General features: G+C 49.2%; 111 protein-coding genes (2 of these 111 only partly in view). 87 read left to right on the forward strand and 24 right to left on the reverse strand.

Features of this window, described 5'->3' with window-relative positions; translation table 11 throughout:
* On the reverse strand, nucleotides 1-221 hold the start of the coding sequence (locus PAEVO_RS04185; protein ID WP_100536403.1) for a LuxR C-terminal-related transcriptional regulator. The gene continues 868 nt to the left of window position 1, outside the view; only the first 221 of its 1,089 coding nucleotides appear in the window; the start codon lies at nucleotides 219-221; its stop codon lies off the left edge, out of view.
* Between the two features lie 234 nt (nucleotides 222-455).
* On the opposite strand from PAEVO_RS04185, the gene PAEVO_RS04190 reads away from it, so the two are divergent.
* The 6 genes from PAEVO_RS04190 to PAEVO_RS04215 all read left to right on the forward strand — a co-directional run bounded on the left by PAEVO_RS04190 (nucleotide 456) and on the right by PAEVO_RS04215 (nucleotide 9,466).
* Complete coding sequence (locus PAEVO_RS04190) at nucleotides 456-1,544, forward strand: saccharopine dehydrogenase family protein (RefSeq protein WP_100536404.1); 1,089 nt, start codon at nucleotides 456-458, stop codon at nucleotides 1,542-1,544.
* A 213-nt stretch (nucleotides 1,545-1,757) separates the two neighbouring features.
* The gene (locus PAEVO_RS04195; protein WP_100539317.1) at nucleotides 1,758-3,119 is read left to right on the forward strand and encodes an MFS transporter; all 1,362 of its coding nucleotides are present in this window, start codon (nucleotides 1,758-1,760) and stop codon (nucleotides 3,117-3,119) included.
* A gap of 225 nt (nucleotides 3,120-3,344) precedes the next feature.
* Nucleotides 3,345-5,603, forward strand: a complete 2,259-nt coding sequence (locus PAEVO_RS04200; RefSeq protein WP_100536405.1) for a helix-turn-helix domain-containing protein — start codon at nucleotides 3,345-3,347, stop codon at nucleotides 5,601-5,603.
* A gap of 335 nt (nucleotides 5,604-5,938) precedes the next feature.
* Nucleotides 5,939-6,892, forward strand: coding sequence for an ABC transporter permease (locus tag PAEVO_RS04205; protein ID WP_100536406.1), 954 nt, complete (start codon nucleotides 5,939-5,941; stop codon nucleotides 6,890-6,892).
* A gap of 19 nt (nucleotides 6,893-6,911) precedes the next feature.
* Nucleotides 6,912-7,805: a carbohydrate ABC transporter permease gene (locus PAEVO_RS04210; RefSeq protein ID WP_100536407.1), complete on the forward strand. Its 894-nt coding sequence runs from the start codon at nucleotides 6,912-6,914 to the stop codon at nucleotides 7,803-7,805.
* 62 nt (nucleotides 7,806-7,867) lie between these two features.
* Entirely contained in the window at nucleotides 7,868-9,466 is a 1,599-nt protein-coding gene (locus PAEVO_RS04215; RefSeq protein WP_100536408.1) for an extracellular solute-binding protein, read from the forward strand.
* Here the strand turns inward: PAEVO_RS04215 and PAEVO_RS33415 are convergent.
* Nucleotides 9,439-9,648, reverse strand: coding sequence for a hypothetical protein (locus tag PAEVO_RS33415; protein ID WP_133120297.1), 210 nt, complete (start codon nucleotides 9,646-9,648; stop codon nucleotides 9,439-9,441). The two genes, PAEVO_RS04215 and PAEVO_RS33415, sit on opposite strands and share 28 nt — an antisense overlap.
* A gap of 234 nt (nucleotides 9,649-9,882) precedes the next feature.
* Here PAEVO_RS33415 and PAEVO_RS04220 point away from each other — a divergent pair, with 234 nt between their 5' ends.
* Nucleotides 9,883-10,275, forward strand: a complete 393-nt coding sequence (locus PAEVO_RS04220) for a DUF302 domain-containing protein (RefSeq protein WP_100536409.1) — start codon at nucleotides 9,883-9,885, stop codon at nucleotides 10,273-10,275.
* Nucleotides 10,276-10,470: 195 nt separating this feature from the next.
* Here PAEVO_RS04220 and PAEVO_RS33665 read toward each other — a convergent pair whose 3' ends face one another.
* Nucleotides 10,471-10,623 (reverse strand): hypothetical protein, encoded by a 153-nt coding sequence (locus PAEVO_RS33665; RefSeq protein WP_165789606.1) that lies wholly within the window; start codon nucleotides 10,621-10,623, stop codon nucleotides 10,471-10,473.
* A gap of 79 nt (nucleotides 10,624-10,702) precedes the next feature.
* Between PAEVO_RS33665 and PAEVO_RS04225 the strand changes: the two genes are divergently transcribed.
* Complete coding sequence (locus PAEVO_RS04225; RefSeq protein WP_100536410.1) at nucleotides 10,703-12,088, forward strand: MATE family efflux transporter; 1,386 nt, start codon at nucleotides 10,703-10,705, stop codon at nucleotides 12,086-12,088.
* A 118-nt stretch (nucleotides 12,089-12,206) separates the two neighbouring features.
* Here the strand turns inward: PAEVO_RS04225 and PAEVO_RS04230 are convergent, their stop codons facing one another.
* The gene (locus PAEVO_RS04230; RefSeq protein ID WP_100536411.1) at nucleotides 12,207-13,859 is read right to left on the reverse strand and encodes a CoA-disulfide reductase; all 1,653 of its coding nucleotides are present in this window, start codon (nucleotides 13,857-13,859) and stop codon (nucleotides 12,207-12,209) included.
* 136 nt (nucleotides 13,860-13,995) lie between these two features.
* Between PAEVO_RS04230 and PAEVO_RS04235 the strand changes: the two genes are divergently transcribed.
* From PAEVO_RS04235 to PAEVO_RS04275, 9 genes are all read left to right on the forward strand, one after another.
* Nucleotides 13,996-14,256 (forward strand): metal-sensitive transcriptional regulator, encoded by a 261-nt coding sequence (locus PAEVO_RS04235; protein ID WP_100536412.1) that lies wholly within the window; start codon nucleotides 13,996-13,998, stop codon nucleotides 14,254-14,256.
* A gap of 133 nt (nucleotides 14,257-14,389) precedes the next feature.
* Nucleotides 14,390-14,617, forward strand: coding sequence for a sulfurtransferase TusA family protein (locus PAEVO_RS04240; RefSeq protein WP_100536413.1), 228 nt, complete (start codon nucleotides 14,390-14,392; stop codon nucleotides 14,615-14,617).
* A gap of 92 nt (nucleotides 14,618-14,709) precedes the next feature.
* Entirely contained in the window at nucleotides 14,710-15,195 is a 486-nt protein-coding gene (locus tag PAEVO_RS04245; RefSeq protein WP_100536414.1) for a DsrE/DsrF/DrsH-like family protein, read from the forward strand.
* Nucleotides 15,196-15,240: 45 nt separating this feature from the next.
* The gene (locus PAEVO_RS04250) at nucleotides 15,241-15,606 is read left to right on the forward strand and encodes a rhodanese-like domain-containing protein (protein WP_100536415.1); all 366 of its coding nucleotides are present in this window, start codon (nucleotides 15,241-15,243) and stop codon (nucleotides 15,604-15,606) included.
* A gap of 27 nt (nucleotides 15,607-15,633) precedes the next feature.
* Entirely contained in the window at nucleotides 15,634-15,930 is a 297-nt protein-coding gene (locus PAEVO_RS04255) for a rhodanese-like domain-containing protein (RefSeq protein WP_100536416.1), read from the forward strand.
* Between the two features lie 114 nt (nucleotides 15,931-16,044).
* Nucleotides 16,045-16,620 carry a sulfurtransferase TusA family protein gene (locus tag PAEVO_RS04260; RefSeq protein ID WP_100536417.1) on the forward strand — a complete coding sequence of 192 codons (576 nt, stop codon included), beginning with the start codon at nucleotides 16,045-16,047 and terminating at the stop codon, nucleotides 16,618-16,620.
* Nucleotides 16,621-16,722: 102 nt separating this feature from the next.
* Nucleotides 16,723-17,850, forward strand: coding sequence for an MBL fold metallo-hydrolase (locus tag PAEVO_RS04265; RefSeq protein ID WP_100536418.1), 1,128 nt, complete (start codon nucleotides 16,723-16,725; stop codon nucleotides 17,848-17,850).
* A gap of 169 nt (nucleotides 17,851-18,019) precedes the next feature.
* Complete coding sequence (locus PAEVO_RS04270; protein WP_100536419.1) at nucleotides 18,020-18,802, forward strand: sulfite exporter TauE/SafE family protein; 783 nt, start codon at nucleotides 18,020-18,022, stop codon at nucleotides 18,800-18,802.
* Nucleotides 18,803-18,943: 141 nt separating this feature from the next.
* The gene (locus PAEVO_RS04275; protein WP_100536420.1) at nucleotides 18,944-19,552 is read left to right on the forward strand and encodes a class I SAM-dependent methyltransferase; all 609 of its coding nucleotides are present in this window, start codon (nucleotides 18,944-18,946) and stop codon (nucleotides 19,550-19,552) included.
* Nucleotides 19,553-19,565: 13 nt separating this feature from the next.
* Here the strand turns inward: PAEVO_RS04275 and PAEVO_RS04280 are convergent, their stop codons facing one another.
* Complete coding sequence (locus PAEVO_RS04280; protein WP_100536421.1) at nucleotides 19,566-20,369, reverse strand: helix-turn-helix domain-containing protein; 804 nt, start codon at nucleotides 20,367-20,369, stop codon at nucleotides 19,566-19,568.
* Between the two features lie 248 nt (nucleotides 20,370-20,617).
* Here PAEVO_RS04280 and PAEVO_RS04285 point away from each other — a divergent pair, with 248 nt between their 5' ends.
* From PAEVO_RS04285 to PAEVO_RS04300, 4 genes are all read left to right on the forward strand, one after another.
* Nucleotides 20,618-22,078 carry a sulfatase family protein gene (locus PAEVO_RS04285; protein ID WP_100536422.1) on the forward strand — a complete coding sequence of 487 codons (1,461 nt, stop codon included), beginning with the start codon at nucleotides 20,618-20,620 and terminating at the stop codon, nucleotides 22,076-22,078.
* Between the two features lie 84 nt (nucleotides 22,079-22,162).
* The gene (locus PAEVO_RS04290; protein ID WP_100536423.1) at nucleotides 22,163-23,170 is read left to right on the forward strand and encodes a formylglycine-generating enzyme family protein; all 1,008 of its coding nucleotides are present in this window, start codon (nucleotides 22,163-22,165) and stop codon (nucleotides 23,168-23,170) included.
* Nucleotides 23,171-23,333: 163 nt separating this feature from the next.
* The gene (locus PAEVO_RS04295) at nucleotides 23,334-24,116 is read left to right on the forward strand and encodes a DeoR/GlpR family DNA-binding transcription regulator (protein ID WP_165789700.1); all 783 of its coding nucleotides are present in this window, start codon (nucleotides 23,334-23,336) and stop codon (nucleotides 24,114-24,116) included.
* Nucleotides 24,117-24,166: 50 nt separating this feature from the next.
* Nucleotides 24,167-25,168, forward strand: coding sequence for a phosphotransferase (locus tag PAEVO_RS04300; RefSeq protein WP_100536425.1), 1,002 nt, complete (start codon nucleotides 24,167-24,169; stop codon nucleotides 25,166-25,168).
* A gap of 111 nt (nucleotides 25,169-25,279) precedes the next feature.
* Here PAEVO_RS04300 and PAEVO_RS04305 read toward each other — a convergent pair whose 3' ends face one another.
* On the reverse strand, nucleotides 25,280-25,876 hold the full coding sequence (locus PAEVO_RS04305) for a YjgB family protein (protein ID WP_100536426.1): 597 nt from the start codon (nucleotides 25,874-25,876) through the stop codon (nucleotides 25,280-25,282).
* Between the two features lie 270 nt (nucleotides 25,877-26,146).
* Here PAEVO_RS04305 and PAEVO_RS04310 point away from each other — a divergent pair, with 270 nt between their 5' ends.
* Nucleotides 26,147-26,944, forward strand: coding sequence for a formate/nitrite transporter family protein (locus PAEVO_RS04310; RefSeq protein ID WP_100536427.1), 798 nt, complete (start codon nucleotides 26,147-26,149; stop codon nucleotides 26,942-26,944).
* A 26-nt stretch (nucleotides 26,945-26,970) separates the two neighbouring features.
* Here PAEVO_RS04310 and PAEVO_RS04315 read toward each other — a convergent pair whose 3' ends face one another.
* On the reverse strand, nucleotides 26,971-27,510 hold the full coding sequence (locus PAEVO_RS04315; RefSeq protein WP_100536428.1) for a GNAT family N-acetyltransferase: 540 nt from the start codon (nucleotides 27,508-27,510) through the stop codon (nucleotides 26,971-26,973).
* Between the two features lie 276 nt (nucleotides 27,511-27,786).
* Between PAEVO_RS04315 and PAEVO_RS04320 the strand changes: the two genes are divergently transcribed.
* Both PAEVO_RS04320 and PAEVO_RS04325 read left to right on the forward strand, forming a co-directional pair.
* On the forward strand, nucleotides 27,787-28,761 hold the full coding sequence (locus PAEVO_RS04320) for an ABC transporter substrate-binding protein (RefSeq protein ID WP_243390621.1): 975 nt from the start codon (nucleotides 27,787-27,789) through the stop codon (nucleotides 28,759-28,761).
* A gap of 106 nt (nucleotides 28,762-28,867) precedes the next feature.
* Nucleotides 28,868-30,487: a helix-turn-helix domain-containing protein gene (locus PAEVO_RS04325; protein WP_100536429.1), complete on the forward strand. Its 1,620-nt coding sequence runs from the start codon at nucleotides 28,868-28,870 to the stop codon at nucleotides 30,485-30,487.
* 171 nt (nucleotides 30,488-30,658) lie between these two features.
* Here the strand turns inward: PAEVO_RS04325 and PAEVO_RS04330 are convergent, their stop codons facing one another.
* The 4 genes from PAEVO_RS04330 to PAEVO_RS04345 all read right to left on the reverse strand — a co-directional run bounded on the left by PAEVO_RS04330 (nucleotide 30,659) and on the right by PAEVO_RS04345 (nucleotide 33,975).
* Nucleotides 30,659-32,497, reverse strand: a complete 1,839-nt coding sequence (locus PAEVO_RS04330; protein WP_100536430.1) for a UbiD family decarboxylase — start codon at nucleotides 32,495-32,497, stop codon at nucleotides 30,659-30,661.
* A 67-nt stretch (nucleotides 32,498-32,564) separates the two neighbouring features.
* On the reverse strand, nucleotides 32,565-32,747 hold the full coding sequence (locus PAEVO_RS04335; RefSeq protein ID WP_165789589.1) for a hypothetical protein: 183 nt from the start codon (nucleotides 32,745-32,747) through the stop codon (nucleotides 32,565-32,567).
* A gap of 41 nt (nucleotides 32,748-32,788) precedes the next feature.
* Complete coding sequence (locus PAEVO_RS04340; RefSeq protein WP_243390622.1) at nucleotides 32,789-33,358, reverse strand: GNAT family N-acetyltransferase; 570 nt, start codon at nucleotides 33,356-33,358, stop codon at nucleotides 32,789-32,791.
* Nucleotides 33,359-33,417: 59 nt separating this feature from the next.
* A complete protein-coding gene (locus PAEVO_RS04345; RefSeq protein ID WP_100536433.1) occupies nucleotides 33,418-33,975 on the reverse strand; it encodes a hypothetical protein in 558 nt (185 codons plus the stop codon).
* 169 nt (nucleotides 33,976-34,144) lie between these two features.
* Between PAEVO_RS04345 and PAEVO_RS04350 the strand changes: the two genes are divergently transcribed.
* Nucleotides 34,145-34,747: a TetR/AcrR family transcriptional regulator gene (locus PAEVO_RS04350; RefSeq protein WP_100536434.1), complete on the forward strand. Its 603-nt coding sequence runs from the start codon at nucleotides 34,145-34,147 to the stop codon at nucleotides 34,745-34,747.
* Nucleotides 34,748-34,994: 247 nt separating this feature from the next.
* Here the strand turns inward: PAEVO_RS04350 and PAEVO_RS04355 are convergent, their stop codons facing one another.
* The 5 genes from PAEVO_RS04355 to PAEVO_RS04375 all read right to left on the reverse strand — a co-directional run bounded on the left by PAEVO_RS04355 (nucleotide 34,995) and on the right by PAEVO_RS04375 (nucleotide 37,499).
* The gene (locus PAEVO_RS04355) at nucleotides 34,995-35,273 is read right to left on the reverse strand and encodes a YxcD family protein (RefSeq protein WP_036637522.1); all 279 of its coding nucleotides are present in this window, start codon (nucleotides 35,271-35,273) and stop codon (nucleotides 34,995-34,997) included.
* Between the two features lie 3 nt (nucleotides 35,274-35,276).
* Nucleotides 35,277-35,720: a hypothetical protein gene (locus PAEVO_RS04360; protein ID WP_100536435.1), complete on the reverse strand. Its 444-nt coding sequence runs from the start codon at nucleotides 35,718-35,720 to the stop codon at nucleotides 35,277-35,279.
* Nucleotides 35,721-35,776: 56 nt separating this feature from the next.
* The gene (locus tag PAEVO_RS04365) at nucleotides 35,777-36,355 is read right to left on the reverse strand and encodes a PadR family transcriptional regulator (RefSeq protein ID WP_100536436.1); all 579 of its coding nucleotides are present in this window, start codon (nucleotides 36,353-36,355) and stop codon (nucleotides 35,777-35,779) included.
* Nucleotides 36,356-36,559: 204 nt separating this feature from the next.
* A complete protein-coding gene (locus PAEVO_RS04370) occupies nucleotides 36,560-37,129 on the reverse strand; it encodes a beta-class carbonic anhydrase (RefSeq protein ID WP_090911712.1) in 570 nt (189 codons plus the stop codon).
* Between the two features lie 40 nt (nucleotides 37,130-37,169).
* Nucleotides 37,170-37,499, reverse strand: coding sequence for an iron-sulfur cluster biosynthesis family protein (locus PAEVO_RS04375; protein WP_100536437.1), 330 nt, complete (start codon nucleotides 37,497-37,499; stop codon nucleotides 37,170-37,172).
* 129 nt (nucleotides 37,500-37,628) lie between these two features.
* Here PAEVO_RS04375 and PAEVO_RS04380 point away from each other — a divergent pair, with 129 nt between their 5' ends.
* The 23 genes from PAEVO_RS04380 to PAEVO_RS04490 all read left to right on the forward strand — a co-directional run bounded on the left by PAEVO_RS04380 (nucleotide 37,629) and on the right by PAEVO_RS04490 (nucleotide 64,462).
* Nucleotides 37,629-39,146: a carboxypeptidase M32 gene (locus PAEVO_RS04380; protein ID WP_100536438.1), complete on the forward strand. Its 1,518-nt coding sequence runs from the start codon at nucleotides 37,629-37,631 to the stop codon at nucleotides 39,144-39,146.
* A 211-nt stretch (nucleotides 39,147-39,357) separates the two neighbouring features.
* Complete coding sequence (locus PAEVO_RS04385) at nucleotides 39,358-40,362, forward strand: ABC transporter substrate-binding protein (protein ID WP_100536439.1); 1,005 nt, start codon at nucleotides 39,358-39,360, stop codon at nucleotides 40,360-40,362.
* A gap of 41 nt (nucleotides 40,363-40,403) precedes the next feature.
* A complete protein-coding gene (locus PAEVO_RS04390) occupies nucleotides 40,404-41,177 on the forward strand; it encodes an ABC transporter ATP-binding protein (RefSeq protein ID WP_100536440.1) in 774 nt (257 codons plus the stop codon).
* A 5-nt stretch (nucleotides 41,178-41,182) separates the two neighbouring features.
* Nucleotides 41,183-42,016 carry an ABC transporter permease gene (locus PAEVO_RS04395; RefSeq protein WP_100536441.1) on the forward strand — a complete coding sequence of 278 codons (834 nt, stop codon included), beginning with the start codon at nucleotides 41,183-41,185 and terminating at the stop codon, nucleotides 42,014-42,016.
* A gap of 136 nt (nucleotides 42,017-42,152) precedes the next feature.
* On the forward strand, nucleotides 42,153-43,133 hold the full coding sequence (locus PAEVO_RS04400) for an aromatic acid exporter family protein (protein WP_100536442.1): 981 nt from the start codon (nucleotides 42,153-42,155) through the stop codon (nucleotides 43,131-43,133).
* 128 nt (nucleotides 43,134-43,261) lie between these two features.
* Nucleotides 43,262-43,828, forward strand: a complete 567-nt coding sequence (locus tag PAEVO_RS04405; protein ID WP_071218248.1) for an outer spore coat protein CotE — start codon at nucleotides 43,262-43,264, stop codon at nucleotides 43,826-43,828.
* Nucleotides 43,829-43,934: 106 nt separating this feature from the next.
* On the forward strand, nucleotides 43,935-45,185 hold the full coding sequence (locus tag PAEVO_RS04410; protein WP_100536443.1) for a putative amidoligase domain-containing protein: 1,251 nt from the start codon (nucleotides 43,935-43,937) through the stop codon (nucleotides 45,183-45,185).
* A 439-nt stretch (nucleotides 45,186-45,624) separates the two neighbouring features.
* Nucleotides 45,625-48,393 (forward strand): DNA mismatch repair protein MutS, encoded by a 2,769-nt coding sequence (mutS, locus tag PAEVO_RS04415; protein WP_100536444.1) that lies wholly within the window; start codon nucleotides 45,625-45,627, stop codon nucleotides 48,391-48,393.
* Between the two features lie 38 nt (nucleotides 48,394-48,431).
* The gene (mutL, locus tag PAEVO_RS04420) at nucleotides 48,432-50,420 is read left to right on the forward strand and encodes a DNA mismatch repair endonuclease MutL (protein ID WP_100536445.1); all 1,989 of its coding nucleotides are present in this window, start codon (nucleotides 48,432-48,434) and stop codon (nucleotides 50,418-50,420) included.
* A gap of 17 nt (nucleotides 50,421-50,437) precedes the next feature.
* Nucleotides 50,438-51,217: a class I SAM-dependent methyltransferase gene (locus tag PAEVO_RS04425; protein ID WP_100536446.1), complete on the forward strand. Its 780-nt coding sequence runs from the start codon at nucleotides 50,438-50,440 to the stop codon at nucleotides 51,215-51,217.
* Nucleotides 51,207-52,154: a tRNA (adenosine(37)-N6)-dimethylallyltransferase MiaA gene (gene miaA, locus PAEVO_RS04430; RefSeq protein WP_100536447.1), complete on the forward strand. Its 948-nt coding sequence runs from the start codon at nucleotides 51,207-51,209 to the stop codon at nucleotides 52,152-52,154. The genes PAEVO_RS04425 and miaA overlap by 11 nt, the downstream gene beginning before the upstream one ends.
* A 52-nt stretch (nucleotides 52,155-52,206) precedes the next feature.
* Complete coding sequence (gene hfq / locus PAEVO_RS04435) at nucleotides 52,207-52,446, forward strand: RNA chaperone Hfq (RefSeq protein ID WP_100536448.1); 240 nt, start codon at nucleotides 52,207-52,209, stop codon at nucleotides 52,444-52,446.
* Between the two features lie 186 nt (nucleotides 52,447-52,632).
* Complete coding sequence (locus tag PAEVO_RS04440; RefSeq protein WP_100536449.1) at nucleotides 52,633-55,323, forward strand: PBP1A family penicillin-binding protein; 2,691 nt, start codon at nucleotides 52,633-52,635, stop codon at nucleotides 55,321-55,323.
* A 99-nt stretch (nucleotides 55,324-55,422) separates the two neighbouring features.
* Nucleotides 55,423-55,980, forward strand: coding sequence for a ribonuclease FAU-1 family protein (locus PAEVO_RS04445; RefSeq protein ID WP_071218240.1), 558 nt, complete (start codon nucleotides 55,423-55,425; stop codon nucleotides 55,978-55,980).
* A complete protein-coding gene (locus PAEVO_RS04450) occupies nucleotides 55,980-56,633 on the forward strand; it encodes a YdcF family protein (protein WP_100536450.1) in 654 nt (217 codons plus the stop codon). Before PAEVO_RS04445 ends, PAEVO_RS04450 begins: the two co-directional genes overlap by 1 nt.
* A gap of 82 nt (nucleotides 56,634-56,715) precedes the next feature.
* A complete protein-coding gene (locus PAEVO_RS04455) occupies nucleotides 56,716-57,699 on the forward strand; it encodes an AAA family ATPase (protein WP_100536451.1) in 984 nt (327 codons plus the stop codon).
* Between the two features lie 121 nt (nucleotides 57,700-57,820).
* Nucleotides 57,821-59,113 (forward strand): GTPase HflX, encoded by a 1,293-nt coding sequence (gene hflX / locus PAEVO_RS04460; RefSeq protein ID WP_100536452.1) that lies wholly within the window; start codon nucleotides 57,821-57,823, stop codon nucleotides 59,111-59,113.
* Between the two features lie 144 nt (nucleotides 59,114-59,257).
* A complete protein-coding gene (locus PAEVO_RS04465; RefSeq protein ID WP_100536453.1) occupies nucleotides 59,258-60,511 on the forward strand; it encodes a methionine gamma-lyase family protein in 1,254 nt (417 codons plus the stop codon).
* Nucleotides 60,512-60,593: 82 nt separating this feature from the next.
* Nucleotides 60,594-61,004 (forward strand): MerR family transcriptional regulator, encoded by a 411-nt coding sequence (locus PAEVO_RS04470; protein WP_006209652.1) that lies wholly within the window; start codon nucleotides 60,594-60,596, stop codon nucleotides 61,002-61,004.
* Between the two features lie 60 nt (nucleotides 61,005-61,064).
* Nucleotides 61,065-62,393, forward strand: coding sequence for a type I glutamate--ammonia ligase (gene glnA / locus PAEVO_RS04475; RefSeq protein WP_100536454.1), 1,329 nt, complete (start codon nucleotides 61,065-61,067; stop codon nucleotides 62,391-62,393).
* 152 nt (nucleotides 62,394-62,545) lie between these two features.
* Nucleotides 62,546-62,959: a hypothetical protein gene (locus tag PAEVO_RS04480; protein ID WP_100536455.1), complete on the forward strand. Its 414-nt coding sequence runs from the start codon at nucleotides 62,546-62,548 to the stop codon at nucleotides 62,957-62,959.
* A 149-nt stretch (nucleotides 62,960-63,108) separates the two neighbouring features.
* Nucleotides 63,109-63,654, forward strand: coding sequence for an RNA polymerase sigma factor (locus tag PAEVO_RS04485; RefSeq protein ID WP_243390623.1), 546 nt, complete (start codon nucleotides 63,109-63,111; stop codon nucleotides 63,652-63,654).
* Nucleotides 63,647-64,462 (forward strand): hypothetical protein, encoded by an 816-nt coding sequence (locus PAEVO_RS04490; RefSeq protein WP_100536457.1) that lies wholly within the window; start codon nucleotides 63,647-63,649, stop codon nucleotides 64,460-64,462. The genes PAEVO_RS04485 and PAEVO_RS04490 overlap by 8 nt, the downstream gene beginning before the upstream one ends.
* A 68-nt stretch (nucleotides 64,463-64,530) precedes the next feature.
* On the opposite strand, the gene lexA is transcribed toward PAEVO_RS04490, so the two are convergent.
* The gene (gene lexA / locus PAEVO_RS04495) at nucleotides 64,531-65,157 is read right to left on the reverse strand and encodes a transcriptional repressor LexA (RefSeq protein ID WP_006209658.1); all 627 of its coding nucleotides are present in this window, start codon (nucleotides 65,155-65,157) and stop codon (nucleotides 64,531-64,533) included.
* Between the two features lie 175 nt (nucleotides 65,158-65,332).
* On the opposite strand from lexA, the gene PAEVO_RS04500 reads away from it, so the two are divergent.
* The 5 genes from PAEVO_RS04500 to PAEVO_RS04520 all read left to right on the forward strand — a co-directional run bounded on the left by PAEVO_RS04500 (nucleotide 65,333) and on the right by PAEVO_RS04520 (nucleotide 68,384).
* Nucleotides 65,333-65,704 (forward strand): LysM peptidoglycan-binding domain-containing protein, encoded by a 372-nt coding sequence (locus PAEVO_RS04500; RefSeq protein WP_100539319.1) that lies wholly within the window; start codon nucleotides 65,333-65,335, stop codon nucleotides 65,702-65,704.
* A 264-nt stretch (nucleotides 65,705-65,968) separates the two neighbouring features.
* Nucleotides 65,969-66,175 carry a DUF896 domain-containing protein gene (locus PAEVO_RS04505; RefSeq protein ID WP_100536458.1) on the forward strand — a complete coding sequence of 69 codons (207 nt, stop codon included), beginning with the start codon at nucleotides 65,969-65,971 and terminating at the stop codon, nucleotides 66,173-66,175.
* A 161-nt stretch (nucleotides 66,176-66,336) separates the two neighbouring features.
* A complete protein-coding gene (locus PAEVO_RS04510; RefSeq protein WP_071218230.1) occupies nucleotides 66,337-66,861 on the forward strand; it encodes a hypothetical protein in 525 nt (174 codons plus the stop codon).
* 44 nt (nucleotides 66,862-66,905) lie between these two features.
* Nucleotides 66,906-67,697, forward strand: a complete 792-nt coding sequence (locus tag PAEVO_RS04515; protein WP_100536459.1) for an HAD family hydrolase — start codon at nucleotides 66,906-66,908, stop codon at nucleotides 67,695-67,697.
* 282 nt (nucleotides 67,698-67,979) lie between these two features.
* Entirely contained in the window at nucleotides 67,980-68,384 is a 405-nt protein-coding gene (locus tag PAEVO_RS04520) for a FixH family protein (RefSeq protein WP_100536460.1), read from the forward strand.
* Nucleotides 68,385-68,473: 89 nt separating this feature from the next.
* Here PAEVO_RS04520 and PAEVO_RS04525 read toward each other — a convergent pair whose 3' ends face one another.
* Nucleotides 68,474-69,010, reverse strand: a complete 537-nt coding sequence (locus PAEVO_RS04525) for a cupin domain-containing protein (protein ID WP_071218227.1) — start codon at nucleotides 69,008-69,010, stop codon at nucleotides 68,474-68,476.
* 169 nt (nucleotides 69,011-69,179) lie between these two features.
* Here PAEVO_RS04525 and metH point away from each other — a divergent pair, with 169 nt between their 5' ends.
* The 22 genes from metH to PAEVO_RS04635 all read left to right on the forward strand — a co-directional run bounded on the left by metH (nucleotide 69,180) and on the right by PAEVO_RS04635 (nucleotide 93,953).
* Entirely contained in the window at nucleotides 69,180-72,620 is a 3,441-nt protein-coding gene (metH, locus tag PAEVO_RS04530; RefSeq protein WP_100536461.1) for a methionine synthase, read from the forward strand.
* A gap of 86 nt (nucleotides 72,621-72,706) precedes the next feature.
* On the forward strand, nucleotides 72,707-73,636 hold the full coding sequence (gene rnz / locus PAEVO_RS04535; protein ID WP_100536462.1) for a ribonuclease Z: 930 nt from the start codon (nucleotides 72,707-72,709) through the stop codon (nucleotides 73,634-73,636).
* Nucleotides 73,637-74,006: 370 nt separating this feature from the next.
* Nucleotides 74,007-74,801: a TIGR01457 family HAD-type hydrolase gene (locus PAEVO_RS04540; protein ID WP_100536463.1), complete on the forward strand. Its 795-nt coding sequence runs from the start codon at nucleotides 74,007-74,009 to the stop codon at nucleotides 74,799-74,801.
* Nucleotides 74,802-74,852: 51 nt separating this feature from the next.
* Nucleotides 74,853-75,671, forward strand: coding sequence for a DNA-formamidopyrimidine glycosylase (gene mutM / locus PAEVO_RS04545; protein WP_100536464.1), 819 nt, complete (start codon nucleotides 74,853-74,855; stop codon nucleotides 75,669-75,671).
* Complete coding sequence (locus PAEVO_RS04550; RefSeq protein ID WP_100536465.1) at nucleotides 75,661-76,509, forward strand: deoxyribonuclease IV; 849 nt, start codon at nucleotides 75,661-75,663, stop codon at nucleotides 76,507-76,509. Before mutM ends, PAEVO_RS04550 begins: the two co-directional genes overlap by 11 nt.
* A 17-nt stretch (nucleotides 76,510-76,526) precedes the next feature.
* A complete protein-coding gene (locus PAEVO_RS04555) occupies nucleotides 76,527-76,865 on the forward strand; it encodes a cyclic-phosphate processing receiver domain-containing protein (protein ID WP_100536466.1) in 339 nt (112 codons plus the stop codon).
* A complete protein-coding gene (locus tag PAEVO_RS04560; protein WP_100536467.1) occupies nucleotides 76,862-77,209 on the forward strand; it encodes a thioredoxin family protein in 348 nt (115 codons plus the stop codon). The genes PAEVO_RS04555 and PAEVO_RS04560 overlap by 4 nt, the downstream gene beginning before the upstream one ends.
* Nucleotides 77,206-77,979 carry an ABC transporter ATP-binding protein gene (locus tag PAEVO_RS04565; RefSeq protein ID WP_100536468.1) on the forward strand — a complete coding sequence of 258 codons (774 nt, stop codon included), beginning with the start codon at nucleotides 77,206-77,208 and terminating at the stop codon, nucleotides 77,977-77,979. The genes PAEVO_RS04560 and PAEVO_RS04565 overlap by 4 nt, the downstream gene beginning before the upstream one ends.
* A gap of 5 nt (nucleotides 77,980-77,984) precedes the next feature.
* Nucleotides 77,985-79,061 carry an SAM-dependent methyltransferase gene (locus tag PAEVO_RS04570; RefSeq protein ID WP_100536469.1) on the forward strand — a complete coding sequence of 359 codons (1,077 nt, stop codon included), beginning with the start codon at nucleotides 77,985-77,987 and terminating at the stop codon, nucleotides 79,059-79,061.
* A 159-nt stretch (nucleotides 79,062-79,220) separates the two neighbouring features.
* Entirely contained in the window at nucleotides 79,221-80,687 is a 1,467-nt protein-coding gene (locus PAEVO_RS04575; RefSeq protein ID WP_100536470.1) for a serine/threonine protein kinase, read from the forward strand.
* Between the two features lie 28 nt (nucleotides 80,688-80,715).
* Nucleotides 80,716-81,825 carry an SAF domain-containing protein gene (locus tag PAEVO_RS04580; RefSeq protein WP_100536471.1) on the forward strand — a complete coding sequence of 370 codons (1,110 nt, stop codon included), beginning with the start codon at nucleotides 80,716-80,718 and terminating at the stop codon, nucleotides 81,823-81,825.
* Between the two features lie 54 nt (nucleotides 81,826-81,879).
* On the forward strand, nucleotides 81,880-82,587 hold the full coding sequence (locus PAEVO_RS04585; RefSeq protein ID WP_100536472.1) for a hypothetical protein: 708 nt from the start codon (nucleotides 81,880-81,882) through the stop codon (nucleotides 82,585-82,587).
* Complete coding sequence (locus PAEVO_RS04590; RefSeq protein WP_100536473.1) at nucleotides 82,584-83,453, forward strand: CpaE/TadZ family protein; 870 nt, start codon at nucleotides 82,584-82,586, stop codon at nucleotides 83,451-83,453. Before PAEVO_RS04585 ends, PAEVO_RS04590 begins: the two co-directional genes overlap by 4 nt.
* On the forward strand, nucleotides 83,440-85,350 hold the full coding sequence (locus PAEVO_RS04595) for an ATPase, T2SS/T4P/T4SS family (RefSeq protein ID WP_100536474.1): 1,911 nt from the start codon (nucleotides 83,440-83,442) through the stop codon (nucleotides 85,348-85,350). The genes PAEVO_RS04590 and PAEVO_RS04595 overlap by 14 nt, the downstream gene beginning before the upstream one ends.
* The gene (locus PAEVO_RS04600; RefSeq protein ID WP_100536475.1) at nucleotides 85,340-87,412 is read left to right on the forward strand and encodes a hypothetical protein; all 2,073 of its coding nucleotides are present in this window, start codon (nucleotides 85,340-85,342) and stop codon (nucleotides 87,410-87,412) included. The genes PAEVO_RS04595 and PAEVO_RS04600 overlap by 11 nt, the downstream gene beginning before the upstream one ends.
* Nucleotides 87,413-87,485: 73 nt before the next feature.
* Entirely contained in the window at nucleotides 87,486-87,944 is a 459-nt protein-coding gene (locus tag PAEVO_RS04605) for an ABC transporter permease (protein ID WP_100536476.1), read from the forward strand.
* A gap of 24 nt (nucleotides 87,945-87,968) precedes the next feature.
* Nucleotides 87,969-88,364: a hypothetical protein gene (locus PAEVO_RS04610; protein WP_243390625.1), complete on the forward strand. Its 396-nt coding sequence runs from the start codon at nucleotides 87,969-87,971 to the stop codon at nucleotides 88,362-88,364.
* Nucleotides 88,365-88,369: 5 nt separating this feature from the next.
* Nucleotides 88,370-88,924 (forward strand): hypothetical protein, encoded by a 555-nt coding sequence (locus PAEVO_RS04615; RefSeq protein ID WP_100536477.1) that lies wholly within the window; start codon nucleotides 88,370-88,372, stop codon nucleotides 88,922-88,924.
* Nucleotides 88,911-89,906 (forward strand): hypothetical protein, encoded by a 996-nt coding sequence (locus tag PAEVO_RS04620; protein ID WP_100536478.1) that lies wholly within the window; start codon nucleotides 88,911-88,913, stop codon nucleotides 89,904-89,906. The genes PAEVO_RS04615 and PAEVO_RS04620 overlap by 14 nt, the downstream gene beginning before the upstream one ends.
* A gap of 122 nt (nucleotides 89,907-90,028) precedes the next feature.
* Complete coding sequence (locus PAEVO_RS04625) at nucleotides 90,029-91,582, forward strand: ABC-F family ATP-binding cassette domain-containing protein (protein WP_100536479.1); 1,554 nt, start codon at nucleotides 90,029-90,031, stop codon at nucleotides 91,580-91,582.
* Nucleotides 91,583-92,092: 510 nt separating this feature from the next.
* Nucleotides 92,093-92,698: a phosphotransferase gene (locus PAEVO_RS04630; protein ID WP_243390626.1), complete on the forward strand. Its 606-nt coding sequence runs from the start codon at nucleotides 92,093-92,095 to the stop codon at nucleotides 92,696-92,698.
* A gap of 181 nt (nucleotides 92,699-92,879) precedes the next feature.
* Nucleotides 92,880-93,953, forward strand: a complete 1,074-nt coding sequence (locus tag PAEVO_RS04635) for a ThiF family adenylyltransferase (protein ID WP_279300463.1) — start codon at nucleotides 92,880-92,882, stop codon at nucleotides 93,951-93,953.
* 90 nt (nucleotides 93,954-94,043) lie between these two features.
* On the opposite strand, the gene PAEVO_RS04640 is transcribed toward PAEVO_RS04635, so the two are convergent.
* Nucleotides 94,044-97,394 carry a discoidin domain-containing protein gene (locus PAEVO_RS04640; protein WP_100536482.1) on the reverse strand — a complete coding sequence of 1,117 codons (3,351 nt, stop codon included), beginning with the start codon at nucleotides 97,392-97,394 and terminating at the stop codon, nucleotides 94,044-94,046.
* Between the two features lie 234 nt (nucleotides 97,395-97,628).
* On the opposite strand from PAEVO_RS04640, the gene PAEVO_RS04645 reads away from it, so the two are divergent.
* A complete protein-coding gene (locus PAEVO_RS04645) occupies nucleotides 97,629-98,351 on the forward strand; it encodes a response regulator transcription factor (protein ID WP_100536483.1) in 723 nt (240 codons plus the stop codon).
* Nucleotides 98,352-98,399: 48 nt separating this feature from the next.
* On the opposite strand, the gene PAEVO_RS04650 is transcribed toward PAEVO_RS04645, so the two are convergent.
* Nucleotides 98,400-98,894 carry a C40 family peptidase gene (locus PAEVO_RS04650; RefSeq protein WP_100536484.1) on the reverse strand — a complete coding sequence of 165 codons (495 nt, stop codon included), beginning with the start codon at nucleotides 98,892-98,894 and terminating at the stop codon, nucleotides 98,400-98,402.
* Between the two features lie 268 nt (nucleotides 98,895-99,162).
* Complete coding sequence (locus tag PAEVO_RS04655; RefSeq protein ID WP_100536485.1) at nucleotides 99,163-99,807, reverse strand: thiamine diphosphokinase; 645 nt, start codon at nucleotides 99,805-99,807, stop codon at nucleotides 99,163-99,165.
* A gap of 136 nt (nucleotides 99,808-99,943) precedes the next feature.
* On the opposite strand from PAEVO_RS04655, the gene PAEVO_RS04660 reads away from it, so the two are divergent.
* Nucleotides 99,944-100,591: a trimeric intracellular cation channel family protein gene (locus PAEVO_RS04660; protein WP_100539321.1), complete on the forward strand. Its 648-nt coding sequence runs from the start codon at nucleotides 99,944-99,946 to the stop codon at nucleotides 100,589-100,591.
* Nucleotides 100,592-100,671: 80 nt separating this feature from the next.
* Nucleotides 100,672-101,136, forward strand: a complete 465-nt coding sequence (locus PAEVO_RS04665) for a low molecular weight protein-tyrosine-phosphatase (RefSeq protein WP_100536486.1) — start codon at nucleotides 100,672-100,674, stop codon at nucleotides 101,134-101,136.
* Between the two features lie 300 nt (nucleotides 101,137-101,436).
* On the opposite strand, the gene PAEVO_RS04670 is transcribed toward PAEVO_RS04665, so the two are convergent.
* A complete protein-coding gene (locus tag PAEVO_RS04670) occupies nucleotides 101,437-102,165 on the reverse strand; it encodes an alpha/beta hydrolase (protein ID WP_100536487.1) in 729 nt (242 codons plus the stop codon).
* Nucleotides 102,166-102,421: 256 nt separating this feature from the next.
* Here PAEVO_RS04670 and pdhA point away from each other — a divergent pair, with 256 nt between their 5' ends.
* The 8 genes from pdhA to PAEVO_RS04710 all read left to right on the forward strand — a co-directional run bounded on the left by pdhA (nucleotide 102,422) and on the right by PAEVO_RS04710 (nucleotide 113,128).
* Nucleotides 102,422-103,489, forward strand: coding sequence for a pyruvate dehydrogenase (acetyl-transferring) E1 component subunit alpha (gene pdhA / locus PAEVO_RS04675; RefSeq protein WP_100539322.1), 1,068 nt, complete (start codon nucleotides 102,422-102,424; stop codon nucleotides 103,487-103,489).
* 165 nt (nucleotides 103,490-103,654) lie between these two features.
* The gene (locus tag PAEVO_RS04680) at nucleotides 103,655-104,632 is read left to right on the forward strand and encodes an alpha-ketoacid dehydrogenase subunit beta (RefSeq protein ID WP_100536488.1); all 978 of its coding nucleotides are present in this window, start codon (nucleotides 103,655-103,657) and stop codon (nucleotides 104,630-104,632) included.
* 29 nt (nucleotides 104,633-104,661) lie between these two features.
* Nucleotides 104,662-105,981, forward strand: a complete 1,320-nt coding sequence (locus tag PAEVO_RS04685; protein WP_100536489.1) for a dihydrolipoamide acetyltransferase family protein — start codon at nucleotides 104,662-104,664, stop codon at nucleotides 105,979-105,981.
* Nucleotides 105,982-105,984: 3 nt separating this feature from the next.
* Nucleotides 105,985-107,400 (forward strand): dihydrolipoyl dehydrogenase, encoded by a 1,416-nt coding sequence (gene lpdA / locus PAEVO_RS04690; RefSeq protein WP_009589200.1) that lies wholly within the window; start codon nucleotides 105,985-105,987, stop codon nucleotides 107,398-107,400.
* A 145-nt stretch (nucleotides 107,401-107,545) separates the two neighbouring features.
* Nucleotides 107,546-108,340: a thymidylate synthase gene (thyA, locus tag PAEVO_RS04695; protein WP_100536490.1), complete on the forward strand. Its 795-nt coding sequence runs from the start codon at nucleotides 107,546-107,548 to the stop codon at nucleotides 108,338-108,340.
* 61 nt (nucleotides 108,341-108,401) lie between these two features.
* Nucleotides 108,402-108,890 carry a dihydrofolate reductase gene (locus tag PAEVO_RS04700; protein ID WP_100536491.1) on the forward strand — a complete coding sequence of 163 codons (489 nt, stop codon included), beginning with the start codon at nucleotides 108,402-108,404 and terminating at the stop codon, nucleotides 108,888-108,890.
* 342 nt (nucleotides 108,891-109,232) lie between these two features.
* Nucleotides 109,233-110,720, forward strand: coding sequence for a glutamate synthase subunit beta (locus PAEVO_RS04705; protein WP_100536492.1), 1,488 nt, complete (start codon nucleotides 109,233-109,235; stop codon nucleotides 110,718-110,720).
* A gap of 116 nt (nucleotides 110,721-110,836) precedes the next feature.
* Nucleotides 110,837-113,128 (forward strand): type IA DNA topoisomerase, encoded by a 2,292-nt coding sequence (locus PAEVO_RS04710; RefSeq protein ID WP_100536493.1) that lies wholly within the window; start codon nucleotides 110,837-110,839, stop codon nucleotides 113,126-113,128.
* 73 nt (nucleotides 113,129-113,201) lie between these two features.
* Here PAEVO_RS04710 and PAEVO_RS04715 read toward each other — a convergent pair whose 3' ends face one another.
* Nucleotides 113,202-113,939: an HAD family hydrolase gene (locus tag PAEVO_RS04715; RefSeq protein WP_100536494.1), complete on the reverse strand. Its 738-nt coding sequence runs from the start codon at nucleotides 113,937-113,939 to the stop codon at nucleotides 113,202-113,204.
* Nucleotides 113,940-113,955: 16 nt separating this feature from the next.
* Nucleotides 113,956-114,873 carry an ArsR/SmtB family transcription factor gene (locus PAEVO_RS04720; protein WP_100536495.1) on the reverse strand — a complete coding sequence of 306 codons (918 nt, stop codon included), beginning with the start codon at nucleotides 114,871-114,873 and terminating at the stop codon, nucleotides 113,956-113,958.
* A gap of 129 nt (nucleotides 114,874-115,002) precedes the next feature.
* Here PAEVO_RS04720 and PAEVO_RS04725 point away from each other — a divergent pair, with 129 nt between their 5' ends.
* Nucleotides 115,003-115,343: the 5' portion of an MFS transporter gene (locus tag PAEVO_RS04725; RefSeq protein WP_100536496.1), read on the forward strand. It continues 841 nt past the right edge of the window; the window shows 341 of its 1,182 coding nt (coding positions 1-341); the start codon lies at nucleotides 115,003-115,005; its stop codon lies off the right edge, out of view.

Here is a 115,343-nt window from a genome sequence, read left to right on the forward strand (position 1 = left end):
TCGTACTTGAACAGGCCATCATGGATTGCCTCAATGTCTTCATCCGTTATCGCACCGGTCGAGAGCAATGTGCGTGGATCTACCGTCGTAAAGCAAGCCGATTTGAAAGGAATCCAGCTGCGCAATTGCTTGATGAGTCTGCTCCGGTAGGTCTGGGAAGTTGATAAAGCCCCGCCAAGCGCTGTTATTTTATTTAATAAGCTGTTAAGTTGCGTGTCCATATGGAGTCACCTGCACCATCAGTCTAAGAAAAACCCCACATTTATGGGATAGGGTTATCGTTCTCTATCCTTATAATTGAGAATGATTCTTATTATGTCATGAATGGAGAAGGAATGAAAGAGATCTGCACCTTTGCACCATGTTGAAATAAAGGAGGACTTATACTGAGGATTATCGAGTTTGAACTGGACTGTTACTTATATAGAATTTTTTAGAGATGGAGAGGAAGCATCATGAAGGAACGAATTGTGGTTGTAGGCGGATATGGGCATGTAGGAAGGATCCTATGCGAGGAGTTAGGGGAGAAGTATCCCGGACTTGTATACGCTGCAGGAAGAAATTTGGAGCGAGCCGAACGTTTCAGTCGGGAAACAGGCGGAAAGGTGCTCCCTATGCGATTGGATATGGAGCAGCCGGTCATGGAGAGTGAGTGGGAACGGATCAGACTCGTGGTCATGTGCCTGGATCAGGCGGACGATGCCTGGGTCGGGGCTTGCATCCGGAGCGGGACCAACTACGTGGATATATCGGCCAAAGCCGAATTTTTGAATCAAGTGTCGAAGTGGAGGGGGGCAGCAGAGGAATCCCGATCGACAGCCATTCTGAGTGTAGGACTGGCCCCAGGGTTAACCAATCTAATGGCGAGCTGGGCGAGCAAAGGTCTGGATGTAACAGAGTCGATTGATATCTCGATTATGCTGGGTTTAGGGGATCGGCACGGCAAGGCTGCCGTAGAGTGGACTGTGGACAATCTCCTGTCCAACTTTCAGGTGATGGAGGACCATCGCCTAAGGACGGTTGCGAGTTTCTCGGAGGGAAGGGCGGTTCATTTTGGCGGAAAAATCAGACGTAAACCCGTATATCGATTCCCGTTCTCGGATCAATCGACATTGCCTCACACCTTGGAAGTCCCCACCGTGTCGACCCGGTTGGGGTTTGCTTCTTCCCCTCTAACTTCCATACTGGCAGGATTCCGTGCATCCGGTCTGTACCATCTGCTTAAAGTGAAATGGATACGGAAAGCTGCCGTCCAAGCTTTTATGAATATACAAATGGGATCCGATGATGTTGCTTTAAAAGTTGAAGCCCAGGGTAAGCGCCAGGGCAACAGCAGTACGGTTGAATGCTTGCTGGTCGGGCGGGACCAGTCCAAATTAACGGCTAGGGTAGCGGCGATCGTTGCGGATGCTGTGTACAGTGGGAAAATGGCGTGCGGGGTGTTCCATATTGAACAAGTGTTTGAATTAGCGAGTATGAAGGACTGGCTGGAGAAAGAGGTTAGCGTGGAGGTATGGCGGGATGGGGAGAGGGGGATTATTTAGGGAAATTCACGGATTACAAATTTTCCTAAACCGTATGTTATATTAATGATTAGAAATTTCTAAGGAGGATTATTGCATGCGGCAAAAAGCATTGATTTGGGTACAAAATTTGAGGGAAATCGCATCATTGACCCTATAAACTGCGTATTCCCCTAATTTTATGGGGGCAACTACCAAGTGGAAGAGATTACTCAACCAAGTCAAAAATTACGGATCACAAATGTGAAAGGCGCGTTTGCCTGGCTGGGACTTTTGGTGTTTTTCAGCGTTTTGAATGAAACGGTGTTTAATGTGGCACTACCGGATATCGCCAGGCAATTTCATGTGGAGCCATCGACTGCCAATTGGGTCAATACAGGCTTTATGCTGTCGTTCGCCATAGGTTCGTTTGTGTACGGAAAAATATCGGATCTGTACGGGATCAAAAAAATGCTCATGATAGGCATCGCAACGTACGGCAGCGGGTCTATGCTGGGATTAGCGGCGCATGCCTATTTGCCTGCTGTGATTGCGGCAAGATTTATTCAGGGGGCGGGAGCCTCTGCCACCCCTGCACTGGTCATGGTTATGATTGTGCGTTATTTCGATGCAAAATCTCGCGGCAGAGCTTTTGGTCTTATAGGATCGCTGGTTGCAACGGGCGAAGGAATCGGGCCTGTCATCGGAGGCGTCGTTGCCCATTATGTGCACTGGTCCGTGTTGTTTGTTTTTCCTCTTATGACGCTTGCAACGATTCCGTTCTTTTTAAAAGTGCTGCCGGATGAAACCAAACGGAAAGGGAACATGGATGTTACGGGAGCAGCTATGCTCTCCGTTGGCGTAGTGCTATTTACCTTATTTACAACCAATGAGCAGTGGATGTATCTGGCTGGCTGTTTAGCAGCGCTCGTACTATTCGCCTCACGTATGAAGCGGGCCTCAAATCCATTTATCGAACCGTATTTATTCGTAAGGAAGAAGTTCATCGACGGAACGATCACGGGCTGCATCATTTTGGGCATGGTTGCCGGATTTCTGTCCATGGTGCCTTATCTGATGAGAAGCGTCCATCATTTGTCAACAGGCATGATTGGCGCGGGTATTATATTCCCTGGTGCCATGAGCGTCATGCTGTTTGGCATGTTAGGGGGCATACTCGTCGATAAAAAAGGTCATCATTTTGTGTTCTATATAGGATCCTTGATGATTATCGGTGGTTTTTTAACCATAGCTATGCTGGCGGATCAATCACCTTGGATTGTTGCCGCCATGCTGATTTTTGTATTTGGAGGCCTTTCTTTTGTGAAGACGGTGATTTCAACCGTCGTTTCCGCTGCTCTGGAAGAGAAAGAAGCCGGAGCAGGGATGGGAATGCTTAATTTTGCATGCTTCTTATCCGAGGGGATCGGAGTCGCGATCGTAGGAGGTTTGCTTTCCAGACGATTGCTGGATTTCCCGCTTCTTCCGATGGTATGGAATGCTGAGGCAGACTTGTACAGCAACTTGCTGCTTCTGTTTTCGTTGGTTATCGTAGCTGGAAGTGTGATCTACACATTGGCTTATATCGGAAAAAAAGCAGACGAATCTAAAGCATAGAAGCACACTGGCGATCCAAATCCCGATCTCTCTTGTAACAGCGGAGAGATCGGGATTTTTGTATAATAAGCCTTTTTATACGCCATGGTTAGCTGCCACTTCTGTATTGACTAACTCACGAATAACGCCTATATTGTACAATAATAAATGGAAGGAGTTGTATTATTTAAAGAAAAACTGCATTCCAGTCTAATTTGCTGCCATAACTAATATTGGAGGAGAACAATGAGGCGCAAACGAACCAATTCTCGCTTGTTCTATCAATTTCTACTGTCGCATGTACTGATTTTTGCCATACCGTTCATTATACTTAGCGGTGTCGTGTATTATAATGCGGTCGTACGATTCAAAAGTGAAATTGAGGCATCCAATGTATACAAGCTGAACCAGGTCAAGAATACATTCGACTTATTGGCACGCGGTCTGGACAACACCGCTTCAAGGATTTCGATTGATTCCGAACTAACCCCATTCGTAGTGAAGAGCGGGAAATACAAAGAAATTGAAGTTGTGGATGAGCTGGGCAAATATAAGGCAAATAACACGATTGTCGATGAAGTTGCGCTTTATTTTCATGGGGATGAGCGGCTGTATACTTCGTCCGGAATCAACTCATTCGATACATTTGCGAAACGGGTGTACGGATTTAGTGACCTGGACGGGATCCGGCTGGACGAGGAAATGAGCCGTCTTCAGATCCCTGAAATCCGTCGTACCCAAACTACTGTTTCGGGCAGCAGCCAGAAGCAAAACGTGCTGATGTATATGTTCCCGATTCCACGCAATAGCCAATCGCCTTACGGCACGGTTAGCTTCTTCATTCGTGAATCGATGCTGACCGAACTGGTGGGTCCTATTTTAGGAGACTTTTATGGTAGCGTTTACATTTTGGATTCCAAGGACAACATTCTGGCTTCAAGGAGCCGCGAGAATGACCTGACGGAACAGGCTGCCAAACAGTTACTTGTCTCCAAGACCCAGGATGGCATTCACGATGCCAAGCTAGGCGACGAACATTATTCTCTAATGCAGGCTAAATCAAATTTGACGGGTTGGTCTTATGTCATCGTTATGCCAACCGATCAGTTTTTGGGAAGGGTACTGGAAATGCGGACCTTTGTATTACTCATTTGTGCTGCAGTTGTGGCCTTCGGGATTCTGATCGCTGTACTGCTTTCGACTAGGCAATACCGTCCGATCCGGAACATCGCAGACTATGTACGGACTTTACAGGTATGGACGCATGGAAACGATGACAGCCTCCATAATGAACTCGACTTGATACGCGATTCCGTTCAGGCGACGCGCGATCTGATGAAGAGAATCGATGAACAGCGTCCGATTGTGCGGGAGCAGTTTTTCGTCCGACTGATATTAGGTTCGATCAAGGATGAGGAGGAGACAACAGCTTTTTTGTCCAGGGAAAATTTGGCGCTTCCCGGAGAGAACTGCTTTGTGACCGTTATCCCCATGGACGGGAGTGAGTACATATCCACGCAGAACCGGGAAGAGCTGCTGCGGCTGCTGTCCGAGATATCCATGACAGATGCGGTTGGGTATGGAGTAGAACTCATACCAGATCAGTCCATCGCCATCCTGATTAGCACGGGCTGCAACGAATCATGTCTGCGCCAAGTCCAAGAGGAAATTGCAGACGAAATTGCTCGGCTGTTCGAGCATTGCTGCGGATTTCGGCCAACGGTCGGTATGGGCAGCCCAGTATCCGGGCTGATTCATGTGAATCGGTCTTACATTGAAGCTACTGCAGCTATGGAGCAAAGCGGTCGAATTCGCAAAGGGGAGATCGTATATTTCGCTGATATGTCAGAGTGGCAGGAAGGCAGTGAATGGTACCCGATCGAAGAGCAAATCCGCCTTGTGCAAAGCATGAAGCAGGGCAATGATACAGCGGCCAAAACCGCTCTGGCTAACATCATGCATGATTTAGAAGGAAAAGAAGTATCCTTGTTTTACTTCCGCTGCATGAGTTTTGATCTGATCAACACGTTTCTCAGAACGATGAATGAAATGAAACTGGGTATTCCGCAAGAGTATCGCAGCCATTTGGCGGAATTCACGACCTTGAAACAACTGGATGCGGGGATGACCGGACTCATCGACCTCATATGCGATTATGTGCAGGCCAATAAAGAAAGCAAGAACACCGCTATGGGAACAGAGATTTTCCAATATATTGAGCAGCACTACCAGGAATATGACCTGAGTTTGGAGAAAATCGCCGATCACTTCCAGATGTCCATATCCTATTTCAGCCGTTACATGAAGGACCAGACGGGATATACGTTTACCGAATATGTTACCCATCTTCGCATGGAGGAGGTCAAACGGCTGTTAAAGAACAGCGACCTGACGATTAAAGATATTGTTGCCAGTGTTGGCTATTCGGACGTCTCCAATTTCATGCGCAAATTTAAAAATACAGAAGGTATTACGCTTGGACAGTACCGGAAACTGTATTCGTGAGTACAAAGCTATAAATCTTCGTATAGCCTTTCGATAAAACGCGTGCTTCTACTCGAAATCTTCGATTCGAGAGAACGCGCTTTTTTTGTCCATTAGGCTTGGGTCGGGCAGAAGATAAGCCTTGATCAAGAAGGATGTACAGAATTGTAAAGAATCGACAATCCAGAGCAAGAACGACAAATTTACATGGATCCGCCTTGTCGCGGCAGGGAATGTAAAGAGTAACAACCACAGAACAATTTCTACAGATTTACGATTACATATTCGAACAGGTAGCATGGGATTTATTAACTGCGGTTCGCCAGTTCAATTTTGAGAAAGGGGTTGGTTGGGTTATGACAGCCAAGACACTGCATGCTACCAAAAGGGTGGGGCGCGGGCTCAGGAAAAACGGATGGAAGTCGGTTCTCAAAAATTGGGAATTGTATTTATTCGTTCTGCCCACGATGGCCTATTTCATTGTATTTCATTATTTCCCGCTGTATGGCCTGCAGATTGCTTTCAGGGATTATGCCCCCAGTTCGGGGATATGGAACAGCCCTTGGGTGGGTCTGGAGCATTTAAGGCGCTTTTTCGATTCTTATTATTTTTGGGATCTGATCCGGAACACGGTTGGCATCAGCTTGTATGAAATGATCGTCGGGTTTCCGATCCCGATCCTGATCGCGTTAGCGCTCAATGAGCTGAAGAACGGGGCATTCAAGAAGTGGGTGCAGACCGTAACGTATGCACCTCACTTTATATCCGTAGTTGTCATGAGTGGCATGATTATCGCCTTTCTGTCTCCGGGAACCGGTTTAGTCAATTTAGCCATCAAGGCTTTGGGTGGAGAACCTGTACAATTTCTGGGCGAACCGGGCTGGTTCAAATCTGTGTTCGTACTCTCCGGTGTATGGCAAAGTATGGGCTGGGGGACGATTATTTACCTGGCGGCGCTGGCTGGAGTCGATCCCCAGCAGCATGAGGCGGCGATGATCGACGGAGCCACCCGGATGAAGCGCATATGGCATATCAATCTTCCGAGCATCCTGCCTACGATGGTGATCTTGCTCATTCTGAACGTAGGGAGTTTTATGTCCGTCGGGTTTGAAAAAGTATTCCTGCTGCAAAATCCACTGAATCTGGAGTCGTCAGACGTTATCTCCACATACGTATACCGAAGCGGGCTTGTGCAAGGCCAGTTCAGCTTCTCGGCTGCGATTGGCTTGTTTAACTCGGTCATTAATTTCATACTGCTGCTTACCGTTAACCGGATCGCCAAGAGGGTAAACGAGACAAGTCTATGGTAGAGGAGGGTGGAAGACAACCATGAATAGGAAACTCAGATCGGACAGAGTGTTCGAAATCATCAATTTCATATTTTTGTTCTTCATCCTGATCATCGTTTTATACCCGCTCGTATACGTAATCAGCGCCTCGATCAGTGATCCTGTCTATGTGAATCAGGGGACGATGTGGCTTTATCCCAGAGGCATTACGTTTGAAGGGTATCAGCGCGTGTTTCAAAATCCGGAGATTTGGTCCGGTTACTTGAACACGATTTTGTATACGGTTGCAGGAACAGCCATCAACCTGTTGTTTACGATTCCAGGGGCCTATGCGCTCTCCCGCAAAGATTTGAAAGGCCGCGGGATCATGATGGGTTTGATCGTATTCACGATGTTTTTCGGAGGCGGGCTGATTCCATCTTTCCTGCTCGTCAGCTGGCTTGGAATGCTGAACACCGTGTGGGCGCTGCTGATTCCTAATGCAGTTGCAGTTTATAACCTGATTATTTGCCGCACATTTTTTCAATCCAATATTCCGAAAGAGCTCCAGGAATCTGCCGAAATCGATGGCTGCTCCAATACCGTTCTGTTTCTGAAAATCGTGCTTCCGCTCTCTGCTCCAATCATCGCGGTCATGGCCCTTTATTATGGGGTGACCCACTGGAACAGTTACTTTAGTGCCATCATTTACTTGAAGGACCGCAGCTTGTATCCGCTTCAATTAATTTTGCGTGAAATACTCGTACAGAATCAGATGAACGATACGATGCTGATGACCGGAGATGACATGGAAGCGATGGCCAAACAAGCCCGAATTGCCGACATCATCAAGTATGCCGTCATGATCGTATCCAGCTTGCCGATTATCGTCATCTATCCGTTTATGCAGCGCTTTTTCATGAAAGGTGTGCTCATAGGCTCCGTTAAGGGTTAACGGGAAGCCCGGAATTTCACAATGATGAACCATATAAACTCATAGAGAGGGGAAACAAAATTATGAAAACATGGTTAAAAGGGAGTATCTGTATCATTTTAAGCGGCGCAATCCTGTTAGCCGGGTGCAGCTCGGGCAATAAAGCGAATCATGCTGGGAATGAGAGTGGGGGAGAACCGAAAAATTTCAATGCCAGCGGCTACCCGATTGTAGGTGACAAAATCACGTTGACGATGATGGGAGCGAAAGCGGCCATTCACGGGCCTTGGGAGGACATGGTACTTTTTAAGGAAATGGAAGAAATGACAAATATCCATTTTAATTTCAATACGCCTCCAGCAGCTAATTATCAAGAGGCTAAGAATCTTGCTTTCGCAAGCCAGCAATTGCCTGATGTATTTTTCAATGCTGGTCTTACACCTGACGATGAAGTTACATACGGCGGCCAAGGTTATCTGGTTCCGCTGGAAGAATTGATCGAGAAGTACGCGCCGAATTTCAAAAAGCTGATGAATGATAATCCGGATATCAAAAAGTCGATCACCACCGTGGACGGACATATCTACGCCCTCCCGCTCATTATCGACGAGCCGCGCGCGTTTGTTCCGAGCAGACTGTGGCTGAACGGGGACTGGATGGAGAGTTTGGGGATTACGACGGAGCCAACGACTACGGATGAATTGTATGAGCTGCTGAAGCGGTTCAAAAACGAAGACCCCAACAAGAACGGCAAAAATGACGAAATCCCGTTATCCAGCGAGAAACTGGGAGGCTTCCAAAGTGTGCTGCTGCCAGCATTCGGCCTGCTTGGCCGTGAAGTGGAGGTAAAGGACGGGAAGGTCCGCTTCAATCCGGTGCAAGATCAGTACAAGGAATATCTCGCTTACTTGAACAAACTGTTCACAGAGAAGCTGATGGATGGGGAAACCTTTGTACAGACGTCCCAGCAAATGACGGCCAAAGGCAATTCGAACCAAATCGGCGCATTCATCCATTCCTCTCCAGATCTCGTCCTGAAGGTCGACAAACCGGAAGACAATTTAAAGCACCCGATGCTTGGGACGCTGACCAGTCCGGTTAACAGCGAGAAGCTGGCGCTGAAATCATCTAAAATCCGCCGTGGCACATTCGCGATTACGAGTCAGAATAAGTATCCTGAGGCAACGATGCGGTGGGTCGATTATTTGTACTCCTCCGAAGGCAGCAAGCTCGGGATTTACGGAAACAGCATCAAATGGCTGGATGACGCCAAAACGAAGTGGGAGTTCGATTTTCCTGAAGGAATGAACAGTGAGGAATATCGGGCAAAGTTAACCCCGGACTGTGGTGGACAACTGCCATTGATCAAGGAAAGAAAATTTGACGCTATGCGTGACAACGGCAAAGGGCCGGATTACAACAAAATGGTGGACGAGAAGTTGAACCCTTATGCGGTGCCAGCATACCCGGACGTATATTTCAGCAATGAAGAGCAAAAAAGGCTGAATATCATTAAGACGGACATTAAAACCTATGTCGATCAAATGGAAGCGAAGTTTATCGTTGGTCAGGAGCCGCTCACGATGTGGGACGATTATGTGAAGATGATTAACAAGATGGGTCTGGATGAAATGCTGAAGATTTATCAGGATGCTTATGATCGCTGGAACAAGTCGGAATAATCAAGAAGCTTGCTCCAGCAGACAATTGGGAGGGTGCTTTTGACACGCGCTGTGCGCTGCTTCGTCTCGAGGTCACCCGGCAGCAATACGAGGCGGCAAGACGCGTCATTCAGCATGACCAGGATGAAGAGAATCCGATTCACTTTTTTGTGGAAAATACAGGAGGATTTTGGTTTTGTCAAACGATTATTTCCCTGAAATGAGCGGAAATCCTCCGAGAATAGACTTCCATGCGTCCAAATCATCCTCCTAGGTGGACCCCTTCGGTATATCCAGAACCATGATTCATGATTTTATTTCAGGTTAATTTATTTAGTGTCTCGGAAGTATTTCCATACCGGATTGGCTACCATAAGGCTAGTCGAGTGCGATCGGCACCCGTATTATAAAATGACTACCATTCTGGAGGGATAAACATGTTTCACTATACGGTAGAAACGGATAAGTCAGTAGACGATGCCATTGCTGCATTGGAACAAGCGTTGGCCGAAGAGAAGTTCGGTGTGCTGTGGCGATTCAGCATTCAGGACAAATTGAATGAGAAGGGCATCGAGTTTGAACAGAAGTACGAAATACTGGAGGTATGCAATCCGGTTGAGGCGAAAAAAGTGTTGAGCGAGAATGACTTGGCCGGGTATTTCCTGCCTTGTAAAATCGCCGTTTATGAGTTTGAAGAGGGAACGAAGATCGGACTCCCGAGGCCCACGGCGCTTATTGGCATGGTGGAGAATGAATTCTTTGAATCCCTGCGGGGCATTGCCCAGGATGTGGAGAAACGGCTTATCGCTAGTATCGATAACAGCAAATAAATTCTCACATGGCGTGAGTGAAAAAGGACGCCGACACGTTTGTGCTCTGAACGATCAAGTTGATTACATTCATAACATTTTACAGAAGAGGCCACCTTCTAAAGGCTCTGACAGAAGGTGAAGCCTCTTGTGCTCCTATATAAAGGGTTACAACCTGCAGGCTCACATGTTGCTCCGTTTATCAGCAGTATACGGTCATTTCCTGCGGCTTGCATTCGTTGACAGATCACGGGTCTGGTGATATCCTCCAATCAAAGACGGGGTTAATCCGGGATCAAATGAATCAATCCGTATTGTCCCCTTGGCGAGGGAGTAAGCTCTCCCAAGCGGAACGGTTACGGCTGCCATTTCTAAATACCGTAAGCCTGAAGCTCTTCGCATGAAGAGTTTTTTCTTTTATATTACAACGAAAAGAATGTGATGACAGATGTTGGTTCGATTACGAACCCAAATGAACGGTTTGCTTCAACATCATTTAACCGGGGAGTCGATGGACTACCGGCAGATTTTTGCTTTATTTTTCCCGATATTGATCGACCAGGCATTTATCATCGGTTTGAACCTGGTCAATACGGCCATGATCAGTTCGTCGGGCGTATCGGCGGTCAGCGCCGTGAACATGGTGGACTCTCTGAACATTTTCCTCATCAATGTGTTCGTGGCGGTGGCAACCGGGGGCACCGTCGTCGTGGCGCAGTATAAGGGAAGCGGCAACGCGATGATGGTATCCCGGGCTTCTGCGGCCACCGTTACATCGGTGGCCATGATCGCATTAGCGATCGCGCTGCTGATCATTGGGCTTCACCAGCCGGTGCTGAATCTGCTATTCGGCTCAGCGTCACCCGAGGTGCTGGAGAGTGCGCGAGTGTATCTGATCGGAAGCAGTACTTCCTTCATCGGAATTGCCATCGTGCAGGCCGTTTGCGGGGCGCTGAGAGGGATCGGCAAGACCCGCGCATCACTGGCGTTGTCCCTGATTATGAACCTGCTCTACGTTCTGCTGAACATCGTTTTCATCACCCTGCTGAATATGGGCGTTATGGGCATGACGCTGGCGATTAACATCGCCCGTTTTGCCGGTGCGGCCTGTGCGCTCTACTATCTGTTCAGAGTGGATGCCACACTGCATATCCGCCTGCGGGATCTGTTTCATTTTCCGATATCGATGCTGCGCAAAATTATGTTTATCGGGCTTCCGTTCGCAGCCGAGCAGATGTTTTTTAACGGGGGAAAGCTCTTGACCCAAGTGTTTATCGTCAGCCTAGGCACTTACGCCATTGCAACGAACGCGATCGGGTCTTCACTTGCGGCCGTCTTCCAAATTCCAGCCAGCGCGTTGTCCTTAACGATTGTGACCGTCGTCGGTCAATGCATTGGCCGCGGAAATATAGCGGATGCCCGGAAGTTCATCAAATCTTTTTTGTGGCTTGGCGCAATCTCGCTCGCCTTCATGGGTTTGATTTTGATGCCGCTCTACCGGCCGCTGGTCGGGTTGTTTAACCCGCCTCCGGAAATCGTGAACGATCTGTTTGTGGTGCTGTTGATTAACACCCTTGTACAGGTTCCGCTATGGTCGATAAGCTTTATTCTGCCTTCGGCGCTACGTGCGGCGGGCGACTCGCGTTTTACCTCGATCACTTCGATGCTGACCATGTGGCTGTTCCGGGTGATTCTCGGTTATATTATGGGGATCGTTCTGGGCTGGAGCATTCTTGGCGTATGGCTAGCCATGAACTGTGAATGGGGCGTCCGGGGAGCGGTCTTCCTATGGCGCTTCCGCGGCAAGAAATGGTATGCGCACAAGCTGATTTAAGCTATTATCTATTTCATATAAAGAAGAAAAGCCCCGGAATTCCGGGGCTTTTTTGCATGTTGTATTTTTGTTGCAGGCAGCATATCCATCGCTTTCAGAACGATTTAGTTAGGAGCGATTATGATGGCTTGTAAACCGATGCATATGTTTTCCAGCCGCCGTCCAGGTTCTTCACCCGGAATCCATGCTCGGCCAAAATACGCGCCGCCAAATATCCGCGCAGCCCAACCTGGCAAGTCACGTACACCGTTTCATTCTCCGGCAATTCCTTCAGCCGGCTGCGCAGATCGTTAAGCGGAATGTTAATGGAACCGTGGATATAACCTGCGTCCCTTTCTTTAGGTTCACGGACGTCGATCAAGGCGGCGCCGTTTTCAACGAGGTCGTCGATTTCATGCCATTGTACCGTTTCAACCAAGCCATCCAGGATGTTGGTAGCAACATATCCGGCATAGTTTACCGGGTCTTTGGCGGAGGAATAAGGGGGCGCGTAAGAGAGCTCCAGTTCCGTCAAGTCCCAAACGCTCAGATTCCCCTTGATCGCTGTAGCAATGACATCGATCCGTTTATCCACGCCATCTGCTCCAATCGCTTGCGCCCCATAGATTTGACCTGTTTCCGGGTGGAATAACAGCTTCAAGGAGATGGGATACGCCCCGGGGTAGTACCCTGCATGCGACGAGGGGTGAATATGGATAGCTTGATAAGGTGCACTTACCTGCTTGAGACGTTTTTCATTGATACCCGTAGCCGCGACCGTCAGCTCAAAGACCTTGGCAATCGACGAACCGAGCGTACCCTTGTAGCTGTTGTTTTTACCATAGATATGATCTGCAACAAGTCGGCCCTGCCGGTTGGCAGGCCCTGCGAGCGGAATAAAGGCCTGGCTCTGAAGGACGAAATCCTTCACTTCGATTGCATCGCCGATCGCATAAATGTTCGGGTCAGAGGTCTGCATAAATTCGTTAACTTGAATCCCGCCGCGGTCGCTGACGGGAAGTCCAGCATCTGACGCCAGCACACTCTCGGGCCGAACGCCTATCGAAAGCAAGGTCATCTCGGTTGATATACGTTTGCCGCTGGAAAGCTCAATTTGTTGGCCGCCGTCATGAAACTCTTGTACACCGTCCTCAAGAATCAAGCGGACTCCTTTTTCCTGAAGATGCGACTGGACGATCGCGGCCATTTCGTAATCGAGCGGAGCCATTACCTGGTTCGCCCTTTCGATGACTGTCACCTGAACGCCGCGATCCGCCAGATTCTCGGCCATTTCCAGCCCGATAAACCCGCCCCCGACAATAACGGCTTCCTTCGGCTGGGCTTCATCCACGAACTGCTTGATCCGGTCTGTATCTGGGATATTCCGCAATGTGAATACGTTACGGTCTTCGGACAAGCCGGGAATATCCGGCACCACTGGCTTTGCGCCGGGTGACAGGATCAGATAATCATAACTCTCGGTGTAGGTTTCGCCAGTATTAAGGTTTTTAATCGTAACCATGTTCTCATCACGCAGTATGGACGTAACTTCGCTAAGATTCCGAATATCCAGCCCGTAGCGGCTGCTAAGGCCGGGCACGGTCTGCACCATAAGCTTATTGCGGTCCTTTATAGATTCTCCTATATAGTAGGGGAGACCGCAATTTGCAAACGAAATATATTCCCCGCGTTCCACTACAATAATGGTAGAGCTCTCATCCAATCTCCGCAGCCTGGCAGCTGCGGAGGCCCCACCGGCCACACCGCCGACAATGATGATTTTTTTGCCCATCGTATATTCCTCCCTGAATTTGGAGCGTATTATGAATTGATTATTTTATACCCTATGGGGTATTATAACATGTATCAGCACCGAATGGTGTGACAAATATCAGACACGACATGTGTACAGATAGGAGGGGTTCGAGATGGATTACGATGATCAAATGAAGAATCGGGTAAAACGGATTGAAGGTCAGCTGCGCGGCATTCTGAAGATGATGGAGGAGAACAAAGATTGCAAGGAGGTCATAACCCAGCTGTCGGCCACTCGGTCGGCTATAGATCGGACGATTGGCGTTGTAGTCAGCTCCAATCTTGTCGAATGTGTACAGAAAGCCGAAGAGAGCGGGCAGGATACAGAGAAGCTGGTGATCGAAGCGGTAAATTTGCTCGTTAGAAGCAGATAATTGAAGGGATGGTTCCTACACCCTGCTCCAGAATGGGAATATGAACAAGATTGACATGATATTCGACATCGTTTAACATACCCCTATGGGTATACAAAATAATCGTCCATTAAATCGAAGGAGGAATATTATCATGAACGCGGATAAAGTATTGGATGCGAAGGGCTTGGCATGTCCCATGCCGATCGTGAAAACAAAAAAAGAAATAAAAGAGATGGAACCGGGTGAGGTCCTTGAGATTCATACGACGGATCAAGGCGCAAAGAGCGATCTGACGGCATGGGCCAAATCGACAGGCCATGAATTGCTGGACTATCAGGAGGAAGGCGACGTACAGAAATTTTGGATTAGGAAGGGATAATTTTTTTGAATTACAATATACCCGTATGGGTATGTGTGATGTCTGATCCAAGAACGGAATTTCATTATTTTTTTACAGGGGGAGATCTTAACGTGACGGAAACAAAAAAGACAACGATCGTATTATTCAGCGGCGATTATGACAAAGCTATGGCTGCTTATATCATCGCGAACGGTGCTGCGGCATACGACCATGAGGTGACGATATTCCACACCTTTTGGGGATTGAATGCCCTGCGCAAGGACGAAGACGTGCTGCTGCCCAAGAAGAAGAGTTTCATGGAAAAAATGTTCGGGAAAATGATGCCGCGTGGGTCCAATAAGATGGGACTTTCCAAAATGAATTTTGCCGGCATGGGTCCCAAAATGATAAAGGATGTGATCAAGAAACACAATGCCGTACCGCTTCCGCAGCTGATCGAGCTGGCGAAGGAGCAGGATGTGAAACTGGTTGCTTGCACCATGACGATGGACCTTCTCGGTCTGCAAAAAGAAGAGCTGTTTGAAGATATTGAATATGCGGGGGTGGCAGGTTATTTGGGCGATGCCCAGGATGGCAATGTCAACTTGTTTATATAACGAAAACAGTGGCGACGAATGCGTGCATAAAGAGAGGGAATAAAGATGGAGCTACTCAATATCATGTTCATTGCACTTATGATTCTGTTTATCGTATGGAGAATTCTCCCGGCCAAAGGAGTCAGACAGATTACCGCGGCACAGCTGAAGCATGAGCTGAAGGACGTCAACGCAAACAAACAGTTCATCGATGTCCGGACGACGGGAGAATTCAAGGGAAATCACATTCGGGGTTTTCGCAATATTCCGCTGGACCAGCTCTTATTGAGCAGCGAGTCGCTCTCAAGAGAGAAGGAAGTCGTATTGATCTGCCAGAGTGGTATGCGAAGCAATAAAGCCAGCAAATCTTTGAGGAAGTCAGGTTTTAAGAAGGTGACCAATGTCAAAGGCGGCATGAGTGCCTGGTCCTAAATTTGTAAGAGGGAGTTGTTTATCAGCATGAGAGAGATTTCTCCAAAAACAGTTGAGCAGAAGCTGAATGATGGGGTTATTATGAATATTATCGATGTGCGAGAAACGGAAGAAGTCACAGAAGGGAAAATTCCAGGCGCCGTCAACATTCCGCTCGGTTTGCTTGAATTTCGCAAGCAGGAGCTTGATCGGTCAAAAGAATATGTAATGGTATGCCGTTCCGGTGGCCGCAGCGGCCGGGCAGCGCAATATTTGGAGAGTCAAGGCTATCGAGTCGTCAACATGACGGGGGGCATGCTCGAATGGGAAGGCACAACAGAGTAATCAGGTTTCCTTGAAAAAAAATGGGTGTGTTTGGCCCCCTTTTTTTTGAAATGAAATATACCCGTTGGGGTATATGATGACCCGACAAACAAAACAATGGAGGTTCGATGTGATATGACGACAATGGATTCGAATGTAAAGCTGGACGCGAAAGGGCTGGCATGCCCGATGCCCATCGTCCGTACGAAAAAAGTAATGAAGGATCTTGAAGCCGGTCAAGTGCTGGAGGTTGAGGCGACCGACAAAGGGTCGAAGGCCGATATGAAGGCGTGGGCGGAAAGCACAGGACACCAATATCTCGGAACGGTTGAAGAGGGGGAGGTGCTGAAGCATTATCTGCGCAAATCTTCCGGCGAAGAAACGGCGGAACGGACCTATCCGCATGTAGCGTCTAACGTACAGCTGGAGGAAAAGCTGCGGTCCGGTGTCTCCATCGTTGTTCTGGATGTGAGGGAAGCGGCGGAGTTTGCCTTTACGCATATTCCGAATGCGGTATCCATTCCGCTTGGCGAACTGGATAAGCGTATGGGTGAGCTGAGCCGGGAAGACGAAATTTACGTTATTTGCCGTACCGGAACCCGCAGTGACATGGCTGCGCAAAAGCTTACAGCTAACGGCTTTACCGGTATTGTGAACGTTGTGCCTGGCATGAGCGATTGGAGCGGTCCAAGGGAAGGGCTTGATTCATGAACCTGAATAAAAAGCATGCTGGACAATGGATTCCAAGACAATAAAAAATGAAGGTTGAAGATCTGGAAATCATGACTGAACTTACGAGGGAGGAATTACAACATGACAGTAAGAGAAATGCAAGCGGAAGAGGTAGCCATGAAGGTGATTCGCAAAGAGGGTCTGTTCATACTGGACGTGCGGAATGCTACGGATTTCGAGGATTGGAAGATTGAAGGCGAACGAATCCAGCATTTGAATATCCCTTACTTTGATTTAATTGACGGAGTGGAAGATATTTTGGATCGGCTCCCCAAGGGGCAAGAAGTGCTCGTCGTGTGCGCCAAGGAAGGCTCGTCGGTGATGGTAGCCGAGATGCTGACCGAGCACGGCCGAAATGTTGCGTACTTGAAAGGCGGAATGAAAGCCTGGAGTGAACACCTTGTATCACTGAAAGTCGGCAACTTGGCAGACGGCGGCGCGCTTTATCAGTTCGTTCGAATAGGAAAAGGCTGCTTGTCTTATATGGCGGTATCGAACGGGGAAGCAGCATTGTTTGACCCAACCCGCATGACGGAGGTTTATCTTGAATTTGCTAACCGCTTGGATGCGGAAATCAAACATGTGTTGGATACCCATCTGCATGCGGACCATATATCCGGCGGTCGAACGATTGCCGAGCAGACAGGAGCCACATACTGGCTTCCGCCAAAGGATGCCAGCGAGGTTGTGTTTAAGTACGAACCGCTGAAGAACGGCGGCGAAGTGGCGATTGGGGGCAGCACAATCCGCATTGAAGCGCTCCATTCCCCGGGCCATACCATCGGGTCTACATCGTTTGTCATTGACGATCAATACCTGCTGACAGGCGATATTCTGTTTATCGATTCCATTGGCCGCCCGGACCTGGCAGGTCTTGCAGAGGATTGGGTTAGCGATTTGCGAGAGACGCTATATGCCCGCTATACCCATCTCTCAGAGGATCTGGTCGTGCTGCCGGCTCATTTCATGATCATGGACGAACTGAATGAGGACGGAACGGTCGCGAAGAAACTGGGAGAACTGTACCGGGAGAACCATGGCCTGAACATAGCGGACGAAGTGGAATTTCGAACGATGGTTACGAAAAATTTACCTCCACAGCCAAACAGCTATCAGGAAATCCGTCAAACGAATATGGGGAAATTGAATCCTGACACGGAGCGTCAGCGTGAGATGGAGATTGGGCCGAACCGCTGCGCAGTGCGTTAATGATATGATCATCCGATGCTAAGCGGTGGAACTAATCATTATAAAGTGCTCAATTGCAGAGGTCGAAAACAAGCTTGGTGATGGATATGAACGGATTGAGATAGATAAAAAGTGAACCAAGGGAACCCGAACAGGTTCCCTTTTCTAAAGAAGTAAGGGGGCAGCACGAATGGAACTCAATATAACCTTTATCATCACGATATTTTTAATCGGATTCATTGGCTCATATATTTCAGGCATGGTTGGCATTGGCGGATCGATTATCAAATACCCGATGCTGCTGTACATTCCGCCGCTCTTCGGTCTTGCGGCTTTCACGGCGCATGAAGTGTCTGGCATCAGTGCCGTACAGGTATTCTTTGCTACCATCGGCGGCGTGTGGGCGTACCGCAAAGGCGGATATCTGAATAAAACGCTCATCATCTATATGGGTTCAGCTATTCTGCTTGGCAGCTTCATCGGTGGCTTCGGCTCAAAAATGATGAGCGAGAGCGGCATAAATCTCATCTACGGAATATTGGCGCTTATCGCCGCCGTTATGATGTTCATCCCAAACAAAGGGGTGGACGATATCCCGCTGGATCAGGTCAAATTCAACAAATGGCTGGCTGCCGGGCTGGCGCTTTTGGTCGGAATTGGAGCGGGTATCGTCGGAGCGGCAGGGGCTTTTCTGCTCGTTCCGATCATGCTGGTTGTGTTGAAAATTCCGACCCGGATGACCATTGCAACCTCGCTTGCGATCACCTTCATCTCATCCATCGGTTCGACGGTGGGCAAGCTGACCACTGGCCAGGTGGACTATATCCCCGCTCTTATCATGGTTGCCGCCAGTCTGATCGCTTCCCCTCTAGGTGCGGCGGCAGGCAAGAAGATGAACACAAAGGTCTTGCAGATCATATTGGCTGTCTTGATCCTGGCAACGGCCATCAAAATTTGGCTGGACATTCTATGATATGATGGCGGGCTCCGCCAAAGCAGTATGGTTATTCCTGAAGTTCGTACAATATCATCGATGCGGCAGGAATGGTAAGATGGGGTTAGCTTTCGTGTCTACAGGGTTACATTGATTTCAAAAGAGAGAGGTGCTCAAACGATGAATCCATGGAATGAACGGTTTCAGGGAGATGAATACGTATTTGGAACGGACCCGAATGTATTTATAGCCGACATGCATAAGAAATTAAGCTTAACGGGCGACGCACTGGCAATCGCGGAGGGAGAAGGACGGAATGCGGTGTTCCTGGCCCGGGAAGGGATGAACGTAACCGTATGGGATTACGCGGAATCCGGTCTTAGCAAAGCCCATCGACTGGCGGAAGCCAGCGGTGTTGAGATTCGTACCGAGCTTGTGGATCTGCACGATGCGCAGTGGAAGCAGGATCAATGGGATGAGGTTATATGCGTGTTTGGACATTTTCCCAAGGAATTGAGAACGAGGACTTTAGCGGGCGTGAAGGCAGCGGTGAAGCCTGGAGGATATTTCCTCACTGAAGTGTACTCCCCGTACCAGATTCCTTATCGCAGCGGGGGGCCGCAAGATCAGCAGTTTTTGTACGCCCCTGGGGATTTCCTCGAAACTTTTGCGGATTGGCGGATTGTCCATTTTTTCATGGGTGAGGTCGTCAGGCAGGAAGGGCAGGGGCATCAAGGCTTGTCTCATGTCATTCAGTTTGCAGGCCAGAAGCCGCCAACAACGGTATGACAACCAGAGAGGATTAGGTGAAGAGCTTGGATACATCGGACCGATCGCCCTGCTGCACATAGTCGGAGGGTGACAGACCGGTGTATTTTTTAAACATGCGATAAAAATAGGACGTGTCATAATAACCCAGATAGTGGGCGATATGAGCGATCGTCATGTCCGAATGAAGCAGCAGGCTGCACGCTTCCAGCACGCGCAGCTGGTGCATATACCGAATCGGTGAATGACCATACACCTCCTTGAAGAGGGCGGTGGCATAATTCGGGGAACGATGAATTAACTTTGCGAGTTTATCGATTTCGATCGGTTCGCGGTAGTGCTCCAACAGATACGATTTGATGGTATCCGCATAGTTTCTTTTGCTTGGTGGCAGCTCGGTCTTCTCGAGTTCACGGGCCAGCATGCCTATCAGCTCCTGCATGATGCCTTGACAGATCATGGCGCGGTAGCTTTTGCCGCCCCGCATTTCCTCGAATAAGCGCTCACAGCGACGGTAGGCATATTGAATATGCGCGAGATTGAATTTAAGGCATCGTCCCTCATCCAGAAACGGGATGCCTGTGGATTCATGCGGATCCATCGTAAAGAGAATGGTGTATTTCTGATGAGGGACGCCATTCCAGTTGCCGCCGCTCCGCCTTGTCGATCGCGGGATGAAGAGCACGTCTTCTTTTTCGGCAATGATCTCCTCCCCGTTGATTTCATACCTCACTTTACCTTCTCTTACCACAACAAGGACGTTGTAATCAATCGTCTCAAGCTGAGTCCGCCAGTTCGGAATATCATCATCAAAATTTACGCTCATCAGCTGGATCACATGAAAACACCTCGCAGTGATTTTATACCTATAGCCTAGCATATTCATGCTTTCAATGAGTAGGGGGTTGTTAGTTTTTATGCTCCTACTTATTAAAATCGTAGTAGAATCGTACAACAAATTAACGAAATGTACATCGACTCCGGACAGAGCATTGGCCTATAATTTCAGTCAACTGCAGTCGTTTTGTAAACGCTGACATATATCCAGGGTAAGTGGATTTAGACGAGGAAGGAAGCGATGAGGATATGAGAGTATTATTGCTGGATTTGGATTCGACCAGACCGGATCACTTAGGATGCTACGGATATCACCGGAATACGTCGCCGAACATTGACCGGATAGCGGCGGAAGGCGTGCGTTTTGACAATTATTATACCTCGGACGCTCCATGTTTTCCTTCAAGAACCGCGCTGATGACCGGCAAATTTGGCATTCATAACGGCGTCGTAGGCCATGGGGGCTCTGCAGCCGATGTGCGGCATGAAGGCATTACGCGGGATTTCCGCGATAAACTCGCTTCGGAGAGTTTTCCCGCTATATTCCGCCGGGCCGGCATGAAAACCGCGTTGATCAGTCCGTTCGGAGAACGGCATTCCGCCTGGACCTTCTATGCGGGCTTCAATGAAATGTATAATACAGGTAAGGGCGGCTTGGAGTCGGCAGAAGAAGTATCTCCAGTCGTGCTGGATTGGCTGGATCGTAACGCCGATGAAGATAACTGGATGCTCTATGTGAACTTCTGGGATCCGCATACACCTTATCGGGCACCGCAGTCGCTGGGAAACCCGTTCGAGGATGATCCTCTCCCGGATTGGATTACCGAAGAGGTGCTTCAGGAGCATCAGAAGAAGGTCGGCCCGCATGGGGTGAATGAAATTAACATGTATAATAGTGAAGTATCTCCCGATTTTCCGCGTCATCCCGGAGAGATTCGGACGATGGAGGATTTGCGGACGATGGTGGACGGCTATGATTGCGGCATTCGGCATATGGACGAGCACATCGGCGCCATCTTTAAATTGCTGGAGAACAAGGGAGTGATGGAGGATCTGATCGTCATCATTACCGCGGATCATGGTGAGAACATGGGCGAGCTTGGGATTTATGGTGAGCATGGCACAGCGGATCAGGGAACCTGCCGCATTCCGATGATTATTCGGGGGCCTGGCATCATGAAGGGAGTAACGGATCGCGAGCTCCACTATCATCTGGATCTTCTGCCTACGATGGCGGAATATTTGAACCTTGCACCGGCACGAAGCTGGGATGGCATCAGTTATGCGGAGAGCTTGCGAAGCGGGAAAGGCAGCGGCAGGGAGTATCTGGTGGTCTCTCAATGCGCCCATGTGTGTCAGCGAAGCGTTCGATTTGGAGAATGGCTCTACATTCGAACGTATCACGACGGCTATCATCTGTTCGACAAAGAAATGCTGTTCCACATCACCGAGGACGTTCATGAACAGCACAATCAGGCCTCTGAAAGGCCGGATCTTTGCAGGGAAGCCGTCTACCTGCTGAATGAGTGGCATGATCATATGATGTCAACGATGCCGTTTGACGTAGATCCATTGTGGACGGTCATGAAGGAGGGGGGACCTTACCATGCCAAAGGTCATCTGCCCCGGTATATCGAGCGTTTGAAGAACACGGGCCGAGGTGAAGCGATTCCGGAATTGATGCGTCGCCATCCTCGGGAGTTCGTGTAATAATAATTATAGCAAGGTGAAGCAGGATAACCGCTCCGATAGTGGTTGTCCTGTTCTCCGTATCAAGCATAGGAGGAACTTAGCATGGGAGAACAACATTCTTGCTGCGCCGGCTCCCGAGCGAACGTGCAGTTAGCGGAAACCGGTCAGAAGGAGCAGCTTGGCAATATTAGAGAAGATGAGGATCATGAACAGTCGCTTTCTGATCTCCATCCCGACATGGTCATGCTGCCTGGAGGGACGTTTACGATGGGCACGAATTCGCAAGAAGGCTTTCCGCGTGACGGCGAGGGGCCGGCTCGCAGCGTAACCGTTTCCGGATTTGAAATCTCACCGTATGCCGTTACGAATGAACAGTTTCAACGCTTTGTGGAAGCAACCGGCTATGTTACGGAAGCGGAGCATTTCGGATGGTCGTTTGTATTTGAACTGCTGGCTTCGGAGGAGACAAAGGCAAGAGTCGCACAAGTTCCGCAAGAAGTGCCCTGGTGGCTGGTGGTCGAAGGTGCATATTGGGCAGCACCCGAGGGAGCGGATTCGAGCATCGAAGACCGGATGGACCATCCGGTCGTACATATATCATGGAACGATGCCATGGCATACGGCCATTGGGCAGGCGTGAGGCTTCCTACGGAAGCGGAATGGGAGTATGCGGCTCGCGGCGGCGGTTTGGAGGGCAGGACCTATCCATGGGGCGATCTGCTGAAGCAGGACGGAGAACATCGATGCAACATATGGCAGGGTAAATTTCCGGTCAAAAATAACGCCAGCGACGGTTATATCGGAACCGCGCCGGTGGATGCCTATAAACCGAATGGTTACGGACTGTATAACATGTCCGGCAACGTATGGGAATGGTGCGGAGATTGGTTCAGCCCGTCTTATCATCAACAAACCTCTGATGTAAATCCGTTCTTCGCGGAGCCAAGCGGCAGAAGGTCGATGCGCGGCGGTTCGTACCTGTGCCACAGATCCTACTGCAACCGGTACCGAGTCGCGGCACGCAGCGGGAATACGCCCGACAGTTCGACGGGCAATTGCGGTTTCCGTGTTGTGAGGGACACGAAGGAAATGCCTTCAGTTGTTCTGTAATCATTACGAAACCCGAAAAAACACGATCAAAAATGCATATAAAAGAATTATAATGATAATAAACACTTGAAAAACGGAATAAAAATGAATATAATCGAGGTGGTAAAGTGGGAAATTAATGAATATTCAGGAGGGAAGATGTATGGTGCAAGATCAATCAGGAATGTTCGCCGAGGAACGTCGTCAGAAAATTCTTGCTTTGCTGCATCAAGATAAGCGGGTGATTGCCAAGGACTTGGCCGAACGGTTTGAAATATCGATTGATTCGATTCGCCGGGATCTGACGATCATGGAGGAACAAGGCTTACTTCAGAAAACGCACGGAGGCGCCATTCCATCCATGAAAGTCAGACAACCGCCCCCGGTCCCGGAACAGCGGTATGGTGAAGGCTCTCCGGAAGGGAACGCCATTGCTCAATTAGCCGTTTCATACGTCCGAGAAAAAGATACGTTATTCATTGGCAGCAGTTCGCTTACCTATTTACTGCTGAAGCATCTTCCGGAGCAAACGCCCTTGACGATCGTGACCAACTGCATGCGTGTAGCAGAAGCTCTGCGCGAGCGCGAATGGATTGATACCTATTTGATTGGCGGGCGGGTGAAGCCTTCCGGAAATATTACGGACGTGCTGGCTAACGAATTTATTCGTCAATTTAAATTTGATATCAGTTTCGTTAGCGGAGGCGGTATTTCCGATGAGGGAATATTCGTGGCTACTCCTGAAGTTGCCGCTTTTGGTCGCGCGGTCTCTGCCGTATCCCGCCGCAGAATTGGCATGGCAACGCATCGGATCCTCGGACAGGATGGCTTTGCCAGAGCCGGCTCCGTCGAAGATCTGGATGTGTTAATTACCGATCAAAAGGCGGATCAGGAGGTTATGGACCGGATTCAGGAGCTTGGCGTAAAGGTTATTGTGGCGAAAACGGAAGAAGTTGCACAGAAATGACGCTCTATTTGATATAACTGAAGATTTAAAGGGGTAAGAGAGGTAAAATCATGATTCAGCATCTTCTGCAAGTCTACTGGCCAGAGTGGAACGGTGAACGGGTTAAAGGTCCGACGGGCTGGAATAATACGACCCACTTTATTCATAACGAACAACGCCGCTCGGTCATGCGTATTTACAATACACATCGAGATAAGGCAAGAATCGAATTCGAGTTTGCGGTTCTGGACTCGCTGCAGCAGGTGCCGCTGAGTTTTAAGATTCCGGCTCCTCTTCCTTCCGCGTCTGGCGATAAGATGGTTCGGGTTCAGGATGGGAGTGATCGTTACGCCTGCCTATTTGCATATATTGAAGGAGTGCGTCCGGAAGAAGGCAGCACTCAAGCAGCGTATTCCTTCGGGGAGAAGACGGGGGAACTGGTAAATGCCCTTGCGGTTTGTTCAATCGGAATGGAGCCGGTGTACCCACCTTATTTCGAGCTGCTCCAGTCTTATCCTGCATGCAGCGAAGCGTTCATTCTAGATTTTTGCAAGCAGCCGCCAATGGAGTTTAAGGATCAAATCGAGGCACTTCATATACTAAAAGAAGCATACGCCGATATATGCAGCAGGCTTGAATCTCTAAAAAATCTGCCGCAGCAGCTGGTGCATGGTGATTTGAACCTTTCGAACCTGCTGGTAGACGCAGAGCACCCCAATACGGTCACCGCTTTGCTTGATTTTGAATTTTGCACACGGGATGTAAGAGCGATGGAGCCTGCGGTCGTCATCTCGGGATTTTTGGGAATCGCGGACGAGAGGAAGGCCATAAAGCAGTTTTGCGAAGGATTTGCCAGCCGCGTTCGGCTGAACGCAGAGGAGATTGCCGCAATTCCGGTTCTCATGCGCTTGCGTATGGTTGATGTATTTCTGCATTTTTTGAGCCGCTATCGGGAAGGGACCGATGAGTCTCAAGTGTTAAGGGAACAGGTGGATATGCTAGCTGCCGGATTTAAGCGGATGGAATCCAGCCAGAAGTGGCTGGATGATATGTTGTTTCAGTATTTGATGTAAGAAATGGGTGCTGTATCAGAAAAGCCCGGCTCTCTAAGAGACCGGGCTTTTCTGATGTTTTATGGTGGACAGGTTAACCATAAATTGGGGAGTGAGAGTTTCTAATCACGGTTATTTTTTCAGCAGATTAATATGGTCCAGCTCTGTGCTGCTGTTAAAGATGAACTCCAATTTGTAATCTCCCCGGTTGTAAGTGAGCTTGGTTTGCTTGACTTTTCCGGTTTTGAAAGTGGTTGTGGCGTCCGGTGCAAACCAGTTCTGCTTCAGCATTTTCATGGTGATGCCGCCGATGTTCGTCTGCCGCTCCACGTTCGTGCCAAAATAACGCATCTCGCGGATTTTGTTCAGTTTATAGGAAAAGGCGTAGCCTGGATTCCCCATGTTGGCCCCGTACACATCGAAGGCGTCGGCATGCTTGCCTGCCACGGAAGGCTCGCCAATGGCTTTATAAACATCCTGCTTTGTGCTTTTACCGATCGTTAAACCGCTGACGGCACCAGGAAATTGTCCCTTTAATGCGGGTTTATAGAAGCTGTTGAGCGTCTTGAGCGCGTGCTCCGCAGCATAATCGCCGGCATTGGCCGCCGTAGCCGCTTCTGCTTGCTGCAGCGGAAAAACAGCATGATTTACACCGATTGCACTTACGCCGAAAACTCCTGCCATGGTCAAGGCGACGATTGCTTTTTTTGCTGGTTGTTTCAAGTTCATGTTGCATCCTCTCCTTTGTAACAACTAATTACCACCTGCGCTGTGCATCAAACAAGTGTGTCATCCTTATCTTCTTATGATAGTGGAAGCTTAACGACATTGGGTTACGATTCTATGAAGATGAAATATCAGATTTGATACCCCGACCGGATCGAGTTCTGTCCCCCATGAATGTTTCGTCAGGTGAAATGGGGTAATGATACATAAGGTGATATGAATTATTGGAAAAATCGTGTAATCTATATAGAATCGACTTTTTCAGGAGGAATTATGGAAACCGAATCATTACTCAAGGTGGAGCAGCTTGCTCTCAAAAAACACAAAATCTTCAAGCAAAGCCATCTTCGTTACATCGCCCGCTCCATGCTCGCCAGCATGTTTATCGGCTTTGGCGTCATTGTTGCTTTTAAGACAGGCAACTTCTTTTATCTGGAGCATTCCCCCCTGACTTACCCGATGGCCGCCCTTACGTTTGGCGCGGCGATCATTCTGATCGCGTATGGGGGAGGGGACTTGTTTACGGGGAACACGTTCTACTACACGTATGCCGCTCTGCGCAAGAAACTAAGATGGCTGGAGGTCGTCAAGCTGTGGGTCTTCAGCTACGCGGGGAATATCTTGGGGGCGTGCACGTTTGCGCTGCTGATTTTCTTGACCGGACTTTTCATGGATTCATCCGTGAACGGTTTTTTGCTCGATGTGGTTGAGCACAAAATGACCACTCCGACGGTGCAGCTGTTTTTCAGGGCAATTCTGTGCAACTGGCTTGTATGCCTAGCCTTTTTCATCCCGATGTCACTGAAGGGCGACGGCGCCAAAATGTTTGCCATGATGCTGTTTGTATTCTGTTTCTTCATTTCCGGATATGAACACAGCGTTGCGAATATGTGCACCTTTGCTATTGCGCTCGTACTGAATCATCCCGGCACGATTTCATTGGAGGGCGTACTGCATAACCTGATCCCGGTAACGATTGGCAATTTGATTGGCGGCGTGCTGCTGATGGGTTTTATGTATTATTTTGTGAACAAACCTTTTCTGGATGCGAAGGAATCCCCGGAAGAATGAAACTTAGAGAGGTTTAAGCAGAACCCCTAACGCAAGTGGTTAGTTTTTAATAATGAGTACACCCGCGTATCGTGTGCCACGCCGTTTTGATATATATATTGGCGAAGGATACCTTCCGCTTCAAAACCGAGTTTGGTCAGCAGGGCGTGGGAAGCCTGGTTCTCAAGAAAAACAACGGCACCGATGCGGGTCAAGCCAAGCACTTGAAAACCATATGGGATCACGGCGGAGGCAGCTTCGATTGCATAACCTTGCCCCCAGAATTCTGGATGTATTTCATATCCGATCTCGGCCCTCTTATGCCGCGGGGACCATACGTTATACCCGATGGTGCCGATGAGACCCTGCGTATCTTTCCTTTCGATGCCCCAACGAATCCCGCGTTTCTCCGCGTAGTTGGTAGCGAAAAGCTCAACCATGTGGATAGCCTGCTCGGGGGTGGTCAGTGTGTCTTGTCCGTAATAGCGAGTCACCTCATCATTCGAGAAGCAGCTATAGATGGCCCCGGCATCCTGATGCTGGATTTCCCGCAGCTTTAATCGTTTGGTCTCTAGTATTGGAAACATGTTCTTCCTCCCAAAAAGATATAGTATTCATTATATTGAGATTTATCTAGGAAGAGAAGAGGGCTCCTGACAGGGGGCTCTTATTTCGCGTTTGTATAAGAAATGATTTGAGAAAATGTATTGTTTGATCACATGGAGTGAGATACAATGTTCCTGAACGAAATGAGAATGATTATTATAATCAGTGTAAATGAAAGAAACTCTTTCGTACCTTTTAATAACAGGCAAGGGGAGAAACGATTTATGGCAAGGTCATATCATAAGAGTACCCGATGGATGATAGCATTACTTGTACTGATGATTGCTCTGGCTGGATGCGGAACACCTCAGGACAAGGAGGTTGCAGCACCTTCCGAGCAATTCACGGAAAAGGTGGGGGAGCAGGTCGCCCAGGACGAGACAAAACAAGGGGCTGGTGAAACCAAAGTAATGAAAGATGAGTTCGGCGAGGTCGAAATACCAGTAAATCCGAAGAGGGTAGCGGGAATTTACCTGGAGGACTATCTGCTGGCCCTTGGCATTACACCTGTTGTGCAGTGGTATCATCCAAGCTGGGGGAAACAGGATTATTTGGGACTCGAAGTTCCGACCTTTGATATAACGGGGAGCGTGGAGGCGCTGCTGGAAACCGGTCCGGATTTGATTATTGTTGACGGCGCGGTGGATGCGGCCAAGTATGAACTATACTCCAAAATAGCGCCTACTTATCGGCTGCCCGAATCAATTTTACAAAGTCCGCCGGACATTATGAAGACGATAGGGGATGTGCTCGGCATACCTGAGGAAGCCGAAGGCGTGTTGAGCGACTATCATAAGAAAATCGAGGAAACGAGGATGAAACTGCAACAAGCTGTCGGGGAAGAGACCGTGGCGGTGCTCCGGTTAAATGTCGGAGATAAAACGCTCGCCCTGTTTGGTATCGAGAACCGGTTTATCGGCAATATCTACAAAGAAATGGGATTGACTCCACACCCGTTTGCGCGTGACATGACCGATTTTCAAGCTATTCTATCCGAAGAGAAAATCCCGGAGTTAGATGCGGACCATATCATTATTTTGCCTTCGAACGGCAGCTGGGACTCGGAAGAGAATCAAGAAGCAATGCAGGTATTTGACAGTCCTTTGTGGAAATCCGTACCCGCCGTCAAAAACGGTCATGTGTACAGAGCGGATCGAACCCACTGGCAATCGGGCGCGATTAAAGCGAATATGATGAAAGCCGATGACCTCTTGAACTGGTTTGTCCAATAATCAGATGAACCGTGCATGATGAGAATGAGCAGGAAGCTGTCAACCAAGTTGATATGCTTTTTTGTTCTTTGCGCTTTACATATGATTTTCGGTAGGGGAAGATGACATGAACGATGAGATCAAGTTGCTGCGCGATACTGCTTTTTATAGGCTTAAGGATATTCGGTTTCGTTCTCGTTCCATAAATGGGCTGGAGGCTCCCGTGTGCGGGAACGACTTCACGCTGCTTATTGCGACTGCCGGGACCGGACGATTAGTACTGGGGGATTCGGAGCATGCCATACGGCGAGGGCAATGTTATTACATTGTCCCCGGCAGAACTGCTGTTATTCATTCGGAATCCGACGGTTTGGCTTACTATCGATTAACTTACGAATATTGGAGGATTGATGGCAGGAAGACCGACTCTGAGCCGGTGCGAAGCTTTCAATCCTGCCTGCGCCAGGGTGTGCTGTCCTGTCGTCCGTTCTCCCAGTGCCTTGATTATTTGGAAGCTCTCTGGAAGCAACGGGGAACCAGGTGCGAGCTGGAAAACTTCGAGATTCACGTTCGATTTCAGCAGCTTATGCTGTTTCTATGCAGGCAGAACCGGAACGATTCACAGTCCATCGATATGCGTCAGGCAGTGGAGCGATCGATCGAGCATCTGACAGAAGATTACCGGAAGACGTGGACAGTGGAACAACTGGCTGAACGTGCGGACGTTGCGCGTTGGCATTATACGCGGATTTTTAAAGAGTTAACGACCCAGTATCCGCTTGATTACCTGAACCGTATCCGGATTGAGCGTGCAAAAGAATTGCTGCTGGCAACGGAAGATCGGCTGCTGGATATTGCATCATTCGTTGGGTTTAGCAACGAATATTATTTTAATCGTCGATTCAAACAGACGGTCGGCGTTTCTCCTGGTCAATATCGACGTCGTCGCCATGACCGCGATACTAAGCGGGTGTTTGCGCCATTCCTTGAAGATTTTCTGGTAGCTCTCGGCATTAAGCCCGTCGTACAATGCACCCACCCGCGGTGGGGAAAGCAGGATTACCTTGGCTTGCACGATGTTCCGGTCATCGATATCGAGCGTGTGGATATTGATGAACTTTCCCGTCATAAGCTGGATATGATCATGACGGATCAGGGCTTCACACGTTGGATGTCCGACGACGGCCTGGGACGGTTAGCGCCAACATACGAGTTTCCGCACGCAGGCGAGGATTGGCGCCAGACGCTTCGTACATCGGCAGACCTGCTGGGCCGGATGGATCGGGTATCGGATGTCATTGCACAGTATGAATATAAAGCTAGTAGAGCCAAGGCGCTTCTGAAACGAGCCGTCCGAACACAAACCGTGGCTTGTCTTCGTATATCGGCATTGGGAATGAGTCTGTATTCGGGCCCAGATCACGGGTATACCGGGCCGATCCTGTACAGTGATCTTGGGCTGACCCCGCATCCGCTCGTCCAGCGGTTGTCAGGGGATGCCAGAAATGCGATTCTAACCCGGGAATACATGAAACTATTGGATGCCGATCATTTGTTTATTACCCTCGATGAACGCCATTCTTCATGGGAAGGCGAGGAGAGAAGCGTGATGGATACGCCGGAATGGAAGTCACTGCCGGCAGTTAAGAGTGGCTGTGTGTACGAGGTTGATTTTCTCACCTGGATGAATTATGGGATCATATCGCACGGGAGAAAGATTGAGGATGTGCTGAGCGTGCTGGTATAGGAAGCGGACAACCGAATGGCACTTGAAGTTGAATCCCAACCTCCGCTCTTTTTGCATCATCGTGGTTCCTATGAAGATATATAAGGGCTGATCCCATAGTCGCATTGACTAAAGACCAGCCCTTATAAATTTCATTCATTTCTGAAATAACGCCCGCGGTCATCCTTTACTTTATCGTATCGGAATACGACTTAAACTGCCTCCATCCGTAAATAAACGCTTGATGCTGCGTTCAACCTCTTCATCCGGTATTAATGGCGGGGCCTGATGAGGTTTCGTACGGGCATCGATAATGACCGTATCACAACCCCAGTGCTTGTGCTCATAGCGGCTGTTCACACCGTGAATGTCATGGGAAGGATTGCTGCGCGTAAAGGTTGCCCACAGAAAATTATTCACCGTCGCACTCATGAATTCACTGTCATCACACAGAATGATCATTGGACAGGAAGAGAGGGCACCTCTCGCACGGATCGCCTCGTTTAGATGCTCCATTTCCTGCCGTACTTCGGCATAACTCGTAAAAGGGGCTCCCTGGATCGCGACAATGCCGGGCATGATCCATTTCGCTGGCGAGTACCCGGGCAGATCCTTCAAGGCTTCAGGCACCTCTTGGCACAAATCCCTTTTTTTATCCCCGACCGCCGCAAATACGACCTTGCTGCCGGTGTTGAGTCCGGTGCCTGAATAATCGAGTGTATCGATCGTGGTATTGGTCTGAAAATGGATATCCCGGTGCAGGTCGATACGTTCCAATATATAGGACATAAAATCCTCGATCTGATGCGTGTCTAAGGTTTGGTTCTCCTCAGCCGCTATGAACAGATACTTGGCTAAACTCAATTGGCCCGTGCCCAATATCCGATTGGCAATCGTGAGAAGCTCAGCCGGCTGTTTCACTTGTTGATAAGGGGTATATCGTTCGCTGCCGATGGCAAAGAGCAAGGGGTGAACCCCAGCAGCGTCCACCGCATGAACCTCTTTGACACCCGGGATTTCTTGCCGGATGGCCCCGCCGGTGAGCTCATGAATCAGTTCGCCGAAGGACGTATCCTCCTGCGGAGGTCTTCCCACGACCGTAAATGGATAGATGGCCTGTTGTTTGGCGTAGACCTTGTGCACTCGCATGACAGGAAACGGATGGACAAGGCTGTAATAGCCCAGATGATCGCCAAAGGGACCTTCCGGCTTGGTTTCACCCGGATGGATTTCCCCAGTAATGACGAAATCCGCATCGTGGCTAATGCAGTAGCCGTCAACATAGCTGTACCGGAAATGGCGTCCGGACAGCAAGCCGGCAAAGGTTAGCTCGCTCATGCCTTCCGGCAGCGGCATAACCGCTGAAATCGTATGCGCAGGGGGACCCCCGATGAAACAGCTTACTTTAAGCGGCTGCCCCAATTTATTGGCCTTCGCTTGATGGATGCCGATGCCCCGGTGGATTTGGTAATGGATGCCGACTTCCTTGTTCATTTCATATTCGTTGCCTGTGAGCTGCACCCGGTACATGCCCAGATTGGAATTCATGACACCTGGCTTCTCCGGATCTTCCGAATAGACCTGAGGCAGGGTGACAAAAGCACCCCCATCTTCCTTCCAGTGCTTAATTAGCGGCATATCGGAAATTTGGATTTCCTGAAAGCCAGGTGGGACAGTCCCCGTTTTTTTGATAGGTAATGCGGTTTTAGCTGCCAATCCCGTCCCGATATACTTGAACGGATTTTTGAGTGCCTTCATCGGATCGTTGCGCAGCGCGATCACGTCTTGCGTGGATTCGAAGGTTTCCCGAAAAATGAATTTGCTGCGCTCGATCGTACCGAACAGGTTGGATACCGCGCGGAATCTTGAACCTTTAACGTTTTCAAATAGCAGCGCCGGGCCGCCTGCGGCATATACCTTCATATGTATGGCTGCCATTTCCAAATGAGGATCAACCTCTTCATGTATACGAACCAAATGCCCGTGTTTCTCCAGATCCATAATGCATTCTTCCAGATTATGATATTTCATTACATAGCTCCAATCCCTTGAAGATAGTGAACTTATTCTACTATTATCGACAATCTCACAGCACAGGTCAATGACACCTAATATAGACGGGAAGAATGGCTCCAGCATAAAAAAAATCGCCCTGTCCAAAGCATGAAGCAAAGGACAAGGCGATCGGGTTTGCGCCATCGAACGTATTCGCCGGCAGCCCGAGCCTTTTCAGCGCTGCCGGGATATGATCCTGCAACCTCGTGCCGTTACGATGCATCATCTTACTACCACCACAATCGCAGATCATAGCATATCGGAGAGCTATTTCTGATAGAACATGCAATACACGGTCAGGTCGTTGATATTCTCTTCATGCCTTAAAGCAAATCCCCACCTTTGATACAAATTTACATTCCCCTTATTTTCCATATCGAGCGCGATTCCATGTGACTTGTTATCCGCATGAACCACTTGGAGCAGGTGCAGCAGCATTGCTGTTCCAATTCCCCTGCCTTGGACCTCCGGATTCACTCCGATCATAATGAGATAATGGTGTGGAGAAGAAGGTGCAGCCGATCTCGTAATTTCCATATAGGAATTGAGGAACCCCAATGTTTTGACTGGTAGTTGGAATAACAAAGGCAAGAGCCTTCCAATCAGCAAAAAAGCGCCCTTAAAACGCTTAAGCTTGCTTATGCCTGGTTTCTCTACAATAAAGGTACCGAGCAAGATTTCGTTTTCAAAATAGCCCCATATATCTTCATTCAGCAGAAAGCTTTTATCAAACATGAAGGAGACAAATGCGGCCGCTCTGCTTCTTGATTTACGATCGAGTTCTGGATCGCCAAATGCATGCAGAAACAAGGGATCCCGGGCAAATGCCAGGCTCATAATGGATGAAAATAAGAGTTTATCCGATTTGGTCAGCTTGGATACTCTGCATGAAGTGTTCATGCTTTCTCTACAGCTTCGCCATAATGATCGACAGCAAAGCTGAACAATACTTTCAGCATAAACAGGGTGCCGGCCAATAACATGTAGGGCTGGATGTTGGACAGCAAGAACGTACCTCCTATGCCGATCGACAGGAGCAAGCCTCCTATAAAACGCTGCGATGATTTCCCGATCAGCGCATTTACGATCACAGCTCCAGCGATTGTATATGCCCATATACCTACGGCATACTCAATATCGGTATTCAAGAGAAGCGCAATCATGATGATATGAACGTGTATCGCAATGAACACTGTGCGATTCGTTTTTCGGGACGCGTAGAAATTACTGGTTGAGATTGTGAAATTGGCAATGCAGCCGGCAAATATATCGAAGATGAGCAATAAGGCAAGGGTACTGCGCCATAAAGGCAAAGAGCTTGTGATTTCAGGATAAATGAGGCCCATCGCGATGGTTAGAAGTCCACCGAAGAGCAGTATGACCAGAATAGAGCCAACGGACTGCTTTTCACCAAAAACATCATGCAGAATCGAAGGAATCTTTACGATTTTCATTACATAACACACTCATTTCTTTTCTAATTTAAATTGATATTATGTAGTAATTAAATTGAATTACTACAAAAACAATATAACTTCGAGTAGGTGGTTGTCAATTGTTTTATAGTGAAAGTATTGAGTTGCTCTAAAACTTGATATATACTTCACTTGAGGTGAAGAATACATGAACGGGTACGAACGAAGAAAGCACAAAAAAATCGAACAAGTCTTCGACGCCGCTTTCCAGCTATTTTCAAGGCACGGTTACCAAAAGGTTAGCGTTAACGAAATCGCCCAACAGGCAGGCGTGTCACCTGCGACGATATATAACTATTTTGGAACCAAAGACCAGCTCTATATGGAAATGATCAAGGATTGGATGGACAAGCAGTTGGAGGTGTATGAGCGCATTTTAGATTCCACGCGCTCTTTTGCCGAGAAGACCCGAGAAATCATGCAGCTGGAGGCTAAGAATCTGACCTTTTTGTCGGAAGAGTTCGGGAAATTCCAAACCTCCGAGGAGCGTGGCATTAGTCAGACGATCCAACAGTATAGCGAGGAGAAGGTAAAAGGTTTTTTCATGAGATTTGTCGCGCTTGGGAAACAAGAAGGTTATATACATAAGAACCAAACCGAAGAGGTCGCGATGCTGTACTTCTCGATGTTCATGAATGAGCTGGGGCGACGCTGGGATTCGGGGAACCAGGAATATGGCAATGGCAGCATGGAAACCTTGTTGGAGCTTTTCTTTTACGGCTTAGCCGGTCAAAAACATGAAGGCCGTTGATATGGTTTTATATCATGATGAGCTGTTTCGGGAAGTGCTTCTAAACGGGGAATTTCTTGAATGAAGTATTGGTAGAGAAATGATATAAGCGTACCTAGTGAGAAATAAGCCTTCATTATGGAAGGCTTATTTCTTTTATTTAGGTTCTTCTGAAGCTGGTGCGGTGTACGAACTGATCCTATTGTTTGTAATCAAAAAGCAGCCGCTTCGCATAGTAGCGAAGCGGCTGCTTTATCAATTCATAACATTATTGCTGAACGATTGCGATAATTTCGTCTTCCAGCTCAAGTCGTACTTGTTCGCTGTAAGCGCGGATATTGTACTCGGAGTGCAGGTAACGGAGAATAGCTTCGATGAGGTTAGCCTCAATCAAATATTGCGTTCTTCCGCTGACCCATACTTCGGCTGTATATCCGGTATCTTCGTCCCAGCTAAGCTCAAGCGATACATCGGTTGGTTTAACGCCTCTACGTTCCGCCTGATGAAGGCAGACCGCATTGACGATTTCATCCATGCTCAGAACCATGGATTAGTACCGATTATTGTTATTGTTGTTGTCGCGAGGTTCGTTTTGTTTACGACGATTCTTCACGGCACGTACAACAGCCATAACGATCATAATCAAAGCCCAGATTGCGATCAGGTTAATGAGCAATCCCATGATTTCGCCCATGAAGCCCATGCCGGCGAACATGCTGCCGAAGAGCAAACCAGCCAGACCACCGATCATAAGTCCTTTCATCAAGCTGCCGCCGCTAAAAAATCCTGGTTTTTTTGTGCTGCCGGCTGCTCCTGTCGTATTGGAACGGTTGTTCGTTTGTTGAACATTATTAGTATCCTTTTTCGGAGTGCTGTTGTATGACTTGGTGCCGGATTTGAAACCTCCGCCACCTCTGCGGGCATCTGCGGAATCAGGCGTCAGCGCTACAAAGAACAGTGTAATCGCTACAAGAATAGTCAATACTTTTTTCATCGTGTTCTGTCGAACCTCCCAGTAAATTTAGAGTAATAAAGAGTAATACGGACGAGTCACGATAAGGTTTCAAAATTTGTGCGACCATGTTTTGAGGCTGTTGTATGCTGCTGCCGTCTCAGTAATTCCAGTACCCAATCACACCACTTCAGCTCGGTTTCAGCCATCATCAACCCTTTTGTAGCGAGTACATAATTGCTGAAAGCCTTGCTTCCAATCTCGCGGGTATCCTCCGGAATTCCCTCTAATATCTGCTCATAATAACGTTTTTTCTCCAGATACCCGATTCTGCGGTCCTCGAAAATATCGACGGCGATGCCGATCTCCGTTAGCCACAGGCAAAAGGTTCGAAGAGAAAGTTCATCCTTGGTGACTGCAGGCGCGATGGGTTGATACATCCATTCACGCAGCTTCTGCATGCCTTTTTCTGTAATCGCATAGATTTTCTTGTCCGGTTTATCACTTTGCTGGACCCAGTGCGAGGACAATAGCTGTTTCTCCTCCATGCTGGACAGCAGTGGATAGATCTGACTGTGTTTGGCTTGCCAAAAAGGCTGTATTCGAAGCATCAAATCGTATCCCGATGATTCTCTTCTTGCTAGTAATCCTAACAAGCCGTATGACAACGTATTCATGGACATAACTCCCTTTGAAACGCATATCGTGGACGCTAAGGCAGGGATGATAATCCGCCTATCGGTCCGGTTGATAAAAAGTGTACACTGAAACTGTATGGTTTGACAACCGGGGGAGGGGGCTTTCTCTCCGCATTTGGCAAAATTGTGACTAAAAAAGCACAAACGCTTAAGCGTTTGTGCTTCCATTTGACTTTGGTTGAATTATTCGTTCTCGTAACCTTCAACGACCAGATCAAGCGCGCCGGTGTTGGGGTCGATGACCATGCCATGAACGGGTACGTTTGGAGGAAGAAGTGGGTGGTTTTTGATCAGGTTTACGGTATTTTTTACACCGTCCGTAATGTTATCGAATCCGCGAAGCCATTTGGATAACCGGATGCCGGAGTTTTCCAGCGTGGATAACACTTCATCGGATATGCCGCGGTCTCTCATATGCTGGATCATGTCCTCGGCGTTCAGGGAAGCCATGCCGCATTCGTAGTGTCCCACAACGATGACTTCTTCGGCGTGCAGTTCGTACAGTGCGACCATGACGCTTCGCATAACACTTCCGAAGGGCTGTGAAATGATCGCGCCGGCGTTTTTAATGATTTTAACATCGCCATTTTTGAAATTCATCGCTTTAGGGAGCAGCTCGACCAAACGTGTATCCATACAAGTGATAATGACGAGTTTCTTCTCAGGAAAACGCCCTGTCAGGTAGGATTCGTACTCTTTATTCTCTACAAAGCTGCGATTGTGTTCCAGAATGCTGTTAAGGTGTTTTTCCATCGATTTTCTCTCCTTTGTATCTATTGTTTATTTGTTGTTCTTATGCTCTGGCATCTAATACTTGAATGTTGGTACCGTAGTTCTGTCCGCTGCTGTCCAGGCGAAAGGAGTAAGTGGCTGGATCGGCGTCGAGCCTCATCTTCTCTTCGAAAAAAACGGCCTGCTTGCGGTTCATGATAAACGGCACCGGGCTGCCTGTCTCGACAGCGATATCTTCCGTCGTCGGCTCATCTACAATACGCAGGCCTGGGAAGCCGTTGACGGCACATCCGCATCCCTCCGTGTCATAGATCAGCCTGATTGCGCCCGGTTTGTCCCCGAGCTTGTCCTTCAGCTTCAGCTCTGCTTGCGGGGTGAGTTGAATTTTCACGGCATCCTGACACTCCTTTATATGTATATTATTATTTATTCTTTCTGGAAGTTGATTATATACCTTGTAAAAAGTATCATCAATAGAGTATAGAAGAATCCTATTATAAAAAAAAGAAGGTGTGCCGGAATGGCAGTACAACATTTACCACAATGGGAACAATTTGATCGATTGGTTCGCAAAATCATGAGTTATTACGAAGCTATTGGCCTACTTCATTGGGATTTACGGACCGGTGCTCCACGCAAGGGAACCGAAATTCGTTCGGAAACGATCGGGGTTCTATCCACAGAAGCATTTAAACTGCAAATATCGGAAGAAATGGGACAGCTGTTATCGTTTTTTACGGAGCCGAAACAGGCAGAACAGCTCGATGACCGCAAACGCCGCATGATTGCCGAAGCACGCAAGGTGTACGATCAGAGCAAATCCATCCCGCCTGAACGCTTCCAGGAGTATTCCATTCTTGCCGCCCAATCGGAGACGAAGTGGGAGGAAGCGAAGCAGAACAGCGATTTTGAAGGTTTCGAACCTTACTTAACGAAGATTGTTGCGTTCAAGCAAGAGTTTATTGAATATTGGGGCGTGAAAAACACCAGATACGACACACTCCTTGATATGTATGAGCCGGATTTAACGGTGGAAAAGGTGGATGCCATCTTCGAACGCCTGAAAGCACGTCTGGTACCGCTAGTTCATGCGATCCAGAATTCGCCCTTCAAGCCGAAAACGGACTTTTTGAAACAGCTGTTCCCGAAAGAGCAGCAGGAGAAATTCAGCTTGTTCCTGCTGGAGCAAATGGGCTACGACTTTGAAGCGGGACGTTTGGACGAGAGCGTGCATCCATTTGCGACGGGCTTGAACCCGGGTGACGTGCGCATCACGACCATGTATCTTCCCGATGATGTGCTAAGTGCGGTATTCAGCTCTTTGCATGAGGGGGGGCATGCCCTTTACGAGCAAAATATCGATAAGGAGCTTGCAGGTACGCCGCTCTCCGGCGGTACCTCAATGGGCATCCATGAATCTCAATCCCGTCTGTGGGAAAATATGATTGGCCGCAGCCGTCCGTTCTGGCGCCGTTATTTCGCGGATCTGCAGCAGCACTTCCCCGAACAATTGAAGGACGTGGACATCGAGGATTTCTATTTGGCCGCGAACAAGGTAGAGAACTCTCTGATTCGAATTGAGGCGGATGAACTAACTTATAATCTGCACATCATCATTCGTTATGAGATCGAGAAAATGCTCTTTAACGAAGGGTTGGCGGTGAAGGATCTTCCGGAGACCTGGAACGCGAAGTATAAAGAATACCTTGGCATTATGCCGCCGAACGACGGAATGGGGGTTCTGCAGGATGTTCACTGGTCCGGGGGCGATTTCGGATATTTCGCTTCGTATTCCCTTGGCAACATGTATGCGGCTCAGTTCCTTCATACGATGCGCAAAGAACTGCCGAACCTCGACCAGCTCATCGAAGAAGGGAACCTGGCTCCGATTAAGGAATGGCTGACGGACAAGGTTTACAAGTACGGAAAAAGCGAGAAGCCGTCCGAGATCATCGTCCGTGTCACCGGAGAAGAACTGAATCCGGACTATCTGGCCGACTATCTCGAAGAGAAGTATAAAGAGATTTACAAACTTTAAGCATCACGATAAACGCAGCCCAAGGGGCTGCGTTTTTTTGCATTAACACAGTATCACCTTCGAAGGCTTCCACAGGCAGATGTTATTTCCTTCCAAATATCCATAGTGCCCATCACCATCCGCCGGCATACTCTATCAGACGTTTAACCTTTGGGCAGGCACATGCATATGCTGAAAAGAAACAAAGGGTCAATGGGAATGGAGGGTTACGATGAAGCGTCAAAAATGGTGGGGGCTGGCACTAACCATGCTGCTTGTTTGCGGAGTGGCGCTTGCCGGGTGCGGTGGCGGCGGATCGGCTACGAAGGTCAAGATTGGCGAAGTGACTCGCTCGATCTTCTATGCGCCGCAGTATGTCGCATTGGAAAAGGGATTTTTCAAGGAAGAAGGTCTAGATGTCGAGCTGCAGACGACTCCTGGCGGAGACAAAACGATGACGGCCCTGCTGTCGGGGGCCATCGATGTGGCACTCGTCGGCTCGGAAACTTCGATTTATGTGTATCAACAGGGCTCTGAAGATCCGGTCATTAACTTCGGACAGGTGACGCAGACGGACGGGACATTTCTAATGGCCAGAGACGGATCGGGTGCTTTTGACTGGAACAACCTGAAGGGTAAAGTATTCCTCGGACAGCGTAAAGGCGGAATGCCGCAGATGGCAGGCGAGTTTACCTTGAATAAAAAAGGGATCGATCCGCACGCGGACCTGGAGCTGATTCAGAATATCGATTTTGCGAATATCGCCTCTGCCTATGCTTCCGGTACCGGTGAATTTGTTCAGCTTTTTGAGCCGCAGGCCTCCATATTTGAAAAAGAAGGCCGAGGCAAGGTGGTCGCTTCCTTTGGCGTAGAAAGCGGACGTCTGCCATATACCGTATTCATGACGAAGCAGAGCTACATCAACAAAAACGATGCAACGGTGCAGAAGTTTACGAATGCCCTTTACAAGGCACAGCAGTGGGTGGATGCGAACAGCCCGGAAGATATCGCGGATGCGATTATGCCTTATTTTAAGGATAGCGACCGCGACATCGTGGTGTCTTCCGTTAAACGCTACAAAGAGCAAGGCAGCTATGCAACCGATCCGATCGTGGACGAGGCGGAATGGAACAATCTGCTTGACGTGATGGAGCAAGCCGGGGAGCTGAAAGAACGGGTAGCGCCTGACACGATCGTCAACAACAGCTTTGCCGAGAAAGCAAAACAAGCTAAATAATGAAGTGCTCCTAATCCATAGAACGAAAGGAGAGAGCACCAATGGTACCGGTAGTTGAATTGAACGATATCGCTCACGTATATGTCACGGATCGGGAAGCCTCTCTGGCTGTGGAAGGAATTCAATTGAAAGTGGAACCAGGGGAGTTCATCAGCCTGGTTGGACCCAGCGGCTGCGGCAAGACAACGATCTTGTCTGTCATTGCCGGCTTGCTGCAGCCATCCAAAGGAACCGCCTACGTGAACGGCAAACCGGTAAACGGACCGTCGCCGGAGGTCGGGTACATGCTGCAGCAGGACTATTTGTTTCCTTGGCGCACCATTATGGATAACGCCTTGATCGGCTTGGAACTGACGGAGAGATTGAATCCGGAAAGCCGAGGTATCGTCCAGAGTTTGCTTAAGGAGATGGGTCTCGGAGAGAGCGGCAATCTCTATCCGGCCCAGCTGTCAGGCGGAATGAGACAGCGGGTTGCACTCGTAAGGACCCTGGCGACGGACCCGGGGCTGCTGCTGCTGGATGAACCTTTCTCCGCACTGGATTATCAGACGAAGCTGCAGCTTGAGGATCTGATTGTGGAGACCTTGAAGGAGCGGGGGAAGACCGCCATCCTGGTCACCCATGATTTGTCCGAAGCGATTGCGATGAGCGACCGGGTTATTCTATTGAACCGCAACCCGGGAAGGATTCATCGCATGTTCAATATTCCCGAGAACATACGCCGGGTACAGCCTTTTTTTGCTCGTAAGGAGCCAGGGTTCAACGAATTGTTTCATGAGATCTGGGGCGAAATGCAAACGATCGGGAAGGAGTGAAGCCTATGACATCAAGGGATGAGCCTTCTGCTTCTTCTTCGAAGGGCTGGCTCCAGGATATTTATGTTAAACATATGAAGCAAAAGAAAAGCATACGCACACGCGTGCTGACCGTTCAGCTTAGCTTGCTGCTGTTATTCTTTATCTGGTGGGAAGCGGCGGGCAGATTCAAATGGATTGACGTGCTGCTCTTCAGCTATCCCACCAAAATCTTTGCCAACATATGGGGGAACATGATCAGCGGCGAGTTATGGGGGCATTTGGGGATCACGGTAGGGGAGACGGTTGTCGGATTTCTGCTCGGCACGCTGGTAGGCACGCTGCTGGCCGTTTTGATCTGGTGGTCACCGTTTCTCAACAAAGTTCTGGATCCTTATATGGTTGTGTTCAACAGTATGCCGAAAGTGGCGCTGGGTCCCATATTTATCGTGATGTTTGGCGCGGGTTTTACCGCTATTGTCGTCACTACGTTATCCATCACGGTCATTGTGACCACGCTTGTCGTTTACAACAGTTTTCATGAGGTGGATTCCAATCTGATCAAGGTCGTCCGCACCTTCGGCGGAAGCAAGCGCCAGGTGTTTCAGCGAGTTATTTTGCCGGCGTCCTATCCGGCGATCGTGTCAACGCTCAAGGTCAACGTGGGCATGGCGTGGGTCGGCGTCATTGTCGGCGAATTCCTGGTCGCCAAATCGGGTCTTGGTTACTTGATTATGTACGGCTTTCAGGTATTCAATTTCACGCTTGTGCTGTCGAGCCTGCTCATTATCGCTGTAGTGGCTACAGCTATGTATCAAATGGTGGTATATATAGAAAGGAAATTGCTGACTCATCGTTAATGGGCTTGGTCTGCAGCCCCCAGGCATGGTTGTTTATGGCATAAAAATAAGCTAGGATGAAGATACCTTATATATGTGGTCACATCAAAGGAAACATATATAATCATCATCAACTCGCCTGGAGGCTCTTCATCACATGGGATTTCGTGTCATCAAAACGGCTGCGGCAAGCCTGCTTGCCATCTTAATTACAGATGCCTTGAACATACCGGGGGCTACGTCCGCCGGTCTTCTTGCTATACTCGGCGTTGACGTCACACGAAAACGGAGTGTGCGCTCCATATCGTCCAGATTGTTCGCTTCATTGCTGGGCCTGGTGCTGGCGTGTATGCTATTTTATTTTCTCGGTTTTCATTATTGGGTACTGGCTTTATACATATTGCTTGCATTCCCCGCGATTTCGAAGGCGAACTTCAAGGAAGGCATTGTAACCAGCTCGGTTGTGGTGTTTCGGGTGTTTCAGGGCGAAGAGATCGGGGTGGACATTTTGCTCACCCAAATTGAACTGTTGATTATCGGTCTCGGATCGGCCATGCTTGTGAATCTGGTTTATATGCCAAACAGCGAGGGAGCGATGATGGAGATCCGCCGGAAGGTGGACGGGCTCTTCTCTGTCATTTTCCATCATTTCTCGCTTACACTTCGAGATCCCGAACATATATGGGACGGTAAAGAGCTGATCGAGGCCAACCGGCAGATTGAAAAAGGAATTGAGGAAGCGAAGCGGGCCTCCGAGAATCAGATGATTCATCCGGACGGCTCCTGGAACATATATTTTTATATGCGGAAGGAACAGATGGAGAATATCCAGAGCATGATGCATCAGATCTCCCAGGTGTACGAGCGGCTTCCGCACGGCGTGCTGACGGCCGAAATATTCGATCAGTTAAGCAAGGATGTCGTTGCCGAAGGATATACGGGCAAGTCCGAAGGACTGCTGATTGAGCTGGAGGACAGGTTCAAGGAGATGGAGCTGCCGACAACCCGCGAAGAATTCGAGGTCCGGTCCGCCATTCTCCAGCTATGCCATGAACTGGAATACTATCTGAATATTTCGAAGAAGTATAAGGCGCCCACGGCGAAAAAACCGCAGAAGCACGCGGATTCGGCCGTATAGCTCAGGGATTTGCGAAAAAAAATCTGATATTTTTAGCATCATATGAATTTATTTGGACCACTTCATTCAACATTCGCCCATGTCTTGCATACACATGTATGGAATGATTGTATGGAGGAGGTTCGAAGATGTCATTGAGTCATAAACACCAATGTAGAGAAATCATCACGAAGGCGATCTGCGGCAAGGGTCGTAAATTCTCTACCGTAACACATACCGTGACTCCGCCTAATAATCCGACCAGTATTTTGGGGGCTTGGATTATAAACCATCAATACGAGGCGGTTGCCGCCGGAGACGGAATTGAAGTTATTGGTACTTACGATGTTAACATCTGGTATTCCTATGACAAAAATTCACAGACCGATGTGGCGAAAGAAACGGTATCGTATGTAGAACGCGTGCCTCTTTCTTATCTGGATCCGAAGCATCGTGCATCGACGGTGGAAGTGTCGGCTGAAGCGACACAGGAGCCGAGCTGCGTTGAGGCCAGCGTATCCTCGAATGGCACGAGTGTCATTCTGCGGGTAGAGAGAGAGTACGCGGTGGAGCTGATTGCGGAAACCAAGGTCGTTGTCAAAGTATGCAGCCATCATCACGGCGACTACGAAGACAAAGAATTTGATTACGTCCTGGGAGACGAAGTCGATGATTATGAAGACCTTGATTACGAAGGTCTGGAGGATGAACTGTAAGATAACCCTCCTGTAGGAGTGATTCTAATCTTAGCATATGCAGTGAGGGCAGCTTTGCGGAGGGCGGATGCCCTCTTTTTTATTTTTTTTACAGGGGGACTAGGAGATGGCTCATGATAAAGTAAAACCAGCTGCTGTAAAAGAATATGTACCATTGAAGGGAGCGGCCGCGCTCCTCGCGCAAGCACGTCTGGTCAGATCCGGGATACCGTGCCTTCTGGGTTTGAGCTCAGTTGAGGAAAAGCATTACACGGCCAGGTACGCGGTTCATGTCGAGCAGCTGTCCGCAGCCTCGATCCGATCCTACCAGCTCGGCGGTAGTGAAGTGATGTATGAGCCCGACCCCGAGAACGGGAGGTACGAGGATGGCCTGCATCGGAGATTGGAGAAAGCGGCCCTGAGGTCGCTGTATACGCTGGGTGCGGATGAAGGGGAGGTCATCATCACGGCCCGGCCCGGGCGAAGATATGTAGTCGAGAATGTCCGCATGAAAGCGGGCCGGAATAAAACCGTTATGAGTGCCAAAGGCCAGCAGGCGGCAGGTTTTCACGCGTTTAACGAAGACGGTGAGTCCCATTTGACTCCGCCGCTGCTTATGGGGATGGATCCCGAGTTTGTGCTGATGAAGGATAACGGAGACATTGTTTTTGCATCCGAATTTATGGAGCGTGGCGGATCGGTCGGCAGTGACGCCGTTCGTTTTCGGGGTGAGGTCATTTACCCCATTGCCGAGCTCAGGCCGTTACCGAGAGCGAATCCGAAGGCGTTAATGATTGAAATGCAAAAAGCTTTACGCCAAGCCCAGAGCCTGATTACGGATCGTTCACTAACCTGGAGGGCAGGAGCTCTGCCTTATGATGATTTCCCGCTAGGCGGCCATATACATTTCAGCGGCGTACCGCTCTCCCTGTCCCTTCTTCAGACCCTTGACAATTATCTGGCTCTGCCGCTGGCGCTGCTCGAAGACCCCAAGGGGCGTCTTCGCCGACCCCGTTATGGTTTTCTGGGCGATTTTCGGAGGCAGCCGTATGGCGGATTTGAATACCGTACGCTTCCCAGCTTTCTCGTTTCGCCGCTTGTGGCGAAGGTATCGCTGTATGTTGCCTATCTGGCAGCTCGATACAGCGACCGTTTGCTGGCGAGACCTTTCAATACGGAACGTTACCATCGCGCCTATTACGAAGGCGACAAGTCCGTGCTTAAAGAATGCATCGCAGGCTGGCACAGGGATCTGTCGGCACTGCCGGAATATTCGGACTTTGCTCGTGAAATCGAACTGGCTCTTGCACACATGGAGGCGGGGCGCGCCTGGGATGAAAGCAGAGATATCAGGCCGCTGTGGAATATTCCCGTTTAAGAGGTTGTTCAAAAAGTCCGATTTTGATAAGAAAACCAATCGAGGCAAATTCAAGGCTGAGCGACCGCGATTCAGAAGTAGGTTTTCTTGCGATATAGAATTTCATCAGCCTCCGCTGATAACTAATAAATTCTATATCTAACACGAAGTGAATCAAGAAGCAACTCGGCATCGAATCTTGAATTCAGCCGGGCCTAAGTAGTAGCTTCCGAAGTATGTTTCCTACGGAAACATTTCAGGTGCTCACGTACAAACTACGTACGCTCCGCTCCTCACTCCCTAGCTTCATCCAACTGAAGCGTTTTGAACAAACGCACACCGGAAGCATAAGCTTCGGTGCTGAAAACCGACCTTTTTGAACGCGCACGTTAAACCGTGATGCCTTGCGGTCAATTTCTGTTATAATGGAGGTCAAGCTAGAAGGTAATGGAGGTACGTCATGGCTAAATATACGCCGATGATTGAACAATATTTGAAGGTCAAAGAACAAGCGCGCGATGCGTTTCTTTTTTTCCGCTTAGGCGATTTTTACGAAATGTTTTTTGATGATGCGATCCTCGCGTCGAAGGAATTGGAGATTACGCTGACCGGCCGTGAGGGCGGCGGTGCAGAGAAAATACCGATGTGCGGAGTGCCTTATCATTCCGCTGAGGGTTATATTCAGCGGTTGATTGAGAAAGGGTACAAAGTTGCCATCTGCGAACAGATGGAGGATGCTTCGGTCACCAAAGGCATGGTGCGGCGGGAAATCGTCCGGGTCGTCACGCCGGGGACCATCATGGACGGCAAGGTCGTGCAGGACAAATCGAACAATTACATGGTTTGTGTCACGGAAGCGGGCGGCTTAATGTCTTTATCGGCATGCGATCTGTCAACCGGCGAGCTTTATGTGACGTCGGTCCCATCTTCGGAGGAATGGCTGCGGGATGAGATCGGCCTGTATGAGCCCTCCGAGATCATTGGGGACGCATCCCTTCTTGATATCATTTCATCTCAGGCGCTTCCAGGCAGCCGGAACATCGTCTATACGGCATGGGATCGCAGGGAGGACGCATTGGTTCGCACCCAATTCGGAGAACCGGCATGGGCCCGCCTGGAAGAGGAGCGAAGAGCCTGCATATCCCTGCTGATCTCGTATTTAAGCGAGACGCAGAAGCGGTCGCTGGGACAGCTGACACAGATTGCTTCCTATGAACCGGGACAATACATGGTGCTGGATCCGTTCACCAGACGCAACCTGGAGCTGGTTGAGACGGTTCGGGAGCGCTCGAAGAAAGGTTCGCTCCTGTGGCTTCTGGATCGCACGGAAACCTCGATGGGAGCCAGACTCCTGCGGCGGAGAATCGATAAACCGCTGCTGTCCCGCAGCCGGATCGAAGAGCGGCTGGAGGCTGTTGAGCATTTGTATAACCAGTACATACTGCGTGAAGATTTGCGGATGGCGCTGAAAGAGATTTACGATCTGGAACGGTTGGTCGGCCGGATTGCGTTCGGCAGCGCGAACGGACGGGATTTGAACGCGCTCAAGCTGTCATTAAGACAAATACCTTCCCTGAAAGAGCTGTGTGCCCAGTCGGCTTCCGAGACGCTGCGCCGGGTGGCTGCGGATACGGATATTTGCGACGATCTGTGTGAACTGATTGAGCATGCGATTGTCGATGAACCGCCGGTGTCCGTGCGTGACGGAGGCATCATCAAACCGGGCTATCACGAGCGGCTGGATGAGTTTCGCGAAGCGAGCACCAGCGGCAAACGCTGGATCGCGGAGCTGGAAGCCAAGGAACGCGCGGCTACGGGGATCAAGTCGCTGAAGATCGGTTACAACAAGGTGTTCGGTTATTATATCGAGGTGACCAAGTCCAATCTGTCATCCCTGCCGGAAGGCCGGTACGAACGCAAACAGACACTGGCGAATGCAGAGCGATATGTCACGCCCGAGCTGAAGGAGAAGGAAGGTCTGATCCTGGAGGCGCAGGAGAAGATGGTGGATTTGGAGTACGCCCTCTTTACCGAGCTCAGGGACAAGCTGAATACCCAAGTGAGCCGGCTGCAAAAGCTCGCTGAGCGGATTGCCGAGATTGACGTCTATCAATCGTTGGCTGCGGTCAGCGCGGAATACCGGTTCGTGAAACCGGAGCTGAGCGAAGGTTATGATTATATCGTTGAAGGCGGCCGTCATCCTGTCGTGGAAGCCGTCATGAAGGATTCATCGTTTATCGCGAACGGAACGGATTTACGCAAGGAAGGCTCCTCGATCCTGCTTATTACCGGTCCGAATATGGCTGGAAAAAGCACGTACATGCGCCAGGTGGCCTTGTTATCGATTTTGGCCCAGATGGGCTGCTTTGTTCCGGCAGAGCGCGCGGTTATCCCGCTGGTGGACCGTATCTTTACCCGCATCGGGGCGGCTGACGATCTGATCGGCGGCCAGAGCACCTTCATGGTGGAAATGGCGGATATTCAGGTCATGACGGAAAAAGCAACGCCCCGCAGCCTGATCATCATTGATGAGCTGGGACGCGGTACGTCGACGAGTGAAGGCATGGCGATCGCGCAAGCCGTGATTGAGTATGTGCATGACCACATCGGCTGCAAGGCATTGGTATCGACGCATTTCCATGAGCTTGCCCATCTTCAGGAAAGCCTTGGCGGTCTCAAAAATTATTCCATGGCGGTTCAGGAAAGCGGAGACAAAGTGCATTTCCTCCGCAAGCTGATCCCTGGCGCGGCCGACAGCAGCTACGGCATTTACTGTGCGAGATTGGCAGGCTTGCCCGGCAGTATCATTGACCGTGCCTATGGACTGTTGCAGGGCCTGGAGATGGCTTCGCTGGCCGCGGTGGCATCGGAGCAAGGGGTTGTGATGCAGCGCGAGCAGCCGGCTGCCGCAGCTCATTCCGATGAGAAACGAATTGGACCGGAAACGGTGCATGAGTTTGGTGAAGATAGGGTGCCGTATACCGAAAGCTTGAGCGGCACCGACCAGAAGGGCGGCGTGGTGCAGCTTTCCATTTTTGGCGAGGAGGAAGTGCCTGAACCGAGTGCTAAGCCTGGTAAGGATCAGCACTCCATGCCGCCGGAAGCGTCTCAAGATCCTGCCGTCAAGAGCCTCATTGATGCCGTTAAGGGCGCGGACGTGATGAATATGACACCGCTTCAGGCCATGCAGTTCCTGAATGACCTGAAGCTTCAAGCGAAGGATATGTGATGTTAGCATGGGAATGAAATGAAACGGAGGTAGGAACGATGGGGATTATTCGGATTTTGGACGAGCATATTGCAAACCAGATTGCTGCCGGTGAGGTGGTGGAGCGGCCTGCCTCCGTTGTGAAGGAGCTGGTTGAGAATGCCATTGATGCCGGGAGCACCAAGATTGACGTAACGGTCGAAGAAGGCGGACTGGACAGCATTCGCGTAACGGATAACGGCGCCGGTATTGATCCGGAGGATTGCGAAACGGCTTTTTACCGCCACGCAACGAGCAAAATCGTCGAAGGCCGCGATCTGTTCCAAATCACCAGCCTTGGATTCAGGGGCGAAGCCTTGCCATCCATTGCGGCCGTATCCAAGGTACGTCTGGTTACATCCAATGCTCAGGATGGCCGCGGACGGGTGATCGAAATCGAAGGCGGTCATCTGCGGGTGAACGAAGAGACGGCCGCACCCAGAGGAACGGATTTCCTCGTAAAGGAATTGTTCTTCAATACGCCGGCAAGGCTGAAATATATGAAAACGATCCAAACGGAGCTGGGGCACATATCCGACTATATGTATCGTCTGGCCCTTTCCCGGCCGGATATTGCCTTTACGCTCAGGCACAATGGAAACTCGCTGCTGCAGACGCTGGGCAACGGCGATGCCCTTCAGGTCATTGCGGCCATATACGGTACCCAATCGGCCAAAGCCATGCTGCCGTTTGAAGCGGAGAATATGGATTATACGTTAAGCGGATATATCAGCCGCCCGGATTATACCCGGGCAAACCGTAACGGCATGTCGCTCATCATTAATGGGAGGTACATCCGGAACTACGGCTTAATGCAGGCGATATTGAGAGGTTATCATACGCTGCTGCCGATCAACCGGTTTCCGCTTGTTGTTATTCAGTTGTCCATGCACCCCTCGTTGATCGACGTGAATGTGCATCCATCCAAGCTGGAGGTGCGGTTTAGTAAAGAGCAGGAGCTGTTTGCTTTTGTGGAGGAAGAGATTCGAAAGGTGCTGCAGCAGGAAATCCTTATTCCACGTCCGGCCAAACAAAATATTGGCAAAAGCGACAACGCCTATATCCAGGAACAGCTGCAATTTTCTCCTGCGCAAGGCCATGCCTCGGCGACCGGCAGCGGCAATGAACGGGATATCGTGATCCCAGGAAGCGGCGGCGAGCCTCCAACTGGTGGAAACATGCCTCTCAAGGTGCCGTCTGCGTCGACATGGCCTGTGGGGCAGATCTTCACCCAGGCAGAGTCGGATATCAAGCGCACTTATGGGGACGGAGCAGCAGGTACAGCTGCCACCTCGCAAATGCGTGAAACGGCAGCAGCTTCTTCTTACCGCAGTGATTACCGCAATGAGACCAGAGGGAATGCCGGAATTCCTGCCGTAACGAAGGAGTGGCTGCAGGCGGCCTCAGGACCGGCTCCCGAGATTCCGCCTTTTCCGGAGCTAACGCTCATCGGCCAGCATCACGGTACCTATCTCATAGCGCAGAATGATACCGGGCTGTACCTGATTGATCAGCATGCCGCGCATGAGCGGATTAACTACGAGTATTACTACGAACAGTTTGGCAACCCGGCAGATGCATCCCAGGAGCTGCTGCTGCCGATTACGCTGGAATTCACGCCATCGGAATCGGAGAAGGTGAAGGAACGGCTGCACTGGTTTGAGAAGGTTGGCGTTTATATGGAGTTTTTTGGCGGCCATACCTTCCTGGTTCGTTCTCATCCGTTCTGGTTCCCTAAGGGCGACGAGAAGGCCATTATCGAGGAGATGGCGGAATGGGTGCTGAGCGAACGAAATATTGATATCGCCAAGCTGAGAGAAACTTCGTCGATCATGTGTTCCTGCAAGGCTTCCATTAAAGCCAATCAGAAGCTGACGGAGCAGGAGGCGATGACGCTGATTCAGCGTTTAGGCGCCTGCCGGCAGCCATACACATGTCCGCATGGACGACCGATTGTGGTTTCGTTTTCAGCTTATGATTTGGAAAAAATGTTTAAGCGCGTGATGTAACAGCAAGGAGGACCTTCATGATTATTACAACTGGAGAAGCGGAAGCGCCGGACATTGTGGAGCGCGCGAAACGTTTAGCCCAGGAAACCGGCTGCCGTTATGTTCAGCGCGGCGGTCATTCATTGCGAAAATTAGCCCGCAGGTACGGAGATGACGACGTGCTGGTCGTACTGAACGGACATGTACGTCTAAGCGGACCGGGCGGCTCAGTCATGGAATTTCATCCCAGTATGGGGTTTGTCCGATTGAAACGCGTGCTGAGCGGAAAACCCGATCCCATGCTGGAGGCTTCCGGAATGGAGGAAGGAGATTCCGTACTGGATTGTACGGCGGGGCTTGGAGCCGACTCCCTGGTATTCTCGGGCAAGGGCGGGGCGAACAGCCGAGTCACTGCCCTGGAAAGCTCGCTGCCCTTGTATGCGCTGCTAAAAGAAGGGCTCCGGACCTATGAAAGCCATCTGGAGGCCAGTGATCAGGCGATGAGGCGAATCGAAGTCAGGCACAGCCATCACCTGGATTATTTGAAGTCGCTGGCGGACCGGAGCGTAGACATTGTTTATTTTGATCCGATGTTCCGTGAACCGATCGCCGAATCGGCTTCCATCCATCCTCTGAGACATTATGCAAATGGGGAGCCGCTGGAAATGGAAAGTGTGAGAGAAGCGGTCAGGGTCGCGCGCAAAACCGTCGTGATGAAGGAAGCGCGATCCAGCGGAGAGTTTGAGCGGCTTGGCTTTACTTTGCCTGAACGGGGAAAATCGAAAATAACGTACGGAGTGATTTCCATTGACAGATGAAACCAAACCGAAACTGCTCGTTCTCATCGGGCCTACAGCAGTAGGTAAAACCAAAATGAGCATTGAAATTGCGAAGGAATTCGCATGTGAGATTATTTCCGGCGATTCGATGCAAGTATACCGGGGCATGGATATCGGAACGGCCAAAATTTCCGCTGAGGAAATGGAAGGCGTTCCCCACCATCTCATTGACATTCACGAGCCCGATCACCCCTATTCGGTAGCCGAATTTCAGGAGCAGAGCCAAAGGCTTATTACGGAGATCACGGAGCGGGGCAAGCTTCCGTTCATTGTTGGCGGAACCGGGCTTTACGTGGAGTCGGTGTGCTACGGCTATCAGTTCAGCGAGACCGGTGCGGATGAAGTTTTTCGGGAAGAGCAGTTCCGCTATGCCAATGAACATGGAGCCGAGGCTCTTCATCAAAAATTGGCAGAGGTTGATCCTGAAACGGCCGAGCGGCTTCACCCTAATGACCTACGTCGGGTCGTTCGTGCTTTGGAAGTATTTCATATGACCGGTGTCCCACTTTCGGCCCAGCTGGCGCCTCAAACCAAGCAATCTCCCTATGACTTATGCTTGGTCGGTTTGACAATGGACAGGCAAATGCTATATAACCGTATTGAAGAGCGAATTGATCTTATGCTGAGCCAGGGGCTTGTTGATGAGGTAGCGGCGCTCATGGACAAAGGGTTCGCTCCGGGGCTTGTATCCATGCAAGGGCTGGGTTACAAAGAAATCGTATCGTACCTTAGCGGGGAGTTCAGCTACGAGGAGGCCGTCGTGCTGCTCAAGCGCGATACACGCCGGTTCGCTAAGCGGCAGCTATCTTGGTTTCGCCATATGAAGGACATCGAGTGGGTAGACGTCACCGACTCGGGAAATTTTTCTGCAAACTATCAAAAAATCCGTGCTATAATAGCAGGAAAGTTTCACTGAAATCTTGAATATATTTCAAAACAATCTAAATGAACCATTGGGGGTACGGCTAATGAACAAGTCCATTAACATCCAAGACACGTTCTTGAACCAACTGCGCAAAGAGAACATTCCGGCCACGGTATACCTTACAAACGGCTTTCAGATCCGTGGAACGATCAAAGCTTTTGACAATTTTACCATCGTGATTGACAGCGACGGCCGTCAGCAAATGGTGTACAAGCATGCTATCTCCACGTTCATGCCGCAGCGTAATGTGTCCCTGATGCAGGAAAACAGCAGCGATCAATAGATTTTAGAATGGATTTATAAAGAGCAGAATCATACCGTCAACTGATTAATTTGAAACTTTTTGGTTTATATTTCGTTTAGCTTATAAGGAGTGCAGAGAGCAACCTGAGAAGGTTGTTCTTTTCTTTCCGAGGCATGACTCAAAGTCAGAAGGCTTGATCCCGCAAGGGAGTAAGGAGGGGGACAAATGGCTGGAAAAGATAATCAGATGTCACGGTTGAACAAAAACAAAGACAACTCGAAGACATCGAAAACCACGAAACCGAATGCGAAGAAGAAAAAAGGCAAAGGAAAGCGAATTGCATGGGCGTTGTTTTTCACGGCCGTCATTGCGATCTTCTGTGCGCTTGCAGGTTATTTGTTCATCTTGATCAGCGGCGAAAAGCTGCTGGAGCAGAATCAGGATAAGCTGACCGCTTACGGTACTTCCAAGGTATATGACCGTAATGGCACGCTGATGGGCGAACTGTCCCTCCAGAAGAGTGATCCTGTGAAGTATGAGGATATTCCGGAGAAATTGATACAAGCATTCATTGCAACAGAAGATAAACGGTTCATGGAGCACAACGGCGTGGACATGTGGTCGATCGGCCGCGCAGCGGTAAAGGATATCATGGCCCGTTCCATGGTCGAAGGCGGAAGTACGATCACGCAGCAGCTGGCGAAGAATATATTCCTGACAAGGGATAAAACATTCTTCCGGAAGGCTACTGAAATGTCGATCGCGCTGGCGCTTGAGCGTCAGCACAGCAAACAGGAAATTATTGAGATGTATTTGAACCGGATTAACTTCGGGGGACCTTATTACGGCATCAAAGCCGCATCCGAGCGTTATTTCGGCAAGTCGGATTTGAATGATTTGAAGTTATGGGAAATGGCGACACTAGCGGCAATGCCGAAAGGGCCATCCCGCTATAATCCGCTGAAGAATCCCGACCTTTCCAAAGAGCGTCGTGCGGTTGTCTTGACCTTGATGGAACAGCAGGGGTATATCACGGCCGAAGAGGCAGCGGAAGCCAAGAAAGTGGACTATGCTTATACACCGCCAGAAAGACAGCAGAAGTATACAGCGTTTATCGATTATGTAATGGAAGAAGCCGAAGAAAAATGGGGCCTCACCGAGGACGATGTCAACATTGGCGGATATCAGATTTACACAACGATGGACGTGAATGCCCAGACGGCAATGGAAGAAGAGTTCAAGAATCCGGAAAACTTTGAAGAAAGTCCAGACGACGTGCCGGTGGAAGGTTCTATGGTCATCATTAACCAGGAAACCGGCGGTATCGTAGCCATGTCCGGTGGACGGGAATATACGCGAGGCGGGTTCAGCCGGGCTACCGACAGCCGTCGTCAGCCGGGATCCGCCTTGAAGCCGATTGTATCGTATGCACCGGCGCTGGAATCCGGAAAGTTTACGAAGGACTCCAGATTGAGTAATAAAAAGCAATGTTTTGGCACCAATTATTGCCCAAATAACCTGCACGGATATTCGGAAACGATTGGTATGCCGGAAGCGATTCAGCGTTCCGAGAACATTCCGGCCGTATGGCTGTTGAACCAAATCGGCGTAAAAACCGGATTTGAGTTCGCTCAGAGTCTCGGCATCAAGATGACCGAAGGCGATGCGAACTTATCCCTGGCCCTCGGCGGCATGGATACCGGTACGAACACATTCGAGATGGCACAAGCCTTCAGCGCCTTTGCCAATGGCGGAGAATTCAAAGAGGCTTTTGCGATCAAACAGATTAAAGATAGCAAAGGCAAGGTTGTGTTTGAGAATAAAGGCAGCAAAGGGAAGCGCGTGATGAGCGCTTCGACGGCTTCGCAAATGACAGACATGATGAAGCGTGTCGTAGAGGACGGAACGGGTAGAAATGCTCGGATCAGCCGTCCGGTAGCCGGTAAGACTGGAACCACGCAGAGCGGCTATAAGGGCGTCAGCTCAAACCGCGACGTATGGTTTGTCGGATATACGCCGGAGTTAACGGCAGCGGTATGGATGGGTTATGATACCCCTGACCGGCAGCATCTGCTGAAACGAAGCAGTTCGATCTCCGCTTCCTTATGGGGCAAAGTGATGGAGAAGGCGGTTCAGGGCTATGAAGCGAAGAGCTTCCCGAATACCGAGCCGGTTCAGCCGCCTGTAGAAGAAACGACATTAGCCGCAGTCAGCGGTTTGACAGGTTCCTATAATGGGGAGACTCAGACCGTATCACTGAGCTGGAATCCGGTTCAGGGCAACATTCAATACCGCGTGTACCGTAAGGAAACGTCGGAATCGGAATACTCCCGCATTCTCGATTCCTTGGGAGGAACCGCTATAGAGGATATGAGTGCGATGGAAGGATTGACTTACGATTATTACGTGACGGCCTTCGATCCATCAACCGGCGAAGAGTCGGAACCTTCGAACATTTTGCAAATCGTGGCCGTTTCCGAGGAATTGCCGCCTGAGGATCTTGAACCCGATCCGGGGGACACCCAGGAACCGCCTCCGGTTGATGAAGGTGACAACGGAGCAGGAAACGAGTTTCCTCCTGGGAATGGCAACGGGAACGGAAATGGCAACGGTAATGGCGAGCCAGGCAATGGGAATGGTGAAGGCCCAGGCAACGGTAACGGTAACGGTAATGGTAATGGTAATGGTAATGGTAATGGAACGAACCCTCCTGAGGATGGAAACGGAGCCGGGAATGGCCAAGATGGTCAAGATCCTGGCAATGGATCTGATGGCTCAGGAGATGGATCTAGCAATGGTGACACAGGCACTGGAGGAACCGACACCGATTCGGGCAATATTCCTACGGTACCGGGCACCATTGTGGATCCGTCGGATCCGGTTGACGGATCTGACGAGTTCCAAGACAGCCCATAATGAACTTGAGAGCCTCCGCATGATTGCGGAGGCTTCTTTGTTTTGAGTGTGAAACCCAAATGTGGTAAGCTGGGAATACGAATGGGGAGGAAAAGTTCCATGAAACGTAAATTCGGAGATCGGGCGAATTGGCGCCGTATCACCCGCCGGCACTTCACTTCCCGGTATGTGGAATGTGAGCAATTTACAGGGTATCTCACGTTATATACCATATATGGCCTGAAAGAACCGTTGTGGAAGACGTATGGCCGTCATACCTACCGAATCGCGGACAAAGGCTATTCATGGCTGCAGTATTATCCGAAGGACAGCCATTTCATCGTGACAGCCATGTTTGATGACAAACGAAATATTGTTCAATGGTATATCGATATTTGCAAGAAACAAGGGGTAACGGATCAGGGTGTCCCTTGGTTTGACGATCTGTATTTGGACGTTGTGGTTGTCAAGAATGGTGAAGTGTTCTTGCTGGATGAAGATGAGCTTGAGGATGCCCTAGGGCGGAATGACATTACCCGGGATGATTACAGGCTTGCCAAGGTGACTGCACGGAATCTGCTTCGGGCCATCGACGCGCATGAATTCCCTTACTTTATGATGTCTCTGAAGCACCGCGACCAGTTATTTCATAACGGAGAGTTCAGGAGGAAGAAATAATGCGTCAGGAAATACATAAGCGTTTGCCACAAGCAGGCACTAAGAAGAGAGCATGGTATCGGCGAGGGATGATTACCTTGCTCTCTCTCGTTGTTCTTGGATTGCTATGGTCAGGTTATGCATATTGGAAGATCGAAAGCGCCGTCAGCAGTCCGTCGGAGAAGGCGGATGTCGGCATCATCTTGGGCGCTTCCATGTGGGGAGATCAGCCAAGTCCGGGGCTTCGGGAACGGCTTGAGCATGCACTGGTTGAATACCATGCAGGCCGTTTTGATACCTTTATCGTTTCAGGCGGCCTCGATAAGCCCGGATATCCATATACCGAAGCCGAAGGGATGAGAAATTTCTTGGTCGAAGCGGGCGTACCCGGGGAACGGATCTTCCTGGAGAACGAAGCTACGAGCACTTATGAGAATTTGCTCTTCAGCCAAGCGATGATGGAGGAGCATGGGTGGAACACCGCCATTATAATAACCCATGACTATCACGGGACGAGGGCGATGGAGGTTGCAAGAACCCTTGGTTACGATCATCCTTCTATGTCGCTAACGGAATCTACCGTTTTGCCGATGGCCAAACACAAGTCTAGAGAAGTGCTGGCTTATACGAAATGGACGGCCGATCGGCTGTTGATCGCCATGGGTGTCCTATGAGGACGAAACTTCTAATAAGCAGGCTGTAAATAGAATACATTGGAATAGATAGTCAGCCCTTTGGATAAAGAGGTGAGGAGCAATGAACGGGCGTGTAACGGCCGCTAACGGCCGATCTGAAGGACGGCCATCCAGGCAGATTAATGTCGTGCTCCGCAGCGCGGAACCTCCACTCATCAGCAGTGCGGTTCCGGAACGCGAACCGGCCCCTTCGCCAAACCCTGTTTCCCAGCACAGTCTATTCCAGGAAATACAGAAAGAGCTGGATCAACTGGTAGGTCTCGAACAAATCAAGGACCTGGTATTTGAAATCTATGCTTTGCTTCAAGTGGCCCAGATGCGTACGGAAGCAGGCTTATTAAGTGGCGGTCATGTGTACCATATGATTTTTAAAGGAAACCCCGGAACTGGGAAAACCACCGTCGCCCGTATCGTGGCAAAGCTGTTTCAGAAGATGGGCGTGCTTAATAAGGGTCACCTGGTCGAAGTGGAACGGGCAGATCTCGTAGGTGAATATATCGGTCACACGGCACAGAAGACCAGAGAATTGGTCAAAAAAGCGCTCGGAGGAATTCTGTTCATCGACGAGGCTTACAGTTTGGCGCGCGGCGGTGAGAAGGATTTTGGCAAGGAAGCGATCGATACACTGGTCAAGGCGATGGAGGATCATAAAAATCAGTTCATTCTTATTTTGGCAGGCTACAGCGATGAGATTGATTTTTTTATGGATTCGAATCCCGGCCTGTATTCCCGTTTTCCGATCCAGATGGACTTCCCGGATTACAATTTGGATCAATTGATCCAGATCTCGGAGCTGATGGCGAAGGAGAGGGATTATATCTTGATGCCGCAGTCGCTGAGCAAGCTGAAGGAACACCTGCAGTTGGAGAAGGATCACGGACTACACGCCTTCAGTAATGCGCGTTACGTACGGAATGTTATCGAGAAATCGATAAGGAATCAATCGGTTCGACTGCTGAATCAGTACGTAACCGGAAATCCCGGTAAGCTGGAGCTTATGACCCTGCGGCCGGAGGACTTTAAGTTAAACGGAAAAATACAATGATTTTAAGCTTGTCTTCGAACATAATGAAGGGGTAACGCTGCTTTCTTTGGATCATAATGTTTATTGCAGGCAGCAGCGGTTAGTTAAATTAGGAGACGTAATGTTAGAAGGAGTTGGCTATATGACAAATATAACGCATGATACCCGGACAGAGATCGAAGATAAAGCCGTTTTGGTCAGTTTGGTGACGGATGCGGTTAAACGCTCAGGAATGAATCCGGAACACTCGCTGCAGGAGTTGGTTCAGCTAGCTGAAACCGCTGGAGTGGAGGTGCTGGATGTCATTACACAGAATCGCGAAGTTCCGGATTCCAAGTGGTTCATCGGCAAAGGGAAGGTTGAAGAGCTGCGTATGGCGATTGATGGCTTGGGTGCAACAACGGCCATTTTTGATCAGGAATTATCCGGCGCGCAAGTTCGAAATCTGGAAGAATCACTCGATGTGAAAATAATCGACCGCACTCAATTGATACTGGATATTTTCGCTCAGCGAGCGAAGACCCGTGAGGGGATTATCCAGGTGGAGTTAGCTCAGCTTACTTATTTGCTCCCTCGGTTGTCGGGTCATGGTAAGAATCTGTCCAGGCTCGGAGCGGGGATCGGGACCCGCGGACCAGGGGAAAGCAAGCTCGAAACCGACCGCAGGCATATCCGGGACAGAATCAGCGACCTGAAGCGGCAGTTGGATGAAGTCACCCGGCATCGGACGCTTCATCGGGAGCGCCGGAAGAAGAGCGGTGCCGTACAGGTTGCCCTGGTCGGGTATACCAATGCCGGCAAGTCAACATTGCTGAACCGGTTAACGGCCGCAGACGTTTATATCGAAAATCAATTGTTTGCTACGCTGGATCCCACGTCGCGTGTGTTGGAGCTGCCGAGCGGCAAAGAAGTTGTCCTTACGGATACCGTAGGATTTATACAGAACCTTCCTCATGATCTGGTAGCGGCGTTCCGTGCGACGCTGGAAGAAGCCAACGAAGCCGATCTGATTCTTCATGTCGTAGATGCTTCTTCCCCTATGCGGGACGAACAGATGGCAGTCGTTCAATCCATACTTCAGGATTTGGGGGCGGCAGATAAACCGCAGATCGTTCTGTTTAACAAGAAGGACGCATGTGAACCGGATCAGCTGGAGATGCTGCCTACCGGGGATGGTCAATTAAAGATTAGTGCGTATCATGATCAGGATTTGGAAATAGTTCGTGAAGCGATTCAGGACCAGCTGTCCGGAGGGAACGTGACGTTCCGGATTCCGGCTGACCGCGGCGATCTGAACTCGGTTGTATACCGAGTCGGAGATGTGCTGGAGCAGTCTTTTGATGAGAATGATATCCTCTATGAAGTTCGAATCAATAAAGCCGATTATGAGAAAATGGGTTATTTGCTTCATGATTACGTTCAGAATGGATCTTAGGCATCAATAGGAATCGTCGTATAAGCCCCTCTATGGGGCTTATATTGCGTGCTCAGGGTGTCCTTCCATTGCAGAGTTCTATGAAATAAAAATATGTGTTAAGATGTGAGACATCATGTGTAAAAGAGGAGAGAGCAGTTGGTCATGGCAAGATTTTCGCAAGATATACTTGAATTGAGCAGTGAGATTGAATCCAAAATCGGGCAACGTTTACGGGAGATCGACGCTATCGTTGATTTTAATCAGTGGAAGGTGATCGATGCTTTCCAGAAGTTTCAGGTGAGTGATTTTCATTTTGCGGCTTCCACCGGGTATGCATACAATGATCGCGGCCGCGAAGTGCTGGATGAAGTCTACGCAGACGTATTTGGAGCCGAATCTGCCCTGGTGAGGCCGCATTTTGCTTCGGGTACCCATACGATCTCAACCGCACTGTTTGGTGTGTTAAGGCCAGGAGATGAGCTGTTGTATATTTCGGGGCGTCCCTATGACACCCTCCATAAAGTGATTGGCGAACCCGGCGACGGCACCGGGTCCCTTCGAGATTTCGGAATCGGTTATCAGGAGGTTGCGCTAACAGAACAAGGGGATATTGATTGGGAGCGGGTAGAGAGGGCAATCACGCCTTCAACCAAGGTTATCGGTATCCAGCGTTCCCGTGGATATGATTGGCGATCTTCGTTCACGGTTTCCCAGATTGGTGACATGGTCAGCCGGATCCGGTCCATCCGTCAGGATTTGATTATTTTTGTTGATAACTGTTACGGCGAGTTTACGGAGCGATTGGAACCGACGGAGGTTGGCGTCGATTTGATGGCGGGTTCTCTTATCAAAAACCCTGGCGGCGGCATTGCCGAAACCGGCGGCTACATATGCGGTAAAGCCGCCTATGTGGATAAGGCAGCCTATCGGCTGACCGCTCCCGGAATCGGACGAGAAGTGGGGGCGATGCTGGGAACGACCCGAGGCATCTATCAGGGATTATTCCTGGCACCATCCACGGTTGGACAAGCGGTCAAGGGCAGCGTTTATGCTGCCGCGATGTTTGAGGCGGTAGGGTTCACAACCAAGCCGGGCTGGCAGGATGAACGGACCGATTTGATCCAGGCCGTATCGTTTACAGGAGCGGATCATCTAATCGCTTTTGTTCAAGGGATTCAGCGGGCTGCGGCAGTCGACAGTCATGTGGTGCCTGAGCCTTGGGATATGCCTGGATACGAACATCCCGTCATCATGGCGGCAGGTAGTTTCATCCAGGGAGGAAGCCTTGAATTATCAGCGGACGCCCCGATCCGATCTCCTTATATCGGTTATATGCAAGGCGGCTTGACCTACTCTCATGTTAAATATGGTGTGCTTATGGCCCTCCAAAGCATGAAAGATCGTAAATTGTTGTGAGTTATCCTTACATGCGGTTGACGTGGTTGATCAGGAAATGTACAATAGGATCAGAATAGACCACTTGGAAGGTTGATGAGATATGGGTGATGAGATTCGGAGGAATATGGCGTTATTTCCGATAGGCATTGTTATGAAGCTTACGGATCTATCTGCCAGACAAATTCGCTATTATGAGCAGCATAACTTAATTGTCCCAGCCCGAACGTCGGGCAACCAACGCCTGTTTTCCTTCAATGATGTGGAGCGACTGCTAGAGATTAAGGCTTTGATAGAAAAAGGTGTTAATATCGCCGGCATTAAGCAAGTAATGAACCCAGTCACAAAAGAGTCTGAAGAGGCTACCGTCATTACTCCTGATACCGAGAACAGACGCCGTGAGATGTCGGAGTCCCAGTTGCGACGTTTGCTGAAGCAGGAATTGATTACCGCTAAAAGACCGGGTCAGGTTTCATTGATTCAAGGGGAATTATCCCGGTTTTTTAATAAATAAGGATTGCCATGCTGTAATTCTTCATTAAACTAGTTTTTTATTTAAAAAGGAGAGGATAAAGTGAGTTATACCAGAGAGGACATTCTACGCATTGCCAAAGAAGAAAATGTTCGATTTATCCGCTTGCAATTTACAGATTTGCTTGGAACAATTAAAAACGTTGAAATTCCGTTAAGCCAGCTGCCTAAAGCGCTTGATAATAAAATGATGTTCGACGGTTCGTCCATCGAAGGTTATGTACGTATCGAAGAATCCGATATGTACCTGTACCCGGACCTGGATACCTTCATGATCTTCCCTTGGGTATCCGAGGATCGCGTTGCTCGTCTGATCTGTGATATCTACATGCCTGACGGCACCCCATTTGCGGGAGATCCGCGCGGCATTTTGAAGAGAGCATTGAAGGAAGCTGAAGAGATGGGCTTCACTTCCATGAATGTCGGTCCGGAACCGGAATTCTTCCTGTTCAAAACCGATGAAAAAGGCAACCCGACCATGGAGCTCAATGACCAAGGCGGATACTTTGACCTCGCGCCTACGGATCTTGGCGAGAACTGCCGCCGTGATATCGTATTGACGCTGGAAGAGATGGGCTTTGAAATCGAAGCTTCTCACCATGAGGTTGCTCCCGGCCAGCACGAAATCGACTTCAAATATGCAGATGCGATCAAAGCGGCTGACCAGATTCAAACGTTTAAATTGGTTGTTAAGACGATCGCTCGTCAGCATGGATTGATTGCTACCTTTATGCCAAAACCACTCTTTGGCGTAAACGGCTCCGGCATGCACTGTAACCAATCGCTCTTCAAAGGCGGCGAGAACGCGTTTGTTGACGAGAGTGATGAGCTTGGCTTGAGCGTAACGGCTCGTAACTATATGGCGGGTATTCTTAAGCATGCACGCGCGTTTGCTGCGATTACGAACCCAACGGTGAACTCGTACAAGCGTCTCGTGCCTGGTTACGAAGCACCTTGCTACGTAGCATGGTCTGCAAGTAACCGCAGCCCGATGATTCGTATCCCTGCATCCCGTGGCCTCAGCACGCGTATCGAAGTGCGTAACCCGGATCCAGCGGCGAACCCGTATCTGGCTCTGGCTGTCATGCTGAAAGCAGGTTTGGACGGCGTTAAGCGCGAGCTGTCGCTCCCGGCTCCAATTGACCGTAACATCTATGTGATGACGGAAGAAGAGCGCATTGAGGAAGGCATCCCTAGCTTGCCGGCAAACCTGAAAGAAGCTCTTAACGAATTGATCCGCAGCGAAGTCATTTCCGATGCACTCGGAGATCATGCGCTGGCTCACTTCTATGAACTGAAAGAAATCGAGTGGGATATGTATAGAACACAAGTTCACCAATGGGAACGCGATCAGTACATTACCATGTATTAATAGAGGAATCCCTCGCGCCGTAAGGCGTGAGGGTTTTTTTGTTTTTCCAATGAAATTGATCCAACAGGGCTTATGGCATATTAGCCGGCTTTCAAATAAAATTAGTGAGTAGGTGAAAAGCTGGTAAGTGGAACAACGAAGGAGGCTCGTAAATGGCAGCTCTAAGCGACCGCGAAGAGAAAGGAACTCGGGCAGCGTTCGCGTTTATATCTCGTATTGCTGGCGAGGATGAAGGATGCCAGATTAATTTTAAGTTCTTTCAAGCTAACCGAATCATTTATGATTTGAATTTTGGGTGGACCAATATGACAATAAGGAACTTTATTTCGGTAACTGCTGAATTTCCGCTTGAGTATTTAAATGGTTTTAAATTAGACGGCTTATTTATGTCTTTTGAAAAACATTTATACCATCTGAGCTGGGAACAGATGGATCGAAAAGGAATATATCAGTTGCGTTTTTACGGGTCTGAACAGGATTTTCAGTTAACGGCCGACAAAGAATCCATTCGAAGATTCGGTTCTCAATTTAAACAGGCCTGGGAAGAGGCTCCGTTAGTTTCATAGCAATGGCAATAGGTTTTGGTTTATGGTTTTGTAGAACCGTTCATGGAATGCAGCTAATACAGAATCGCCCTCCATAAAAGGGAAGATTCTTTTTTTATTTTTCGAAAAAAGGGAACCTTTGCTCACTTCCATGACTCTAATTAGACGAGGTGAATCGGTTGGAGCTGGAATACTTGAAGCAGATGACGGTGATGGACACACAGACACTGGATAAAATCATGAACTTATACGGAAATGATATCTGGAATTACGCTTATTTTCTGACCAAACAGCAAGCACTGGCTGACGATATTGCTCAAGAGGTGTTTATTAAAGCTTATTTTGGCATACATACCTTTCGCGGTCGGGCGACGCTAAAAACGTGGCTGCTTACAATTACAAGACATACCGCGTTTCGATATAAACAAACTTTTTTCTTTCGGAAGGTGACCCTCAAGGACAAGCTGCTCACAGATGCCTCAAGCCGGTCGGCGGAAGTAGAGTATTTGGATGGGCAGTATACCAATGAAATATGGGCCATGATTATGACCTTACCCAGGAAGTTCAGGGAGGTGTTGATCCTGGATCTTTACTATGAGATGTCAATAAATCAGATTGCGGAGTTCCTTAACCTAGCGGCGGGTACCGTAAAATCAAGACTGTATCGGGCAAGGAAAAAAGTACAGAACCTGTTGAAGGAGAATGGCGATGAATGAGGATAAACCAGACTGGTACAACCGGGCTAAAAAAGCTCCCTTTTCAGATGAAAAGTTCACATCCGAAATGAAAAAAAACGTGCATAGGTCCGTGATTTTCACCGACAGCAAGCCTAAACGTCGGAAGCACTTACAAGTTGGATTTGCTGGAGGGTTAATGCTTCTGACTATTTTAATTGCCTTTCAATTGCCTTTTGGCAGAGAGGAACAACAGAGAGCAGGGACTTTACTTCCTGGTACGGAAGAGACGATCCGAGCACAAGGCTTAACAGATAGGGGAAGGTTGAGTGTGGTTGCTGTAGAAAAGGAAAAAATAACGACATTGGGAGCACCGAGCTGCTTCGGCCTCGAAACCGACCTGTCGTTTACCGGAAACTACAGCGTACGATATCTTTCTCATGGCGTTACGGGTGAAGTCTCCACGCTGGAGGACATTACTTTTATTCAACCCACCTCTGCAGCAGTCGATATGATTCGTTTGCCGTTTCAGGATGCTGATGTATTTATACTTGCACCGCAATATAGGGATTGCCATGGGATAGAAATCTACGCATTCGCCGTTGATCATGAAACGGGGCATGCAGTGCAGCTCCGGTTCCAGGAAGAAATGATGGTATCCGACACTTCCTATTACAGACCAGGCACGATTCCTATGGTGAAAGATAATAAGCTTGTTCTAGAGTCCACGGAGGGGCCTGGCGGAGAAGGTTCATCAGACTCTAAACTCACGCGAACGTATCGGCTGGATCTTAGGCAAAATGCTATGGTACTAGTCCAAGACAATACAATGATACCCCCTGCGAGTTAAATAAAACAAGTAAAGAGGTTACCATCCAATTAAGGGAGGTAACCTCTTATATTCATAGATATATGAAATTAGTGGACGTCCCTGAAGAGTCCGATTACTTTACCGAGAATCGTAACATGGTTCAGGCGGAGTGGCTCGTAGGTAGGATTCTCCGGTTGCAATCGTACATGATCCTTCTCCTTGTAGAAGGTCTTTACCGTTGCTTCGTCTTCTTCGGTCATCGCTACAACAATGTCGCCATTGTCTGCAGTTTGCTGCTGGCGAACAATGACATAGTCGCCGCTGTGAATGCCAGCTTCGATCATACTGTCACCGACTACCGACAACATGAACACCTTATCGTCGCCTACATAATGCTGCGGGAGCGGAAAATAATCCTCAATGTTCTCCATGGCTGTAATAGGAACACCTGCAGTGACTTTACCGACAACAGGCACTCTGGCAATGGTGTGGGTAAACAGGTTCGCGCTATCGGACTCTTCTTGGCCAAGAAGCTCGATGGCTCTTGGTTTCGTAGGGTCACGGCGAATGAGGCCTTTCTTCTCCAGACGGTCTAGATGTCCATGGACCGTTGAACTGGAGGCTAGTCCGACAGCCTCGCCGATTTCCCGGACAGAAGGCGGGTAACCCTTGCTACGAACTTCGTTGCGGATAAACTCTAAGATCGCCAGCTGGCGGCTGGATATTTTCGACATGCCGTATCAACCCCATTTAGTAACGTTTGGGAAAATTATAACATAGAACTTCCGTTCGTACAAACATAAGTTCTAAATAAAAATAGAACAAATGTTCTTTTGGGTATTGAATCAAACAAGTGTTCGTGTTAATATAAATTCATAAGAGAACACTTGTTTGGGAGATGATGATTCCATGTTGAAATACAGTACATACCGCAGCATTTATGAGAACGTTCCAGTGCAAACGAAGAATTCCTCGGAGACTTGGAGCAATCAATTGAAGTCCAGAATGGCATCCATTCCATTTATAAAACTTTTATTCATCCTCTTGATCGTAGCTTCATTTTGGACAGGAGCATATTCCGTTTTTGCCGGGGGGATGGACAAGCCCACTGGGGAGAAGCAGGTTATTGTTCAATATGGTGATAGTTTGTGGCGAATTGCTTCCCTTCATAAACCGGCAGATATGGATACGAGAGTCTATCTGGATAGCATCCGAAGAATTAACGGATTGAAAGGTCCGGATATTCAGGCCGGAGAGGTGTTGTCTTTACCGGTCTGGTAATTGGACGACGCTAAGAGCAAACCTTTCCTTATATATGTCCCTACTTCTCGCTTTATATTTCTAAGCTTGCCTAACGAAGTGATTTCACGCAGTATAAGCGTGTTTATAATAGACGGCTATTGATTTCTTAACATAGAGGAACCCATTTATGGCATCATATGTTCATATTTGTTCTTAATAAGAGTTTGCAAGGGTGCTGTTGCCTTGACAAGCTCTTTTTCACATGTTTAAGTTATACATGATATCGGAATTGGAGGAGAAGTCATGGACATCGATACTTTGGTTGAACGCATCAATGTACTAGCAAGAAAACAGAAGAGTGAGGGATTGACCGCGGAAGAGCTCAAAGAACGGGCTGAGCTTCGGGAAATATACCTTAATAATATTCGCAGTAATTTTAGACAACAGCTGGAAACGATCGAATGGGTTGATGAAAATGAACAAAAAGGCGGCCCGCGATTAAAGCATTAGCCGATCAACTGTCGCATGGATCTACAACAGTGGATTTCTGACCAGATAGATGGATAGAATTATAATACTTGGGGTGCCGATTATTCGTGGAATCGAATACGGTTACCCCAAGTTTATATATGGATTGGTAATATTTTGAAATTGAGTTCAGGGGGAACTATATGTCACGATCATGGGAAAGAAAAGTCAACAAAAATATGTCACAGCTGAACAAGCAGCGTAAAAAGCAGGGACTGACCTCATACCAAGGCTCTGCCGTCAATGATAAGCATGACGTGTTTAAGGGGCGTAAGTATGTTCTTCCGTTAGTACTCGTTGCACTGGCTGGTTTGTATGCGCTTCTCGGAACGGCGACATCCCAGGCAGCCGGCGGAAGCAATGACGTGTTGAATTGGGTTGGTGTCAGCTTGTATATCCTGTTAGCGCTCATGATTTTCCTGCGCAAACCTTATTTGAAGATTGAGCGTGCTTCCGTTTCCACGATGAAGTTCAATAGGGAACGTCGTTTGGCTGTATCGGATATCGAGAAGATCAAATTGGCTTCGGGTTCCGTCGTGATCCAAGGCAAGGGGAAAGCAGGCAACTGGGTATTCTCGCGTATGATGAATCTTTATGATACAAAAGCGATGGGCGAAAGATTGGAAGAGTTCGCAAAGACTCATCAAATTCCAGTGGAGCATAATTAACATATAGAATAGATCACAGTGTATATATGAGGAGTGGGAGAGAAATGCCGATAGCTGCGGTTTTGTTTGATTTGGACGATACGTTATTGTGGGATGAACGTAGTGTGGAGGAAGCGTTTGAAGTGACATGCCAGGCAGGAGCGGACGAGACCGGCGTAGATGCCCAATCACTTTTGGCCGCAGTACGGGAAGAAGCGAGAGCATTATATGAATCATATGATACCTTTGCTTTTACCAAAATGATCGGAATTAACCCTTTTGAAGGCTTGTGGGCTAATTTTACGGCTGGTTCGCAGCCTGAATTCAGAAAGCTGCAGGAGCTGGCACCCGTATACCGCAAGGAATCATGGCGACGCGGACTTCTGCGCCTGGGCGTTGATAATGAACGATTGGCCGAGACGCTGGCTGCCCAATTCGCTGCTGAACGCAGAACAAGACCATACGTATATGAAGAAACGTTTGAAGTTTTGAAGGAATTGCAGGGGAATGTGAAGCTGCTGCTTCTTACGAACGGAAGTCCGGATCTGCAGCAGGAGAAGCTGGACGGTGTTCCGGAACTGGTTCCTTACTTTGATCATATCATCATCTCCGGTGATTTTGGCAAAGGGAAGCCGGATGTTTCCATCTTCCAGCATGCACTTGACTTGTTAGGTGTCGAGGCGGATCAGGCCGTGATGGTGGGAGATAAGCTGACCACAGACATTAAAGGCGGAAATGCGGCTGGACTGCATACGGTTTGGATCAATCGGGTAAACCGACCTCATGATCCGTCCATTCAACCGAAGTTTGAGATTAAACATTTATCGGAGCTTCATGCCATCGTGGCATCTTTATAGACCATACAATTAAGAGCTAAGCCCGAATAATTGATACGCTAAACGTACATAGGAACAGCCCTAACAGCAGATTCAGCGGTTATGGGCTGTTTTTTTGTTGGTTATACGATCTGAATTCAACCTTGCCCCTTGGCTATGATAAACGTCACACAATTGTAAGCTGCATGAGATAGAAGTAAAAGAATTATGCGATATAATGGATTAGGAAACTTACGTCGTTTGGAAATGACCATTACGTGAATGAACCATACATAGCCCTATTTTGTAAAAGAGGTGTAGAGCATGACCAGAAAAAAGATGGCCCTAATTGCAGCCATGGTGCTGATGGCGGTTGCGCTTGCTGCATGTAATGACAGCAAGGCGGAATCCGGAGATGATGTGATGTCGGAACCGATCATCGTTGAGCTGTCTCTGACGCCGGAGAGCATTAAGGCTGGCGAGAAGGTGTTGATCGAAGCGAAGGTGACGCAAGCCGGCAGCCCGGTGGAAGATGCGAACGATGTGGAATTTGAAGTCACGCTGGAAGGCGGAGGCGTTCAGGCGAAGGTCCCGGTCAAGCATGATCAAGGCGGGGTTTACAAAATGGAGAAAACCTTCGATGAGGCTGGAACCTATCGTATCGTTTCACATGTCACGGCGAGAGGACAGCATTCTATGCCGCTAAAGGAACTGAAGGTAACGGAGTAACGTTTCGCTAATACATAAGGCAGCGCATGATCCGCAAGTGGATGGATGCGCTGCCTTATTCCATTTTCCTATTCAATCTGCCCTCAGGCTTATTGGAACTGAGGATCTTCTACCGGTGTAGCAACCCAGCCGTTCTCTTCAATGAAAAGACGAACTGCGATGATCTGCTTGTTCTCCATCAATGTGAAGAAGTGAGGCGTATTTTCCGGTACGGAAATGACATCGCCTGGCTCAAGCTCTACATTAAAGTAACCGACATCGTCGGAGCCCTTAATAATGAAGATTCCTTTACCGCCGACAATCGCACGGATTTCGTCTTCCGAGTGGGTGTGAACCTCTTCGAATTTTTTCAGCAGGTCCTCTATATTGGGCGTGGACTCGGAAAGTGTGATGACATCCCAAATTTTGTAGCCGCGTCTTGCAGCCAAGTCGCGAATTTCTTCATCAAAGATGTCCAAAATGCGCTTCTTATCGTCATCACTAAGCTTGAAATTTTCTTGAAGCGCTGCCGGGAGTTTTTCCATATTCCAGTGCTCGTAAACAACCTCTTGGTTATTCAGGAATTCCCGAACATTTTCTTCTCCAGTAATGCGTTCGTTCGTGTTGCGAATCACAATCTCTGCCATAGCTTTAACCCTCTTTCTCCCGTTGGATTAATATGTATTATAGCCCCCCTCACAGCATTTGTCATCTGAAAATGTGGATTTGTACCCATTGCTGCGCAATATTTCAGCTTTTCTATTGAAAAATATTCTGCTACACTAAGATTTAACGTTTTCGGGGGAGGTTTACGAGTTGAACAAGCCTAGCTTACAAGAAGTACTTAAAGAACGAATATTAATTCTTGATGGTGCCATGGGCACGATGATCCAGCAGGAGGACCTCTCAGCTGAAGATTTTGGCGGTCCGGACCTTGATGGCTGTAATGAAATGCTGGTCATTCATCGGCCGGATGTCATTCAGAAAATACATGAACAATATCTTGAAGCAGGTGCCGACCTGATTGAAACCAATACGTTTGGCGCAACCTCGGTTGTGCTTGCTGAATATGATATACCTGAACTTGCCCGGGAAATCAACTTGAAAGCGGCTCATTTGGCCCGTGCAGCTGTTGAAAAATATTCCACGCCGGACAGCCCGCGCTATGTGGTAGGAGCGATGGGTCCGACAACCAAGACGCTATCGGTTACCGGCGGTGTGACCTTTGCCGAATTGATTGAGAGCTACGAGGAGCAAGCCGTTGCCTTGATTGAAGGCGGAGTTGATGCGCTTTTGCTCGAAACATCGCAGGATACATTAAACGTGAAAGCCGGGAGCATTGGGATTCGCCAAGCGTTTGATAAAACGGGCGTCACGCTTCCAATCATGATATCCGGTACGATTGAACCGATGGGAACGACGCTGGCCGGACAAAATATAGAGGCATTCTACATTTCTTTGGAACATCTGAATCCCGTATCCATTGGCCTTAACTGTGCAACGGGCCCGGAATTCATGCGAGACCATATTCGCTCCTTATCCGAAATGTCGAGAAGTGCCATTAGCTGTTATCCTAACGCAGGTCTCCCAGACGAGAACGGGCAGTACCACGAATCCCCTGAATCGTTGGCTCAAAAGATGGGGGCTTTTGCTGAAAAAGGCTGGCTTAACATCGCCGGCGGATGCTGTGGGACCACACCCGACCATATTCGCGCTTTAAAACAAACGATGGATGGCTTCTCCCCACGACCGCTGGATGGTGGACATTTGCCGGCATTATCCGGTATCGAGCCGGTTTATATCGAGCAGGAAAACCGACCGTATATGGTGGGGGAGAGAACGAATGTTCTGGGTTCCAGGAAGTTTAAACGATTAATTGTAGAAGGTAAATATGAGGAAGCCTCCGAGATCGCACGTGCACAGGTCAAGAATGGGGCACATGTCATTGATGTTTGCGTACAGGACCCGGATCGTGAAGAATCGGAAGATATGATTAAGTTTCTGGAGCTAGTAGTTAAAAAGGTTAAAGTGCCGCTCATGATTGATACCACCGATCCGGCCGTTATTGACCTGGCGCTGCAATATTCGCAAGGGAAGGCGATTATTAACTCCATTAACCTTGAAGACGGTGAAGAGAAGTTTGAGCATGTGATCCCGTTGGTGCATAAATACGGTGCCGCGGTTGTTGTAGGAACCATTGATGAGACCGGTCAGGCGATCCATCGTGACGACAAGCTGAAGGTAGCCCAGCGTTCTTATGATCTGTTGGTGAACAAATATGGCGTTTCGCCTGAGGACATTATTTTCGACACACTTGTATTCCCGGTAGGTACGGGGGACGAACAATATATCGGATCAGCGAAGGAAACGATTGAAGGCATCCGCATCATAAAAGAAGCCATGCCAAAAGTGCATACGATCCTCGGCATCAGTAACGTTTCCTTTGGATTGCCGGAAGCGGGCCGCGAAGTCTTGAACTCCGTGTATCTGTACGAGTGCACCAAAGCGGGATTGGATTACGCAATCGTGAATACCGAGAAGCTGGAGCGTTATGCCTCAATCCCGGAAGAAGAGCGCCGACTGGCAGAGGATTTGATTTACCGCACCAACGATGAGACGTTGGCTGCTTTTGTGGCGGCATTCCGGGATAAAAAGGTAGAGAAGAAGGAGAAGGTATCCAATCTGACACTCGAGGAGCGACTTGCATCCTATGTAGTGGAAGGTTCCAAGGAAGGCCTCATTCCGGATTTAGATGAAGCATTAACCAAATACGGCGCGCTGGAGATCATTAATGGCCCGCTGATGGCCGGGATGACCGAGGTTGGACGCTTGTTTAACAACAACGAACTCATTGTGGCTGAGGTGCTGCAAAGTGCCGAAGTGATGAAAGCCTCCGTGGCGTATCTGGAATCCTTTATGGAGAAAAACGAATCGTCGGTCAAAGGGAAAATCATGCTGGCCACTGTGAAAGGGGACGTGCATGATATCGGTAAAAACCTGGTGGAGATCATCCTGTCCAACAATGGTTATCAAATCATTAATTTGGGTATAAAAGTACCACCGGAGCAAATTATCGAGGCATACCGTCGTGAGCAGCCTGATGCGATCGGGTTGTCCGGTTTGTTGGTCAAATCAGCGCAGCAGATGGTATCCACCGCACAGGATTTGAAAAACGCGGGCATTAGCGTTCCCATTATGGTAGGCGGGGCCGCTCTGACGCGGAAATTCACGAAGACGCGCATTCGCCCCGAGTATGACGGGATGGTGCTCTACGCGAAGGACGCGATGGATGGGCTTGCATTGGCCAACCAGCTGAGCGATCCGGTGCTGCGGACCCAAATGGCGGAAGAGATTAAGGCGGAGCAGGAAGCGGATGCCGCGGCACCTCAGGTAGTAAAAGTAATGCCGAAGCTGTCTGAAGGACTGCGTTCCAAAATATCGACCGATGCTCCCGTCTATATACCGCCGGATATGGAGCGGCATGTGCTCCGGAATTACCCGATTTCGCATATCCTGCCTTATATCAACATGCAGATGCTGTTGGGACATCATTTAGGCCTGAAAGGTTCAGTGGAACAGCTGCTGAAAGCCAATGACCCGAAGGCGGTATCGCTTAAGGAAACCGTTGATGGTATTCTGGAAGAGGCCGTTCAATCGGGGATCATACAGGCGCATGCGATGTACCGTTTCTTCCCGGCACAGTCGAGAGGAAATGATGTTCTCATATACGATCCGAAAGATACAACAAAAGTATTGCATACCTTTACGTTTCCAAGACAGCAGGTTGAGCCGTACCTGTGTTTGGCGGATTTCCTGAAATCCGTAGACAGCGGGGTAATGGATTACGTTGGATTCCTTGTCGTTACTGCCGGACATGGCGTCGGAAAATTGTCCGGGGAATGGAAGGATAAGGGTGACTATTTGCGCTCCCATGCGCTTCAATCCGTCGCACTGGAAACGGCAGAAGCGCTGGCGGAGCGGATTCACCATATGATGCGGGATACGTGGGGATACCCCGATCCGGCTGACATGACGATGAAGCAGCGCTTGGGTGCGAGATACCAAGGCATTCGCGTATCCTTCGGGTATCCGGCCTGTCCGGATCTGGAGGATCAGGAACCGTTATTTAAATTGATGCAGCCAGAAGATATCGGCGTTCATCTTACCGAAGGTTTCATGATGGAACCGGAGGCATCGGTATCCGCCATGGTGTTCAGCCATCCGGAGGCTCATTATTTTAACGTGGATAAAGCTTAACATTTGAATACCGGTACAGCCGGTTTGAAATCCTCCGAATGTTTCGGGGGATTTCTCCGGTTTACAACCGAAAGGGGAGAAGAGGGATGGAACTCTATTTTTTAGGAACAAACGCGGGGGTTCCTACGCTGCAGCGTAACGTGACCTCGATTGCACTGCGTATGCTGGAAGAACGAAGAAGTCTGTGGCTGTTTGATTGTGGAGAAGGCACGCAGCATCAAATATTGAAGTCCCCGCTCAAGCTGTCCAAGCTTGAAAAGGTATTCATTACCCATATGCACGGTGATCATGTATTCGGTTTGCCAGGTTTGCTATCCAGCCGAGGTGCCCAAGGGGTAACTTCACCCCTGACGATATATGGTCCCCCAGGTATTAAGGTTTTCATTGAAACTACGCTGAGCATCAGCCAATCGCGTGTCCCTTATACGATGGAGGTTATTGAGCACACCGGTGGCATATTGTTTGAGGATGATAACTTCCTCGTGGAATCGGCAAAGCTGGATCACAGGGCCGAGAGTTATGGCTACCGGATCGTGGAGAAGGATCTCCCCGGCAGTCTGGACCTGAAACGGTTGGCGGATTATGGACTCAAGCCAGGGCCGCTTTATGGCAAGCTAAAAAGAGGGGAGAGCGTGGAACTCGGCGACGGGCGATGGATTCATGCCTCTGATGTGCTCCTGACACCGAAAAAAGGGAGAGTGGTCACGATTCTCGGGGATACAAGGCCATGCCCTGGAGTGGAGACTCTGGCCAAAGGTGCCGATCTTCTGGTTCATGAAGCCACTTTTATGGAGGATCTGTCGGAACTAGCGCACGAATACTATCACAGTACGGCTAAACAGGCAGCGGAAGCAGCCAAACGGGCTGAAGTACGATCGCTGTTCCTGACCCACTTCAGCTCCCGGTATAAGGATATTGAGCACTTGCAGCCGCTGCTCAAGGAAGCGCAGGAGATTTTTGAAAATACACGCCTGGCAGAGGATTTCGGATTGTACCCAATCCAGCGCAAATCATAAGTAGACAAAGCTGCTATTTACAGGGAAATATCGAGTGATGGAGTGAATTATTTTCCGGGAAAGCGCAGGAAATGACAAACCGGTTTATAATCACTAACGCTTGGACAGTCTTCGATCTCTTTCGACTGATTTGCCGCCGGGCTGCGATACTCGCCATGAACCTTGCAACCGGAAGTAGCCTTCTTTACAATAATACTAACTGGGGTTTCAGCGTGAGCAAACTTCAGCGCAGTGTATGAACCATGGTTATACATATTTATACCGATAATTGAAGATGATTGACATCACGGCGATGCCGAGAAAGCTCATACTTTAGCCGATGAATCATTTATGGTGTGAAGGAAAGAAATAAAGAAGGTGCTATCAACTCATGGAAAAACCAAAACCAAGAGGATTACTAATTGATCTGGATGGAACGCTGTATCATGGCCGGCATCGAATTGAGGGGGCAGACCTTCTCATCGAGCGGCTGAAGGAATTGCAGATTCCGTTTCTGTATGTAACGAATAATTCATCAAGGACACCCGAACAGGTTGCGGCGCATCTGATGGAGATGGGGATCCCTGCCTTACCGGAGGAAGTATGCACCTCCTCCCTGGCTGCAGCTAAATATATCGCTGAGAAGTCGCCGGGTGCCAAAGTGGCGATGCTCGGAGAAGAGGGGCTCCGTGAAGCGCTTTTGTCTGCAGGTCTGAACATCGTGGAGCAGTCTCCTGACTATGTGATTCAAGGAATCGACCGCTCGTTCCATTACGAGAAGTTAACACGTGCCGTTCGCTGGATTCAGGAGGGAGCCGTGTCGATATTGACCAATCCGGATTTGCAGCTTCCATCGGATACCGGCTTGATGCCCGGTGCAGGTTCGCTGGGTGCTGCGATCGAAGCCGCTTCCGGAGTGAAACCGACGGTCATCGGAAAGCCGTCCTCGATTTTAATGAAGTTTGCTTCGGATCGCCTAGGTTTGGCCCCGGAGGAAACTTATGTAATCGGAGATAATATACGTACGGACATCGCGGCTGGCGCGCATGCAGGCTGTAAGACGGTGCTCGTTATGACCGGAATCACGACCGATCACAATATGGAGGCGCATATGGAAGCCACGGGGGTTACACCGGATTTTATCTGCCGGGATTTGAGCGAAGTGAAAAATCTGCTGTGTTCATAATGATCGAGAGTGTACATAAACTTTTGTGATTGACGAAAGGGAAGATGAATCATGCCGGAACTGCCGGAAATGGAAAATTACCGAAGATTGTTATCACAGAGCATTTTGAATGTGCCAATCACGAATGTCGTCGTGAACCGTGAAAAATCACTAAATGTGACGGTTGAAGATTTTACTTCCGTGCTAAAGGGAAGCAAGGTCATTTTTGTGGAACGTCGAGGCAAGCATCTCATATTCCATCTGCATAACGGAGGCAGATTGCTGCTTCACCTCATGCTGGGCGGCATTTTGTATTTAGGGCATAGGGATGAGGAGCGTCCCTCAAGGTCGACTCAGGTCGAGATCACATTTGGTGATCAGGTGCTGTATTTTATCGGTCTGCGTCTGGGTTACTTGCACTTCCTAACGGCCCGAGAAACGGAAAATGCGCTTAAAGAGCTTGGACCTGAACTTCTGGATCGGCGAATGACCAAAGCGCGCTTTGTCGAACTGATCGGAAAACGGCGGGGCGCTTTAAAAACAACGCTGGTCAATCAGCAGGTTGTCGCCGGAATCGGCAACTGTTACGCGGATGAGATTGCCTTCGATGCCCAAATCCACCCGCTGTCCAAAATTCAGGATCTATCGGAGCAGTCTTTAGAGCAGTTATACGAGAGTACCGTTAAAGTGATGCACGAGGCAACGGATGGCGGCGGATATATGGAAATGCCGTTTCAGGAAGGGGACACCCTGACGGGGGCTTATAACGACGAGTGCAAAGTTTACGATCGCGAAGGAGAGCCCTGTGTTCGCTGCGGCACGCCGATCGTGAAGGCGGAGCATACCTCGCGCAAAGTGTTCTTTTGTCCGAACTGTCAGCATGAAGTCTAAAGTCCGGATTGGAAGCCATGTCAGCACACGCGGCGGATTTCTCGCAGCAGCTCAGCATGCAGCCGGCATCGGTTCACTCGCGTATCAGTATTTCCCGAAAAATCCGCGCAGTCTTCACTTGAAGACGCCGGACGTCCGCAATGCCGCCGCATGCTCAACGTTTTGTCAGGAACAAGGACTCGTTTCGATCGCGCACACACCCTATCCGACGAATATGGCGGTTGGCTTAACCCGGGGAGAAGCGTTTTACCAGTTGACCGTAGATTCCCTAAAGAACGATCTCATGATTGCCGAGGCTTGCGGATCGCTGGGTATCGTGGTTCATTTTGGGCATCTCAAGAGTCAGAATGTCCTTGAAGGATATCAGAATATTATTCGCTGCATGAATGATGTGTTGTCTTCCTGGACGGGCAGGGCCAAGCTGCTGATCGAGAATCAGGCGGGCGACCATGGGTCCATGGGGATGACGCTAGAAGAGAGCGTGAAGGTTAGACAGCTTGCCGATTATCCGGAAAAAATAGGCTTTTGCCTGGATACCTGCCACTTGTTTGCCGCCGGAGGATGGGACATTTCGAATACGGATGAGCTCCTTGCCAGGGGCAAGTCGCTAGCTTATTGGGAATCTACCGTTGCCGTTCATTTGAACGATTCGAAATATGGGGCCGGCTCAAGAAAAGATCGCCACGCCCGCATCGGACAAGGTATGATAGGCACAGAAGCTCTGAAGCGTCTGGTTCTGGCACCGGAACTTGCGGGCAAAGCATTTGTCCTGGAAAGTGAAAAAGGGGCTGACGGCACGCATCGGGAAGACATCGCCAAGGTGCTGTCCTGGTCCTGATTAAGGGAGAGAGTAATATGATTCATCTGTATTTAGACGACTGGCGTCCCAATCCGAAAGGGTTTGCGCTGGCTCGAAACGGGGAAGAGTGTTTGCTGATGCTCCGTGAATGCGAAGTGGACGTTCTGTCGCTTGACTTTGAACTCGGGCATGGCCAAATGAACGGCGGAGACGTGGTTACAGCCATGATCGCAGAAAACCTGCAGGCCAAGGAAATATATTTGCATACCTCAAGTCCGTCAGGCCGAAGAAAAATGTATGAGCTGCTCTATGAGCACATGCCGAAAAGCGTCAAGGTCCACAATGGACCGATGCCCGAATCCGTGCTGCGGGAAGTTGCCCAGGGTGCAAGATGATTGAGGTTACGCAGCGTGAATTGACGGAGAGGCTTGAATGGCACGAGCGTCTGACGAAACGGGATGCGAATGCGGATCCTGTCATCGTATTTTTACATACGCCATTATGCGGCACATGTGCCGCAGCGCGTAAGATGATCGACATCGTGGAACATGTGGTGCCGGATGTACAGCTGCTCGAAGCCGATGTGAACTTTCTTCCGGGCATTGTGGAACGGTATCAAATCCGCAGCGTACCTGCATTGTTGGCCATCCAGTCCAGCCCCCTCGCTGAGCCGGAGGTGCTGTACCGGATGGGTTCCGTGCAGGATATCGTAAGTTTTGTTAGGAGCGTGAAGCCGTGATTTCGCTACAGCATGTGTCGCTCGTCAGAGGGAATCGTCATATTCTGCATGATGTTAGTATTGAGATGAAGCCGGGACAGAACTGGGCTATCTTGGGCAGGAACGGATCAGGCAAAACGACGCTGCTGGAAATGATGACAGGCTATATGTTTCCTTCCAGCGGGCGCGTTGAGGTTCTTGGCCATGTATACGGTCAATGTGACGTTCGGGAGGTCCGCAAATCGATCGGTTATATTAGCCAGTCGTTATTGGAGAAATTGACGCTGAGCGACCCGGTCTGGGAGGTTGTGGCAACAGGAGCTTACGCCTTTCTGCGATTCTACCAGGACATACCGGAAGAGGCCAAAAACCTAGCTTATACCCTGCTGAACGAAATGAATTTCGACCATTTGGCGGAGCAGCCTCTCGGGATATTGTCCCAGGGTGAACGGAAAAAGGTGATGCTGGCACGATCCCTCATGGCCGATCCAAAGATTCTGATTATGGATGAACCGTGCGCCGGTCTGGATTTGTATGAAAGGGAGAAGATGCTGCATGAGATTGACCGGCTGAGGCAGCGTAATATTACGGTCGTGTACGTTACGCATCATATCGAGGAGATTGTCCCTTTATTTACTCATGTGGCGCTTATTAAAGACGGACGGTTGACGGCCGCGGGACGCAAAGAAGAAGTTTTGAACCATGAACTTATCAAACAAACTTATGATATCGACGCTCAGCTGGAATGGGATGGCGGACGTCCCTGGATCAAAGTTATTTCTGGAGGTTAATCCGTTTGGACGAATTAAAAGTTATGCAAGAGCATGAGGAACAGAATGAAAATCGCGGAGATTTCCACAGCAAGTGGGTATGTACGGCAAACCATGGTTTTGCTCCTTACGCCCAAGAAGAGCTGCGGCGGATGTTTGGCAGTGTAAAGAGCACGATGTTGATGCCGGGCGAGGTGTTTTTGGCGACACTCGGCAGTTCCGAAGATGAGGCTAGGCGGCTAATCGCGTCTTCCCCGCCTATATTTCTGCGGCATCTGTTTCCAGTACATCTGGAAATAACAGCTGATACCGCTGTCGAAGCATTGCATGGGGTCGTTGAGCATGTCATGAAGCGGGAGGAGATCGGTCGGAGCCGCGTGTCCATCCAAATCCGCAAGACCGAGAACAGCTCGTGGAAGGATAACCCGGCTGCGCTTCGGGATGAATTGCAGCATCGCTTGGCTGCAATGGAACTTGAATACACGGTCCAGGCACCGGAATGGATTATTTCACTATTCGCTGCTGACGGCGTCTGGTACGTTGGCGTGTCGCGGCCGGAGGACAACCTGTCGGATTGGAACGGAGGCGCCGTCCGCTTTCAACGGGAAGAGGGACAAATCTCAAGAGCCAAATTCAAGCTCCTTGAGGCGGAGAAGCAGTTCGGGATTCCGTTTGATTCCTTCCGCAAGGCTGTCGATATCGGAGCAGCGCCTGGCGGATGGACATCCTTTCTATTGGAGCGCGGCCTGCAAGTTACGGCAGTTGATCCGGCTAAAATGCATCCATCACTGGATGGGCATAAGAACCTTCGTGTCGTCCATAAGAATGCGGCGGACGTGTCGTTTAGAGAGCATGAATTCGATCTGCTGGTATGCGACATGAGCTGGAGCCCCAAACTGATGGCCAGAATGGTGACCGGGCTTCTGTACAGTCTTCAGACGGGCGGCACGGCTGTCATCACGGTAAAGCTGCTGACTAAGAAACCGATGGCGCTGGTGAAAGAAATCATGTCGGTGTTTGAAGCGTCCAGAATGCAGATTCAGGGAGCGAAGCAGCTGTTCCATAATCGGGACGAGATTACGCTATATATGATTAAGTATTAAAAAAGTCTTTACAAGTGAATGTATCATGTTCTATAATGATTCCAAAATTAACCAACGACAACAACAGGGAAAGCATCCCGCTCTTCATCACGATTCAGTGATGTGGCGGAGTGCTTTCCTTTTTTGTTGTGCTTGTAAGTCAGAGGAGAGGGCGTTGACATGAATCAGCCTTGCAGATTGGTACATGGGGAAGTGTTGGGTGAGCGTTACGTGATTGATCGCGTGATTGGTGAAGGGGGGATGAGCTGTGTCTATCTAGCCGAGGATCTGAAGCTGCCCGGGAAGAAATGGGCAGTGAAAGAGAGTTTGTCTGAACCCGGGATGCAGCGCGCTGTTCAGGACGAGGCACAGCTTCTGATTAAACTCAGTCACCCGCGGCTGCCGCGCATTGTCGATTTTTTTCATGCTCAGGCTACCGGATACACCTATTTAGTTATGGATTATATTCAGGGCATGACATTGGAGAAGTACTTCCGGGGATATCGGGGAAATGTAAATCCGGACTTCATTATGGAACTGACCGAGCAATTGCTGGATGTTCTGGAGTATCTCCATAACCACGAACCCCAGGTTATATTCCGAGATTTAAAGCCATCGAATATTATGCTGACCGATCAGCTGGAGGTTAGACTCATCGATTTTGGAATCGCGAGAAGTTATAAACAGGAGAGCGGCGAGGATACGGTCAAGCTAGGCACGGTTGGATTTGCAGCGCCGGAGCAGTATGGAGGTAGGCAAAGTGATGCAAGATCGGACCTGTATGGGCTTGGAGCGCTTCTGCTTTATCTCTCAACCGGCGGCAAATTCAGTGAATGGATAACGGGCGTGGAGCGGCATATTCGTGGCGATTTACCTAGAGAGCTTGTGCCCGTTATCCGAAAGCTGCTGCAGTATGCTCCGGAGCACCGATATCAATCCGCCTTGGACGTTCGTTCAGCGCTTAGCAGGCAGCAGCCGATAACGGCAAATTTATCGGGTGTTCAGTCCAACACGCTGGCCGGGACGCTTGTGGCGGCCGTATTGGGGGCATCGTCCGGTGTAGGAACAACGCACAGCTGCATCGCATTTGGGCATTACTTGGCTTCAAGGTACGGGAAGGTAGCGATCGTAGAGATGAGCGCAAAATCCACCGCTTTTACCCGGATTCAGGAGATTGCCGAGGGAGGGAAGCTGGGGTCTATCCGAAAGTTCGAAATTAACGGGATTCACTTTTGGCGGCAAACAGCCAGAACGGAAGTGATCTCGCTGCTCGGGGGTAGTTACGATGCGGTTGTGTTGGATTTGGGAGCATACCGGGACAGCGAACGGCTTGAGGAGTTCCTTCGGGCCGATCTTCCTATCGTTATCGGATCAGGAGCGGAGTGGCGACAGCATGATGTGGTGACGCTGGCCCGGATGCTGTCAAGACATCCACAGCCGGCCAGGATCTATGCACTGCCTCTTGCAGGCGAAGAAACGGTTCAAGAGATGAGAAGAACGCTAGGGACGAATAAAGTTCATTCATTGCCCCTGCAATTGGACCCTTTTGAAGTGCCGGACAGCAGCCGTGAGGCTTTTGCACAGTTATTTCAGGACTACTTGCCGCCGGCAGAAAGGAAGCGAAGATTCAGGTTTCTAAAGAATTAACTGCATATGAACTGAAGGAGATGAAGCAATGCCGATTATCAGGAGGCGTAGCCGCAAACTGATATTTGCCGGACTTGCCGGCGCAGCTGTGACAGGTGCCGTATGTGCAGGCGCAATGATGTATTATGTGCACGGCTATAAAGAGCAGCAGAGTATGGAGCGTACTAAATACGAGCAGCGAATCACGGAGCTTGAAGAGACGCAGCTTCAGCAGCTCAATTCAATGAAGGTTGCATGGGTTCCGTTAAAAGATATTCCGCCCGGTCATTTCATAGATGCAAAGGATATCAAGGAAGTGCGTTTGCCTGATGACGGTTCTGCCGGGAATCTGTTCTCGGTCAAGGAAGAGATTGCAGGGAAGGGAGCCAAGATCGAGCTGCTGCAGGGAACACCGATAACTCGCTCCATGCTCTTTGAAGAAGAGCCGACGCCGTCCGATCTTCGTCATCGGGAGATGAAGTCCGTATATCTGCCAAGCAATTTACGCCAAGGGGACGTTATCGATGTGAGGGTCCAGTTTCCTACCGGACAGGATTACATCATTTTATCCAAGAAGAAGATCGACAGGCTTCAGCATCCAGCGTTCTGGACAACGTTAAGCGAACAGGAGATTTTATTGCTTTCCAGCGCTTTGGTGGATGCTTATCTGCATGATGCAACGCTCTATGCACTTACCTATGTAGAGCCGGAGCTGCAAGAGAGAGCGATTCCTAACTATCCTCCGAACGCTGAAGTAACGAAGCTGATTACAAGCAACCCGAATATTGTGAAGAAAGCCGAGAAGCATTTGGAGGTTACTCTGCGAAGCACGCTGGAAGAGGATTTAAGCAAGCTTCAGCCGAATCAGCAGCCGAATCAGCAGGCTCAGGTATCCGACATGCATCATAACTCTATCTTTGCTGGCGGTGCAAGGAGTCCGGATTCATGGAGCCCGGCATCCCATATAAGCTCCCAAGCGAAATCTTCGAATACCGCTGACATCCGTCAAGAGGATGAGGCAAGTTCAGAGACTCCTCCGCTCCGCGAAGAGCGGGATTCAGAAGTGGAGCAGATTTTGGGGTCAGCCGGTCCGGCAGATTCCGAGGCGAGCAGTGATAAGGAATCACAAGAAGCGGATTTGATATTCTCAAGTCCTTAGTAAATACAAGGCAAAGCCCGAAGAACAGATGGTAAGTGAAGGAGTGAAATCAAAATGAAGACGTGGATATTTACAGGCATCTGTGATAAGAGCGACATGCTCCTCTACATGTGCAAAATATTAGCTAATGGAGACAACCGGGTACTGCTTGTGGATGGTGCGATGGATGCGAAGTACAAACATTGCATAGGCGTGATACATCCGCAGCTGCCGGTTATGGAGTTTGCCGGATTCGACGTGGCAACCGGATTTGAGAACTATACGTCGCTGATGGACTATCTGGAAGAAACAGAGGAGAAGAAGTATGACTATATCATCATGGACGTGGAGAAGTCGGAATTTCTGGACAAGATGCAGTGGGATACAGCAGATGCCCATGTTTGGGTTAGCGGATTCGAGGTAACAGGACTGCGTAAGAGTACGGTCTTGCTTGATGAACTGAGAGCCGCAAGAACTGATGATCCGATGCCGCCTTTCCATCGGGTATATGTTCAGGTCATTGAAGATTTGATGGATGAAACCTACATTGAAGGCTATCTGGAAGACAGCCGGATTCAGTGGCTGGGTCCGCCCGTAAAAATGCCATGGGATGAATTGTTTTTCGCTTTGAAAATAAAAAATGAACATGCAGGGAGACTGGGCATCAAGCCATTGTCCAGACAGTATAAACGATCGCTTACCGAACTTCTCCGCAGGTTAACGGAAATGGAGCACCGGCATATTCGCCGGGCACTTCGGCAAGCAGGAAGGAGGCATGCATGAGTCTGATTGCTGTATGGAGTCCCTTGATGAGCGGCAGCGGCAGTACGATGTTAGCCTCGAGTTTACCTATCGTATTGGCGTTCGAATATCAGGTCAAAGTGCTGCTCGCCCATGGTGGACATGCTGGGGAACGAGTAGAACAAGCCTTTACCTATAAGCAGGAATCATTAGATTATATGACGGCTTTTCAAGATACCGGAATGGATGCCTTGGAACGGCTTAGTACAAGCGGGAGACTGAACCCGGAGAATGTACGTAATTATACCTTGCCGCTCCTGTCTGATCGGCTCGATCTTTTATGTGGACCGAAACCCATGTCCGCCGATGATATACATGCCGCAAGAAGTGGGGGGGACGGGAAACAGGCTGAACTTATGACCAGAGTTATGGAGTCCTCCAAGCGAAGTTACGACGTCACGATAGCCGATGCAGGCAATGGAGCCCCTGGAGCGGCAGATTGTGCGATACTTCGAGCGGCAGACTTAATCGTGGTTGGATTGAATCAGAATATGCATGTCCTGGAGAGTGAGCTTAACCAGGTGAAGCTGCCCCCTGAAGTGAAGGACAAGGAATGCTTGTACATCGTCGGCAAATATGACCGGGAGAGCCATTGTACACTGCAAAATATCAAGCGCCGATTTGGCATCAAAGCGATGGTACTTGGTGTCCCGTATTGTTCCGGTATGACGGATGCATGGAATATGCGCTCAGTTATGCCCTACATGCAGCGAAGTCGAGGAGGCGCTGACCTCAAACGCATGAGCCCACTATATGATGCTGTTCGTAATCTGGCGGATGCCGCGGCTGAACACCTTGGTCTTCCTTCCGGCGGTTCGAAAGCGGGAGGCCTGCATGCTCTTGGGTAATTCCTTGAATACGATATGGATCATCGTCATGATTTTGTTTGGATTGCTGTTTGTATATCTGCGTTATTTGGATACCCGAAAGCCGGCGGCTACGATTTCACGGAGATCCGACCCATATTCGCTAGAAGCAATGACTGCGTTTGTTAAAGATAGTCTTCATCAGCTGACGCACAGCCAGTTATCTGATTTAGGGCTACACGAGGAGGAGTATCGCCGAAGGCTGAACAAGCGAAGTGAATTGCGAAGTGCTCTCAAGGGCTGCGTATCCGGAGATGTGCTGGATAAAGCCTATGTAAAGGACTTTTTAAAACAGCTGCTGGTCCGAGATCTGGGTTTGAACGAGTCCAACATTCATGCAGCCATTCCGTTCGAAAACCTGACCGAGTTAACAGCCCAGGATCAATTCGAGATCATATTATACCTGTATAAGCAGAGGCATGGGGAGGAGGCTTTATCCGTACTTCTTGAAACCTACGATCTTGCAGGTCCGCGCGTGATACCTGGTTACGGAGAGGGCAGCGTGTATGCGGTTACCGCGGAGGACATCGCATATATCTATGAGTCAGAGCAGCGTCCGCTCTTGTTTCAGCAGAAGCTTGACATCGTCGTCCAGCGCATTTATCAGCAGTACAAAGGCTTTTCCGTTGTGGATGAAATCAGGGATCAACGGATCGACGGGATCAGTGGCGGGGTTAGTGGCATTCCTGTCAACAGTGACAGCAGACAGGATATCTTACACACCCAGGATGAGTTCTTGGGGCTAAGTTTTTCGCATCCCGAATCGCCAGCAACAGGCCGTGAGAGTGTATGGATTTTTTATCGAGGGGTGTCGCTGCATCTAGCTTTTTTATCGTTTGGTTCGATGCTGGAATTGAAGAGGGTATGTCAAAACATATACAAGTACAATCATCCCGGGCAGCTTTCAGAAGCTAGCGGTTATAAAGTGAATGAGATGAAGGATGGCTCCAGGGTCGTTGTGGTCCGGCCACCATTTGCCGAGTCCTGGGCGTTCTTTGTTCGCAAGTTTGATCTGCCCAAGGCTTCGCTTGATCAGTTAATTACGGGAAACGGCTCGGAATTGGTAATCGGTTTGTTGAGGTATTTAATGAAAGGCAGCCGGATTACGGCAATCACCGGTGCTCAGGGTTCCGGAAAAACAACCCTGCTCATGGCGATGGTTGGTCATATTTATGCGTCTTATACCCTTCGGGTTCAGGAGATGGCCTTTGAGCTGCATTTAAGGAAAATCTATAGCCGCAGGAACATTCTCAGCTTCAGGGAAACCGAGCATATTAGTGGGCAGGCCGGTCTGGATCTGCAGAAGAAGACGGACGGTACAGTTAATATTCTTGGTGAGGTTGCCAGCGACGAGGTAGCGTCATGGATGATACAGATGTCCCAAGTGGCAAGTTTGTTTACCGTGTTTACCCATCATGCCAAGACATTCAAAGACCTTGTACAATCCTTGCGCAACTCCCTGCTCAAGAGCGGCGTTTTCAGGCAAGAGCATATTGCTGAGCAGCAGGTGGTCAGCGTGATCAACTTTGATATACATCTAAGGAGAGACGCTTACGGTAACCGTTACATAGAGCGTATTACGGAGTGCATCCCGGTTGAGAAGGGATCCCTGCCACCATTCGAGGGAACTTCAGAAAACAGCTGGAAGAGCAGCGTGGAGCAGTATTTTCAGTTAAGTGCAGAACATATGCGGAGATTGAACGAGGTAAGTTATTTCGAATCCCGCAATGTGATTGAATATCGGGACGGGACCTATATCGCTGCCGCCAAGTTATCCGAATGCAGTGTTCGCGAAATGACGGAGCAGATGCATCCGGAAGATGCCGAAGAATTCAGAATGTTTCTGGCTTCAGGGTGGGGGAATCAAAGTGACCTCTAAAGATGTGTTGATACTGATTTTAATCATATCCCTGGCGCTGTTTTCCATCACGTTCGGTATCGTGTCGTGGATGAGCAGAAGACGAGGGTATCGTGAGGAAACGGCCGTAAAGGTGGGCGCGGGCGAGGTAAGATCACTGCGCGGGATGTACCTGCAATGGTTTCAATTGGCCTATATGTATGGGATGAAGCTCCCGATAATCCAAGCCTATCTTAAACGGATCAGACAGCGAATCACGATCTTGCATCCCTACGACGAAATATCACTCCGGTTTGAAACAGTGAGATTAGCCTTCGCGATTACCGGCACGATCGGTTTTACCGCCATGCTCCTTATATGGAGTCATCCGGACCCGGGGTTTATTGTCATTGTTATTCTCGCAGCAGTGGTTATTAACAATATGCTCGTTGAGATGTTCATTAACCGACTGGAACGAAGAATCCTTATCCAATCGGTTGAATTGTTCTCCTCGGTCCGCCATCACTATCAGCAGCATGGAATGGTAGAGGAAGCTTTGTACGAAGGGGCTGAGACTTCAGGACATGAAATCTCTATGCATGCTCATCGGATCTACAATGCCTTGGTATCAAACGATCCTGATGACGAGCTGGAGAGGTATTATGAGGTAGCGCCGAACCGATATCTTAAAGCGTTTGCGGGCATTTCACATCTTGTCATGGAGTTTGGCGATCACGCGAGAAAACAGGGCTCTATCTATCTGCATGGACTAAGCGGATTGACCAAGGAGATCCAATTGGAAATATTGCGCAGAGACAAGCTGGATTATTTAATGAAGGGCTTGAATGTGATTGCGTTGGCTCCGGTCTTTTTCACCAAACCGATTGAACGCTGGGCCAGAAGCAGTTTTCCGTCGATGGACGAGTTTTATATGAGCAAGCTCGGTTTTATGACCAAGATATCGATTTATGTCATTATTCTCATTTCTTACATCCTGCTTCAGAAGCTTCAGCAAAATCGGGAAACGGACTACCGCGCAGAGGTTCAGAAGATGACCTTGGAAGAAAGGATGTACCGGATTCCTATGATACGCTGGCTTGTGAAGGTGATGGCTCCAACACCTGGTACGGTGAAATATGACAGGCAGGTGCGGCTACTAAAGGAAAGCAACGCGCGAATCAAGTTCGAATGGCTCTATATCAGAAGAATGACGTTCTTTTTCCTGGCTTTGTTCCTGTCGTTATCGCTGGCAATAGGCCTGCATGTGCAGGCTAAACATCATCTGCTGTATGCCCCCGTTTCCTTGACCCCTTCTCTGTTCGGCCAGATGAATGAGATCGAGCGTCGGCAGGCAGAGGAAACGGTTGAGCGCGATCGGCTGCTTATGGAACAATTGCATATGTCGCCGGATGTAACCGATGATCAGGTCAAGCAGATGATTAATGAGACAGAACCTACTCCATTGACCAAGGAACAAGTTGAGATCACAACCGATCGAATTATGACCAAACTGCAGCGCTATGATAGCGAGTATTTGAAATGGTGGGAGTTGCTCCTATCCTTTCTGGCAGGTGTGACTGCATATGCGGCGCCATTATGGCTGCTGCATTTTCACCGGAAAGTACGCAATATGGAAATGCGGCATGAAATTTATCAGTTTCAGACAGTCATATCCATACTGCGCGGAATGGAGCGTATCTCGGTTGAGGCCATCTTAGAATGGTTAAATCGGTTTGCAGTTATTTTTAAGATTCCCATTCAAAAAAGCTTGCTTCATTACGAACATGGCGCACAGTTGGCATTGCTGGAGCTGAAGGAAGACGTCTGGTTTCCTGAATTTCAGCGGCTGGTGGACAAGCTGCTGCTTGCGGTAGATAAAGTACCGATCAAGGATGTTTTTGATGACCTCGATGGAGAAATGGTATTCAGTTTCGAGCAGCGCAAGCAGGAGTATGAAGCGATGATCGACACGAAGGCCGCATGGGGGCGAATGATCGGTTTTACTCCGATGTATGCGCTGATCTTTATGTATCTTGTCATCCCGCTAATCGGCATGAGTTTCTCCCAAATGGAAACGTACTATGAGCACATTCAACGGTTATAACGATACAAGGATTGTCAACGCGGAATTATATCCATAGGTTCAAATAATAAATGAGAGAATGAGGGGGATTTCAATGAATAATGCATCATCCGCTTTAAAGGTTGCGGCAGGTATATTTCTGACCATTGCTTTGATTACCATTGTTGTTATTTTGTTCATTTCGGCGCAGGAGGCAACCAAAACTGCTCAGAACAATTTTTCGGATATTCAGACAGAGCTATCCCAGGCAGCATTTACCGTGTATGACGGAACAACAATCAGCGGTTCTCAGGTGACGAACGCACTGCGCAAATACAAGGACAAGGATCAATTCGGCGTTTTCATAGCAACAGGGAAAAATAAAGCAGGGCAATGGTACGGCAATGTATTGGAGAAGGACGGTTCGATTCTCAATCCGGATTCAAGACAAGGGAATATCGATTTCGTTATGGATGAGAAAAGCCCAGAATACGTCAATCCAAGCGGAAAATTTAAGGCCACCATCGTTAAGGATGATTCCAACGTGATCAGAGGCATCAAATTCGATCAATAGTTCTGAACAGAAAGGTGACTTGCCTTGCGTGAACAAACCATAAGCGCACTTGAATTGGCAGCAGGGGTGGCATTATTTCTTGGCGCTGTCCTGTATGCATTCCATATTCAGACGATGGTGGATGGCGGTATATCAGCCGCTGGCAGAATGACTCAGGAGCAGCATGCTGGTGTGATCACCGTAGAGATGACAAACGAGATCAGGAAGCTGACTTATAAGGGAAGCGAAGTATTATTCACGCTGCGAGAGGTTCAAGCTGGCGGCTTCGATATGTATGTGGATGGTGTAAGATTCCGATCCGGAAGTAATCAGGAGGAGCTGGATCTTTCGGTCATTGATACGAACGCCCGTTATGATGCGGAGTACGTTCGGAGAATCGATGGATTCGTGGAGAGCATCCAGTTTGTTAAAGTGAGGTAACAACAATGTCAAACTCGGTTTCGAAATGGTTTGCTGCCTTTCTGGCGCTTCTTTTGCTGTATTTGGTTCCCGCAGGGGAGATGGCCAGAAGACAGGATGATCTGTCACGGCTCGTTGTTTATCAATCCGTCACCAAATTCGTGGACAGTGTTCGTACGAAGGGGTATATTACCCCGATCATGTACAATGACTTCCTGCAAGAGCTGGCAGCTACCGGGAACATTTACAATGTGGAGATGGAGCATCATCACAAGAAGTACCACCCCGAATATGCCGATCCTTCAGATCCTGGAACATTCCTGAATCGCTACTCCGTCGTATATGATGCTTATTATCAGGAAGATGTTATGGACTATCTATTCCCGGAGTCGAATGTTGATAAAAACGATGACAGTCGCCGATACCGTCTAACGGCCGGTGATCACTTCCAGGTAAATGTCAGTACGTTGAATCGAACGCCCGGACTGATCATGTTCGATGCGCTGACGGGATCAAATTCAGGTGGAAAAGCAGCAATCGCATTCCCTTACGGAGGCTTGGTTCTGAATGAAGATTACTGATCTTGCCATCGTATTTACCGCCGTGTTTTTCCCCATGTTTCTCATCCTGGGCATGCGTGCTGAGAGTCTGGAGGATGTTCGGTACGTAGAGATGAAATACTCGGCTGCTCTGCGCACTGCCGTCCAAGACGGCGGGATGATGCTGAACGAGAATGAGACCCAGGACAAAGAGTCGGCATATGATTCTTTAAAGTTTATGCGTGCGGACAAAGAGCGGGCGCTGGAGTCCTTTTCCCGGACGTTGTACATCAATATGGGGATCGCGGATGATCCGGCTGCGCAGAATGCCCTGTGGTGGTACATACCTGCCATCGTGGTTCTGGATTATGACGGGTATTATATGTATGTTTCGCAAACCTTCACCAACGCGTATGGGGAGGAGCTCATAGAACACAGATGGACACCCAAAATTCCTTATGCCTGGAATGATGGCAGGGGCAACAGCCTCCAGTTTACATTGGATTCCTTCGTACAGGTACATGAATCAGGTGGAGGTTCCTCCCTCTGGCACTCTGGCTTTCGAGAGGATCTGGCCGGCAGGACGGGTGTAGCTTTGCTGGAAGATAAGGATATGTTCGAACAAGTCAGGCGAATCACGATTGTGAATGCCGTTCAAGATCATCTTGCATATTACATACAGCGGCACAACCAAATGGCGCTCCGGAACGGAATATCCTATACGTTCGCGCTTCCGTTGATATCCCAGGAAGAGTGGGTGAATACGATTGATGATATCGGTATGATGGCGTTTATTCAAGGCATTCCCATGGGCGATCAGTATTATAATAATTATGCACTTGGAGGCGGCAGACTCGTTAAAGCCCCGGTCTATTTCGGAGGGGTGGATAGCAGGGGACTCAAATATTATTATCGTGATGTCTGCCAATACAACTATCGCGTGGAAGAAGTGTTTCCGAGGGCCAAGGAGGCAGCGGCCGCCGGTTATCAGGAGAAAAGCTGTTCCAATCCCGGTGTCCCCTAATCCCTGAAAGTTATGGTTTCTGCCGGACTCCATGATGTGATACAATAAACTCTTGACTGTGTATATTTCGCTAAATTAACATGAAATAAGTTCATTTTATACAGACAGGAGTTACTATAGCCATGAGTTTATTGACTGTAGAGAACGTATCGCATAATTTCGGGGAACGTACTCTATTTAAGAATGTATCCTTTCGTTTGTTGGCAGGCGAACACGTTGGTTTGGTTGGAGCAAACGGCGTAGGCAAATCAACACTAATGAATATTTTGACCGGGCAGCTGTTGAAAGACAGCGGCAAGGTGGAGTGGACACCGAAAATCCGGTACGGATACCTGGATCAGCATACCAAGTTGACACCCGGCAAAACGGTTCGCGATGTACTGAAGGATGCCTTCCTGCCCCTGCTGGAGCTGGAAAAGGAAATGTTGGAGATCACCAATAAGATGAGTGATGCTTCTCCTGAAGAGTTGGAGCTGCTGCTCGAGCAAATGGGTGAAATTCAGGAGCAGCTGGATATTGGGGATTTCTACATGTTGGACGTAAAGGTTGAAGAGATGGCGAATGGTCTTGGGTTATCCGTCATTGGCCTGGATCGCGATGTTGCGACGTTAAGCGGGGGACAGCGTACCAAAGTATTGCTTGCGAAGCTTCTTCTGGAGAAGCCGAACGTACTGTTATTGGACGAGCCCACCAACTATCTGGATGTTGAGCATATTGAATGGCTCACTCAATATTTGAAGCAATACCCATATGCTTTCATTTTGATATCCCATGATACGGAATTTATGAACCAGGTGGTGGATGTGATCTATCATTTGGAATTTGCGAAGTTAACTCGCTATACAGCAAACTACGAGAAGTTCCTGGAAATGGCCGATATCAATAAGAACCAGCATATCGATGCTTACGAGAAGCAGCAGGAGTTCATCAAGAAACAGGAAGACTTCATTCAGCGGAACAAGGCCCGTTATTCCACCTCTGGCCGAGCGAAGAGCCGGGAGAAGCAGCTCGATCGTATGGAGCGGATTGACCGCCCGGAGGAAGCGGCTAAACCTGTGTTTAACTTCAAGGAATCCCGTGCCAGCGGTAAAACGGTATTCGAGGGAATAGACTTTGAGATCGGATACGATCGACCATTGCTCCCCAAAATGAATATCCTCATCGAGCGAGGAGAGAAAATTGCCATTGTAGGCTGTAATGGCGTAGGTAAATCAACGCTGCTGAAGACCATATTAGGCAAAATCCCGGCGCTCTCCGGGAAGACGTATCAAGGGGATTTCCTAGTGCCTGCTTATTTTGAGCAGGAAGTACGTCCAGGGAATATTACGCCGATTGATGATGTGTGGAACGAATTTTCACATTTGAACCAGCACGAGGTTCGTGCAGCGCTTGCACGCTGCGGACTCAAAAACGAGCATATTACCCGTCCAATGAAGGCACTGAGTGGCGGGGAGCAAGCCAAGGTCCGTCTGTGTAAACTTCTGATGCGCGAAAGCAACTGGATTCTGTTTGACGAACCGACCAATCACCTTGATGTTGTGGCTAAGGAGGAACTAAGACGTGCGTTGAAAGAATATAAAGGCACGATCCTGCTGGTTTCCCACGAACCTGAGTTTTACGAGGATTGGGTGACCAAGATCTGGAACGTCGAAGATTGGTCCAATCAGAATTCCTGATTATCAGAATCATAATCCTGCTCTCTGCCAGGATATATCAAATCTTAATAAGAATGAGTTTATTAGTTTCATAAGGAGGATGGGCAAATTGCTGCCTGTCCTCCTTTGGTATATCCGGCAAATGGGGCGTACGGAAATGGTTTATGGAGGAAGCGCATTTGTGATATGCTAGAAATAACCTGAAACGAACGGAGGAGATGCGGATGGAAGACATGGACCTATCCATCGGGGCATTATTATATGAAGGGGATTCGCATCCTTAGCCCCATGACCTGTGTAATTCCCTTCTGAAGGGAGTCGTATTAAATGAATTCGGAAAACAACTCAAATCAGGGAGAAGACGTCATACTCTCTCGCGAGAAGTTGGTAGTACGGCGTGGCCAGATTGTGTACCGACCATCCGGAGCCTGGACTCCGGCTGTACACTCTTTGTTGAGACACCTGAGGCAATCAGGGTTTACCTCGATACCGGAAATTATAGGCTCAGGATGTAATGAGAAAGACCAAGAGATGTTAAGTTATATCGAAGGCGAATTTGTTCATCCCGGACCATGGAGCGACGAAGGTATCGTCGAGGTAGGACAATTGTTGCGTCGGCTTCATGACGCTTCGGCTACATTTAATCCGCAACCCGGGATGGTCTGGAAACCGTGGTTCCTGCGGGAACTGGGTGATACCCGGGTGGTATACAGCCATGGTGATATGGCTCCTTGGAACATGGTTACCCGTGATGGGATGCCGATTGCACTAATTGACTGGGAATACGCCGGACCTGTACATCCACTTGTTGAACTAGCCCGCGTATGTTGGCTCTTTCCTCAGCTGCATGATGATGATGTAGCTGAACGGGTTGGTTTGCCAAACGCAGAGGTTCGTGCAAGGCAGCTCCGTCTATTGGTTGACGCATATGGCGTCGATCCAGCTAGTAGGGCTGCCCTCTTTGATTTGATCGTGGAGGTGGTCGTTCGGGAAACGGCAGAGGAAGCGATTGAGCTGCAGGTCACGCCGGAAACGGAAGGCGTTCTGTGGGGATTGGCCTGGAGGGCGCGGAGTGCGGCCTGGATTCTGCGTCATCGCGCTATACTGGAGAAGGCGTTGAATACTAGGTTGTATTAGGTTGAAATAGTTAAACAGCCCATCCTCTTCGTGGGATGGGTATTTTTAATCATGGGTCGTCGTCTAAAAACTTCATGAAGTCTTCTTTTATTTAGAAGATTTGCAGTTATTGATCGGAGGAAAATTCATGTCTGGTTTAAGCGATAACAGGGAGGAAGTAAATCGTACGGTGCCTCTCTTCATGGCCGCCTCGGAGTCCACGGACCGCGGTGTAACAGTTCATATGGAACGAGAGGATCGGTATTCTAGGCAAGAGCGGTTTACGCCATTTGGAAAAGAAGGCCAGCTTCGCCTCCGGGACAGTCACGTGCTTGTTCTTGGAGCTGGTGCGCTGGGAAGCGCCGTAGCGGAAACTTTGGTTCGCGCAGGTGTCGGGCATGTAACTATCGTGGATCGGGATTACGTGGAATGGAGCAATCTGCAGCGTCAGCAGCTGTTTACCGAACAGGACGCGATCGATCGATTGCCGAAGGCCGTAGCAGCGGCCAAGCGGTTATCCGAAATTAATTCAGACGGTATCGTGGATGGTATCGTTATGGATGTACGTGCGCAGGAACTGGCGGTACTCTGTCAAGGCGTTGATTTAATGATGGACGCTACCGATAATTTCGGAACCCGGCTGATCCTGAACGATATCGGATATAAGCATGGAATCCCGTGGATATACGGAGGCTGCGTCGGAAGCTCCGGAATGAGTTACACATTCTTGCCGGGAGAGACGCCATGCTTGAACTGTTTGCTAGGAACGATTCCCTTGGGCGGTGACACCTGCGACATTAACGGAATTCTTCCTCAAGCGGTACAGATGGTCGCTGCTCATCAAACGATGGAAGCGATGAAGCTTTTATCGGGACACCGACATGTTCTTAGAAAAAAGATGCTGTCATTCGACTTATGGCGTAATGAACGGGTGGAGTTTGGCGTAGACCGAGCGAAGCAATCAGACTGCCCCACATGCGGTGAGCATCCGAAATATCCTTATTTGACGGCTGAACTTGCTGATAAAAGCGAAGTGTTGTGCGGTAGGGATACGGTACAGATCAGGCCTGCCAGCCCCATGCAGCTTCAGCTGGATGAAATGGCCGATCGATTGAACAGGCTTCATCAAGGAAAAGCAACCGTAACGCCGTATATGATCATCTATCAGGTGACTCCGCATCGTCTGGTTATATTCCGGGACGGGAGAACCCTGGTACATGGCACATCGGATATCGCTAAGGCCAGGTCGCTGTATAATCAATACGTTGGTGGTTAATCTGCGACAACTTGCGTTACTAATCTATATATCCGTCAGTTACAAAAGGAGGAGTCGCAAAAGACTCCTCCTTTTGATGTATAAGCCGGATTATTGCACGATCAATTGAAAACCGTTCTGAATGAAAAACCGATCCGGATGAGCGATATTTTGCGTTGTCAGATTGTTAAATGTTGCCGACCCATTGCCCGTATAGGTGTAAATCGCCGCACCAGGATGAGGATTCGAGAATCTTGAGGATGTAATCCCGTCAAGCCCTGTACCGTCAATATGGATGTTGTTAAATACGATGTTCTGAAAGCCGCCACCATAACCAAGCTGAACGGCACTGCGCTGGGTGTTCAAGATATCGATGTTGGTAAACGTGACATTGCGAATCGCATCATTCGATGCTTCCAGATCGATCGCGCCGCGCTCGCCATCGTACAGGTCTTTACTGGTTCCACTCCCCATGATCGTTGTATCGGAGAACAGAATGCCGGTATTGTTTTGGAAATGGTACCCCGGGAACACGGTATTCATTCGAATACCAGATCCGCCTACGGTGTCAACAATCAGGTTGTGAGTAGCCTTATGACCACTTCCCCCAAAGAATGCAATGGCTGCCGCACGCCAATTATTTTCGATGGTATTATACGAGAAGGTGTTGTTAACGCCCGCAGGTGCGCCATTGACGTTACTCGTCCATACGGCGAGACCATCGTCTCCGTTATTTCGAATGCTGCTGTTACGAACAGTTGAATGGCTGGTTCCTTGGGCAAAATTGACCCCATCCGCCAGATTATTGCGGATCCGGCTGTTTTCAATGATTAGACCCTCCGCGATAATGGCTGGGGTATGCGCATAATCGCCTACCCAGAAGCCGCACTCAAAATGCTCGACCCACACATTGTGTATTTTGGAGTTGGTGCCGAAATTATCCATAAATCCCTTGTAGATTGCATTTTGATTATAACGTGACCGCAGATTTGAGTTGAGGTAGATATGGCTGAAGTCAAGCTGGCCCGTGATCCGAAGTGAAATCCCGCCAGAAGCGGCGTTCGGGTTGGTAAATTGAATGTTTGTATGCCAGATGCCTGCGCCCATAATCTTGATGTCATCCATCATATTCCCAACCGAACCGATCTTCCACATGTTGCCCAGATGGAATGTCCCTTCAGGAATGTATAAGGTTTTGCCGGTTGAAGCGGCAGCCTGCACAGCAGCTTCAAACGCCGGTAGGTCATCTTGGCCATCGTTTGGCGCTGCACCGAAATCCGTTACGGATACCGAGTTGGCCGGGCGGGCGATAGCCGTCGGTACCGGCTCGATTTCGATAAAATCAACGCCATATTCCAGGTTATCGGCATTGGACTTTTGAATCCGAATTTTGTCTCCCGGCTGGAGCGGCGTATCCATCTTCCAGTGTACTTCATCGAACCGGAAGAGAGGGCGTCCTCCCCCAGGCTCATCTGCAGGATGATCGCTGGAGAAATACTGCCAGCTGTAGTAGGAAGTCAATGGAACGGTTTTTTTCTTTGTGCCATTTACATACACGTCGAGTGAGCCAGTCAATCCCATGCCGTCGGGTGAGTCCGGCATCGTATAACGCATGGTTACGCCGGCCCCGCCTTCACCTGGCCGAACCGTCCATTCCAGATTGGACCCGTTGGAAGGAAGTGCTACATAACGTTGGCCGGATGCTTCCGATGCTGTGAGCGCTTGATCGAAAGTCGGTGCCGTCTTCAGCAGAGCCCCGCCGCTGCGTAATGCATCATCCGTATCGTATCGGGTATATGGCATGCTGGCGCCACGGGAGGAATATACCGTGAGATTGGCCTGGCTGACGTTGTTCTCCCGTTTGACGGGTACTTCGTTTGCATCGGGTGCCACGGTGGTTGTTAACGTGTAGCTGCCATTTTCCGCTGTCCATGTGCCCGGAATATGGACAGCGGCGGAGGAACCTGCAGCAAGCGCGCCATCATAACCACCGGTGAAGGTTTGAATCGTTGAACCGGCGGGATTTTTCAGAGCGACGGAAATCGCGTGGGATCCGCTTGCCGTGGCTTTGTTGCCATGGTTCTTAAGATTAACGGTAAAGGCTACTGCATTCCCTGCGACAGGAGTGGCGGGTGACCATTGCACGGTTCCTATCAAATCAGAGCTTTCAACGCTACCAATAACCAGAGGGGTTGTATGCGAATAGCTGTTGTTTTCGTTATTCTGTTCCATGATTTCATTATCCTCATCGACCTTCGCACTGACGGAATAGGATCCAGCCGCTTTGGTTCCGGCTTGTAATGTTACCGTGGTGGATGCTCCTGCCGCAAGCGGACCTACCGGGGAGGAGCCTGCTTTAGCGCCATTCAGGTAAAAATTGACCGTCGTAGCCCCAGCTTCCACGTTCCCAATGTTTTTAACTGTAGTACTCAGTGTAATGTCATCGTTTTCAATCGGAGAAGAAGGAGTCCAGGACATATCCGTAATGGTCAGGTCCGGATTCTCGCCGGCTGTGCCGTACACTTCGAATTCCGCAATCTGCCCGGCCGGTGCGCCGGAATTGGACGTTATGTTCAATTGTAGGCGTTTAACGGTTGCCGTTACGGGAATCGTCACAAAGTTGCCGGACGCGGGATTGAACGCATATGACTGTGGCGATACCAAATTACTGAAATTCGTTGTGCTCTGGTCATGCCCGAGCACTTGTATGGTTTGGGTGCGCGAACTCCACGCCTGAGACGGATTGAGCTTCAGTACGATGGTGGTGATATCGTGATCGGTTCCCAAGTCGAGCGTCAGGGTGCTTGGATTGCTTCCGCCTTCCCAGTAGGTTTGGATGTCGTTGTCGTTAGCATGGGTTGCTGCATACGTGAAGGTGCTTGAGGAGGCTGTAATCGGTTTGCCGCTCGCGATGTTGTTACCCGTCGGAGGTGTTGGCGGGGAGACCGATGGTCCATAAATTTCAAACTCCGACAGCTGTGCTGCCGGCCAAGTCGTATTGCTGGTTACGGTCAGGCGAACATATCGCGTGCTTGCTTCGTCAAAATGGATAGTCACCGAGTTTCCTGCTGTAGACGGGTTGAATTCATAGTCGGCCGAGTCCACCATATTTGAGAATGTGGAACCGTTCGAGCTGCCCTGCACGGTTAGCGTTTGTGTCCGTGACTCCCAGGTGGCAGGAAGTTTAAGGACGATCCGGTTGATGCTGGTGTCAGCACCGAGATCGACTTGAATCCACTGCGGGAATGCATGATTCGTGCTTTCCCAGTATGAGCCCTGATTGCCATCGTTAACGTTAGCCGGCCCATAGGTTTGGGATTGACCACTTGCTGTTACAGCTTTGCCAAGCGAGAGGTTGGTTTCGCCTGCGGCTGAAACCGGTGCGGGCGGCCCTGCAGCCGTGCATACGATAGAAATCAGCATAGCCATGACAAGAGGCCATACCACGAGTTTGTTGCGCATGTTATTTTCCTCCTCCAAAGTGTGTTCACACCATACTTTCCTTTCCGATTGAACAAGCGGAATTTTGAAGATATCCCCCTTTCCTAATCCTTTATCCCATTATAAAAATAGCGTCGCATCGGAGATAAGATGTAATTCTACGGAAATCGTATGTGATCCCAGCATCTTTTCGAGTGAAAACAGGATGAATCAGACATACTTACATTATTAAGCGTTGAAAGCGGGGGGGAACCCGTGGAGAAAGTAATTTTGATCGCGGCAGACAATCAAGATCGGGTCCAGACCGTTATGGAGCTTTTAGAACAAGCGGGTTATAAGGTTAAACATGCCATGAATTATTCGGAGGTAGTCGCCGTTTTGCAGCGCTCAGGCGCAGACCTGCTGCTTATCGACAGCAGATTGCCGGGCATGAGCGAATTCAATCTCGTGGAGCGGTTGACAGGCAAAAGGGAACAGGTCCCGATCATCGTCATCGGAAATGACGGTTCTGATGAAGCCATTCAGGCATTGGAGGCAGGTGCCCATGACTATATCCCTAATGACAGAGATACAAGGGAGCTTTTGGCGCGTATTGCCAATTTTCTGAAACTATTTCAGACGGGTCGCATGGAACAGGAGGAAGTCATCCGAATCGGGGATCTGGTGATTGATCCTCTGAGCCGGAATGTATCCCGAGCAGAGGAAGTAATCGAGCTGACTCATCGCGAATATGATCTGCTGCTGTTTTTGGCTAGAAGGCAGGGCCAGGTATGCACGCGTGAGGATATATTAAAACAGGTATGGGATTACGATTTTCATACGGGCACCAACGTGGTAGATGTCTATATTCTTCATTTGAGAGAGAAAATCGATAGAGGGCGCAAACAAAAGCTGCTGCGTACGATTCGGGGGACCGGATATAAACTGCTATCGCAGGAAGAAATCAATGCTGCAAGCAAAAAAGACCGCCTTCCGTGAGGAAGACGGTCTTTGATATAATTCCATAGTAACAATGGAGTGATTAAACTACAGTACGCGACGAGCTTTCAGGTAAGTTTTGCTCCAGTTGCCGGACAGGCTGGAGATTGTTACGCCAGGCTTGCCGTAAGTGTGCAAAATTTTGTTGTTACCCATATATACGGCAACGTGAGTCACGTTTCGGCCATTTGCACGGCTTCCGCTCGAGAAGAATACCAAATCGCCGGCTTTCAGGTTCGATTTCGATACCGCTTTACCCACTTTGGATTGTGCAGCAGATGTACGAGGCAGATTCACACCGTATTTTTTGAAGATATGCTTCATAAAGGAAGAGCAATCAAATACTCTTGTAGTGGATGTGGATGCTCCGAATTTATAAGGTGTTCCCATATATTGTTTACCGAAGTTAACGACTCGAGTTCCTGTGCTTACCGATGCTGCTTCTACAGGAGCCGGTGGTGCAACAGTAAGAACTGCTCCTACACCCAAAGTTGCGCTCAAGCTGATTACTACGGCCTTCTTAATCCAATGCTGTCGATTCATGTTGTTATTACCTCCAAGCAGTTTTGTTTTTTGCGATGAACCGAGTATATCAGATTTGAAACCGACTATATTTTGGTTAATCGGCGCAAACCCTTGGGCCGCATGAAATGAAAGCGGATTATTAAAATATGATTAAAAGTTACAAAATATTAAGAAATGGGTACGGACGATGAGTTGAAAACGAGAAAAAACCCTTGATACACAAGGGTTTTTAACGATGAATTTGATTGTTAACATGACCGTATCAAAGATGACAAAATAGTAACGATTAGTGATCCTTGCTTTGAATAATGAGCAGTAGACCGCCTTCGATCCGGACCGTCCCTTTATCCTCGGCCAGCTTATTGCTAACTCCAAGAGACTGCCCCAATCGCAAAGTGGCATCGTGGAGCGGGTACTCGAATCCTTCGAGATGGATCCCGGTAACTTCCGTAGTCAACGGCAGGAGGGAGACATATGTAAACCCTTTGTTCTCGACAATGCAGCTGGAGCCTGTCAGGGTAATAAAATTGTTCTCATCTAATATAGAACAGGGGATATGATGCTGGAGCCCACGAATCAGCATGTGGATATTAGCCAGTGTGTGATCCAGGCGCGTGCCCGTAGCTCCCAGAATCATGATGGATTCGGGGGAATGCTCCAGTGCCAGTTCGAAGGCAAGCTCGGTGTCGGTTAAATTTTTATCGATGGGATCACAGTCAATCACCTTGCCGCTCATGGATCGTACTCGATCCATTTGGCCTGGCGAAATGGAGTCGAAATCTCCAACGGACAGGTCCGGTTTGATTCCATGTTCAATCAGGTAGAGGGCTCCGCGATCAGCCCCTATAATGAAGTCCCCGTTTTGAACCTCATCCAGGAATCGTGGTGACAACTCCCCACCTGTAAAGATCAGGACGCGAGTATGGTTCATATAAATTCCTCCTTTTTCGAGAGAATTGTCATTGTATTCTAGTATAGAGCAGTTTTCATGCTTGCACAATTTTAATAGGCACGGCTACAATGTAGTATGTAAATTGACGGGGGAGCGGGGGAACTGAATTTTGGACATGCATGTGTTTGACGTATTCAGTATCATTGGCACCATTGCGTTTGCCATGTCCGGAGCTTTTGTAGCTATGGAAGAGGAATACGATATTTTGGGGGTTGTGGTTCTGGGTCTAGTCACAGCCTTCGGCGGGGGTATTATAAGAAACGTACTCATCGGCGTGCCGGTTACCACCCTGTGGGGACAGGGCGATTTAATCATGCTCGCGATGATTTCGGTATTTGTAGCGTTTGTGCTGCCGCTCGGTTTGATCCAGCACTGGAAGAAAACGGAGGCTCTGTTCGATGCGATCGGATTATCTGCCTTTGCAATTCAAGGGGCTTTATATGCTACGCAAATGAATCACCCCATGAGCGCGGTGATTGTGGCTGCCGTGCTTACCGGAAGCGGCGGGGGGATGGTCCGTGATTTATTGGCTGGACGGAAACCGCTGGTGCTGCGTGATGAGATCTATGCGGTTTGGGCCATGATAGCAGGAGTCGCCATCGGCCTTGGTGTAGCCACCAAGACATGGGAACTGCTTACTTTGTTTGTTGTGGTGATCGTGTTCCGGATGCTGTCCGTGCTTTATAAATGGAGGTTGCCTAGAAGGTCGCTGCACGAGGGCCATCCTGCGGCAGCCAATGGAAAAAAAGTCAGTTCGGGATAATGGAAGGTAGGCAACGTCATTCATGAGTATGAAATTTTTCGTGAAATGACGATTAAGAATAGCGTGAAGGAGAGAGGACCATGGTATCCGTTTTGTTTGTATGTTTGGGCAATATTTGCCGATCGCCGATGGCGGAAGCGGTGCTGCGACATAAAATTGTACAGCGTGGACTGCAGGATAAGATAAGCGTGGATTCAGCCGGCACAGGAGATTGGCATATCGGAAACGTTCCCCATGAAGGAACCCGGAAGCTGCTGGACAGCTGGCAAATCAGCTACGAAGGTATGGTCGCTCGCAAAGTGGAAAGCCAGGACCTCGTCAAGTTCGATTACGTCATCGGCATGGATGATTCGAATGTGGCGAATTTGCGCAAGCTAGCGGGAGGCGACCATGCCGCGATTCTGAAGTTTATGGATTTGCTGCCGGATGAAAAGCTGCGCGAGGTGCCGGATCCGTATTTCACTGGAAATTTTGATGAAGTGTACCGTCTTATTGATGCGGGGTGTGACATCTTACTGGACAAAATCATGAAAGAAAAGCTATAATCGATTCGAACAAGCGGTGAGTCAACCGCTTTTTTGACGAAAATAATTGAAAGCGATACCAAGAAGAACGGGCTGCTGAACATAAAAGATGAACAATGCACATTCCATAAAAAATGCGCGGTTGTTCATCTTTTTTTGAAGTGAAGCAAAGGGCATATAGCTTGCGCTTACTTTGCTTCACGGGTATTCTTTTTTTGCCAACTGCTTTCAAGCGTAACGCGTAAGGTCCGGGTGGGACAGGCAAAGAATTTTGCTGTAACAGGTCATTTAAATAGCCAATGGATTTTGCCAATCAATCGATTAGCCCAGGAAGTACATAAGAGCAGCAGGGAGCTCTTTTTGCCAGAAGCCCCAAAGGTGGCGGCCGTCTTTTTCAAGATAAGATATTGTGGCACCCCGTTCTTCCAGCAATGCCTTTGTTGCACGATTCAATTCAACGAAGTTATAGACACCTGTATCGGTTGCATAGTTGTCTTCTTGCAAGCCTACAATCATATAGATGTCGAGCCAGGACAAATCCGGTTCTTCCCTGATCATATGCTGGGACTTCTCATAGAAGGCGCCGGACAAGCTGATGATTCGGGTGAAGAGATGCGGGTAACGCAAGGCCAGATGCACGGAGACACTTCCGCCAAGGGAGTCGCCGGCGAGTACTCTTTCGGCAGGCTCTTTGCGCACAGGATATTTTTGTTCTACGAAGGGAATAATCTCTTCGGCGAAGCAGGACAGATAAGCGTCGAAACGGTTGCCGAATGGCGCGTATTCCTCGGTGCGAACTTTGGTGTTCACTTCCACGCCTACAATGATAAACGGCTCCACGCCTTCTTCGAGAATGAGCTGATTGGCCCAAGTCGCAATGCGGCCAAAATTGAAAAATTCCTCTCCATCCTGACAGTAAACAACGGGATAGCTGAGAATTTCATTGTATCCGGGAGGAAGGTAAATGCGCAGCGTTCGATTCTCCTGCAGAAACTGGCTTTCAATTACTTCTTTTACGATGGTTCGCTTCAATAAACGTTCATTCGTCATCATTCGTCACCTTTTTCGGGTTAGTTTTTGAAATGCGGTAAACAATAAGTTAAAATTACCCTGACATGTTGAAGTTGGCTGCTGTTCTATGATGTTTGTCATACTGTTATAGTATTGTTCATTAACTGTTATACATACAAACGTTAAGAAATATGAAATTTTATCTGCTATTTCTTTGACGAATGGAGTAAAACAGGTGTATAATAATTCTATAACAGCGGAACTTGATATTCAAATATTTATTGAGGTGAAAAAAATGACCAAGGTTCCTTATGAAGTATATACCGAGGAAGTCGATACTCTATCTGTACTTTCCCCGGATGGCAAAATCGTAAACAAAGATCTTCTGCCTGAATTGTCAGACGATCAACTGAAAGAAATTATGTACCGTATGGTATTTACCCGCACTTGGGACGACCGTGCCGTAAATCTCGGCCGCCAAGGACGTCTCGGTTTCTATGCTCCTGTATCCGGTCAAGAAGCAACGATGGTAGGTAGCGAATTCGCGCTTGAAAAAGACGACTTTGTTTGCCCGGGCTACCGTGATATGCCGCAAATCGTATGGCATGGACTTCCGCTTTATCAAGCATTCCTCTATTCCCGCGGACATCAGCATGGCGGACAAATTCCGGAGGGTGTTAACGTATTGATGCCTCAGATTATCATTGGCGCGCAAATCTTGCATGCCATGGGTATCGCTATGGGTTACAAATTGAAGAAGCAAAAACAAGTGGTTATTACGTATACCGGTGACGGTGGCTCTTCCGAAGGCGACTTCTACGAAGGCTTGAACTATGCAGGCGTGTACAAACTGCCGGTCATCTTCTTCGTGCAAAACAACGGCTATGCAATCACAACTCCATTCTCCAAGCAGACTGCAGCATTGTCTATCGCACATAAAGCTGTAGCAGCCGGTATCAAGGGCGTTAAGGTTGACGGCATGGACGTTCTCGCGGTAATCAAAGCGGTTCGTGATGCTGCAGAACGCGGCCGCAACGGCGAAGGCGCAACGCTTATCGAAGCCGTGACATATCGTTTCCGTCCGCATTCCTTGTCTGACGACGCTACGAAATATCGTACGAAGGAAGAAGAGGGCGAGTGGAACGAGAAGGATCCGATCGCACGTCTTGCGAAGTACTTGGAAGCAAAAGGCCTCTGGACAGAGGAAGATACAGCTCGCGTGAAAGAAGAAGCGAAAGCGAAAGTCAACGAGCAAATTAAAAAAGCAGAACAAACGGAAAAAATGACGGTACCTGGTTTGATCGACAGCATGTTCGAGCAAACGCCGAAGCATCTGGAAGAGCAGAAAGCTGATTTCCAATAAAAATGACGGGCCGATGATTGTCAAAGGTTGATCCTGGATAATCATCCGGTTTTGTCATGGCTGCAACAGGTCTGTTTTTGAATAACGTTTTGACATCGATATATAGCCGCAAGGCATAACACTGGAATTTTAGTGAACTGTATTTCTTAAGGAGGAAATGAAGCAATGGCACAAATGAACATGAAAGAAGCGATTCGCGACGCCATGCGCGTTGAATTGAGCCGTGACCCTAACGTTGTCATCTTCGGTGAAGACGTGGGTAATGTCGGCGGTGTTTTCCGGGTAACGGAAGGCCTTCAAAAAGAATTCGGGGAAGAGCGCGTATTCGATACGCCGCTGGCTGAGTCCGCTATCGGCGGTTTGGCAGTAGGTCTCGGTATTCAAGGCTTCCGTCCGATCGCTGAAATTCAATTCGTTGGATTTATCTTTGAAGCTCTTGACCAAATCGTTGTTCAAGCAGCGCGTATGCGTTACCGTTCCGGTGGACGTTACAACGCCCCAATCGTATTCCGTACGCCATTCGGCGGCGGGGTTAAAGCGGCTGAGCTGCACACCGATGCACTCGAAGGTTTGATCACGCAAACCCCGGGTATTAAAGTTGTAGTACCTTCCAATCCTTATGATGCAAAAGGACTCATGATCGCAGCGATTCGCGATAATGATCCTGTGTTCTTTATGGAGCACTTGAACCTGTATCATGCGTTCCGCGCTGAAGTTCCTGAAGGTGATTACACCGTCGAGCTTGGCAAAGCTAACGTGGTTCGCGAAGGAACCGACGTTACGATTATCGCTTACGGCCTGATGGTTCATACCGCAACGAAAGCGGCGGACGAACTTGAGAAGAACGGAATCAAAGCGGAAATCATCGACTTGCGCACCATTTCTCCAATCGACATCGATACCGTGCTTGCTTCGGTTAAGAAAACCAACCGTGCCATCGTGGTTCAAGAAGCGCAAAAATCTGCCGGCGTAGCCGCAGAAGTTATCGCTCAAATCAACGAGAAAGCGATTCTGCACTTGGAAGCTCCAGTGCTTCGAGTGACTCCGCCGGACACTGTGTATCCATTCGCGCAAATCGAGGACACTTGGTTGCCTACTCCGGCACGTATCGTGGATGCCGTCAATAAAGTATTGAATTTCTAATAGCAGCAATTTCTAGGGAGGTTTTTCAGTTGGCAAAATTTGAATATCGTTTTCCAGAGCTGGGTGAAGGTCTGCATGAAGGTGAAATCATCAAAATGCATATCAAGCCGGGCGACAAAGTAACAGACGACGACATCATCATGGAAGTACAGAACGACAAGGCAGTCGTAGAAGTTCCTTGTCCCGTGAACGGTACGGTTCAAGAAGTTTTTGCCAAGGATGGTCAAGTGTGCCGTGTCGGTGAAGTGGTTGCTATCATCGATGCTGAAGGCGACATTCCTGAGCAGGAAGCTCCTGCTGAAGAGCAATCGGCGCAAGAAGCTGACGCAGCGAAAGGCAGCGCGGATACAACTTCTTCCCCGGCTCAAGATGCTCCGGCTGACGCTAAACAAGGTGGAAACGGTGGAGCAGCAGCACCAGCAGCACCTAACCGTGAAGTTCTGGCTACGCCAAGCGTGCGTAAATTCGCTCGCGAGCAAGGAGTAGACATTGCACAAGTGCAGGGCTCAGGCAACAACGGTAAAGTGACTCGCGAAGATGTTGAAGCCTTCAAAAACGGTGGAGGCCAAGCAGCAGCAGCTCCAGCGCAAGAAGCAGCTTCCGAAGCAAAAGCAGCTCCTGCAGCATCCGCAGCGGTGGATACTCGTGCAGAAGAAGAGCGCGTACCATTCAAAGGCATCCGTAAAGCGATCTCGAATGCCATGGTTAAATCGGCTTACACAGCTCCTCACGTTACGATCATGGACGAAGTTGACGTAACCGAGCTGGTAGCGTTCCGTACCCGCATGAAACCGATCGCGGAGAAAAAAGGCACGAAAGTTACGTATCTGCCGTTCATCGTTAAAGCACTCGTTGCGGCTATCCGTCAATTCCCTGCTTTGAATGCAATGATCGACGAAGAAGCGAACGAAATCGTGTACAAAAAATACTACAACATCGGTATCGCTACAGATACAGACAACGGTCTGATCGTACCGGTTATCAAAGATGCGGATCGTAAGAGCATCTGGATGATCGCTGACAGCATCCGTGACCTGGCTGCTCGCGGTCGTGAAGGCAAATTGTCCCCTAACGAAATGAAGGGCAGCACGATTTCCATCACGAACATCGGATCCGCAGGCGGTATGTTCTTTACGCCAATCATCAACTTCCCAGAGGTTGCTATTCTCGGTACCGGCCGCATCAGCGAAAAAGCGGTTGTCAAGAACGGCGAGATTGTAGCAGCACCTGTTATGGCATTGTCCTTGAGCTTTGACCACCGTATCATCGACGGCGCAACGGCTCAAAACTTTATGAACTATATTAAACAACTGCTCGCTAACCCTGAGCTGCTTGTTATGGAGGTGTAACTAATGGTAGTTGGAGATGCTTCTTTAGATATTGATACTCTAGTCATTGGTGCTGGTCCTGGTGGATATGTGGCGGCGATTCGTGCCGCCCAACTGGGTCAAAAGGTTCTGATCGTTGATAAATCGGAACTCGGCGGTGTTTGCTTGAACCGTGGTTGTATTCCTTCCAAAGCTTTGATCGCTGCAGCTCATCAGTTTGAATCCGCTAAGCATGCCGATGCCTTCGGTATTTCCGTGGAGAACGTAACCGTTGATTTTGCAAAAACGCAGGAATTCAAAAACGGCGTTGTCAAAAAAATGACTGGCGGCGTTGCCGGTTTGCTGAAAGGCAACAAAGTGGAAGTTTTCAACGGCGAGTGTATGTTCATCAACGAAAACGAAGCGCGTGTATTCAATGATCATGAATCTCCGCGTTACCGCTTCAAGAACTGCATTATTGCTACAGGTTCCCGCCCAATCGAACTGAAGCCATTCCCGTTTGGCGGACGCATCTTGTCTTCTACCGAAGCATTGAACCTGCCTGAGGTACCGAAAAGCATGATCGTAATCGGTGGCGGCTACATCGGTGCCGAGCTTGGTCAAATGTACTCCAAATTCGGTTCCAAAGTAACGATCATCGAAGGTCTGGACAGCGTTCTGGCTGGCTTTGACAAAGACATGACAAGCCTCGTTACGAAAAACATGAAGAAAACCGGTATCGAAATTATCACAGGTGCTAAAGCTGAAAGTGCTGAGCAAAACGATAAAGAAGTTACCGTGAAATACTCCGTGAATGGCGAAACCAAAGAAGTAACAGCAGATTACCTGCTGGTTACAGTTGGCCGTCGTCCCAACACGGACGGAGAGCTCGGTCTGGACCTGATCGGCCTCGATATGGATGAGCGCGGATTCGTGAAAGTTGACCATCAAGGACGCACCAGCATTCCTCATATCTTCGCAATCGGGGATATCGTGTCCGGTCTGGCGCTTGCACACAAAGCTTCCTATGAAGGTAAAGTGGCTGCTGAGGCCATTTCCGGGATGCCTTCCGTTGTGGATTACAAATGTATTCCAGCGGTTGTGTTTACAGATCCAGAATGCTCCAGCGTAGGTTACACCGAAGCTCAAGCGAAGGAAAAAGGCCATAAAGTGAAAGCTGGCAAATTCCCTTACGCTGGTAACGGACGTTCCGTATCCTTGAACCATCCGGAAGGCTTCGTGAAGATCGTGGCTGAAGAAGGAACAGGACTTATTCTTGGAGCGCAAATCGTAGGTCTGGAAGCTTCCAACCTGATTGCAGAGCTCGGTCTTGCGATTGAGATGGGCGCTACGCTTGAAGATGTAGCCTTGACCATCCATGCGCATCCGACGCTTGGCGAAATCGTAATGGAAGCTGCGGAATTGGTTATGGGTCATCCGATCCACATCATTGCCCGTTAATCCAAGACGTATTTTTCGAGTCATTATATATTCGGCCAGGAGGCAGAGAACGCGCAGGCGGTTTCTGCCTCCTGTTTTTTTGCATCCCAAACATTCCACGAACATGATAGACTGTTGATATGAGATTCTAGTGAGGTGACTATACATGAAACAATATTTGGAGCTGCTGCAAGACATACTTGATCATGGAGTAGAGAAAGGGGACCGCACGGGAACGGGAACGTTATCCGTATTTGGAAGACAACTGCGTTTTGACCTTGCCAAAGGTTTCCCTCTGATGACAACCAAGCGGATTCACCTGAAATCGGTAATACATGAGCTTCTGTGGTTCTTAAGCGGGGAAACAAACATCCGGTATCTAAAAGAAAACGGCGTGCGGATATGGGACGAATGGGCGGATGAGAACGGTGATTTGGGGCCGGTTTACGGCTCGCAGTGGCGAGCCTGGGAAACGCCGGATGGACGCCATATCGACCAGATTGCCAATGTCATCGATTCGATTAAAAACAATCCTGACTCCCGGCGGCATATCGTCAGTGCCTGGAACGTGGCAGAGATCGATAACATGAAGCTGCCTCCATGCCATTTTGTATTCCAGTTCTACGTGGCGGGCGGGAAACTCTCCTGTATGCTTACTATGCGTTCTGTGGACAGTTTCCTCGGACTGCCGTTCAACATCGCGAGTTATGCGCTGCTTACCCATATGGTTGCCCAGCAGTGCGGCCTGGAGCCAGGTGAATTCATCTGGTCCGGGGGCGATGTGCATATCTATTCCAATCATATGGAACAGGTCAAAACGCAGCTTGAACGCGAGCCTTATGAGCTGCCGAAGCTGGTCATCAAGCGCAAGCCGGAGAGCATCTTTGATTATACATTCGAAGACTTTGAATTCGAGGGTTACCAGTATCATCCAACCATTAAAGCGACCGTAGCTGTGTAAATAAAAAGTTGTGAGTCATATTCGGTAAAATCCATTCGTACAAGGAAGGAGTGAGTGTGCAATGATATCCATGATATGGGCAATGGGCAAGGATCAAGTAATTGGGCTGAACGGTACGATGCCTTGGCGTTTGCCGCGGGATATGGCCTACTTCAGGGAGAAAACCCTGCATAAAACCATTCTGATGGGGCGCAAGACTTGGGATTCCTTTGGCAGCAAACCGCTGCCTCACCGAAAGAACATCGTGCTCACGAGAGACAAAAGTTTCGCGCTGTCGGACGATCAGGGCATCGTGATCCATGATATGGATGAAGCCCTTCCCTATGCGGAGAACGAAGAGCTGATGGTCATTGGCGGATCGCAGATTTATGATTTGATGCTTCCGAAAGCGGATCGACTGTACTGTACGTTTATTGATGAGACTTTTGAAGGGGATACGTTCTTCCCCGAAGTGAACTGGGATGAATGGGAAATTATCGAAGAAATTCCCGGCATAACGGACGAGAAAAATCCGTATGCCTACCGGTTTGTTACGTTTGAACGAAAATAAAGAGCTTGATGGTGAGCTTTCAAGGGATAGACATACCCTAATCCATTCATGTTGACAACGCTTTGATAGTAGGATAATACAAATGATCATGCATATAGTCCATTTAACAGGTGAAAAGCGAAATGCTACTATATTTTTAATGTTTATACAAATCGCTGCTTAAATAGCCGCTAATCGTGGGGGTTCAAGCTCTGATAAAAAATTTTTTAGCATAAATAGAAAAAATAAATCAGACTGAAACCTGTTTCTTGGGTCATCTGAAGATCGATGTCGGATGATTTATGATATGATAAATTGTACATGGTAACCAGCATGGATAGAACGGATGGGGGTAAAAGCAGTATGTCTACACCAACAGGATTTATGGAATATCAGCGCCAGCTTCCGGCAGACCGGAGCCCGGCAGAACGAGTTAAAGACTGGGAAGAGTTTCATAAACATTTAGAAGAAGAAGAGCTCCAGACCCAGGGAGCACGCTGCATGGACTGCGGTACGCCATACTGCCATACAGGAATCGATATGCTCGGCGGCACTTCGGGCTGCCCGATTCACAATCTGATTCCGGAATGGAACAATCTTGTATATCGGGGCTTATGGAGAGAAGCTTTGGAGCGTCTCCACAAAACAAACAACTTCCCTGAGTTTACCGGACGCGTATGTCCTGCCCCTTGTGAGGGTTCCTGTACCGTCGGTTTGATCGGGGAGCCGGTTACGATTAAATCCATCGAGCAAGCGATCATCGACAAGGGCTTTGAAGAAGGCTGGGTTGTTCCCGAGCCGCCTGAGAAGCGCACGGGACGTCGCGTAGCCGTTGTCGGTTCCGGTCCGGCAGGGCTGGCTGCAGCTGCTCAACTGAACAAAGCAGGCCATTCCGTAACCGTCTATGAACGTGCCGACCGGATCGGCGGCCTGTTGACTTACGGGATTCCATCCATGAAGCTGGACAAGGGTATTGTTCAGCGCCGTGTAGATCTGCTCGCGGCTGAAGGCGTCGAATTCGTTGTCAGCACCGAGATCGGCAAGGACATTCCCGCCAAGCAGCTGATGGAAGACTATGATGCCGTTGTCCTGTGCGGCGGTGCTACAAAGCCGCGTGAATTCAATATTGAGGGCAGTGACCTCAAGGGCATTCACTATGCAATGGATTATTTGAACGGAACCATCAAGAGTCTGCTGGATTCCGGTCTTGAAGACGGCAACTACTTGTCGGCAAAAGATAAAGACGTCATTGTCATCGGCGGCGGCGACACCGGCTCCGACTGCGTCGCTACAGCGCTCCGTCACGGCTGCAGCAGCGTCACCCAGTTCGGTACGCATAAACAGGCTCCGCTGCAGCGTGACCCCATTGCAAACCCTTGGCCGCAGTTCCCGAATGTGTACACGCTCGATTACGCACATGAGGAAGCGAAAGCACTGTTTGGCAACGATCCACGCGAATTCTCCATTATGACGACGAAATTTGTCGGGGATGAAGAGGGCAATCTGAAAGAACTTCATACCGTTCAAATCGAGCGTATTGTAGATGAAACCGGCCGTAAAGTGTATCAACCGATTCCGGGTACGGAAAAAGTATTTCCTGCTCAAATGGCGTTCATCGCTATCGGTTTTGATGGACCGGAGCATACGCTGGTCGAGCAGCTTGGACTTGAAACGGATCGCCGTTCCAATGTAAAAGCGCCGTACGGCAAATATACGACCAATGTGGATAAAGTATTTGCCGCCGGAGATATGCGCCGCGGACAAAGCCTCGTGGTATGGGCCATCAACGAAGGCCGTGAGGTGGCGCGCGAGGTAGACAAATATTTAATGGGTGCGACCGTACTGGTTTAATCCTTCTCCTAAATATGCTATCATACTAATAGTAGTTAAAAGGACTTCGCGAGAGCGAAGTCCTTTTTGGAGTTAGCCACCGCGACATGGTTACTCATCGGGGAGGAGAATGTCATTTGAAAACGTTGGTCATTGCCGAAAAGCCGGATATGGGACGGAACATCGCTGCGGTCATCGAGCCGCGGGCCAAGAATAACCGTACATATCTTGAAGGTGAGCAATATATCATAACTTGGGCTATCGGACATCTGGTTGGGCTAGCGGAGCCGGATGCATATGATCCGAAGTACAAACGCTGGAATTTACGGGACCTGCCCATCATTCCGGAGCAATTCAAAATCATCCCGAATCCGAAAACCAAGGATCAGCTGAAGGTCATTGGAGAGGTCGCCAAGCGCTGCAGCCATATCGTAAACGCATGTGATGCGGGGCGAGAAGGACAATATATTTTCGCTCTGATCCAACAGCAATTAAAATTGAAACAGCCTGTAAAAAGACTATGGATTTCGGATTTAACGGCGGAAAGCATCGCCCGTGGCTTCGCGGAGCTGAAGGATGGGGTTGAATTCGAGAATTTAACGCAAGCTGCGCGCGCACGCAGTGAAGCCGATTGGTTGATCGGCATGAATGCGTCGCGTGCCTTTACAACCCGTCATCAGACATTACTATCGGTTGGGCGGGTCCAGACGCCGGTTCTGGCTCTAATCTATGATCGACAGAAGGAAATCGAAGCCTTCGAATCGCAAACGTTTTACGATGTGAAGGCCGTGTTTAAACAAGAGCAGCTGGAGTATAACGGAACATGGCAGGGAGAGCGGCTGACATCACAGGAGAAAGCAGAGGCGATTGCATCTAAGGTTCATGGGAAGAATGGGGTTATCACCAAATATGAGGTCAAAGAAACGAAAGAATATCCGTTCAAATTGTATGATTTGACCCTTCTTCAACGTGAAGCCAATGCCAAATACGGATACTCTGCCAAAAAAACGCTGGATCTTGCGCAAGCGTTGTATGAGCGTCATAAGGTGATCTCATATCCGCGTACCAACTCCAATTATGTGAATGAACAGAATATCGAAGGCATGCACAAGGCACTTCATATGTTGAAATCAACCTCCTATGCTTCGATGGCTGAAGGAGCAGATCCTAGCCGGGTGCACATTAACAATAAAGCGGTATGTAATCCGCAGCGGGTGGAGGATCACCATGCCATCTTGCCGACGTTGAAGCGTCCGGGCACACTCAGCAAGGAAGAGCAGCATATTTACGATCTGGTCATCATCCGGTTCTTGTCGCATTTCTACCCGCCGGCGATGTATAAGCAGCATACGGTGCTCACCGAGGTAGAGGGGGAAACGTTCAAGACGGGAATCAAGGAACTGCTATCGCTTGGCTGGAAGGTGCTGATTGTCCAGGACAAAGAGCAGAAGAAAGCCAAATCTTCCAAGAAGGGGAAAGAGGACGAGGAAGAGGAGACCCAGGAATGGAACGACCGTTCCTTTGATCTGTTTCCCGATAAGCCGGTACATTGCAAAAAATCCGAAGTGAAAGAAAAGGCAACCCAACCGCCCAAGAGTTATACGGAAGGAACCTTGCTGAAGGCGATGGAGAGTGCCGGAAAATCCATTGAGGATGAAGCTCTTCGGGATGCGATGAAAGACAGCGGGCTGGGAACGCCGGCAACCCGGGCAGCGACCATCGAGCGCTTGAAGAAGGTCGGATATATTACGATGCAGGGCAAAAGAATCACCGTTACCCAAAAAGGAAGGACGGCGGTGGAGTTGATCCGGCATGCAGGCGTAGAATTACTCGCTTCGCCTGAGATGACGGGTCAATGGGAACGTCGCCTTCACCAAATATCCAAGGGCGAGGCTTCCGCAGACGTGTTCATGCAAAACGTGCAGAAGTTTACCATTTCGATCATCAATAAGGTATCCTCGCAGCGACCGGCGCCTTCGTCATTATTCGGCGGGGATGAGGACAAGTCCAAAGGCAGAGGGAAGCGAAGTGCGGGAAAAGCTGCCGCAACCTCGCGTGACAAGGAAAAGGGGGCGGCTAAGCGGACTCCGAAATCAGATGCCTCTACTTCAAGCGAAGCGTCGTCCGTACGCTCTTCGTTAGGCCGATGCCCTAGACCCGGATGTGAAGGGCATATTATTGAAGGTCGCAAAGGTTATGGCTGCGCCAATTTCAAAACCGGCTGCAGTTATGTCATCTGGAAGGAATTTGCCGGTAAACAAGTTTCGCATGCGATGCTGAAATCCTTGCTGCTTCAAGGCAAGACCCAGGTATTATCCTTTAAAAACGAGGACGGCAGCACGTATAAAGGCAGGATTGTCCTAGCTGTTGAAGGGAACGGAAAGCTTGCTGTTCAGGCAGAGGACTCGAGTGAAGCCGTGAAATCGTGAGACGGCACAGTGTTAAATAAAAAACCGAGCCCATCAGGGAGTTGCTCCTTGATTTCGGCTCGGTTTATTTTGATTAATCCAAATGCTCTTCAATAACCTCGGGCACTTCGGTCAGCGCCGAAACGGTATATAACACATTATGCGGCTCTTGCTTCAGCTCGACCAGGTTATACTGCCATTCGCGCTGTTGTTTGATATAGATGCTGTTGATGCCAGCCGTCAGCGCCGGAATGACATCCGTGCGAAGCGAGTTGCCGATCATCCACGTATCGGAACGGGAGAATGTCCCCATCGTGAGGATTTCTTCCAATGCCGAAATGTTTTTATGCTGGCGAATGTAGATACGGTCTTTGAAGTAATCGGCCAGCTTCATCTGTTCGATTTTACGTTTCTGAATTCTGGTCTCGCCCCCTGTATAGAGGTGGAGGCAATGTCCATCCTCCTGAAGCTTCTCGAGCGTCTCGACCATGCCGGGGTAGGCTTCGATTTCCTGCTCATACACACTGAGTCCTAACTCGTAGAGAAGCTTCTCTTCCTTGCGCGAGCTTTCTCTTCCGTGAATGCGGCCGAAATAATGATACGTATCGATAAGGGACTGGGGAAAGTTCGCACTTGCAAATCCCAGCTTATCGATGCCGGCTACGTCGATCTCCATTTGCTTGGTCCGGACTTCTTCAGTAGTCAAGCCAACATGTTGAAACCATTCGGTCATCCACTCGAAATAATCACCGAGGATCAGATTGAAATATTTGTTGCAATGTACTAATGTGTCATCCATGTCGAAGATAATATGCTGCGATGTTTTACTCATGGTTCACTCCTTCTTGCTATGAAAGTCGAATGTAAGTCTCCAGGAACATCTGAAGCTCGGCAGCCCCATCCGGCCGCAGGCTGAATCTTTCGTTATTCTCGGACTTCAGATGGGAGCGCAGCAAGCCTGCCGCCCTCAATATCATCAAGTGGTGCATCAATTCCTCATAAGGCTGACCCAACTCGGACGCCATTTCGGACACGGCCTTCGGCTCATCTGCAATATATCGCAGGAGACGCAGGCGTTCAGGGTCCGCGAGAGCCTCGGTCATGCGGAGGAGAACGACGGGCGGCTCATCTTCCTCTTCTTCCGGGATATCGATAGGATACTGCAGCAGGAGTACGTTCTCATAGAAGCAATAGGTATTGATCGGCCGGAAATGCGTGCCCGGGAATAAGACTACGTTCTCCTGAGGCACGTCATCCAGTATAACCCCGCTTGAGGCATATTCGATCAAGTTTTCGTCGTCCATTTTCGGAAGGAGCATTCGTTTCTCTTCGGCATCTTCTTCCAGAAGCTGGTACAGGTCAGGCTCCACTTCCGAGAAGTAGTGCTCGTGCCAAAGCTTCATCAGCGGTGTATAGTTTTCTCGAATTCTAGATGTTTCATCCAGTGAGAGAGACGGCAAGTGAGGCTGAAGCAGGTCATGCAGCTCTTCCACGGCGGAAGATTCGATCCAGTTCAGAAAATCCGGGATTTCAAGGTGTTCTCCCCGAAGCATGATCAAAGCGTATAACACATCATAATCTCCGAGTGGCCATGAACGGGCTCGACTGAACTGGACACGAACAGGCTGAGGTAAACGCTCGTCCATCTCCGTTATCAGCTGTTTTCCGATATCCAGATTATCGGTCCATTTCCTTGTTGCATATATCATGAAGCTGCCTAGCAGCTCGTACACCATAGAGACATCGATACTAACTTTATATTTCATTAACGGATACCCTCCCAATTGATGGCATTGTTATTATTATGGCTTGTATGGATTGGGCTTGTCCACTATAATGTTCATTTGGCTGTTTAAATTCATCGTTTTTTCACATTAGAGGAGGACTATATTTCAGTGACAGAAGCTGTAACCCCCCGTCAGGGGAGAACTCATTATTTCATTTTAATTGCCGTCGTGGTTGCGGCAGGTTTAAGTCAGGGACTGTTATTACCGGTTCTGGCTATTTTTTTGGAACGGATGGGTATCTCATCCTCCATGAACGGATTGAACGCGGCGGCGCTATATGTAGGCTCGTTTGCCATGACGCTCGTTGCGGAAAGACTTCTCGGATGGGTCGGTTTCAAAAAACTGATCATTTCGGGACTTGTGATGGTAATGCTGTCGCTGGTCGCTTTTCCGTTGATTCCGAGCGTGGCCGTCTGGTTTCTACTGCGCGTGCTCGTGGGTATTGGCGA

The organism is Paenibacillus sp. GM2FR (assembly GCF_002803325.1).
Taxonomy (GTDB): Bacteria; Bacillota; Bacilli; order Paenibacillales; family Paenibacillaceae; genus Paenibacillus_AQ; species Paenibacillus_AQ lautus.

Coding starts and splice junctions, on each gene's coding strand:
- PAEVO_RS04190 (WP_100536404.1), top strand. CDS start 456: ATGAAGGAACGAATTGTGGTTGTAGGCGGATATGGGCATGTAGGAAGG.
- PAEVO_RS04200 (WP_100536405.1), top strand. CDS start 3,345: ATGAGGCGCAAACGAACCAATTCTCGCTTGTTCTATCAATTTCTACTG.
- PAEVO_RS04205 (WP_100536406.1), top strand. CDS start 5,939: ATGACAGCCAAGACACTGCATGCTACCAAAAGGGTGGGGCGCGGGCTC.
- PAEVO_RS04210 (WP_100536407.1), top strand. CDS start 6,912: ATGAATAGGAAACTCAGATCGGACAGAGTGTTCGAAATCATCAATTTC.
- PAEVO_RS04215 (WP_100536408.1), top strand. CDS start 7,868: ATGAAAACATGGTTAAAAGGGAGTATCTGTATCATTTTAAGCGGCGCA.
- PAEVO_RS04220 (WP_100536409.1), top strand. CDS start 9,883: ATGTTTCACTATACGGTAGAAACGGATAAGTCAGTAGACGATGCCATT.
- PAEVO_RS33665 (WP_165789606.1), bottom strand. CDS start 10,623: ATGGCAGCCGTAACCGTTCCGCTTGGGAGAGCTTACTCCCTCGCCAAG.
- PAEVO_RS04225 (WP_100536410.1), top strand. CDS start 10,703: ATGTTGGTTCGATTACGAACCCAAATGAACGGTTTGCTTCAACATCAT.
- PAEVO_RS04230 (WP_100536411.1), bottom strand. CDS start 13,859: ATGGGCAAAAAAATCATCATTGTCGGCGGTGTGGCCGGTGGGGCCTCC.
- PAEVO_RS04235 (WP_100536412.1), top strand. CDS start 13,996: ATGGATTACGATGATCAAATGAAGAATCGGGTAAAACGGATTGAAGGT.
- PAEVO_RS04240 (WP_100536413.1), top strand. CDS start 14,390: ATGAACGCGGATAAAGTATTGGATGCGAAGGGCTTGGCATGTCCCATG.
- PAEVO_RS04250 (WP_100536415.1), top strand. CDS start 15,241: ATGGAGCTACTCAATATCATGTTCATTGCACTTATGATTCTGTTTATC.
- PAEVO_RS04255 (WP_100536416.1), top strand. CDS start 15,634: ATGAGAGAGATTTCTCCAAAAACAGTTGAGCAGAAGCTGAATGATGGG.
- PAEVO_RS04260 (WP_100536417.1), top strand. CDS start 16,045: ATGACGACAATGGATTCGAATGTAAAGCTGGACGCGAAAGGGCTGGCA.
- PAEVO_RS04265 (WP_100536418.1), top strand. CDS start 16,723: ATGACAGTAAGAGAAATGCAAGCGGAAGAGGTAGCCATGAAGGTGATT.
- PAEVO_RS04270 (WP_100536419.1), top strand. CDS start 18,020: ATGGAACTCAATATAACCTTTATCATCACGATATTTTTAATCGGATTC.
- PAEVO_RS04275 (WP_100536420.1), top strand. CDS start 18,944: ATGAATCCATGGAATGAACGGTTTCAGGGAGATGAATACGTATTTGGA.
- PAEVO_RS04285 (WP_100536422.1), top strand. CDS start 20,618: ATGAGAGTATTATTGCTGGATTTGGATTCGACCAGACCGGATCACTTA.
- PAEVO_RS04290 (WP_100536423.1), top strand. CDS start 22,163: ATGGGAGAACAACATTCTTGCTGCGCCGGCTCCCGAGCGAACGTGCAG.
- PAEVO_RS04295 (WP_165789700.1), top strand. CDS start 23,334: ATGTTCGCCGAGGAACGTCGTCAGAAAATTCTTGCTTTGCTGCATCAA.
- PAEVO_RS04300 (WP_100536425.1), top strand. CDS start 24,167: ATGATTCAGCATCTTCTGCAAGTCTACTGGCCAGAGTGGAACGGTGAA.
- PAEVO_RS04305 (WP_100536426.1), bottom strand. CDS start 25,876: ATGAACTTGAAACAACCAGCAAAAAAAGCAATCGTCGCCTTGACCATG.
- PAEVO_RS04310 (WP_100536427.1), top strand. CDS start 26,147: ATGGAAACCGAATCATTACTCAAGGTGGAGCAGCTTGCTCTCAAAAAA.
- PAEVO_RS04315 (WP_100536428.1), bottom strand. CDS start 27,510: ATGTTTCCAATACTAGAGACCAAACGATTAAAGCTGCGGGAAATCCAG.
- PAEVO_RS04320 (WP_243390621.1), top strand. CDS start 27,787: ATGATAGCATTACTTGTACTGATGATTGCTCTGGCTGGATGCGGAACA.
- PAEVO_RS04325 (WP_100536429.1), top strand. CDS start 28,868: ATGAACGATGAGATCAAGTTGCTGCGCGATACTGCTTTTTATAGGCTT.
- PAEVO_RS04330 (WP_100536430.1), bottom strand. CDS start 32,497: ATGAAATATCATAATCTGGAAGAATGCATTATGGATCTGGAGAAACAC.
- PAEVO_RS04335 (WP_165789589.1), bottom strand. CDS start 32,747: ATGATGCATCGTAACGGCACGAGGTTGCAGGATCATATCCCGGCAGCG.
- PAEVO_RS04340 (WP_243390622.1), bottom strand. CDS start 33,358: ATGAGCCTGGCATTTGCCCGGGATCCCTTGTTTCTGCATGCATTTGGC.
- PAEVO_RS04345 (WP_100536433.1), bottom strand. CDS start 33,975: ATGAAAATCGTAAAGATTCCTTCGATTCTGCATGATGTTTTTGGTGAA.
- PAEVO_RS04350 (WP_100536434.1), top strand. CDS start 34,145: ATGAACGGGTACGAACGAAGAAAGCACAAAAAAATCGAACAAGTCTTC.
- PAEVO_RS04355 (WP_036637522.1), bottom strand. CDS start 35,273: ATGGTTCTGAGCATGGATGAAATCGTCAATGCGGTCTGCCTTCATCAG.
- PAEVO_RS04360 (WP_100536435.1), bottom strand. CDS start 35,720: ATGAAAAAAGTATTGACTATTCTTGTAGCGATTACACTGTTCTTTGTA.
- PAEVO_RS04365 (WP_100536436.1), bottom strand. CDS start 36,355: ATGAATACGTTGTCATACGGCTTGTTAGGATTACTAGCAAGAAGAGAA.
- PAEVO_RS04370 (WP_090911712.1), bottom strand. CDS start 37,129: ATGGAAAAACACCTTAACAGCATTCTGGAACACAATCGCAGCTTTGTA.
- PAEVO_RS04380 (WP_100536438.1), top strand. CDS start 37,629: ATGGCAGTACAACATTTACCACAATGGGAACAATTTGATCGATTGGTT.
- PAEVO_RS04385 (WP_100536439.1), top strand. CDS start 39,358: ATGAAGCGTCAAAAATGGTGGGGGCTGGCACTAACCATGCTGCTTGTT.
- PAEVO_RS04390 (WP_100536440.1), top strand. CDS start 40,404: ATGGTACCGGTAGTTGAATTGAACGATATCGCTCACGTATATGTCACG.
- PAEVO_RS04395 (WP_100536441.1), top strand. CDS start 41,183: ATGACATCAAGGGATGAGCCTTCTGCTTCTTCTTCGAAGGGCTGGCTC.
- PAEVO_RS04400 (WP_100536442.1), top strand. CDS start 42,153: ATGGGATTTCGTGTCATCAAAACGGCTGCGGCAAGCCTGCTTGCCATC.
- PAEVO_RS04405 (WP_071218248.1), top strand. CDS start 43,262: ATGTCATTGAGTCATAAACACCAATGTAGAGAAATCATCACGAAGGCG.
- PAEVO_RS04410 (WP_100536443.1), top strand. CDS start 43,935: ATGGCTCATGATAAAGTAAAACCAGCTGCTGTAAAAGAATATGTACCA.
- mutS (WP_100536444.1), top strand. CDS start 45,625: ATGGCTAAATATACGCCGATGATTGAACAATATTTGAAGGTCAAAGAA.
- mutL (WP_100536445.1), top strand. CDS start 48,432: ATGGGGATTATTCGGATTTTGGACGAGCATATTGCAAACCAGATTGCT.
- PAEVO_RS04425 (WP_100536446.1), top strand. CDS start 50,438: ATGATTATTACAACTGGAGAAGCGGAAGCGCCGGACATTGTGGAGCGC.
- hfq (WP_100536448.1), top strand. CDS start 52,207: ATGAACAAGTCCATTAACATCCAAGACACGTTCTTGAACCAACTGCGC.
- PAEVO_RS04440 (WP_100536449.1), top strand. CDS start 52,633: ATGGCTGGAAAAGATAATCAGATGTCACGGTTGAACAAAAACAAAGAC.
- PAEVO_RS04445 (WP_071218240.1), top strand. CDS start 55,423: ATGAAACGTAAATTCGGAGATCGGGCGAATTGGCGCCGTATCACCCGC.
- PAEVO_RS04450 (WP_100536450.1), top strand. CDS start 55,980: ATGCGTCAGGAAATACATAAGCGTTTGCCACAAGCAGGCACTAAGAAG.
- PAEVO_RS04455 (WP_100536451.1), top strand. CDS start 56,716: ATGAACGGGCGTGTAACGGCCGCTAACGGCCGATCTGAAGGACGGCCA.
- hflX (WP_100536452.1), top strand. CDS start 57,821: ATGACAAATATAACGCATGATACCCGGACAGAGATCGAAGATAAAGCC.
- PAEVO_RS04465 (WP_100536453.1), top strand. CDS start 59,258: ATGGCAAGATTTTCGCAAGATATACTTGAATTGAGCAGTGAGATTGAA.
- PAEVO_RS04470 (WP_006209652.1), top strand. CDS start 60,594: ATGGGTGATGAGATTCGGAGGAATATGGCGTTATTTCCGATAGGCATT.
- PAEVO_RS04480 (WP_100536455.1), top strand. CDS start 62,546: ATGGCAGCTCTAAGCGACCGCGAAGAGAAAGGAACTCGGGCAGCGTTC.
- PAEVO_RS04490 (WP_100536457.1), top strand. CDS start 63,647: ATGAATGAGGATAAACCAGACTGGTACAACCGGGCTAAAAAAGCTCCC.
- lexA (WP_006209658.1), bottom strand. CDS start 65,157: ATGTCGAAAATATCCAGCCGCCAGCTGGCGATCTTAGAGTTTATCCGC.
- PAEVO_RS04500 (WP_100539319.1), top strand. CDS start 65,333: ATGTTGAAATACAGTACATACCGCAGCATTTATGAGAACGTTCCAGTG.
- PAEVO_RS04505 (WP_100536458.1), top strand. CDS start 65,969: ATGGACATCGATACTTTGGTTGAACGCATCAATGTACTAGCAAGAAAA.
- PAEVO_RS04510 (WP_071218230.1), top strand. CDS start 66,337: ATGTCACGATCATGGGAAAGAAAAGTCAACAAAAATATGTCACAGCTG.
- PAEVO_RS04515 (WP_100536459.1), top strand. CDS start 66,906: ATGCCGATAGCTGCGGTTTTGTTTGATTTGGACGATACGTTATTGTGG.
- PAEVO_RS04520 (WP_100536460.1), top strand. CDS start 67,980: ATGACCAGAAAAAAGATGGCCCTAATTGCAGCCATGGTGCTGATGGCG.
- PAEVO_RS04525 (WP_071218227.1), bottom strand. CDS start 69,010: ATGGCAGAGATTGTGATTCGCAACACGAACGAACGCATTACTGGAGAA.
- rnz (WP_100536462.1), top strand. CDS start 72,707: ATGGAACTCTATTTTTTAGGAACAAACGCGGGGGTTCCTACGCTGCAG.
- PAEVO_RS04540 (WP_100536463.1), top strand. CDS start 74,007: ATGGAAAAACCAAAACCAAGAGGATTACTAATTGATCTGGATGGAACG.
- mutM (WP_100536464.1), top strand. CDS start 74,853: ATGCCGGAACTGCCGGAAATGGAAAATTACCGAAGATTGTTATCACAG.
- PAEVO_RS04550 (WP_100536465.1), top strand. CDS start 75,661: ATGAAGTCTAAAGTCCGGATTGGAAGCCATGTCAGCACACGCGGCGGA.
- PAEVO_RS04555 (WP_100536466.1), top strand. CDS start 76,527: ATGATTCATCTGTATTTAGACGACTGGCGTCCCAATCCGAAAGGGTTT.
- PAEVO_RS04560 (WP_100536467.1), top strand. CDS start 76,862: ATGATTGAGGTTACGCAGCGTGAATTGACGGAGAGGCTTGAATGGCAC.
- PAEVO_RS04575 (WP_100536470.1), top strand. CDS start 79,221: ATGAATCAGCCTTGCAGATTGGTACATGGGGAAGTGTTGGGTGAGCGT.
- PAEVO_RS04580 (WP_100536471.1), top strand. CDS start 80,716: ATGCCGATTATCAGGAGGCGTAGCCGCAAACTGATATTTGCCGGACTT.
- PAEVO_RS04585 (WP_100536472.1), top strand. CDS start 81,880: ATGAAGACGTGGATATTTACAGGCATCTGTGATAAGAGCGACATGCTC.
- PAEVO_RS04590 (WP_100536473.1), top strand. CDS start 82,584: ATGAGTCTGATTGCTGTATGGAGTCCCTTGATGAGCGGCAGCGGCAGT.
- PAEVO_RS04595 (WP_100536474.1), top strand. CDS start 83,440: ATGCTCTTGGGTAATTCCTTGAATACGATATGGATCATCGTCATGATT.
- PAEVO_RS04605 (WP_100536476.1), top strand. CDS start 87,486: ATGAATAATGCATCATCCGCTTTAAAGGTTGCGGCAGGTATATTTCTG.
- PAEVO_RS04615 (WP_100536477.1), top strand. CDS start 88,370: ATGTCAAACTCGGTTTCGAAATGGTTTGCTGCCTTTCTGGCGCTTCTT.
- PAEVO_RS04620 (WP_100536478.1), top strand. CDS start 88,911: ATGAAGATTACTGATCTTGCCATCGTATTTACCGCCGTGTTTTTCCCC.
- PAEVO_RS04625 (WP_100536479.1), top strand. CDS start 90,029: ATGAGTTTATTGACTGTAGAGAACGTATCGCATAATTTCGGGGAACGT.
- PAEVO_RS04630 (WP_243390626.1), top strand. CDS start 92,093: ATGTTAAGTTATATCGAAGGCGAATTTGTTCATCCCGGACCATGGAGC.
- PAEVO_RS04635 (WP_279300463.1), top strand. CDS start 92,880: ATGGCCGCCTCGGAGTCCACGGACCGCGGTGTAACAGTTCATATGGAA.
- PAEVO_RS04640 (WP_100536482.1), bottom strand. CDS start 97,394: ATGCGCAACAAACTCGTGGTATGGCCTCTTGTCATGGCTATGCTGATT.
- PAEVO_RS04650 (WP_100536484.1), bottom strand. CDS start 98,894: ATGAATCGACAGCATTGGATTAAGAAGGCCGTAGTAATCAGCTTGAGC.
- PAEVO_RS04655 (WP_100536485.1), bottom strand. CDS start 99,807: ATGAACCATACTCGCGTCCTGATCTTTACAGGTGGGGAGTTGTCACCA.
- PAEVO_RS04660 (WP_100539321.1), top strand. CDS start 99,944: ATGCATGTGTTTGACGTATTCAGTATCATTGGCACCATTGCGTTTGCC.
- PAEVO_RS04665 (WP_100536486.1), top strand. CDS start 100,672: ATGGTATCCGTTTTGTTTGTATGTTTGGGCAATATTTGCCGATCGCCG.
- PAEVO_RS04670 (WP_100536487.1), bottom strand. CDS start 102,165: ATGACGAATGAACGTTTATTGAAGCGAACCATCGTAAAAGAAGTAATT.
- pdhA (WP_100539322.1), top strand. CDS start 102,422: ATGACCAAGGTTCCTTATGAAGTATATACCGAGGAAGTCGATACTCTA.
- PAEVO_RS04680 (WP_100536488.1), top strand. CDS start 103,655: ATGGCACAAATGAACATGAAAGAAGCGATTCGCGACGCCATGCGCGTT.
- lpdA (WP_009589200.1), top strand. CDS start 105,985: ATGGTAGTTGGAGATGCTTCTTTAGATATTGATACTCTAGTCATTGGT.
- thyA (WP_100536490.1), top strand. CDS start 107,546: ATGAAACAATATTTGGAGCTGCTGCAAGACATACTTGATCATGGAGTA.
- PAEVO_RS04700 (WP_100536491.1), top strand. CDS start 108,402: ATGATATCCATGATATGGGCAATGGGCAAGGATCAAGTAATTGGGCTG.
- PAEVO_RS04705 (WP_100536492.1), top strand. CDS start 109,233: ATGTCTACACCAACAGGATTTATGGAATATCAGCGCCAGCTTCCGGCA.
- PAEVO_RS04715 (WP_100536494.1), bottom strand. CDS start 113,939: ATGAGTAAAACATCGCAGCATATTATCTTCGACATGGATGACACATTA.
- PAEVO_RS04720 (WP_100536495.1), bottom strand. CDS start 114,873: ATGAAATATAAAGTTAGTATCGATGTCTCTATGGTGTACGAGCTGCTA.